This is a genomic window from Sulfitobacter geojensis (assembly GCF_000622325.1).
GTDB classification, from domain to species: Bacteria; Pseudomonadota; Alphaproteobacteria; order Rhodobacterales; family Rhodobacteraceae; genus Sulfitobacter; species Sulfitobacter geojensis.
The window spans coordinates 3,490,976-3,601,240 of record NZ_JASE01000005.1 but is presented as its reverse complement, the minus strand read 5'-3'; the positions used below and the strand labels follow the sequence as shown (position 1 = coordinate 3,601,240).

The 110,265-nt window shown below is 58.2% G+C and carries 116 protein-coding genes, 3 tRNA genes and 1 riboswitch (2 of these 120 only partly in view); of the genes, 72 read left to right on the top strand and 47 right to left on the bottom strand.

Annotated features, from left to right (window positions below; genetic code table 11):
• Positions 1–691 carry the 5' portion of a rod shape-determining protein gene (locus tag Z947_RS0119660; protein WP_025045991.1) on the bottom strand. The gene continues 356 nt to the left of window position 1, outside the view, so the window shows 691 of its 1,047 coding nt (coding positions 1–691); it begins with the start codon at positions 689–691; the stop codon falls past the left edge of the window.
• A gap of 170 nt (positions 692–861) precedes the next feature.
• On the opposite strand from Z947_RS0119660, the gene Z947_RS0119655 reads away from it, so the two are divergent.
• On the top strand, positions 862–1,443 hold the full coding sequence (locus Z947_RS0119655) for a VOC family protein (protein WP_025045990.1): 582 nt from the start codon (positions 862–864) through the stop codon (positions 1,441–1,443).
• Between the two features lie 167 nt (positions 1,444–1,610).
• Here the strand turns inward: Z947_RS0119655 and Z947_RS0119650 are convergent, their stop codons facing one another.
• The gene (locus Z947_RS0119650; protein WP_025045989.1) at positions 1,611–3,179 is read right to left on the bottom strand and encodes a 2-isopropylmalate synthase; all 1,569 of its coding nucleotides are present in this window, start codon (positions 3,177–3,179) and stop codon (positions 1,611–1,613) included.
• A gap of 273 nt (positions 3,180–3,452) precedes the next feature.
• Between Z947_RS0119650 and Z947_RS0119645 the strand changes: the two genes are divergently transcribed.
• Positions 3,453–4,118, top strand: coding sequence for an SDR family NAD(P)-dependent oxidoreductase (locus tag Z947_RS0119645; protein ID WP_025045988.1), 666 nt, complete (start codon positions 3,453–3,455; stop codon positions 4,116–4,118).
• Positions 4,112–5,641, top strand: a complete 1,530-nt coding sequence (locus Z947_RS0119640; RefSeq protein ID WP_037939036.1) for a cryptochrome/photolyase family protein — start codon at positions 4,112–4,114, stop codon at positions 5,639–5,641. The genes Z947_RS0119645 and Z947_RS0119640 overlap by 7 nt, the downstream gene beginning before the upstream one ends.
• A 207-nt stretch (positions 5,642–5,848) precedes the next feature.
• Here the strand turns inward: Z947_RS0119640 and Z947_RS0119635 are convergent, their stop codons facing one another.
• From Z947_RS0119635 to Z947_RS0119620, 4 genes are all read right to left on the bottom strand, one after another.
• Positions 5,849–6,265 carry an acyl-CoA thioesterase gene (locus tag Z947_RS0119635; protein WP_025045986.1) on the bottom strand — a complete coding sequence of 139 codons (417 nt, stop codon included), beginning with the start codon at positions 6,263–6,265 and terminating at the stop codon, positions 5,849–5,851.
• A gap of 85 nt (positions 6,266–6,350) precedes the next feature.
• Positions 6,351–7,004, bottom strand: coding sequence for a peptidoglycan-binding domain-containing protein (locus Z947_RS0119630; protein WP_025045985.1), 654 nt, complete (start codon positions 7,002–7,004; stop codon positions 6,351–6,353).
• A gap of 195 nt (positions 7,005–7,199) precedes the next feature.
• Positions 7,200–7,544 carry an antibiotic biosynthesis monooxygenase family protein gene (locus Z947_RS0119625; RefSeq protein WP_025045984.1) on the bottom strand — a complete coding sequence of 115 codons (345 nt, stop codon included), beginning with the start codon at positions 7,542–7,544 and terminating at the stop codon, positions 7,200–7,202.
• Positions 7,541–7,864 (bottom strand): NIPSNAP family protein, encoded by a 324-nt coding sequence (locus Z947_RS0119620; protein WP_025045983.1) that lies wholly within the window; start codon positions 7,862–7,864, stop codon positions 7,541–7,543. Before Z947_RS0119620 ends, Z947_RS0119625 begins: the two co-directional genes overlap by 4 nt.
• A gap of 72 nt (positions 7,865–7,936) precedes the next feature.
• On the opposite strand from Z947_RS0119620, the gene Z947_RS0119615 reads away from it, so the two are divergent.
• Positions 7,937–8,617 carry an ArsR/SmtB family transcription factor gene (locus tag Z947_RS0119615; RefSeq protein WP_025045982.1) on the top strand — a complete coding sequence of 227 codons (681 nt, stop codon included), beginning with the start codon at positions 7,937–7,939 and terminating at the stop codon, positions 8,615–8,617.
• On the opposite strand, the gene Z947_RS0119610 is transcribed toward Z947_RS0119615, so the two are convergent.
• The 3 genes from Z947_RS0119610 to Z947_RS0119600 are packed head-to-tail and all read right to left on the bottom strand — an operon-like array spanning position 8,614 to position 11,639.
• Positions 8,614–9,414, bottom strand: a complete 801-nt coding sequence (locus Z947_RS0119610; protein ID WP_025045981.1) for a CE1 family esterase — start codon at positions 9,412–9,414, stop codon at positions 8,614–8,616. The genes Z947_RS0119615 and Z947_RS0119610 overlap by 4 nt on opposite strands.
• Positions 9,415–9,445: 31 nt before the next feature.
• On the bottom strand, positions 9,446–9,976 hold the full coding sequence (locus Z947_RS0119605) for a hypothetical protein (RefSeq protein ID WP_025045980.1): 531 nt from the start codon (positions 9,974–9,976) through the stop codon (positions 9,446–9,448).
• A 4-nt stretch (positions 9,977–9,980) separates the two neighbouring features.
• Positions 9,981–11,639 (bottom strand): NAD+ synthase, encoded by a 1,659-nt coding sequence (locus Z947_RS0119600; protein ID WP_025045979.1) that lies wholly within the window; start codon positions 11,637–11,639, stop codon positions 9,981–9,983.
• Positions 11,640–11,840: 201 nt separating this feature from the next.
• Here Z947_RS0119600 and Z947_RS0119595 point away from each other — a divergent pair, with 201 nt between their 5' ends.
• From Z947_RS0119595 to Z947_RS0119580, 4 genes are all read left to right on the top strand, one after another.
• Positions 11,841–13,229: an MORN repeat-containing protein gene (locus Z947_RS0119595; protein ID WP_025045978.1), complete on the top strand. Its 1,389-nt coding sequence runs from the start codon at positions 11,841–11,843 to the stop codon at positions 13,227–13,229.
• A 22-nt stretch (positions 13,230–13,251) separates the two neighbouring features.
• Positions 13,252–13,653, top strand: a complete 402-nt coding sequence (locus Z947_RS0119590) for a DUF1801 domain-containing protein (RefSeq protein ID WP_025045977.1) — start codon at positions 13,252–13,254, stop codon at positions 13,651–13,653.
• A gap of 53 nt (positions 13,654–13,706) precedes the next feature.
• Complete coding sequence (gltX, locus tag Z947_RS0119585; protein WP_025045976.1) at positions 13,707–15,041, top strand: glutamate--tRNA ligase; 1,335 nt, start codon at positions 13,707–13,709, stop codon at positions 15,039–15,041.
• Positions 15,042–15,128: 87 nt separating this feature from the next.
• Positions 15,129–16,520, top strand: coding sequence for an MATE family efflux transporter (locus tag Z947_RS0119580; RefSeq protein WP_025045975.1), 1,392 nt, complete (start codon positions 15,129–15,131; stop codon positions 16,518–16,520).
• Here Z947_RS0119580 and Z947_RS0119575 read toward each other — a convergent pair.
• On the bottom strand, positions 16,500–17,054 hold the full coding sequence (locus Z947_RS0119575) for a gamma-glutamylcyclotransferase family protein (protein ID WP_025045974.1): 555 nt from the start codon (positions 17,052–17,054) through the stop codon (positions 16,500–16,502). The two genes, Z947_RS0119580 and Z947_RS0119575, sit on opposite strands and share 21 nt — an antisense overlap.
• Positions 17,055–17,144: 90 nt before the next feature.
• Positions 17,145–17,230, top strand: a riboswitch (glycine riboswitch).
• 140 nt (positions 17,231–17,370) lie between these two features.
• Here Z947_RS0119575 and gcvT point away from each other — a divergent pair.
• The 3 genes from gcvT (at position 17,371) to gcvP (ending at position 21,822) form a co-directional block, all read left to right on the top strand.
• Positions 17,371–18,495 carry a glycine cleavage system aminomethyltransferase GcvT gene (gcvT, locus tag Z947_RS0119570; RefSeq protein WP_025045973.1) on the top strand — a complete coding sequence of 375 codons (1,125 nt, stop codon included), beginning with the start codon at positions 17,371–17,373 and terminating at the stop codon, positions 18,493–18,495.
• Between the two features lie 20 nt (positions 18,496–18,515).
• Complete coding sequence (gene gcvH, locus Z947_RS0119565) at positions 18,516–18,875, top strand: glycine cleavage system protein GcvH (protein WP_025045972.1); 360 nt, start codon at positions 18,516–18,518, stop codon at positions 18,873–18,875.
• 100 nt (positions 18,876–18,975) lie between these two features.
• Complete coding sequence (gene gcvP, locus Z947_RS0119560; protein WP_025045971.1) at positions 18,976–21,822, top strand: aminomethyl-transferring glycine dehydrogenase; 2,847 nt, start codon at positions 18,976–18,978, stop codon at positions 21,820–21,822.
• A gap of 43 nt (positions 21,823–21,865) precedes the next feature.
• On the opposite strand, the gene Z947_RS0119555 is transcribed toward gcvP, so the two are convergent.
• Genes Z947_RS0119555 through Z947_RS0119545 form a run of 3 tightly spaced genes read right to left on the bottom strand, consistent with a single transcriptional unit; the run spans position 21,866 to position 25,944 of the window.
• The gene (locus Z947_RS0119555; protein ID WP_025045970.1) at positions 21,866–22,735 is read right to left on the bottom strand and encodes an inositol monophosphatase family protein; all 870 of its coding nucleotides are present in this window, start codon (positions 22,733–22,735) and stop codon (positions 21,866–21,868) included.
• Between the two features lie 27 nt (positions 22,736–22,762).
• A complete protein-coding gene (locus Z947_RS0119550; RefSeq protein WP_025045969.1) occupies positions 22,763–25,279 on the bottom strand; it encodes an ABC transporter permease in 2,517 nt (838 codons plus the stop codon).
• On the bottom strand, positions 25,276–25,944 hold the full coding sequence (locus Z947_RS0119545; RefSeq protein ID WP_025045968.1) for an ABC transporter ATP-binding protein: 669 nt from the start codon (positions 25,942–25,944) through the stop codon (positions 25,276–25,278). The genes Z947_RS0119550 and Z947_RS0119545 overlap by 4 nt, the downstream gene beginning before the upstream one ends.
• A gap of 48 nt (positions 25,945–25,992) precedes the next feature.
• Between Z947_RS0119545 and Z947_RS0119540 the strand changes: the two genes are divergently transcribed.
• The 3 genes from Z947_RS0119540 (at position 25,993) to preA (ending at position 29,404) form a co-directional block, all read left to right on the top strand.
• Positions 25,993–26,649 (top strand): arylesterase, encoded by a 657-nt coding sequence (locus Z947_RS0119540; RefSeq protein ID WP_025045967.1) that lies wholly within the window; start codon positions 25,993–25,995, stop codon positions 26,647–26,649.
• 119 nt (positions 26,650–26,768) lie between these two features.
• Positions 26,769–28,091: an NAD(P)-dependent oxidoreductase gene (locus tag Z947_RS0119535; protein ID WP_025045966.1), complete on the top strand. Its 1,323-nt coding sequence runs from the start codon at positions 26,769–26,771 to the stop codon at positions 28,089–28,091.
• Positions 28,092–28,102: 11 nt separating this feature from the next.
• Positions 28,103–29,404 (top strand): NAD-dependent dihydropyrimidine dehydrogenase subunit PreA, encoded by a 1,302-nt coding sequence (gene preA, locus Z947_RS0119530; RefSeq protein ID WP_025045965.1) that lies wholly within the window; start codon positions 28,103–28,105, stop codon positions 29,402–29,404.
• 14 nt (positions 29,405–29,418) lie between these two features.
• On the opposite strand, the gene Z947_RS0119525 is transcribed toward preA, so the two are convergent.
• Together Z947_RS0119525 and Z947_RS0119520 are read right to left on the bottom strand one after the other, a co-directional pair.
• On the bottom strand, positions 29,419–29,826 hold the full coding sequence (locus Z947_RS0119525; protein ID WP_025045964.1) for a hypothetical protein: 408 nt from the start codon (positions 29,824–29,826) through the stop codon (positions 29,419–29,421).
• Between the two features lie 125 nt (positions 29,827–29,951).
• Complete coding sequence (locus tag Z947_RS0119520; protein WP_025045963.1) at positions 29,952–30,581, bottom strand: TetR family transcriptional regulator C-terminal domain-containing protein; 630 nt, start codon at positions 30,579–30,581, stop codon at positions 29,952–29,954.
• Positions 30,582–30,737: 156 nt separating this feature from the next.
• Here Z947_RS0119520 and Z947_RS0119515 point away from each other — a divergent pair, with 156 nt between their 5' ends.
• From Z947_RS0119515 to Z947_RS0119490, 6 genes are all read left to right on the top strand, one after another.
• Positions 30,738–31,988, top strand: a complete 1,251-nt coding sequence (locus Z947_RS0119515; RefSeq protein WP_025045962.1) for a Zn-dependent hydrolase — start codon at positions 30,738–30,740, stop codon at positions 31,986–31,988.
• A gap of 169 nt (positions 31,989–32,157) precedes the next feature.
• On the top strand, positions 32,158–33,618 hold the full coding sequence (gene hydA / locus Z947_RS0119510) for a dihydropyrimidinase (protein ID WP_025045961.1): 1,461 nt from the start codon (positions 32,158–32,160) through the stop codon (positions 33,616–33,618).
• Between the two features lie 24 nt (positions 33,619–33,642).
• Positions 33,643–34,428: an ABC transporter ATP-binding protein gene (locus Z947_RS0119505; protein ID WP_025045960.1), complete on the top strand. Its 786-nt coding sequence runs from the start codon at positions 33,643–33,645 to the stop codon at positions 34,426–34,428.
• Between the two features lie 63 nt (positions 34,429–34,491).
• Positions 34,492–35,412 (top strand): ABC transporter permease, encoded by a 921-nt coding sequence (locus Z947_RS0119500; RefSeq protein ID WP_025045959.1) that lies wholly within the window; start codon positions 34,492–34,494, stop codon positions 35,410–35,412.
• Positions 35,409–36,251 (top strand): ABC transporter permease, encoded by an 843-nt coding sequence (locus tag Z947_RS0119495; protein ID WP_025045958.1) that lies wholly within the window; start codon positions 35,409–35,411, stop codon positions 36,249–36,251. The genes Z947_RS0119500 and Z947_RS0119495 overlap by 4 nt, the downstream gene beginning before the upstream one ends.
• A gap of 67 nt (positions 36,252–36,318) precedes the next feature.
• Positions 36,319–37,314: an ABC transporter substrate-binding protein gene (locus Z947_RS0119490; protein WP_025045957.1), complete on the top strand. Its 996-nt coding sequence runs from the start codon at positions 36,319–36,321 to the stop codon at positions 37,312–37,314.
• An 82-nt stretch (positions 37,315–37,396) separates the two neighbouring features.
• Here the strand turns inward: Z947_RS0119490 and Z947_RS0119485 are convergent, their stop codons facing one another.
• Together Z947_RS0119485 and Z947_RS0119480 are read right to left on the bottom strand one after the other, a co-directional pair.
• Complete coding sequence (locus tag Z947_RS0119485) at positions 37,397–37,948, bottom strand: L,D-transpeptidase (RefSeq protein WP_025045956.1); 552 nt, start codon at positions 37,946–37,948, stop codon at positions 37,397–37,399.
• A 150-nt stretch (positions 37,949–38,098) separates the two neighbouring features.
• Positions 38,099–38,305 carry a cold-shock protein gene (locus Z947_RS0119480; protein WP_007117950.1) on the bottom strand — a complete coding sequence of 69 codons (207 nt, stop codon included), beginning with the start codon at positions 38,303–38,305 and terminating at the stop codon, positions 38,099–38,101.
• A gap of 233 nt (positions 38,306–38,538) precedes the next feature.
• Between Z947_RS0119480 and Z947_RS22555 the strand changes: the two genes are divergently transcribed.
• Positions 38,539–39,069 carry an REP-associated tyrosine transposase gene (locus Z947_RS22555; RefSeq protein ID WP_025045955.1) on the top strand — a complete coding sequence of 177 codons (531 nt, stop codon included), beginning with the start codon at positions 38,539–38,541 and terminating at the stop codon, positions 39,067–39,069.
• A 62-nt stretch (positions 39,070–39,131) separates the two neighbouring features.
• Here Z947_RS22555 and ettA read toward each other — a convergent pair whose 3' ends face one another.
• Positions 39,132–40,787, bottom strand: coding sequence for an energy-dependent translational throttle protein EttA (ettA, locus tag Z947_RS0119470; protein ID WP_025045954.1), 1,656 nt, complete (start codon positions 40,785–40,787; stop codon positions 39,132–39,134).
• A 385-nt stretch (positions 40,788–41,172) separates the two neighbouring features.
• Here ettA and Z947_RS0119460 point away from each other — a divergent pair, with 385 nt between their 5' ends.
• The 3 genes from Z947_RS0119460 to Z947_RS0119450 all read left to right on the top strand — a co-directional run bounded on the left by Z947_RS0119460 (position 41,173) and on the right by Z947_RS0119450 (position 43,869).
• Positions 41,173–41,613: a universal stress protein gene (locus tag Z947_RS0119460; protein ID WP_025045953.1), complete on the top strand. Its 441-nt coding sequence runs from the start codon at positions 41,173–41,175 to the stop codon at positions 41,611–41,613.
• Positions 41,614–41,629: 16 nt separating this feature from the next.
• A complete protein-coding gene (locus Z947_RS0119455; protein ID WP_025045952.1) occupies positions 41,630–43,180 on the top strand; it encodes an alanine/glycine:cation symporter family protein in 1,551 nt (516 codons plus the stop codon).
• Between the two features lie 77 nt (positions 43,181–43,257).
• A complete protein-coding gene (locus Z947_RS0119450; protein WP_025045951.1) occupies positions 43,258–43,869 on the top strand; it encodes a nicotinate-nucleotide adenylyltransferase in 612 nt (203 codons plus the stop codon).
• Here Z947_RS0119450 and Z947_RS0119445 read toward each other — a convergent pair.
• Positions 43,852–44,676, bottom strand: coding sequence for a DMT family transporter (locus Z947_RS0119445; protein WP_025045950.1), 825 nt, complete (start codon positions 44,674–44,676; stop codon positions 43,852–43,854). The two genes, Z947_RS0119450 and Z947_RS0119445, sit on opposite strands and share 18 nt — an antisense overlap.
• A gap of 86 nt (positions 44,677–44,762) precedes the next feature.
• Between Z947_RS0119445 and dacB the strand changes: the two genes are divergently transcribed.
• A complete protein-coding gene (dacB, locus tag Z947_RS0119440; RefSeq protein WP_025045949.1) occupies positions 44,763–46,265 on the top strand; it encodes a D-alanyl-D-alanine carboxypeptidase/D-alanyl-D-alanine endopeptidase in 1,503 nt (500 codons plus the stop codon).
• On the opposite strand, the gene Z947_RS0119435 is transcribed toward dacB, so the two are convergent.
• Positions 46,262–46,684 (bottom strand): tellurite resistance TerB family protein, encoded by a 423-nt coding sequence (locus Z947_RS0119435; protein WP_025045948.1) that lies wholly within the window; start codon positions 46,682–46,684, stop codon positions 46,262–46,264. The two genes, dacB and Z947_RS0119435, sit on opposite strands and share 4 nt — an antisense overlap.
• 123 nt (positions 46,685–46,807) lie before the next feature.
• On the opposite strand from Z947_RS0119435, the gene Z947_RS0119430 reads away from it, so the two are divergent.
• The 3 genes from Z947_RS0119430 to Z947_RS0119420 all read left to right on the top strand — a co-directional run bounded on the left by Z947_RS0119430 (position 46,808) and on the right by Z947_RS0119420 (position 51,301).
• Positions 46,808–48,388: a lysine--tRNA ligase gene (locus Z947_RS0119430; RefSeq protein ID WP_025045947.1), complete on the top strand. Its 1,581-nt coding sequence runs from the start codon at positions 46,808–46,810 to the stop codon at positions 48,386–48,388.
• 57 nt (positions 48,389–48,445) lie between these two features.
• Complete coding sequence (locus Z947_RS0119425) at positions 48,446–48,859, top strand: DUF4864 domain-containing protein (RefSeq protein WP_025045946.1); 414 nt, start codon at positions 48,446–48,448, stop codon at positions 48,857–48,859.
• 153 nt (positions 48,860–49,012) lie between these two features.
• Positions 49,013–51,301, top strand: a complete 2,289-nt coding sequence (locus Z947_RS0119420) for a right-handed parallel beta-helix repeat-containing protein (RefSeq protein ID WP_025045945.1) — start codon at positions 49,013–49,015, stop codon at positions 51,299–51,301.
• Positions 51,302–51,342: 41 nt separating this feature from the next.
• On the opposite strand, the gene Z947_RS0119415 is transcribed toward Z947_RS0119420, so the two are convergent.
• The 4 genes from Z947_RS0119415 to Z947_RS0119400 form a co-directional block, all read right to left on the bottom strand.
• Positions 51,343–52,014, bottom strand: coding sequence for a hypothetical protein (locus Z947_RS0119415; protein WP_025045944.1), 672 nt, complete (start codon positions 52,012–52,014; stop codon positions 51,343–51,345).
• A 141-nt stretch (positions 52,015–52,155) separates the two neighbouring features.
• Positions 52,156–52,344, bottom strand: a complete 189-nt coding sequence (locus Z947_RS0119410) for a PLD nuclease N-terminal domain-containing protein (protein WP_025045943.1) — start codon at positions 52,342–52,344, stop codon at positions 52,156–52,158.
• Positions 52,345–52,480: 136 nt separating this feature from the next.
• Positions 52,481–54,685 (bottom strand): excinuclease ABC subunit UvrB, encoded by a 2,205-nt coding sequence (gene uvrB / locus Z947_RS0119405; RefSeq protein WP_025045942.1) that lies wholly within the window; start codon positions 54,683–54,685, stop codon positions 52,481–52,483.
• Between the two features lie 101 nt (positions 54,686–54,786).
• The gene (locus Z947_RS0119400) at positions 54,787–55,071 is read right to left on the bottom strand and encodes a hypothetical protein (protein WP_025045941.1); all 285 of its coding nucleotides are present in this window, start codon (positions 55,069–55,071) and stop codon (positions 54,787–54,789) included.
• A 142-nt stretch (positions 55,072–55,213) separates the two neighbouring features.
• Here Z947_RS0119400 and Z947_RS0119395 point away from each other — a divergent pair, with 142 nt between their 5' ends.
• From Z947_RS0119395 to rplP, 6 genes are all read left to right on the top strand, one after another.
• Positions 55,214–55,525, top strand: a complete 312-nt coding sequence (locus tag Z947_RS0119395) for an ETC complex I subunit (protein ID WP_025045940.1) — start codon at positions 55,214–55,216, stop codon at positions 55,523–55,525.
• 239 nt (positions 55,526–55,764) lie between these two features.
• On the top strand, positions 55,765–56,607 hold the full coding sequence (rplB, locus tag Z947_RS0119390) for a 50S ribosomal protein L2 (protein WP_025045939.1): 843 nt from the start codon (positions 55,765–55,767) through the stop codon (positions 56,605–56,607).
• A gap of 3 nt (positions 56,608–56,610) precedes the next feature.
• Entirely contained in the window at positions 56,611–56,889 is a 279-nt protein-coding gene (rpsS, locus tag Z947_RS0119385) for a 30S ribosomal protein S19 (protein WP_025045938.1), read from the top strand.
• Positions 56,890–56,892: 3 nt separating this feature from the next.
• Positions 56,893–57,273, top strand: a complete 381-nt coding sequence (gene rplV, locus Z947_RS0119380) for a 50S ribosomal protein L22 (protein ID WP_025045937.1) — start codon at positions 56,893–56,895, stop codon at positions 57,271–57,273.
• Positions 57,273–57,980 carry a 30S ribosomal protein S3 gene (gene rpsC, locus Z947_RS0119375; RefSeq protein WP_025045936.1) on the top strand — a complete coding sequence of 236 codons (708 nt, stop codon included), beginning with the start codon at positions 57,273–57,275 and terminating at the stop codon, positions 57,978–57,980. The genes rplV and rpsC overlap by 1 nt, the downstream gene beginning before the upstream one ends.
• Before the next feature lie 11 nt (positions 57,981–57,991).
• Positions 57,992–58,405: a 50S ribosomal protein L16 gene (gene rplP, locus Z947_RS0119370; protein WP_025045935.1), complete on the top strand. Its 414-nt coding sequence runs from the start codon at positions 57,992–57,994 to the stop codon at positions 58,403–58,405.
• Positions 58,406–58,551: 146 nt separating this feature from the next.
• Here the strand turns inward: rplP and Z947_RS0119365 are convergent, their stop codons facing one another.
• Genes Z947_RS0119365 through Z947_RS0119355 form a run of 3 tightly spaced genes read right to left on the bottom strand, consistent with a single transcriptional unit; the run spans position 58,552 to position 60,518 of the window.
• Entirely contained in the window at positions 58,552–59,142 is a 591-nt protein-coding gene (locus tag Z947_RS0119365; RefSeq protein ID WP_025045934.1) for a hemerythrin domain-containing protein, read from the bottom strand.
• Positions 59,139–59,762: a TIGR02466 family protein gene (locus Z947_RS0119360; protein WP_025045933.1), complete on the bottom strand. Its 624-nt coding sequence runs from the start codon at positions 59,760–59,762 to the stop codon at positions 59,139–59,141. Before Z947_RS0119360 ends, Z947_RS0119365 begins: the two co-directional genes overlap by 4 nt.
• 3 nt (positions 59,763–59,765) lie before the next feature.
• Positions 59,766–60,518 (bottom strand): SDR family NAD(P)-dependent oxidoreductase, encoded by a 753-nt coding sequence (locus Z947_RS0119355; RefSeq protein ID WP_025045932.1) that lies wholly within the window; start codon positions 60,516–60,518, stop codon positions 59,766–59,768.
• A 233-nt stretch (positions 60,519–60,751) separates the two neighbouring features.
• On the opposite strand from Z947_RS0119355, the gene rpmC reads away from it, so the two are divergent.
• From rpmC to Z947_RS0119220, 27 genes are all read left to right on the top strand, one after another.
• The gene (rpmC, locus tag Z947_RS0119350) at positions 60,752–60,961 is read left to right on the top strand and encodes a 50S ribosomal protein L29 (protein ID WP_025045931.1); all 210 of its coding nucleotides are present in this window, start codon (positions 60,752–60,754) and stop codon (positions 60,959–60,961) included.
• 3 nt (positions 60,962–60,964) lie between these two features.
• Positions 60,965–61,195, top strand: a complete 231-nt coding sequence (gene rpsQ, locus Z947_RS0119345; protein WP_025045930.1) for a 30S ribosomal protein S17 — start codon at positions 60,965–60,967, stop codon at positions 61,193–61,195.
• A 76-nt stretch (positions 61,196–61,271) separates the two neighbouring features.
• Positions 61,272–61,640 carry a 50S ribosomal protein L14 gene (gene rplN, locus Z947_RS0119340; protein WP_025045929.1) on the top strand — a complete coding sequence of 123 codons (369 nt, stop codon included), beginning with the start codon at positions 61,272–61,274 and terminating at the stop codon, positions 61,638–61,640.
• Positions 61,640–61,951, top strand: a complete 312-nt coding sequence (gene rplX, locus Z947_RS0119335; RefSeq protein ID WP_025045928.1) for a 50S ribosomal protein L24 — start codon at positions 61,640–61,642, stop codon at positions 61,949–61,951. The genes rplN and rplX overlap by 1 nt, the downstream gene beginning before the upstream one ends.
• Entirely contained in the window at positions 61,944–62,507 is a 564-nt protein-coding gene (rplE, locus tag Z947_RS0119330) for a 50S ribosomal protein L5 (RefSeq protein ID WP_025045927.1), read from the top strand. Before rplX ends, rplE begins: the two co-directional genes overlap by 8 nt.
• 19 nt (positions 62,508–62,526) lie before the next feature.
• The gene (rpsN, locus tag Z947_RS0119325) at positions 62,527–62,832 is read left to right on the top strand and encodes a 30S ribosomal protein S14 (RefSeq protein ID WP_025045926.1); all 306 of its coding nucleotides are present in this window, start codon (positions 62,527–62,529) and stop codon (positions 62,830–62,832) included.
• Between the two features lie 12 nt (positions 62,833–62,844).
• Complete coding sequence (rpsH, locus tag Z947_RS0119320; protein ID WP_037939032.1) at positions 62,845–63,237, top strand: 30S ribosomal protein S8; 393 nt, start codon at positions 62,845–62,847, stop codon at positions 63,235–63,237.
• Between the two features lie 10 nt (positions 63,238–63,247).
• Positions 63,248–63,781, top strand: coding sequence for a 50S ribosomal protein L6 (gene rplF / locus Z947_RS0119315; RefSeq protein ID WP_025045924.1), 534 nt, complete (start codon positions 63,248–63,250; stop codon positions 63,779–63,781).
• An 11-nt stretch (positions 63,782–63,792) separates the two neighbouring features.
• A complete protein-coding gene (gene rplR / locus Z947_RS0119310) occupies positions 63,793–64,152 on the top strand; it encodes a 50S ribosomal protein L18 (RefSeq protein ID WP_025045923.1) in 360 nt (119 codons plus the stop codon).
• A 167-nt stretch (positions 64,153–64,319) separates the two neighbouring features.
• Positions 64,320–64,910 (top strand): 30S ribosomal protein S5, encoded by a 591-nt coding sequence (gene rpsE, locus Z947_RS0119305; RefSeq protein WP_025045922.1) that lies wholly within the window; start codon positions 64,320–64,322, stop codon positions 64,908–64,910.
• A gap of 3 nt (positions 64,911–64,913) precedes the next feature.
• A complete protein-coding gene (rpmD, locus tag Z947_RS0119300) occupies positions 64,914–65,102 on the top strand; it encodes a 50S ribosomal protein L30 (protein WP_025045921.1) in 189 nt (62 codons plus the stop codon).
• Positions 65,103–65,641: 539 nt separating this feature from the next.
• Positions 65,642–66,124: a 50S ribosomal protein L15 gene (rplO, locus tag Z947_RS0119295; RefSeq protein WP_025045920.1), complete on the top strand. Its 483-nt coding sequence runs from the start codon at positions 65,642–65,644 to the stop codon at positions 66,122–66,124.
• A 122-nt stretch (positions 66,125–66,246) separates the two neighbouring features.
• On the top strand, positions 66,247–67,611 hold the full coding sequence (secY, locus tag Z947_RS0119290; RefSeq protein WP_025045919.1) for a preprotein translocase subunit SecY: 1,365 nt from the start codon (positions 66,247–66,249) through the stop codon (positions 67,609–67,611).
• The gene (locus tag Z947_RS0119285) at positions 67,608–68,186 is read left to right on the top strand and encodes an adenylate kinase (protein WP_025045918.1); all 579 of its coding nucleotides are present in this window, start codon (positions 67,608–67,610) and stop codon (positions 68,184–68,186) included. The genes secY and Z947_RS0119285 overlap by 4 nt, the downstream gene beginning before the upstream one ends.
• Positions 68,187–68,450: 264 nt before the next feature.
• Positions 68,451–68,819 (top strand): 30S ribosomal protein S13, encoded by a 369-nt coding sequence (gene rpsM, locus Z947_RS0119280; protein ID WP_025045917.1) that lies wholly within the window; start codon positions 68,451–68,453, stop codon positions 68,817–68,819.
• Between the two features lie 14 nt (positions 68,820–68,833).
• Positions 68,834–69,223 (top strand): 30S ribosomal protein S11, encoded by a 390-nt coding sequence (rpsK, locus tag Z947_RS0119275; RefSeq protein ID WP_025045916.1) that lies wholly within the window; start codon positions 68,834–68,836, stop codon positions 69,221–69,223.
• Positions 69,224–69,337: 114 nt separating this feature from the next.
• Entirely contained in the window at positions 69,338–70,354 is a 1,017-nt protein-coding gene (locus Z947_RS0119270; RefSeq protein ID WP_025045915.1) for a DNA-directed RNA polymerase subunit alpha, read from the top strand.
• Between the two features lie 127 nt (positions 70,355–70,481).
• A complete protein-coding gene (gene rplQ, locus Z947_RS0119265; RefSeq protein WP_025045914.1) occupies positions 70,482–70,898 on the top strand; it encodes a 50S ribosomal protein L17 in 417 nt (138 codons plus the stop codon).
• A 133-nt stretch (positions 70,899–71,031) separates the two neighbouring features.
• Complete coding sequence (locus tag Z947_RS0119260) at positions 71,032–72,345, top strand: replication-associated recombination protein A (protein WP_025045913.1); 1,314 nt, start codon at positions 71,032–71,034, stop codon at positions 72,343–72,345.
• 48 nt (positions 72,346–72,393) lie between these two features.
• Positions 72,394–72,774, top strand: coding sequence for a fluoride efflux transporter CrcB (gene crcB / locus Z947_RS0119255; protein ID WP_025045912.1), 381 nt, complete (start codon positions 72,394–72,396; stop codon positions 72,772–72,774).
• Positions 72,771–73,817: an RluA family pseudouridine synthase gene (locus tag Z947_RS0119250; protein ID WP_025045911.1), complete on the top strand. Its 1,047-nt coding sequence runs from the start codon at positions 72,771–72,773 to the stop codon at positions 73,815–73,817. The genes crcB and Z947_RS0119250 overlap by 4 nt, the downstream gene beginning before the upstream one ends.
• Positions 73,814–74,497, top strand: coding sequence for an HAD-IA family hydrolase (locus Z947_RS0119245; protein WP_025045910.1), 684 nt, complete (start codon positions 73,814–73,816; stop codon positions 74,495–74,497). The genes Z947_RS0119250 and Z947_RS0119245 overlap by 4 nt, the downstream gene beginning before the upstream one ends.
• Positions 74,494–75,207 (top strand): ATP12 family chaperone protein, encoded by a 714-nt coding sequence (locus tag Z947_RS0119240; protein WP_025045909.1) that lies wholly within the window; start codon positions 74,494–74,496, stop codon positions 75,205–75,207. Before Z947_RS0119245 ends, Z947_RS0119240 begins: the two co-directional genes overlap by 4 nt.
• Before the next feature lie 206 nt (positions 75,208–75,413).
• Entirely contained in the window at positions 75,414–76,430 is a 1,017-nt protein-coding gene (locus Z947_RS0119235) for an amino acid ABC transporter substrate-binding protein (RefSeq protein ID WP_025045908.1), read from the top strand.
• Positions 76,431–76,565: 135 nt separating this feature from the next.
• The gene (locus tag Z947_RS0119230; RefSeq protein WP_025045907.1) at positions 76,566–77,810 is read left to right on the top strand and encodes an amino acid ABC transporter permease; all 1,245 of its coding nucleotides are present in this window, start codon (positions 76,566–76,568) and stop codon (positions 77,808–77,810) included.
• A 1-nt stretch (position 77,811) separates the two neighbouring features.
• Positions 77,812–79,110 (top strand): amino acid ABC transporter permease, encoded by a 1,299-nt coding sequence (locus Z947_RS0119225; RefSeq protein ID WP_025045906.1) that lies wholly within the window; start codon positions 77,812–77,814, stop codon positions 79,108–79,110.
• A gap of 47 nt (positions 79,111–79,157) precedes the next feature.
• The gene (locus Z947_RS0119220) at positions 79,158–79,925 is read left to right on the top strand and encodes an amino acid ABC transporter ATP-binding protein (protein ID WP_025045905.1); all 768 of its coding nucleotides are present in this window, start codon (positions 79,158–79,160) and stop codon (positions 79,923–79,925) included.
• A gap of 32 nt (positions 79,926–79,957) precedes the next feature.
• Here the strand turns inward: Z947_RS0119220 and Z947_RS0119215 are convergent, their stop codons facing one another.
• From Z947_RS0119215 to rpmH, 11 genes are all read right to left on the bottom strand, one after another.
• Positions 79,958–80,449, bottom strand: coding sequence for a SixA phosphatase family protein (locus Z947_RS0119215; protein ID WP_025045904.1), 492 nt, complete (start codon positions 80,447–80,449; stop codon positions 79,958–79,960).
• A 2-nt stretch (positions 80,450–80,451) separates the two neighbouring features.
• Positions 80,452–81,105 (bottom strand): hypothetical protein, encoded by a 654-nt coding sequence (locus Z947_RS0119210; RefSeq protein ID WP_025045903.1) that lies wholly within the window; start codon positions 81,103–81,105, stop codon positions 80,452–80,454.
• Complete coding sequence (gene argB / locus Z947_RS0119205; protein ID WP_025045902.1) at positions 81,102–81,965, bottom strand: acetylglutamate kinase; 864 nt, start codon at positions 81,963–81,965, stop codon at positions 81,102–81,104. Before argB ends, Z947_RS0119210 begins: the two co-directional genes overlap by 4 nt.
• 13 nt (positions 81,966–81,978) lie before the next feature.
• The gene (gene yihA, locus Z947_RS0119200; RefSeq protein WP_025045901.1) at positions 81,979–82,629 is read right to left on the bottom strand and encodes a ribosome biogenesis GTP-binding protein YihA/YsxC; all 651 of its coding nucleotides are present in this window, start codon (positions 82,627–82,629) and stop codon (positions 81,979–81,981) included.
• On the bottom strand, positions 82,629–83,366 hold the full coding sequence (locus Z947_RS0119195) for an MOSC domain-containing protein (RefSeq protein WP_025045900.1): 738 nt from the start codon (positions 83,364–83,366) through the stop codon (positions 82,629–82,631). Before Z947_RS0119195 ends, yihA begins: the two co-directional genes overlap by 1 nt.
• Positions 83,366–85,225 (bottom strand): membrane protein insertase YidC, encoded by a 1,860-nt coding sequence (yidC, locus tag Z947_RS0119190; protein WP_025045899.1) that lies wholly within the window; start codon positions 85,223–85,225, stop codon positions 83,366–83,368. Before yidC ends, Z947_RS0119195 begins: the two co-directional genes overlap by 1 nt.
• A gap of 241 nt (positions 85,226–85,466) precedes the next feature.
• Positions 85,467–87,008, bottom strand: a complete 1,542-nt coding sequence (locus Z947_RS0119180) for a putative bifunctional diguanylate cyclase/phosphodiesterase (RefSeq protein WP_025045898.1) — start codon at positions 87,006–87,008, stop codon at positions 85,467–85,469.
• Between the two features lie 116 nt (positions 87,009–87,124).
• Positions 87,125–87,952, bottom strand: coding sequence for a tRNA 2-thiocytidine(32) synthetase TtcA (gene ttcA, locus Z947_RS0119175; RefSeq protein WP_025045897.1), 828 nt, complete (start codon positions 87,950–87,952; stop codon positions 87,125–87,127).
• A gap of 56 nt (positions 87,953–88,008) precedes the next feature.
• Entirely contained in the window at positions 88,009–88,230 is a 222-nt protein-coding gene (gene yidD, locus Z947_RS0119170) for a membrane protein insertion efficiency factor YidD (RefSeq protein ID WP_025045896.1), read from the bottom strand.
• Positions 88,227–88,652, bottom strand: coding sequence for a ribonuclease P protein component (gene rnpA, locus Z947_RS0119165; RefSeq protein ID WP_025045895.1), 426 nt, complete (start codon positions 88,650–88,652; stop codon positions 88,227–88,229). Before rnpA ends, yidD begins: the two co-directional genes overlap by 4 nt.
• A gap of 22 nt (positions 88,653–88,674) precedes the next feature.
• Positions 88,675–88,809 carry a 50S ribosomal protein L34 gene (rpmH, locus tag Z947_RS0119160; protein WP_025045894.1) on the bottom strand — a complete coding sequence of 45 codons (135 nt, stop codon included), beginning with the start codon at positions 88,807–88,809 and terminating at the stop codon, positions 88,675–88,677.
• 297 nt (positions 88,810–89,106) lie between these two features.
• On the opposite strand from rpmH, the gene Z947_RS0119155 reads away from it, so the two are divergent.
• The 4 genes from Z947_RS0119155 (at position 89,107) to Z947_RS0119140 (ending at position 92,883) form a co-directional block, all read left to right on the top strand.
• A complete protein-coding gene (locus Z947_RS0119155; protein WP_025045893.1) occupies positions 89,107–89,850 on the top strand; it encodes a TVP38/TMEM64 family protein in 744 nt (247 codons plus the stop codon).
• Positions 89,847–91,265: a dihydrolipoyl dehydrogenase family protein gene (locus Z947_RS0119150; protein WP_025045892.1), complete on the top strand. Its 1,419-nt coding sequence runs from the start codon at positions 89,847–89,849 to the stop codon at positions 91,263–91,265. The genes Z947_RS0119155 and Z947_RS0119150 overlap by 4 nt, the downstream gene beginning before the upstream one ends.
• A gap of 77 nt (positions 91,266–91,342) precedes the next feature.
• Positions 91,343–92,737 (top strand): sensor histidine kinase, encoded by a 1,395-nt coding sequence (locus Z947_RS0119145; protein ID WP_025045891.1) that lies wholly within the window; start codon positions 91,343–91,345, stop codon positions 92,735–92,737.
• A 69-nt stretch (positions 92,738–92,806) separates the two neighbouring features.
• A tRNA-Arg gene (locus Z947_RS0119140) sits at positions 92,807–92,883 on the top strand.
• A 172-nt stretch (positions 92,884–93,055) separates the two neighbouring features.
• Here the strand turns inward: Z947_RS0119140 and Z947_RS0119135 are convergent.
• The 3 genes from Z947_RS0119135 to Z947_RS0119125 are packed head-to-tail and all read right to left on the bottom strand — an operon-like array spanning position 93,056 to position 98,497.
• The gene (locus tag Z947_RS0119135) at positions 93,056–96,364 is read right to left on the bottom strand and encodes an error-prone DNA polymerase (RefSeq protein ID WP_025045890.1); all 3,309 of its coding nucleotides are present in this window, start codon (positions 96,362–96,364) and stop codon (positions 93,056–93,058) included.
• Positions 96,364–97,908: a Y-family DNA polymerase gene (locus Z947_RS0119130; protein WP_081781184.1), complete on the bottom strand. Its 1,545-nt coding sequence runs from the start codon at positions 97,906–97,908 to the stop codon at positions 96,364–96,366. Before Z947_RS0119130 ends, Z947_RS0119135 begins: the two co-directional genes overlap by 1 nt.
• Positions 97,799–98,497 (bottom strand): ImuA family protein, encoded by a 699-nt coding sequence (locus tag Z947_RS0119125; protein WP_025045888.1) that lies wholly within the window; start codon positions 98,495–98,497, stop codon positions 97,799–97,801. The genes Z947_RS0119130 and Z947_RS0119125 overlap by 110 nt, the downstream gene beginning before the upstream one ends.
• 347 nt (positions 98,498–98,844) lie before the next feature.
• Between Z947_RS0119125 and Z947_RS0119120 the strand changes: the two genes are divergently transcribed.
• A tRNA-Arg gene (locus Z947_RS0119120) sits at positions 98,845–98,921 on the top strand.
• A 213-nt stretch (positions 98,922–99,134) separates the two neighbouring features.
• Here the strand turns inward: Z947_RS0119120 and Z947_RS0119115 are convergent.
• A tRNA-Thr gene (locus Z947_RS0119115) sits at positions 99,135–99,209 on the bottom strand.
• Positions 99,210–99,293: 84 nt separating this feature from the next.
• Between Z947_RS0119115 and Z947_RS22250 the strand changes: the two genes are divergently transcribed.
• The 6 genes from Z947_RS22250 to Z947_RS0119085 all read left to right on the top strand — a co-directional run bounded on the left by Z947_RS22250 (position 99,294) and on the right by Z947_RS0119085 (position 103,660).
• The gene (locus Z947_RS22250) at positions 99,294–99,458 is read left to right on the top strand and encodes a hypothetical protein (protein ID WP_169737477.1); all 165 of its coding nucleotides are present in this window, start codon (positions 99,294–99,296) and stop codon (positions 99,456–99,458) included.
• 1 nt (position 99,459) lies between these two features.
• On the top strand, positions 99,460–100,728 hold the full coding sequence (gene murA, locus Z947_RS0119105; RefSeq protein ID WP_025045887.1) for a UDP-N-acetylglucosamine 1-carboxyvinyltransferase: 1,269 nt from the start codon (positions 99,460–99,462) through the stop codon (positions 100,726–100,728).
• A complete protein-coding gene (locus Z947_RS0119100) occupies positions 100,728–101,198 on the top strand; it encodes a DUF2948 family protein (protein WP_025045886.1) in 471 nt (156 codons plus the stop codon). Before murA ends, Z947_RS0119100 begins: the two co-directional genes overlap by 1 nt.
• Before the next feature lie 113 nt (positions 101,199–101,311).
• Complete coding sequence (gene hisD / locus Z947_RS0119095) at positions 101,312–102,613, top strand: histidinol dehydrogenase (protein ID WP_025045885.1); 1,302 nt, start codon at positions 101,312–101,314, stop codon at positions 102,611–102,613.
• A gap of 105 nt (positions 102,614–102,718) precedes the next feature.
• The gene (locus Z947_RS0119090) at positions 102,719–103,198 is read left to right on the top strand and encodes a UPF0262 family protein (protein WP_025045884.1); all 480 of its coding nucleotides are present in this window, start codon (positions 102,719–102,721) and stop codon (positions 103,196–103,198) included.
• Complete coding sequence (locus tag Z947_RS0119085; protein ID WP_025045883.1) at positions 103,199–103,660, top strand: arsenate-mycothiol transferase ArsC; 462 nt, start codon at positions 103,199–103,201, stop codon at positions 103,658–103,660.
• Between the two features lie 62 nt (positions 103,661–103,722).
• Here the strand turns inward: Z947_RS0119085 and Z947_RS0119080 are convergent, their stop codons facing one another.
• The 5 genes from Z947_RS0119080 to Z947_RS0119060 form a co-directional block, all read right to left on the bottom strand.
• Positions 103,723–104,079: a hypothetical protein gene (locus Z947_RS0119080; protein ID WP_025045882.1), complete on the bottom strand. Its 357-nt coding sequence runs from the start codon at positions 104,077–104,079 to the stop codon at positions 103,723–103,725.
• Positions 104,080–104,275: 196 nt separating this feature from the next.
• Entirely contained in the window at positions 104,276–105,172 is an 897-nt protein-coding gene (locus Z947_RS0119075; RefSeq protein ID WP_025045881.1) for a glycine reductase, read from the bottom strand.
• Between the two features lie 67 nt (positions 105,173–105,239).
• Entirely contained in the window at positions 105,240–107,672 is a 2,433-nt protein-coding gene (locus Z947_RS0119070; protein WP_025045880.1) for a GcvT family protein, read from the bottom strand.
• An 8-nt stretch (positions 107,673–107,680) separates the two neighbouring features.
• On the bottom strand, positions 107,681–108,556 hold the full coding sequence (locus tag Z947_RS0119065; RefSeq protein ID WP_025045879.1) for a choline/ethanolamine kinase family protein: 876 nt from the start codon (positions 108,554–108,556) through the stop codon (positions 107,681–107,683).
• On the bottom strand, positions 108,553–110,265 hold the 3' portion of the coding sequence (locus tag Z947_RS0119060) for an ABC transporter permease (RefSeq protein WP_025045878.1). 270 nt of this gene lie beyond the right edge of the window; only the last 1,713 of its 1,983 coding nucleotides appear in the window; its start codon lies off the right edge, out of view; it ends in the stop codon at positions 108,553–108,555. The genes Z947_RS0119065 and Z947_RS0119060 overlap by 4 nt, the downstream gene beginning before the upstream one ends.

Sequence of the window (110,265 nt, the reverse complement as noted above, 5' to 3'; positions counted from 1 at the left end):
GCCCGTCATCGGGCATACGGGCCGTGCCAATGGAGGTCTTGATCCGCTCAGCCGTGGTTTCACCCACCAACAGGTTCTGCTGACGGCGCAGGTAGCTGATGATCGCTTCGTCCATACGGTCACCACCTACACGCACCGAACGCGCATAGACGATATCGCCAAGAGACAGGACCGCGACCTCGGTCGTACCGCCGCCGATATCGACAACCATGTTGCCGGTCGGGTCGGTGATCGGCATGCCGGCACCAATGGCCGCTGCAATCGGTTCGGCAATCAGACCGGCACGCCGCGCACCTGCTGACAGAACCGACTGGCGGATCGCGCGTTTTTCAACGGGGGTCGCACCATGCGGCACACAGACAATGATCTTCGGCTTTGAGAAAGTAGAGCGTTTGTGGACCTTGCGGATGAAGTGTTTGATCATCTCTTCGGCGGTGTCAAAGTCTGCAATGACACCTTCACGCATGGGGCGGATCGCTTCGATGCTGCCCGGTGTACGGCCTAACATCAGCTTGGCATCCTCGCCCACGGCCAGCACTTTTTTGACGCCATCCTTGATGTGGTAGGCGACAACGGACGGCTCTGACAGGACAATTCCGCGCCCCTTGACGTAAACCAACGTGTTGGCTGTGCCGAGGTCAATCGCCATATCGGATGAAAACAGTCCACGGAGATTTCCAAAGAGGTTCATTTGCCTGCGTACCTTGTCAAAATCATATTGGCCCGCGACTCTGACGAGGCGGGCTGGTGGTGCTTATAGGCTTGCAGCAGGGCAGGTGAAAGGGGGTGTTTTTCTGTGTTGGGCATGTTGCCGCCTGCGCCCTATGTTGAGACTGGAAACGAACCTGTGGGAGTGATGAAATGAAGAAGATACAAAGCCTTGGCGTGCACCATATTACGTTGATGGGCGCTGACCGGCAAAGCAGCATCGATTTCTGGGAAGGCGTTCTGGGCATGCCCTTTCTGTTTGATCAACCGAATCTGGACGACCCTGACGAGGGACACTTGTATTTTGACCCCGGTGACGGCCGCTTGATTACCATCTTCACGAACGAGAACCGCAAGCGGGTGCACAGCCGCACGCCGATGGACGCCGGTTGCGTGCATCACATTGCTTTCGAGGTGGATCGCGCCATGTTCGATCAGGCGCTTGCGCGTCTGGCCGAGCGCGGCATCGGCAATTCGGGCGTCAAGGACCGCGGTTTCATGCATTCGATTTACTTCAAGGACCCGCTGGGTCTGTTGATCGAACTGGCCTGTTATACCTTCATCCCGCCGCGCGGCAGCAGCCACGCCGAAGTGATGTTGCAAGCGCATAAACTGCGGGTGGAACGCGGCGCAGAAGCGATTGAGCGGGAACATCTGGCGGATGCGGCTGTGATGATTGTGGAACGGTCGCAAGGGTCGCTCAGCGCGGACAGATCGGCGAAGAACCCCTTTTGAGGTTTGGACGAAACGCAGCTGTTTTATGTGCGGTTCGGTTGGATATGGGTTTAACGGCAAGATGAAGCGCGCCCTGTGTCTTCATCTTGCCCATCAAACTTGATCCTGTCGCCCGCTGCATGCACTGCGGGGCGCGGGTAAGGTGGGCAAATTGCCCACCTTCATTCTCAGGTCACATCTTTGTAGTTGATCTCGCGCTTGTCCGTGCCGCCTTTTTCGCGGCGCACCAACAGGCGGTTCAACGCGTGGATATAGGCGCGGGTTGAGGACACAACCGTGTCGGTATCCGCTGACTGGCCTGTCACGATCCGGCCGTCTTCCTCCATGCGCACAGATACGGTTGCCTGCGCATCCGTTCCTTCGGTCACCGCGTGCACCTGGTACAGCTGCAAACGCGCCTCATGGGGGACCAACGCCTTGACGCAGTTAAAGGCCGCATCAACCGGGCCGTCGCCGGTTTGTTCCGTTGTGCTTTCGGTGCCGTCGACGTCCAACGTCATACGGGCCTGATTTGGCCCTTCGGTGCCGCAGATCACATGCATCGACACCAGCTTCACGCGGTCCTCTTCGGGGTCGGTGGAGGTGCGCATCAAGGCAATCAGGTCATCTTCGTAGATTTCCTTTTTGCGGTCCGCCAGTTCTTTGAAGCGAACAAACACATCCTTGAGCTGGTTGTCGCCCAATTCAAACCCGAGGTCCTCAAGCTTTGAGCGCAGGGCGGCGCGACCCGAGTGTTTGCCCATAACGATATTGGTTTCGGTCAGGCCCACGTCTTCGGGGCGCATAATTTCAAAGGTTTCGGCGTTTTTCAGCATGCCATCCTGATGGATGCCTGATTCATGCGCGAAGGCGTTCTTGCCAACGATGGCCTTGTTCGGTTGCACTGGGAACCCGGACACGGTGGAAACACGGCGCGAAATGTTCATGATCTTGGTCGCGTCAATGCCGGTTTGATAGGGCATGATGTCGTTGCGCACGCGCAGCGCCATCACGACCTCTTCCAATGCGGTATTGCCCGCGCGTTCGCCCAGACCGTTGATGGTACATTCGATCTGGCGCGCGCCTGCTTCAACGGCAGCAAGGCTGTTGGCGGTCGCCATGCCAAGGTCGTTATGGCAATGGGTGGCGAAAATGATCTCATCCGCGCCGGGCACGTTTTCAAGCAGTTTGCGGATCAGATCGGCGCTTTCGCGCGGGGCGGTATAGCCGACGGTATCGGGGATATTGATCGTTGTCGCCCCCGCCTTGATCGCGATTTCCACCGTGCGATAGAGGTAGTCGAGTTCGGTGCGCGTGGCATCCATTGGCGACCATTGCACATTTTCGCAAAGGTTGCGCGCGTGGGTCACTGTTTCGTGGATACGGTCGGCCATCTCATCCTTGGAAAGGTTCGGAATGGCGCGGTGAAGGGGCGATGTGCCGATGAACGTATGGATGCGCGGCTGGCGGGCGTGTTTCACGGCCTCCCAACAGCGGTCGATGTCGCCGAATTGCGCACGGGCCAAGCCGCAAATCACGGAATTGACGGAGTTTTTTGCAATCTCGGAAACGGCGGCAAAGTCCCCTTCGGAGGCGATTGGAAAGCCGGCCTCGATAATATCGACGCCCATTTCATCGAGCAAACCGGCGATTTCCAGCTTTTCCGCGTGGGTCATCGTGGCACCGGGGGATTGTTCGCCGTCACGCAAGGTGGTGTCAAAGATCATGACGCGATCTTGGGTCTGTGTATCAGTCATTGTGATGTCTTTCGTTCTGCTTGTTCTAATCCTTGGCGCGGTGGCGAACCCTCTGAGCGGACGCGCCGGGATGGCACGCTCAGAGGCGGATTAGCAGAAGCAGGTTGGCACGCAGAAGCAACGCGTCGATGCGCGAAGGGGTCACAGTATGTGAGGCGTGTGTCATGGCGGTATTTATAGGCCCGTGATTTCAAATGGGAAGAGGGGAGTTTGATTTTGGGATTTTTCCTGTGTGCACATTGAAGTGCTCTGCGCTGCCGCTAGCTGTGCTTTATGGGAAAAACAATGATTATAGGCGCTTCTGGCGGGATTGGCGCGGCATTGGTCGCGGCCTGTGCGGCCCGTGACGAAGAAGTCACCGGCCTGTCACGCAGGGACGACGGGTTTGATATCACCGACCCTGCGTCGGTGGCGGGGCATCTGGATGCGCTGAGCGGGCCGTTTGACAGGGTGGTTGTGGCAACCGGCGCTTTGGTCATTGACGGGGCCGAGCCGGAGAAAACGATCAAGGCGATCGACAGCCAAGCGATGCTGGATCAGTTCGCGTTGAACGCGGTGGGGCCGGCGCTGGTGCTGGCGCGCGCGCATGGGTTGTTGCCGCGCAAGGGGCGTGGAGTTTTGGCGGTTCTGTCGGCACGGGTCGGGTCCATCGGAGACAACCGGATGGGCGGCTGGGTCAGCTATCGCGCGGCCAAGGCGGCGGTGAACCAAATCGTGCACACGGCAGCGATCGAACTGGCGCGGACACATCAGGAAAGCGTTTGTGTGGCGTTGCATCCGGGGACGGTCGCGACGCCTTTCACGGCCGACTATCTGGGGCGGCATCCGGCAGTGACACCTGATGAGGCGGCGGAAAACCTACTGCGCGTGATGGACGGTTTGACCCCCGCGCAAACGGGCGGATTTTACGATTGGGCGGGCAAAGAGGTGGCGTGGTGAAACGGTTGGTTTTGGTGCTGGGGGATCAGCTTTCACAGGGGCTGTCGGCCTTGCGCGATGCGGATCGCACGCAGGATATCGTGGTAATGGCAGAGGTTGCCGAGGAGGCGGGATACGTCAAGCATCACCCCAAGAAAATCGCGCTGATCTTTGCGGCTATGCGCAAATTTGCGCAGGCATTACAAGCGGATGGCTGGGATGTGCGGTATACGAAACTGGACGATGAGGACAACGCGGGCAGCATCGTGGGAGAGCTGTTGCGTCGCGCGCAGGAGACCGGCGCAGAGGAGGTGATCTGCACCGAGCCGGGGGAGTGGCGGCTGATTGAGAAGCTCAAGTATGCGCCGGTGAAAACACATCTTTTGCCCGATGACAGATTCATCGCCAGCCACAGCGAATTCGAGCTCTGGGCGGAGGGGCGCAAGGCGTTGCGAATGGAGTATTTCTATCGCGAGATGCGGCGCAAAACAGGCCTGTTGATGGAGGGGGATAAACCCGCCGGAGACAAGTGGAATTTCGATCACGACAACCGCAAACCGGCACCGGATGATGTGTCGGTGGAAGGGCCATTATGGTTCGAACCGGACGCGGTGGTCGAAGAGGTTCTGGCGCTGGTCGAGACGCGGTTCGAGAGCCACTTTGGCGATCTGCGCCCCTTTGGTTTTGCCACCACGCGCGCGCAGGCGTTGGAGGCGATGGAGCAGTTTGTGACACAGGCCCTGCCGCGGTTTGGCGACTATCAGGATGCCATGTTGGAGAGCCATGCGTTTCTGTATCATGCGGTGTTATCGCCCTATATCAATATCGGCCTTCTGGACCCGCTGGAGGTTTGTCAGGCCGTTGAAAAGGCGTGGAAAAAGGGCGATGTGCCGATCAACGCCGCCGAGGGATTCATCCGCCAGATCATTGGCTGGCGTGAATATGTGCGGGGGATCTATTTCCTTGAGGGGCCGGAGTATCCAAAGCGCAATATTCTCAAGCATGACAGGGACTTGCCCGCGTTTTACTGGGGGGCTGAAACCAAGATGAACTGCGTGTCCCATGCGGTGGCACAGACACGCGAACACGCCTATGCGCATCATATTCAGCGGCTGATGGTAACGGGCAACTTTGCCTTGTTGGCAGGGGTTGATCCGCACCATGTGCACGAGTGGTATCTTGAGGTTTATGCTGACGCGTTTGAGTGGGTGGAAAGCCCCAATACGGTTGGGATGTCACAGTTTGCCGACGGCGGGGTGATTGCGTCGAAACCCTACGTGTCTTCAGGGGCTTACATCAACAGGATGTCGGATTACTGCAAGGGATGCGCCTATAAGGTAAGCGTCAAAACCGGCGAGGGGGCGTGCCCGTTCAACCTGTTGTACTGGCACTTTCTGGATCGGCATCGCGACAGGTTCAAAGACAACGCGCGGATGGGCAATATGTACCGCACTTGGGACCGGATGGACGGGGACCGGCGCGAGACTGTTTTGAAGGATGCGGAAAGCTGGCTGGCGCGGCTGGATTCGGGCGAAGTGGTTTAAAGCGACCGTGCGCGCAACGGGACAGGGCGGCGCAACAGCCTGCGGCGCGAATCGGGGGTTAACGGCATATTTTGTTGGGGTTTTCGGGGGGCACCCCCTGTGCACCGCTCGTGCACCTTTGATGCACCCCCCGGTGCATGTTTTGCGGGGTTAACCCGGCGCACGCTGTGAAGTGTGCACACAAGGTTAACGCCGCCAAACGCGCTGTCAGTCGGCAACCAGCCATGTTTCCAGCGTTTCGCGCACCTTGTCCGGCCATGGCATGGAGGTGTGTTTGTCCAGATCGGAGGCGGCGAGCACCTGCGTGCTGGTCCAGCGTTTTTCGCCCTCGCAGCTGATCTCGTGTTTGACGGTCAGGGAGGAGCGCCCGACCTTGACCACCTGCAATTCAAAGGTCAGCGTCTGGCCGAACAAGGACGGCACCGAGAAATCGCAGGTCAGATGCACGGTGGGCGTGCCCCAGCGCTCTTTCCAGATCATTTCGTGCCAGGGGTAGCCGATATGGGTCCAGAATTCCTCGTTCACGCCATTCAGCAGATCCAGATAGGACGGGAAGTAAGCGGTGCCGGAAATGTCGCAATCGCCAAAGCGCAGCTCGCGGGTGGTGGTGAAGGTTTGGGGCATGGGGTGGACCTTTCTAAGAACGGGCCTTTTGCTTAGGAAAAAACCGCCCGCATGAACAGGTCAAAAGCCCACCCCGTATATTGTGCTAAATGTCGCGCGTGTTGTCCGAGACGGATTTCAGAAAGGCGTTATGTTCCTTCTTCAACGCTCTCAGGCGGTCTTCGAATTTCTTACCATGTTTTTGTTTTGCAATCGCGGTGTGTTTCGCCACGAGTTTGTTTTGCTTCAGTGTCCATTCTTTTGAAGCGTATCCGCCGCGCTGAAATTCAGTGCCGATGTCGGTACTGACAAGCATCGCCTTGTCCATCACCTTGAGCATCGCATCCATTTCGTCAAAGAGCGCATCCAGCGATTTCGAGGTCGCGGCGATTCCTGCTGCGGCTTTTTTAAGGGCTTCGGCATTTTCTTTCGGCATACGGCAATGTGCACCACGGGATCGGGCGTTTTCGTTTACCGTTTCCCATTCTTGCGCAAGGTCCGCGAGATAGCCGGTTTCAAACTCCATCTTTACTTTTGGACCATTCAGATAAGCATCCAGAGCATAAGCGGACTTTGGGCCGTACTGGCCATCCGGTTTGACATATTTTTTGAACTTGGATTGAAAGAAAATCAGTGATTTCTGGGTCAAGGGGCCGAAATCGCCGTCGATTTTCAGGGTTGGTTTCGACTTGGCTTTGTTTAGCAATTTTTGCAGTGCTTCAACATCTTTGCCCTTCGATTTAATCTTTAGAAGCGCCATAAATCCTCCTGCGGAAATGGTGTTTTAAATTAAAAAATACCGGCAGGGGGGGGGCGAAATTGCCATGCGTGAATGACGCAACTGCAGGTATTGTCGTGCGAAAATACTTAGTACGACATGAGATTACCCAGAAAACGACGGTTTTGCCCAGCTTTGATTTACTGCCCCTGCGGAGGCCGGCGCAGGGCACCCCAGCTATCCATGTGAGGCACGGCTGTCGGTCGGGGCCTCGTCGCGGTCGAACATGCCGTAGTCGCGGATCACATGGGCGATGCGCAGGTGGTAATCGGTGAAGATGCCGTTGCGCCCTTTTGCCTGCGCCTTGCGGTGGGCGACAAGGCTGCGCCAGCGGGCCACGGCGGCCTCGTCCTCGAAAAACGACAGGGACAGGAGTTTGTCGGGGTTGGTCAGGCTTTGGAAACGTTCGACGGAGATGAAGCCCTCGACCTCCTCCACCAAGGGGCGCATTTCTGCGGCGATGTCGAGGTAGTCGGTTTTGTGGTTCGGGTCTGGCATGACTTCGAAGATGACGGCGATCATTTGGCGGCTCCATGAGGGGATGAGACGAGTTTCAGGAAGGTGCGGTCCTCGCGCAACAGGAATTTTTCGGATTGGGCAAAGTCGTAGTTTTCGCGCCCCAGTGGATCAGCGGCAAGGCGGTCGCGGTACTGTTCGTATGCGCCAAGCGAGGGGATGTTGTAGATGCCGTAAGCAAGGGTGGAGGAGCCTTCGTGCGGGGCATAATAGCCGATAAGGTCGGCACCGCAGCGGGGAATGGCAGTGCCCCAGTTGCGGGCGTATTGGGCGAACTGCGCCTTTTTGGTCGGGTCGATGTGATAGCGAATGATACAGGTGAGCATGGGATGTCCTTTGGTTTGATGGCCCTTGGATAGCGGATTGATTGGTGCTAATGCTTCGGCTACGGTCGAAGTATGAAGGAAGGTCCAGACATATCCCGCATCGCGGCGCTGATCGGTGATCCCGCACGCGCCAATATCCTCACGGCGCTGATGGCGGGTAAGGCGCTGACGGCGACAGAACTGGCGTCAGAGGCAGGGGTGACGGTGCAGACCACCAGCGCGCATCTGGCCAAACTGGAAGCGGCAGAGATGATCGCCTGTCGCAAATCCGGGCGGCACAAGTATTTCACGCTGGGCGGTGACGATGTGGGTCATGCGCTTGAGGTGCTGATGGGGTTGGCGGCGGGTGCCGGTCATTTGCGTACACGCACCGGCCCCAAGGACGAGGCCCTGCGCGAGGCACGGGTCTGTTACAACCATCTGGCGGGGGCCAAGGGAATCGCGCTGTATCAGGGGTTGCTGGGCAAAGGGGTGTTGCAGGAACGGGGGTCGGATGTTGTGCTGACCAATAAGGGGGCGGCGTTTCTGACGGGGTTCGGTGTGGATGTGGCGCGGTTGCGCAAATCCAAGACGCCGCTGTGCCGGTCCTGTCTGGATTGGTCGGCGCGTCAGACGCATCTGGCGGGCAGTGTCGGTCGGGCCCTGCTGGCGCGGATGGTCGAAATGGGCTGGGCCGAGCGCGTCGAAGGCACGCGGGTGGTGCGGTTTTCGCGCGCGGGCGAAAAGGGGTTTGCGCAGATGTTCGGCGGCTAAAGCTGACCTGCGTCCATCAAGGTGGCAAGGCCGTGGGCAAGGTATTCGGTGCGGAAGGAATGGCCGCCCTCGAACAGGCAGTATTCAAGCACCTCGCCCGTGGGGTTGCTGCGCGAACGACAGGTCAGCGGGCCGGTTTCAAAGTACTCGGACGGGCCAAAATCGCCAAAATCTTCATACATTGAAAGGGCTTCTTCGACTTCGCCTTGTTTGGTTTCGCCGATGGGGCGCCCCAAGAGCGGAACGGTTTTGTCCTGGGTGCCGTGGATGTGGACGATACTGGACACGGGGCGCGCGCAGGTCGCCGGTGGCTTGAGCCAATAGGTGCCGGACAGCGGAATGAAGCCTGCGAATTTCGCGGGATGCGAGCAGGCGAGGTTCCAGACCATCATGCCGCCTGCGGAAAAACCGGCGGCGACGATGCGGTCGGGATCAATGTTGTGCTGCGCGGTGGCGTCCGCGATGACGGCGTCGAAATAGGCGAATTCCGCAGAACCGTCGCTGTCCATGGTGCGCGGCCCGTTGGGCAGGTTCCATGATCCGTTGATGCCGTTCATTGCAATCAGGGCAAACCCCGCGTCTGACAGCATGCGGCGCATCGAGCCGTTTTTCATCACACCCTGCGCCGAGCCGCCGTAGCCATGCGACCAGATCAGCGCGGGAACGGGGGTGGTGCCGTCATGATCTGCGGGCATGGAAATGCGGTATTGCCGCTCACCCACGGGGCAATCCGTGTCAGGGCCACAGGCGAGGGCGGGGGAGGAGAGCAGCAACGCGGCTGTGAGGAGAATACGCATGGCGCGATGATGGCGCGACAGGCGGGGAGGCTCAAGTCACATGATTGTGCGGACGGACGTGTGCCGCGTGCAGAGCGTGCGCTTTGACGACAAGATCATCCACGCAGGTGTCGTGCAGCAGCAGTTCCGGCACGATGATATGATGCCCCGAGGTGCGACCGCTGGCCCAGGAGGAGAAGCGGCGCCAAGGGGATTGCCGGTCCCGAAAGCCGATGGGATCGCGCAGTGTGAAGCCGAGGAAACGGTGGTGTTTTTGTCCGATGACAAGGCCGATATCTTTGATCTCGTCCCATGTTGCGGGATCGCAGTAGAAACCTGAAATTCCTTGAGCGTCCATGCGCAGAGCGACGGGTTTGCGCAGGGCGATGCCGAGATAGAACAGGGCAAAGCCGGCGAACACAGAAGCGATGCACAGGCCGGTAAAGACCAGCCAGAAGTCAGGCGTTCCGACACTTGCAAGCAGCAGGCATATCGCCAGACTGGCAAGGGCGATGGTCCCGAAAATCCCGCCGTGCAGGGCCGCTTTGCCGCGCCGTATCCTGACGATGACGAGGGCGGACATGCGGCTAGCTTGGGTCGCGCCAGCGGTTGACGATGGGATAGCGCCGGTCGAGCCAGAAGGCCCCTTTGGTCAGGCGCGGGCCGGGGGCGGACTGGAAGCGTTTGTATTCGCTGATGTAGATCAGGTGTTCGACTTTCTTGGCGGTGGCGCGGTCGAAACCTGCGGCGACGCAATCCTCGATAGAGCCGTCCTGATCGACGAGAATGTTCAGCATGGCGTCAAGATCGGGGTAATCGGGCAGGCTGTCGCTGTCTTTTTGATCGTCGCGCAATTCCGCGGTCGGGGGTTTGGTGATGATGGTTTCGGGAATCATCGTGCCCGCAGGCCCCATCATCCAGTCGCGGTGGTTTGCATTACGCCAGCGGCAGGTTTCAAACACCCGCGTTTTATACATATCTTTGATAGGGTTATAGCCGCCCGACATATCGCCGTAGATCGTGGCATAGCCCACCGCGACCTCTGATTTATTGCCGGTGGTCAGCAGCATTTCACCGAATTTATTCGACAGGGCCATCAGCAAGAGACCGCGCAGGCGGGATTGGATGTTTTCTTCGGTCAGTCCTTCGTCGGTGCCTGCGAACAGGGGGGCGAGCGTATTGGTGATGGCCGCGCGCCCTTCGGAGATGGGTACGTAGTCATAGCGGCAGCCCAGCGCATTTGCGACCGCTTCGGCGTCATCCAGCGACGCTTGGGAGGTGTATTCGGAGGGCAACATCACGCAGCGCACGTTTTCGGGGCCGATGGCATCGGCAGCGATGGTGGCGACGATGGCAGAATCGATGCCGCCTGACAGGCCAAGCAGGACCTTTTTGAACCCGGTTTTGCGCATGTAGTCGCGCAGGCCCTGCACCATCACGCGGTAGTCGGCTTCGTAGGGTTCGGGAAAGCTGGCCAGCGGTTGTTCGATCACGCGCCAGCCTTCGGCGGTGCGTTCCAGATCGACGTTGGTGGTGATCGCGTCAAAGGCGGGCAGTTGCATCGCCAGTTTGCCGCCCGGATTGAGCGCAAAGGAGGCACCGTCAAAGATCTGGTCGTCCTGACCGCCCACCATATTGAGATAGATCAGCGGCAGGCCGGTTTCGATCACACGGGCGACCATCATGTTCATCCGTGTGTCCATTTTATTGCGGTAATAGGGTGACCCGTTGGGCACCAGCAGGAATTCGGCACCGGTTTCTTCCAGTGTTTCGGACACATCGGGGTGCCACGCGTCCTCGCAAATCGGGGAACCGATGCGGGTGTTGCCAATGGCGTAGGGCCCGCCAAGGGGGCCGGAATCAAAGATGCGCACCTCGTCAAAGACGGTTTCATTGGGCAGGTTGTGTTTCAACATGCGCGAGGCGATTTTGCCGTTCTTGAGGATCAGGTAGGCGTTGAACAGTTCTGTCCCTTCGGCCCAAGGCGCACCAATGGCAAGGGGCGGGCCGTCGGCGCAATCGGCGGCCAGCTTTTCGATATGGGTCATCACATCAAGCTGGAAGGCGCGTTTCATCACGAGGTCCTGGGCGTTGTAGCCGGTGATGAACATTTCCGGCAGGGCGACCAGATCGGCACCGGCGTCTTTGCCCGCCTGCCATGCCTCAAGCGCCAGCGCGGCATTGCCGGCCAGATCGCCGACGGTGGGGTTCAACTGGCCCAGAGTGATGCGGAAACGGTCTGCCATAAGAGCGTCCTTCGTTTGTGTGTCTGGACGTGATGTAGCAGATCAGGGGCAGGGGGAAAGGGGATTTGGTCCTTGCCGGCCTTTTGCACCGGGGCAACGCTATGCCGTGCGGGGGCATGATTTTGAAAAGACGTTGCCCCGTTGGCAGCCAGACCGTAGGCTGAGCGTTAACGAGTTTTAACGTCTCTGAGTAGGTTTGCCATGTCCCTTCGCGCGATTGCCCTGTGTCTGACCCTGATGCCCCTGCCTGCATTGGCGCAGGACGGTGAGGTGCAGACCAAACAATATGATGATGGCGGCATTTACGAGGGCACGTTCAAGGACGGGCTTCAGGACGGGCAAGGCACCTATAAGCTGCCCAACGGGTACGAGTATTCCGGCACTTGGGTCGAAGGCGAGATCAAGGGCGAGGGTGTTGCGCGATTTCCCAACGGATCGGTTTACGAGGGGAATTTCGAGCGCGGCAAGCCCGACGGTTTCGGCAAGATCACCTTTGCCGATGGCGGCACCTATGAAGGGGAATGGCAGGCCGGTGCGATCATGGGGCAGGGTATTGCGCTTTATGCCAACGGGGTGCGTTATGAGGGCGAGCTGCGTAATGCCAAGCACCACGGCAAGGGTGTGATGCAAAGTACCGGCGGGTACGAGTACAAGGGCGACTGGGTCGACGGCGTGAAACAGGGGGTGGGGACGATCACCTATCCTGATGGCGCGGTTTACGAGGGCGATATCGTCGCGGGCAAGCGCAGTGGCACCGGCACGCTGAAAATGCCGGACGGGTTGATTTATGTCGGTCAGTGGAATGACGGGCAGATCGACGGCGAGGGGACCCTGACCCAACCGAACGGCGATGTGTACGAGGGCCAGCTGGTTGCGGGCAAGCGGCAGGGCAAGGGCAAGGTCACGTATGAAAACGGGGACGTTTACGAGGGCGATTTCAGCGACGACCGCCGCGACGGGCAGGGCACGTTTACAGGCACCGACGGCTATGTTTATGCCGGATCCTGGGTTGCTGGCCAGATCGAGGGCGAGGGGCGCGTGACCTATCCCGACGGGTCGGTTTACGCGGGACAGTTTCGCAACGATCTGGCGGATGGCACGGGCAAGATCACCTATCCTGACGGATCGACCTATGAGGGGGAGTGGCTGGCCGGTGTGATCGAGGGCAAGGGGCGCGCCACCTATCCCAACGGCATCGTGTACGAGGGCGATTTCAAGAACGCCCGCAATGAAGGCCAGGGGGTGATGACCTATGCCGACGGGTATCGCTATGAGGGCGCGTGGCAGGACGGTCAGCGCCATGGCATGGGCACGGCGACCTACCCTGACGGGACGGTTTATGCGGGCGGCTTCGAAAAGGGCCAGCGCCACGGCGAGGGGACCATCACGATGGCGACCGGTTTCAAATACGAGGGCGCATGGGCCAATGGCGAGATCGAGGGCATGGGCACTGCGACCTATGCTAACGGCGATGTCTATGAGGGCATGTTCAAGGCGGGTAAGCGGCAGGGTGCGGGCACGATGCGTTATGCCACGGGCGAGGAAACCAGCGGTGACTGGGAAGGCGGGGCGCTGAAGGAAGGCGGCTGATCGCCGCCAGTAGAGGGTGCAGATGACGGATGTGGCGCGCTTTCTAGACTCGGTTGAACCCGCTAGACGTCACACGGAAGCAGCACGACTGGATGCGTTTTTCCGTGAAGTCACGGGATGGCAGCCGGTTTTGTGGTCGGGGTCAATGCTGGGTTACGGCAGGTATGACTACACTTATGCTTCGGGCCGCACCGGCAGTTATTTTGCCACCGGTTTCGCGCCGCGCAAGGCCAAGCTGAGCATTTACATCATGCCGGGGTATGCGGATTTTTCGGGTATCGTTGGGCGGTTGGGCAAGCATTCCATCGGGAAATCCTGTTTGTATCTGAACAAGCTGGAGGATGCGGATATGGATGTTCTGGCCGAGCTGGTGCGGGCGGGATTGGCGGATCTTGCCAAGAGCTGGCCGGTCCGTTCAACCTAACTGGACAATTTCGAGCTGTTGTGAGAAGCCTGCCGCTCGCAAGGAGATCATGCATGGCCAGCCCGACAACCACCCGTTTCGCCCCCTCCCCCACCGGTTATATCCACGTGGGCAATCTGCGCACGGCGCTGATGAACTATCTGATCGCCCGCAAGGCCGGCGGCACGTTCATCCTGCGCATCGACGACACGGACCCCGAGCGGTCCAAGGAAGAATACGTCGACGGGATCAAGCAGGATCTGGAGTGGCTGGGTCTGCATTGGGACCGCGTCGAGCGCCAGTCGGAGCGGTTGGACCAGTATCATGCGGCCGCCGACGATCTGCGTGCCAAGGGGCGGTTTTACGAGGCCTTCGAGACGCCGACCGAGCTGGACCTCAAGCGTAAGAAGCAGCTGAACATGAGCCAGCCGCCGGTCTATGACCGGTCGGCGCTGAACCTGTCGGACGCTGAAAAAGACGCGCTGCGGGCCGAACGCGGTGATGGTGTGTGGCGGTTCAAGCTGGACCGCGCGCGGATCGAGTGGAACGACGGTATTCTGGGCGATATTTCGATTGATGCGGCGTCGGTGTCTGATCCGGTGTTGATCCGCGGCGACGGGCAGATTTTGTACACGCTGGCCAGTGTTGTCGATGACACGGAGATGGGCGTGACCCATGTTGTACGCGGGTCTGACCATGTAACCAACACGGCGACACAAATCCAGATTATGAAGGCGCTGGGCCATGACCATCCGTCCTTTGCGCATCATTCGCTGTTGACCGGCCCGCAGGGCGAGGCGCTGTCGAAACGTCTTGGCGTGCTGGCGCTGCGCGATCTGCGGGAGCAGGGGGTGCAGCCCTTTGCGCTGCTGTCGCTGATGGCACGTTTGGGTTCAAGCGATCCGGTTGAGCTGCGCACGGATATGGCCGAGTTGATCGACGGGTTTGACATCAACCACTTTGGTGCGGCCCCGACGAAATTTGACGAGCGTGATCTGTTCCCGCTGACGGGGCGGTATTTGCAGACACTGGATGTGGCAGAGGTGGCCGAGACGCTGGACGGTTTGGGTGTGCCAAAACCGCTGGCCGAACAGTTCTGGGCGGTGACCCGCGAGAACATCGAGACCTTGGGCGAACTGGACGCATGGTGGGCGATGTTCCGCGACGGGGCCGAGCCGGTGATCGAAGAGGACGACAAGGCGTTCATCGCCGAAGCCATGGCGATGCTGCCGGAGATGCCGTTTGACGCGAACACGTGGAGCACATGGACCGCAGCGGTCAAGGAACAAACGGGCCGCAAAGGACGCGGGTTGTTCCGCCCCTTGCGACTGGCGCTGACGGGGCAGGAACACGGGCCGGAAATGGCCGCGGTGATGCCGCTGTTGCAGGTGATCAAGGCCCGCGGATGAGACGGGACCATCCATTTGCGGGGTCCACGGATATGAAGGGGCGGCGTTTATGCGCTGCCCTTTTTGCGTTGAACGGGAGGGCATATCATGGCTGAGGCCAAGTTTCTGAAGGGCAACTTGTTTGGCCATGTCACGGTGATGTCGCTGACCGCGTCGCTGGGGTTGATGGCGGTGTTTATCGTCGATTTCGTTGACATGATTTTCATCTCGATGCTGGGCAAGGCCGAACTGGCCGCCGCCATCGGATATGCCGGTGCGATCCTGTTTTTTACGGCCTCTATCGGTATTGGCCTTGGCATCGCGGCGGGGGCCTTGGTCGCGCGGGCCTTGGGGTCGGGCGACGAGGTGCTGGCACGCGAACGCACCACCCATGCGCTTGGCTACGGGTTTGTCCTTGGCGTCGGGTTTTCCACGCTTGTCTGGTTGATGCTGGATAAATTGGTCGCCTTGTTGGGGGCGAGTGGCGAAACCGCAGGGCTGGCGGTGCATTTCCTGCAGATCATCGTGCCGTCGATGCCGTTTCTGATTTTGGGCATGATGGGCAGTGCGGTTTTGCGCGCGCACGGCGATGCGCGCCGCGCGATGATGGCGACGATTGCGGGGGGCGTGGTGAATGCGGTGCTGGACCCGATCCTGATCTTTGGTCTGGATCTGGAGTTGACCGGTGCCGCGATTGCGTCTGTCGCGGCGCGGCTGACGATTTGTTTTATGGCGATCTGGCCCTTGGTCAAGATTTACCAAGGCATCGTGCGCCCGAAGTTTCGCGGCATGCTGCGCGACCTTGGGCCGGTGTTGGCCATCGCGTTTCCGACCATTTTGGCGCAGGTGGCCACCCCCGTGGGGCAGGCGTTTGTGACCCGTGCGATATCGGGGTACGGCGAAGAGGCCGTCGCAGGCATGGCGATTGTTGCGCGACTGGTGCCGGTGGCCTTTGGCGTGGTTTTTGCGCTGTCGGGTGCGGTCGGGCCGATCATCGGACAGAACTATGGCGCGGGCGATATGGTGCGGGTGAAGCGCGGGTTTAACGCGGGCATTCTGTTTGTAGCGCTGATTATTGTGTTTGTATCGGCGATCCTGTTTTTCGCCCGCGGTGCGATTGCCGATCTGTTCGGGGCAACAGGGGTGACGCGCGATCTGATCTATTTGTTTTGCGGGCCGCTGTCGCTGGCGTTTTTCTTTCCCGGTGTGCTGTTCGTGTCCAACGCGGCGTTCAACAATCTGGGGCAGCCGTTTCTGTCCACCTTTACCAACTGGGGGCGCAACGCGGTGGCGCTGATCCCGCTGGTGTTCATTGGATCATGGCTGGGCGGTGCACAGGGCGTGCTGATCGGTCAGGCGCTGGCCGGTGTGATTTTCGGCACCGTGGCATGGGTTCTGGCGTTGCGCGTGATTGATCGGGGCGGCGCACCGGTGAAGGTGAAACAAGATCTGTTCGGCCGCGAGGGGCGTCTGATGACGCTATTCCACGCGCGCCGATAGGCGGTTGAGGTGGTGATCCACCAGTGCGGTTTCAGCCTTGGTCAGCACCTTGTGGCGCGGGTATTGCGGGGCGGCACGGTCGTTCAGGATAGGGGTGTCCCAGCCGTCGGTGGTGTCGAAAAACGCGTGCACCCCGTCTTCGCCGAATTCGCGCAGGAACCCTTGGACGACGACATCCAGATAGCTGAGGATGATGGTATTGGCTGTCGTGTGGCCCTGTTGCGAGACGGGAACCGCGTAATGGGCGATGTCGGGCGCAGGTGTCAGCGGATGTTGCACCGCCCCGCCGGAGGACAGCCGTGCATAACCGGTTTCACGCGCATCCAAAGCGGCCCAATCGGCATCCGGTACGGCGGCGATCAGGCCGGAAATTGTGGTTTCAGGGTCTAGGGTTACGCTGAGAAACACGCGGTCGAACGCGGCCGAGCGCACCCATGCCCGCCGCCAGCCCACCAATTGTGCAGGATGGGCGTCGGGGTAGGAGTGGGTGTCGCGGTTCACAAGGCTGCCATAGCCGAAGAAATAAGGTGTCATGGGGTACTCGCATTGATTGGCGGCACAAAAGCATGGCACGGCGGTGGCGACAAGCGCTTGACGGTTTGTATTTGCACGGCATACATCTGTGCACAGATCACGGGAGAATCAGCCCAGCTGATGCCGAAGGAGCAACCGCCCCGGAAACTCTCAGGCACAAGGACCGCGATCTGACGACGACACTCTGGAGAGTGGTGCAGAGCACCCGCCGAAGGGATAACGATCTCAGGCGAAAGGACAGAGGGGGCATCGGACAGCGCATGGTGCGGTGTCAGGATGCCGGTGTTGTTGCGACATCCGGTCAGGGGAGCGACGGATGGACGATTTACACGCGACAGCGCTTTATGATTTGCATGTGTCTCTCGGGGCCAAAATGGTGCCCTTTGCCGGCTATTCGATGCCGGTGCAATATCCGCTGGGCGTGATGAAAGAACATCTGCATTGCCGCGCTGCTGCGGGGTTGTTTGACGTCAGCCACATGGGACAGGTGATCCTGTCGGGGGAGTCCTGGGAAACGGTGGCGCTGGCATTTGAAACGCTGGTGCCGATGGATGTTTTGGGGTTGGAAGACGGCCGTCAGCGCTATGGGTTTTTCACAAATGATTCAGGCGGGATCGAGGACGATCTGATGTTCGCGCGGCGCGGCGATGATTTGTTCGTTGTCGTGAATGCGGCGTGCAAGGAGGCGGACATCACACGGATGCGCGGCGCGTTGGAGCCGAAGGTCAGTGTGACAGAACTGGCGGATCGCGCGCTGATTGCGCTGCAAGGACCGCAGGCGGTTGATGTGGTGGCCGCAATGGACGCCCGCGCGGCGGAAATGCGGTTTATGGATATTGCGGATCTGGAGTTGGGCGGGATCGCTGTTTGGGCGTCGCGGTCGGGGTATACGGGCGAAGACGGGTTCGAGATTTCTGTGGCGGGCAACGATGCGGTGGCGCTGGCCGAGGCGCTGTTGGCGCATGACGCGGTAGAGGCGATTGGCCTTGGTGCGCGGGATTCACTGCGCCTTGAGGCGGGGCTGTGCCTGTATGGCAATGACATTGATGCAGGTACCACACCCGTCGAAGGGGCGTTGAACTGGGCAATCCAGAAGGTACGGCGGTCGGGGGGCACACGCGAGGGCGGATTTGCCGGTGCGCAGGTCATTCTGGATCAGTTGAGCGCGGGTGCGGCGCGCAAACGGGTTGGGTTGCGCCCCGAAGGGCGTGCACCGATGCGCGAAGGCGTGGCGGTGTTCGATGCCGCAGAAGGCGGGCAGGAGGTTGGCGTGGTGACATCGGGCGGTTTCGGGCCCAGTGTTGGCGGACCGGTCGCCATGGGCACGGTGAAAACGGCAGCAAGTGACGTGGGCACAGCGCTTTGGGGAGAGGTGCGGGGCAAAAGGTTGCCGTTGACCGTTGCCAAGCTTCCCTTTGTTGCGGCAAATTTCAAACGATAATCAAAACGGGGAAGACCAAGATGAAGTTTACAGAAGAGCACGAATGGCTGCGCGAGGAAGACGGTGAGATGGTTGTGGGCATCACGATCCACGCCGCCGAACAACTAGGCGATGTGGTGTTCGTGGAACTGCCCGATGAAGGCACCACAGTCAGCAAGGATGACGAGGTTGTTGTGATCGAATCCGTCAAGGCGGCGTCGGATATTCTGGCCCCTGTCGACGGTGAAATCACCGAGGTGAACAGCGCGCTGACCGACAACCCCGGCATGGTGAACGATGACCCGCAGGGGGATGCGTGGATGTTCAAGATGAAGATCAGCGATGCGTCGCAGATGGATGAATTTATGGATGAAGCGGCCTATCAGAAATTCATCGGCTAGATCCCGAAGGGGCTAGCGGGATTGAGTTTATTGGCAAGATGAAGTCGGGGGCTGCGTGAAGGTGGCGCGGCCCCGGCTTGGGAAAAACGAGGATAACACGATGACTTTCAAGCCGACTGAATACTTGCCGTATGATTTCGCGAACCGGCGCCATATCGGGCCGTCACCGGCAGAAATGTCGGACATGTTAAAGGTGGTCGGCGCGGGGTCGCTTGCCGATTTGATCGACGACACGGTGCCTGCGGCCATCCGCATGAAGGGTGCGCTGGATTTCGGCAAGGCGATGTCGGAGCGCGAAGTGTTGGAGCATCTGCGTGTCACTGCGTCGAAGAACAAGGTGCTGACGTCGTTGATCGGGCAGGGGTATCACGGGACGGTGACGCCACCGGCGATCCAGCGCAATATCCTTGAGAATCCGGCGTGGTACACGGCCTATACCCCGTATCAGCCGGAGATCGCGCAGGGCCGGTTGGAAGCCTTGTTGAATTTCCAGACGATGATTTCGGATTTGACCGGTCTGGAGGTCGCCAATGCGTCCTTGCTGGACGAGGCGACTGCCTGTGCCGAGGCGATGACCATGGCGCAACGGGTGTCAAAATCGAAATCGGTGCAGTTTTTTGTAGATCAGGATTGTCACCCGCAAAACATCGCGGTGATGAAGACACGCGCAGCCCCCTTGGGGATCGAGGTGATTGTCGGTGACCCGATGGACATGGATGCGTCGGCGGTATTCGGGGCGATTTTCCAGTATCCGGGGACATATGGGCACCTGCGCGATTTTTCCGATCCGATTGCAGCCTTGCATGAGCATAAGGGCATCGGCATCATTTCGGCGGACCCGCTGGCGCTGACCTTGCTGAAAGAGCCGGGTGAAATGGGCGCGGATATTGCGGTTGGATCGACCCAGCGCTTCGGTGTGCCCGAGGGATATGGCGGGCCGCATGCGGCGTATATGTCGTGCAAGGATGCCTATAAACGCGCAATGCCGGGACGGATTGTCGGCGTGTCGATTGATGCGCATGGCAACCGCGCCTACCGGTTGAGCCTGCAAACCCGCGAGCAGCACATTCGCCGTGAAAAGGCGACATCGAATGTCTGCACGGCGCAGGCGTTGTTGGCAGTGATGGCGTCGATGTATGCGGTGTTCCACGGGCCGGAGGGCCTGAAAGCGATTGCCCAGCGTATCCATCGCAAAACGGCGCGTTTGGCCGAAGGGTTGAAGATGGCGGGGTTCGAAATTCGCCCCGCGACCTATTTCGACACGATCACGGTCGAGGTGGGGCCGCTGCAAAAGGCGGTGATGAAATCGGCGGTGGATGAGGGGATTAATCTGCGCGCTGTGGGAGACACCAAGGTCGGGATCACGCTGGACGAGCGCACGAAGCCCGCGACCATCGAAGCGGTCTGGCGCGCCTTCGGGATCACCAAGGAAGACAAGGATTACACGCCGCATTATCACATGCCCGAAAAGCTGGTGCGGCAGACGACGTATCTGACGCATCCGATTTTCCATATGAACCGCGCCGAGACAGAAATGATGCGCTATATGCGTCGTTTGGCGGATCGTGATCTGGCGCTGGATCGGGCGATGATCCCGCTGGGGTCGTGCACGATGAAGCTGAATTCGGCAGCCGAGATGATGCCGGTCAGCTGGCGCGAGTTTTCACAGATGCACCCGTTTGTGCCGGTTGATCAGGCGGCGGGCTACAAAGAAATGATCGACGATCTGTCGGCCAAGCTGTGTGATATTACCGGATATGACGCGATTTCGATGCAACCCAATTCGGGGGCGCAGGGGGAATATGCGGGGCTGTTGTCGATTGCGGGATACCACCGCGCGAACGGCGATGATCACCGCAACATCTGTCTGATCCCGATGTCGGCGCATGGCACCAACCCTGCAAGTGCGCAGATGGTGGGCTGGAAAGTTGTCGTGGTGAAGTCTGCCGACAACGGGGACATTGATCTGGATGATTTCCGCGCCAAGGCGGCGGCGGCGGGCGAAAACCTTGCCGGTTGTATGATCACCTATCCCTCGACCCACGGTGTGTTCGAGGAGACCGTGACCGAAGTGACCAAGATCACCCATGATCACGGCGGGCAGGTTTATATCGACGGGGCCAACATGAACGCGATGGTCGGGCTAAGCCGTCCCGGTGATCTGGGGGGCGACGTCAGCCACCTGAACCTGCACAAAACGTTCTGCATTCCGCATGGCGGCGGCGGGCCCGGCATGGGGCCGATTGGCGTTAAGGCGCATCTGATCCCGCATCTGCCCGGTGATCCCAACGGCGGCGGGGCGGCGGTGTCGGCGGCACCTTTCGGATCGCCATCGCTTTTGCCGATCTCATGGTCCTATTGTTTGATGATGGGCGGCGAGGGGCTGACGCAGGCGACACGGGTGGCGATTTTGAACGCCAACTATATCGCCAAACGGTTGGAAGGCGCGTTTGACGTGCTGTATCGCGGGCCAACGGGGCGGGTTGCGCATGAATGCATTCTGGATGTGCGCCCGTTCGAGGAAAGCGCGGGCGTGACGGTGGATGACATCGCCAAACGTCTGATTGATTGCGGTTTCCACGCGCCGACCATGTCCTGGCCGGTGGCGGGCACGTTGATGGTGGAGCCGACGGAATCAGAAACCAAGGCCGAGTTGGACCGCTTTTGCGATGCGATGCTGGCGATCCGCGCGGAGATTGACGCAATCGAACGGGGCGAGATGGATGCGGTGAACAACCCGTTGAAAAACGCGCCTCATACGGTTGAGGATTTGGTGCTGGAATGGGGCGAACGGCCCTATTCACGCGAGCAGGGCTGTTTCCCTCCCGGCGCGTTCCGCGTGGACAAATACTGGCCACCCGTGAACCGTGTGGACAACGTGCATGGGGATCGTAACCTGATCTGCACCTGTCCGCCGCTTAGCGATTATGCGGAAGCGGCCGAGTAGGCTGGCGTTCGAGAGGTTGGTTGGGGGCGGGGTGAACCCCGCCCTACGGCTGGTCTAGCAGGAAGGTGAAAACCTTTTTCAGGCGGTTCCATGTTGTGCGGTCGGGGGCGACCATCAGATGACCGCTGCGCCGATCTGCTGAATAGGGGCCACCGTCAAGCATTTCCACATGTGCGCCTGCGCGTTCGCAGATCAGGGCACCGGCGGCGTGATCCCACGGGTGCAGCGAAGCGGTCAGCAGGAAATCGGTGTGGCCCTGCGCAATCATCCGGTATTCATGCGCAGAACAGCCCAAGGGATGGCTGCGGGTGAAACCGGTGAGGGCAACGGCCATTTTCGCTTGGTGTTCTTTGGCGAACATATGCAGGGGCACATAGCCGATCAGCGCCTCCAGCGGTTTGCCCATGCTTGCCTTGAGGGTGCGGGGGCTGTTGGCGGCGGTTTCCATGCGCGCGGGCGTTTCTTCATCGGCGATCACCCAATCATCCGCGACCGGATCATAGATCAGGCCAAAGGCCGGTTTGCCAAATTGTGTGACCGCGATGATGACCCCGAAAACCGCCATGCCGTGGGCGTAATTCCATGTGCCGTCGATTGGGTCGATGATAAAGGCAAGGGGCGCGTCCGCGATTTGATCCAGCAGCGCAGAGTTGTCTGCGACCGCTTCTTCCCCGACGACCAGCGCGGTGGGGAAGGCGATTTGCAACGCACGGGTGATCATCATTTCCGCGGCAGTATCGGCGGCGGTGACCAGATCATTGGCGTGGGATTTGGTGCGGATGTCACTGGCGGACAGGCTGCGGAAACGCGGCATGATTTCGGCCTTGGCGGCGCGCCGGACGATGTTCACGATATGCTGTTGTTGTGCGGGACTGACGGCTTTGGGCAGTGTCGCGGGGAGGGTGGTAGACATATCGGCTTCCTTCGTTGGTCGCATTGGTTATTCGCGGGCCCGCAGCACTTGGGCGGGGCGGGCGTTCAGAGATTTAAGCGCAAAGCCCAGCCCTGCCAAGACACAGGCAAGCACACCGCCAGCGATGATCGCCAGTGCGGAGGGCCAGATCAGGGTGAAATCGGTTTCCATCACATAGGTGCTGACGGCCCAGCCGCCCAAAGCGCCGGCAAAGAGCGCAACCGTGCCTGCGAAAAGTCCCAAGAGGGCAGCGCGCAGGATAAAGCTGGTCGCGATCCGTGCGCGTGAGGCGCCGAGCGTCTTCAGCACAGCCGCCTCATAGGTGCGGGCATCGGCACCGGCGGCGGCGGCCCCGATGAGGACGATGAAACCGGTCAGCAGGGTGGCCAGCGCGCCGTAGGATGTGGCGGCAGCGAGCCCAGCCAGAACGGAAGCGACACGGTCAATTGCGTCGCGCACACGGATGGCGGTGATGTTGGGATAGGCGCTGGCAAGATCGCGCAGGATGGCGGTTTCGGCCTGCTCTTCGGCGTAGACGGTCGAGATGAAGGTATGGGGCGCACCGGCCAGCGCGGCGGGGTTCATCGTGAGGATAAACCCGATGCCGGCGGTCGAAAAATCGACCTCGCGGAAGGAGGTGATGGTGCCGGTGATGTCACGCCCAAGGATGTTGATGGTTAAAGTGTCGCCAAGGACAAGGCCCATTTCCGCGGCTTCTTCGGCGGCGAAACTGATCAGGGGCGGGCCGGTGTAATCCGCGGGCCACCATTCGCCTGCGGTGATTTTTGTTTCCGGGTCTGGGGTTTCGGCATAGGTGACACCGCGATCGCCGCGCACGACCCAATGATCGCCAGCAACTTCGGTGGCGGGAATGCCGTTGATCTGGGTGACCACGCCGCGCAGCATCGGCACGCTTTGGATGCGCGACACGGCGGGATCGTTTTCCAGCCGCTCGGTATAGCCGGCCATCTGGTCCTTTTGGATGTCGACAAAGAAGTAGGACGGCGCCACATCGGGCAGGTTGCCGGTGATGGCATTGCGCAGGTTGCCGTCGATCTGACCCACGGCGGCGAGGACCGACAGGCCAAGGCCCAGTGACAAGACGACCGCGCCGGCCCCTTCGCCGGTGCCGGAGATTGCGGCCAGAGCCCAGCGCAGGCGGGGATGCCCGCGTGCGATCCGCGCCCCACGGCGGGCAAGGAAGCGGATCAGCAGCGCCGCAAGCGACAGGATCAGCAGGGCGCCGGCGATGCCGCCAAGGGTCCAGAGCGTGAGGAACCAAGACCCGTTGAACCAACCGGCCAGCCCGATCAGCAGGGCCGCGATCAGGGCAATCACCACGAGATAGCGCGGCGCGGGCAGGCGTGGGGTGCCGGACCATGCATCGCGAAACAGGGTGGCGGCACGCACGTCTTCGCTGCGCGCCAGCGGCCAGAGGGTGAAGGCCAGCGCGGTTAGTAGCCCGTAAATACCGGCCTCGATCAGGGGGCGGGGGTAGAGGGCAAAGGTGGTGGGCAGGGGCAGCCGCGCCTCGATCAGTGGGGAGAGCAGCAAGGGGACAACGGCGCCAAGCGTCAGGCCGATGGCGACGCCCAGCAGGGACAGGATGCCGATCTGGATGAAGTAGGTTTGAAAAATCGTGGCGCGGTCCGCCCCGAGCGCACGCAGGGTGGCGATGGTGCCGGTTTTGCCGTTCAGATAGGCACGCACCGCGGCGGAAACGCCAACCCCGCCGACGGCGAGACCGGACAGGCCGACGAGCACCAGAAAGGCGCTGAGGCGGCGGACGAATTGCGCCACACCGGGGGCACCGTTGCGGGCATCAGTCCAGCGCATGCCGCTGTTGGTGAACTGTTCTTTTGCTTCGGCTTCAAGGGTTTCGAGGTCCGTGTCGGGCGGAAGATCAAGGCGGTATTTGCTGTTGAACAATGTGCCGGAGGCCAGCAGTCCCGCACCGTCAAGCGCATCACGGTACAAAAGGGTGCGCGGGCCAAGGGCAAAACCGCTGGCGGCTGAATCCGGTTCGCGGGTCAGGAGCGCAGAGAAACGATAGGTCTTGGTGCCAAGCTGGAAAGTGTCGCCGGGGGAAAGGCCAAGCCGGTCGGACAGGGCGCGTTCCATCACGGCGCCGGCGATACCGTCGGTGGTGGCAAGCGCCTGCGTCAGCGGCATGTCGGGGGACAGGGCAACGGAGCCGACCAGCGGGTAGGCGTCATCAATCGCCTTGATCTGGGTCAGGGCGCGTTCATCGCCGACCACGGCCATCGAACGGAATTCCGCGATTTCAGAGACACGGGTGGCGCGGGCCTGCATCCAGTCGCGTTCGTCGGGGGTGGCGAAACGGAAGGTAAAGTCGAGTTCAGCCGCGCCGCCAAGTATCGCGGCCCCTTCGCGTTCAAGACCGGCTTCTATGGCGGAACGGACAGAGCCGACCGCGGCGATGGCGGCGACCCCGAGGGCGAGACACGCGAGGAACAGGCGAAAGCCGCGCAGCCCGCCGCGCATCTCGCGCCGCGCGAAACGGGCCGCAAGGCGCAGACTCATGCGATTTTCCCGTCGGCCAGATTGATCGCGCGGTCACAGCGCTGTGCAAGGGTCGGGTCATGTGTGACGAGCACCAAGGTGGCACCGTATTGGTCACGCAGATCAAACAGCAGGTCCATGATGGCGGCCCCGTTTGTGCTGTCGAGATTGCCGGTGGGTTCATCCGCCAGCAGGATCGCAGGGCGCGGCGCACAGGCGCGGGCAAGGGCGACACGTTGTTGTTCGCCGCCCGACATTTGTGCGGGGTAGTGATCAATGCGGTGCCCCAGGCCCACGGTTTTCAGCGCCTCGGCCGCGCGGTCAAAGGCATCGGTGACGCCTGCCAGTTCCAAAGGTGTGGCGACGTTTTCAAGGGCGGTCATGGTCGGGATCAGATGGAAAGACTGGAACACGATCCCCATGCGCCCCTGACGAAACCGTGCCAGCCCGTCCTCTGACAGGGTGGTGAGGTTCTGGCCCAAGGCGGTGACGGTGCCGCCGGTCGCTTGTTCCAACCCGCCCATCACCATCAACAGCGAGGATTTGCCCGAGCCTGAGGGGCCGGTCAGTGCAAGGGTTTCACCCGCTTGCACATCCAGTGAAATGCCGCGCAGAATGTCGACAGGTCCGGCATTGCCTTTCAGCGAAAGAACCACATCTGAAAGGTGAAAGACTGGATCGGACATGGGCGGCCTTTGCTTTAGGGTCACTTTGGATATGGAGGTTTACGGCAGATGCGCAAGGCATTGGCAGGGATTGTTTTCATTTTGGCGGGGCTGGGGCAGGCGGGTGCCGCTTTGGCAGACGAAATCGTGATTGCGGCCCTCGGTGACAGCCTGACCCAAGGCTATGGATTGCCGGAAAAACAAGGGTTTGTTCCGCAATTGCAAGCATGGCTGGATGCGCAGGGGGCCGAGGTGCGGCTGATCAACGCGGGCGTGTCGGGGGACACGACGGCGGGCGGGTTGTCGCGGGTGGCATGGACGTTGACGCCGGAGGTGGACGGCATGATCGTTGCCTTGGGGGGGAACGATTTGTTGCGCGGGTTGGGGCCGGAACAGGCGCGCAGTAATATTGACGGGATTCTACAGGCCGCCGAGACGGCAGAGGTGGATGTGTTGTTAATCGGCATGCACGCACCGGGAAATTTCGGTCCTGCGTATAAATCACAGTTCGATGCGATCTATCCCGAACTGGCCGAGGCCTATGGCAGCGAATTTCTGGAAAGCTTCTTTGCCGGTTTGAGCGGCGTCGGTGATATCACCAACCCGCTGAGTTTAAAGGCCTATTTTCAGGCGGATGGGGTGCACCCGAACGCGCAGGGCGTGGCGTTGATCGTAAAGGAGGTCGGGCCAAAGGTTTTAGCGCTGGTTGATGAAATAACAGGCTGATTGCGCGCTGCCGGTTCCCAAAAGGCAAATTTTATCATTTGGAATAATTTTACCAGTTGATAAAAAAATCATTCCGTGTGAGCGTTTTGCTAAATCCAGCAAGCAATAGGATGAGCCAGATGGGATCAGACGTTTTTCAAGAGGGTATTGTTGCGGGGCGTTTGGACCCTGACAGCTATGGCGCGCATTTCTCGGATTTGCATCCGCGATTGGACCCGCATGAGGCCTTGGTGGCAGCGGACCGCTGCTATTTTTGCCATGATGCGCCTTGCATTACGGCCTGTCCCACGGACATCGACATTCCGTTGTTCATCCGCCAGATCGCGACGGGTACGCCGGATGCGGCGGCCAAAACGATCCTGACACAGAACATCATGGGCGGCATGTGTGCACGGGTCTGTCCGACAGAAACCCTGTGCGAGGAAGCCTGTGTGCGCGAAGCGGCGGAGGGCAAACCGGTGCTGATCGGGCAATTGCAGCGTTATGCAACCGATCATTTGCAGGAACAGGGTGTGCATCCCTTCACACGGGCGGCAGCTACGGGCAAGAAAGTTGCCGTTGTGGGCGCGGGGCCAGCGGGGCTGGCCTGTGCGCACCGGCTGGCGATGCTGGGCCATGACGTGGTGGTGATGGACGCGGCGGCAAAGCCCGGCGGGCTGAACGAATACGGTATCGCGACCTACAAGACCACGGGCGGCTTTGCGCAGGACGAAGTGGAGTGGCTGCTGAAGATCGGTGGCATCACCATGCAGTATGGTGTGACACTGGGCGACGGTGTGACGCTGGAGACATTGCAGGCCGGGTACGACGCGGTTTTCCTGGGCATGGGTCTGGGCGGTGTGAACGCGCTGGGCACAGACGGCGAAGACAAGGCCGGCGTGATTGACGCGGTCGATTTCATCGCGGATCTGCGGCAGGCCAGTGATGTGGCCGCGGTGCCCATCGGGCGCGATGTTGTCGTGATTGGCGGCGGCATGACGGCGGTGGATGCCGCGGTGCAGGCCAAGTTGTTGGGCGCGTTGAACGTGACGCTGGTGTACCGGCGCGGGCGCGACCGGATGAACGCCAGTGTGTTCGAGCAGGATCTGGCGGCCAGCAAGGGCGTGCGGATTGTCACGCACGCCGTGCCGGTCGCGGTGCATGGCAATGGCACCGTGCGCGAGATCGAGTTTGAATATGTCGACGATGCGATGAAGGGCACGGGGCAGATGCTGCGCCTGCCTGCGGATCAGGTGTTCAAGGCGATTGGCCAGACCTTGGAAGGCGAAGGGTTGCCTGCGCTGGAAGGGCGCAAGATCAAGGTTTCCGAAACCGGACAGACGTCTGTGAAAGGCATCTGGGCCGGCGGGGATTGCGCCAGCGGCGGGGATGATCTGACCGTGACGGCTGTGGCCGAAGGCCGTGATGCGGCGATTGATATTGATGCGGCATTGCGCGCGTAGGGGAGAAAGACATGGCTGATCTGACAAGCAATTTTATCGGGATCAAATCCCCTAACCCGTTCTGGTTGGCCTCTGCGCCGCCGACGGACAAGGAATACAATGTGCGCCGGGCCTTTGATGCGGGCTGGGGGGGCGTGGTGTGGAAAACACTGGGGTTGGACCCACATGTGGTCAACGTGAACGGGCCGCGTTATGGCGCGATCTACGGGGCGGACCGGCGGTTGCTGGGGCTGAACAACATCGAGTTGATCACCGACCGCCCTTTGCAGACCAACCTGGACGAGATCAAGCTGGTCAAACGGGATTATCCTGATCGGGCGATGATCGTGTCACTGATGGTGCCTTGCGAGGAAGAACCGTGGAAATTTATCCTGCCGCAGGTCGAAGAGACCGGCGCGGACGGGGTCGAGTTGAACTTTGGCTGTCCGCACGGGATGTCAGAGCGCGGCATGGGGGCAGCCGTGGGGCAGGTGCCGGAATACATCGAAATGGTGACGCGCTGGGTGAAGTCGCACACGCGGATGCCGGTGATCGTCAAACTGACACCGAACATCACGGATGTGCGCAAACCGGCAGCGGCAGCACTGGCCGGGGGCGCGGATGCGGTGTCCTTGATCAATACGATCAATTCGATCACATCGGTGGATCTTGATCTGTTTGCACCGGAGCCGACGATTGATGGCAAGGGCGCACATGGCGGTTATTGCGGACCGGCGGTGAAACCGATTGCGTTGAACATGGTCGCGGAAATCGCGCGGGATGCGGAATTGCGCGGGTTGCCGATTAGCGGCATTGGCGGCGTGACCAACTGGCGCGATGCGGCGGAATTCATGGCGCTGGGGGCGGGCAATGTGCAGGTCTGCACGGCCGTGATGACCTATGGTTTCAAGATCGTTGAGGAAATGATCAGCGGCCTGTCCGAATATATGGACGACAAGGGCATGACGTCCGCGGACGAACTGGTCGGACGCGCGGTGCCGAATGTCACCGACTGGAACCAGTTGAACCTGAACTACGTCGCCAAGGCGGTGATCAATCAGGATCTGTGCATTTCCTGCGGCCGGTGTTTTGCCGCCTGCGAAGACACCAGCCACCAAGCGATTGCGATGACCGAGGACCGCACGTTCAGCGTCATCGACGATGAATGCGTGGCCTGTAATCTTTGCGTGAATGTCTGCCCTGTAGAGGATTGCATCACGATGGAGGCGATGACACCGGGAATGGTTGATCCGCGCACCGGAAAGGTCGTCCAGCAGGAGTATGCCAACTGGACCACCCATCCCAACAATCCCTCGGCGACAGCTGCGGAGTAACTTCTGGCCTGATCCTATGCTACGTCCTCGTTCGGTTTCAGGAACGGGGAGGTCGGCAGGGGGTCAGGCATTTCAACTGCCGGTAAATCGGGGCCAAGCGGCAGTTCAATGACCGGGCGTTCATCACCGATGGCGTCGGGGGACGGGCCGCTTTGTGTCTGTGCATTGATCACCGAGCCGCCCGTCGCAGTTGCAGGTGGCGCCCATTTCTCCGAATCCTTTGATTGGAAAATAGCGGCATTTTCGGCTTGGCCACTGGAACCGGCACCCGACCCGCTGAACGATGTCGAACCGTTGGAAGAATCCGCCGCGCCACCGTTTTGCACAGCTGCGATGGGGGCCGCTGCCGGAGGGGCATCCGCCGTCAGGTTCGACGGGGCTGGCGTTACTGGAAACGGATTGCTTAGTAAAATAGAACTCATTGGAAGCTCCGATCTGGTATCTGGAGCCCGCCACCCATGAGAAGTTTCGGCTATAGGTGTGAACGATAGCTTAACGCCAACATCGAAGTGGGAAGTTGATCAACGAGGGGTTAATGGGGCCGGGCTTAGGCCCGCAAAAGGCGGCGGAACATGGTATCCAGATGTGCGGTGGCACTGGCGAAGGGATCATCATCTGCCCCGAGCAACAGGCTGACCTGCGTTTCAAAATCGGCGTAGTGCTGGGTGCTGGCCCAGATGGAAAAAATCAGATGGCGCGGGTCGAGGGGCGGCAGGCTGCCCTGATCGATCCAGTTCTGGATCAGGGCGCATTTTTCGTCGAACAGCGGTTTGAGATTGGTTTCAAGTTCGGGGCGCATACGGGGGGCACCTTGCAGGATTTCACCTGCAAAAAGGCGGCTTTCGCTGGGAAATTCCTGCGCCATCGCCAGTTTGCGGTGCACATAGCCAAGGATTTCTTCGACGGGATCGCCGGTGGGGTCCATTTCGACCAACGGATCAAGCCAGTTTTCCATCAACTGGCTGAGTAGCGTCACATGGATTTCTTCCTTGCCGCTGAAGTAATAGAGGATGTTGGGTTTGCTGAGGCCCGCCTGCGCTGCGATCTGATCCAATGTGGCCCCGCGATACCCGTGACGCGAGAAAACCTCGAGCGCGGCGTCGAGAATAACGCGCCGGTTGCGCTGCTGGATCCGGCTTGGTTTTTTCGCGACGCCCTTTGGCGATTGCTCTGGCACTGGCGTTCTCCCGTAGCTGCCTGAATTCTGGGCATTTGCCTGACAAGGACGCATGTGTCCATAAAGCAGTTCTTGACAGAGGCAAGCCTAACCGCAATCGTGCCTTTACCAAATGGTAAAAATTTACTGTCCCTAACGCCTGCAAAGGAGCCAGCGATGTCCGCACCTGGAGAGAACCTCAAAATTAACCCCGACCGGTTGTGGGACAGTTTGATGGAGATGGCCAAAGTCGGACCTGGCGTCGCAGGTGGCAACAACCGCCAGACCCTGACCGATGAGGATGCCGAGGGCCGTGCCCTGTTCCAGAAATGGTGTGAGGACGCGGGATGCAGCATGGGATTGGACCAGATGGGCAATATGTTTGCCCGTCGTGAAGGCACCGACCCGGATGCCCTGCCGGTGTATGTGGGGTCGCATCTGGATACCCAGCCAACAGGTGGCAAGTATGACGGTGTGCTGGGCGTGCTTGCTGGGCTGGAGATTATCCGCACGCTGAACGATCTGGGGGTGAAGACCAAACATCCGATTGTTGCGACGAATTTCACCAATGAAGAGGGCACAAGATACGCACCGGCGATGCTGTCATCGGGGGTGTTTGCGGGTATTCACACGCAGGACTGGGCGTATGACCGGGTTGATGCCGAGGGCAAGACTTTCGGCGATGAGTTAAAGCGGATCGGCTGGCGCGGAGAGGAAGAAACCGGCGCGCGCAAGATGCATGCGTTCTTTGAGTTGCACATCGAGCAGGGGCCCATTCTGGAGGCCGAGGGCAAAGACATCGGCGTTGTCACTCACGGTCAGGGATTGAGCTGGACGCAGGTGACGGTGACCGGGAAGGACAGTCATACAGGGTCCACACCTATGCCGCTGCGCAAGAACGCGGGGCTGGGCATGGCGCGTATTCTGGAGAAGGTCGAAGAGATTGCGTGGAGCCATGCACCCCATGCGGTGGGTGCTGCGGGGCATATTGATGTCTATCCGAATTCGCGCAACGTGATCCCCGGCAAGGTGGTGTTCACCGTTGATTTCCGATCGCCCGAGTTGGCGGTGATCGAGGACATGGAAACACGTCTGCGCGTCGAGGGTCAGAAAATTGCCGATGATATGGGCATGGAGATTGCGTTCGAGAAGGTCGGCGGTTTTGATCCGGTGGCTTTTGACGAGGGCTGTGTGAGCGCGGTGCGGGATGCGGCGGAAAGGTTGGGGTATTCCCATATGAACCTGATTTCCGGTGCGGGCCACGATGCCTGCTGGATCAACCGCGTGACCCCGACAGCGATGGTCATGTGCCCCTGTGTGGACGGGTTGAGCCACAACGAGGCGGAAGAGATTTCCAAGGATTGGGCGATGGCCGGCACGGATGTGTTGATGCATGCTGTTGTGGAGACGGCGGAGATTGTGGGATGAAGGGACGTTTTCTTTTGAAGAGAACGGGACGGAGTTTTCAGAAGTTCCGACGCGGTTGATTTGATGCTGTGGGCACTGCAGCGCTGGTTTTTGCTTGGAGGTTGACTGGGGCTCTGCCCCAGACCCCGCAGGATATAAGGCCAAAAAGAATGAAGATGGGAGAGATGTTATGAGCAAGGTGATCAAAGGCGGGCAGGTTTGTACGGCGGACCGGACGTGGAAGGCCGATGTTCTCATTGAAGGTGAGAAGATTGTTCAGATTGGTGAGAATCTGGTCGGCGACGAATATATTGACGCAGAGGGTGCTTATGTGATCCCCGGCGGGATTGATCCGCATACCCATCTTGAGATGCCGTTCATGGGGACCACGGCGGCGGAAACATTCGAGACCGGCACATGGGCGGCGGCCTGTGGCGGGACCACGATGGTGGTGGATTTCTGTCTGCCCGGCGAAGACGGCAGCATCAAGAATGCGATCAACGAGTGGCACCGCAAGTCGGCACCGCAGATCTGTTCGGATGTGGGATACCACATGGCGATCACCGGTTGGGACGAGAACGTTTTCAACGAGATGAAGGACGCCGTGGAAATGGGCGTCAATTCCTTCAAGCATTTCATGGCCTACAAGGGTGCCTTGATGATTGAGGACGACGAGATGTTTGCGTCGTTCAAGCGCTGTGCCGAGCTGGGTGCCTTGCCGATGGTGCATGCGGAAAACGGTGATCTGGTTGCGGAGTTGCAGCAGAAGTATTTCGATCAGGGGATCACGGGGCCGGAGGGCCATGCCTATTCCCGCCCGCCTGAGTTGGAAGGTGAAGCGGCGAACCGGGCGATCACGATTGCGGATACGGCGGGGGTGCCCCTGTACATCGTTCACGTGTCTTGTGAGCAGACCCATGAGGCCATTCGCCGTGCGCGCCAAAAGGGCATGCGGGTATATGGCGAGCCGTTGATCCAGTTTCTGACCTTGGACGAGAGCGAGTATTTCAACAAAGATTGGGACCACGCGGCGCGGCGGGTGATGTCGCCGCCGTTTCGCAGCAAGGACCATCAGGATTCGTTGTGGGCCGGCTTGCAGGCGGGATCGTTACAGGTTGTTGCCACGGATCACGCGGCGTTCAGCACCGCGCAGAAACGTGCGGGGCGCGATGATTTTCGCATCATCCCGAACGGGTCCAATGGTTTGGAGGAGCGTTTGAGCGTGCTGTGGACCGAAGGGGTTGAGACCGGACGTTTGACGCCGAACGAGTTTGTCGCGGCGACCTCGACCAATGTCGCCAAGATCCTGAACATCTACCCGCGCAAGGGGGCGATTGTGGAAGGGGCGGATGCGGATATTGTGGTGTGGGACCCGAAGCTGAGCAAGACGATCAGCCCCGCCAACCATCATTCGATTTTGGATTACAACGTGTTTGAAGGGTTCGAGGTGACGGCGAACGCGCGCTATACCTTGAGCCGCGGTGATGTGATCTGGGCATGGGGGCAGAACAGCCAGCCGCAGCCGGGTCGGGGCAAGTTCATTCCACGTCCTGCGTTCCCGAGCGCGAATGTTGCGTTGAGCAAGTGGAAGGCCTTGACCAGCCCGAAGATGATCAAGCGTGATCCGTTGAATATTCCGGCGGGCATCTAGGCCAGCGGATTGGGGGAAGACATAGTGAGCAGTGAAAAGAGCGTGATCAGCGCCCGAAACCTAAACCTGACGTTCGAAACGAATGACGGGCCGATCCATGCGCTGAAGGACGTGAACCTTGAAATCAAGCAAGGGGATTTCGTTAGCTTCATTGGCCCGTCTGGCTGTGGAAAAACGACGTTCCTGCGGGTGATGGCGGATTTGGAACAGCCCACAGGCGGGAGCGTGACCGTGAACGGGGTCTCGCCCGAGGAAGCCCGCCGGAGCCGCGCCTATGGCTATGTCTTTCAGGCGGCGGGGTTATATCCGTGGCGTACGATTGGCGGGAATATCCGGTTGCCGCTTGAGATTATGGGGATTTCGAAGGCGGAGCAGGCCAAGCGGGTCGAGCGCGTGTTGGAATTGGTCGATCTGGAAGGGTTCGAGCGAAAGTTCCCCTGGCAGTTGTCGGGCGGGATGCAGCAGCGGGCGAGTATTGCGCGGGCGTTGAGTTTTGACGCGGATATCTTGCTGATGGACGAACCGTTCGGGGCGCTGGACGAGATTGTTCGGGATCATTTGAACGAACAGTTGCTAAAGCTTTGGGCGCGCACGGAAAAGACGATTGCCTTTGTGACGCACTCGATACCGGAAGCGGTGTATCTGAGCACCAAGATCGTAGTAATGTCGCCGCGGCCGGGTCGCATTACGGACGTGATTGAAAGCCCTTTTCCGAAAGAACGCCCTTTGGACATCCGCGACAGTGCGGAATTTCTGGAGATTGCCCACCGTGTGAGGGAAGGCTTGCGTGCGGGGCATCTGGATGAGTGAGCGCGGCGTGTGTGATCCAGTTGGGATGACGTTTGAGGGTAAGATGAAGCCGGAGGGGGGACTGTGAAATCTGTGCTGCCGGTTTTGACTGTAGTCGGGACGATACTGTTGTTCTGGTTGGTGGCTGTTGTACCGATGAACATCCATCTGGTTGCCGATCAGGCGCAACGTGATGGTTTGTCGGTGACGCCGGAAACGCCGGTAGAACGGCAAGAGTATAGCGGGATTGGCCTGAGCCTGCGCAATCTGCATCTGGTGCCACTGACCTATGACTTTGTGCGGCCACGGTTGCCCGCGCCGCAGCAGGTCGCCGGTGAGATGTACAAAACGGTGTTCGAGAAGAAGATCACGTCAAAGCGGTCGCTGGTGTATCATGGCTGGGTGACTTTGGCCCCGACGTTGTTGGGGTTTTTCATTGGCACGGGCCTGGGGATTTTGTTGGCGGTGGGGATTGTCTATTCCCGCGTGATGGACCGGTCGGTGATGCCCTGGGCGATTGTCAGCCAGACCATACCGATTCTGGCGCTGGCCCCGATGGTGATCGTGGTTCTGGGGTCGATGGGGATACAGGGGTTGTTTCCCAAATCGTTGATTGCCGCTTATCTGTCGTTCTTTCCGGTGGTTGTGGGCATGGTAAAGGGGTTGCGTGCGCCTGACGGCATGCAGCTGGATCTGTTGCGGACCTATCATGCCTCGCCGGCACAGGGGTTTTGGGCACTGCGGTTGCCAGCGTCGGTGCCGTATTTGTTTGCCTCGCTCAAGATCGGGATTTCGGCATCCTTGATCGGGACGATTGTGGCGGAACTGCCCACAGGCGCAAAGGCCGGTTTCGGCGCAAGGATGCTGGTGGGCGATCAATATGGGCAGCCGTTGGTGTCATGGGCAGCCTTGTTTGCCGCGGCGTTGACGGCGGCCGCGCTGGTGGGTTTGTTTAGTGTGATGGAGCGTGTGACACTGCGCCGGATGGGGATGCGGACAGCATGATTTGGGCAATTGCAGCAGTTTTGATCTGGGCGCTTGGCTGGTGGGTCAATGTGCGTTTGGCCAATGGGCCGGTGTCGGATTTGCCAGCGGTGAAAGTATTGATCCCTGCGATCTTTGGTCTGACGGTGGTGGTGATCTGGGAGTTGTTGGTGGTCGGGTTCGAGGTGAATCCGGTGATCCTGCCTGCGCCTTCAGCGATTGTGGAACGGTTGTTCAGCGAGGGGCCGCGGCTGTGGGCCGATTTCCATCAGACGATCATCAAGGGGGCGATGACGGGCTATATCATCGGCGGTCTGGCAGCCCTTGGCATCGCCGTCCTGGCGGATCGGTCTGATTTCCTGACGCGGGGGATTTTGCCGGTTGGAAGTTTCATGGCCGCCTTGCCGATTGTCGGGATTGCACCGATTTTTGTGAAATGGTTTGGCAGTGACTGGGAAAGCAAGGCCGCAGTGGTGGCTGTCATGGTGTTTTTCCCGATCCTTGTGAACACGGTGGCGGGTTTGCGCGATACATCTGTGATGCAGCGCGATTTGATGCGGACCTATGGGGCCGGATATTGGCCGACGCTGTTCAAGCTGCGCCTGCCTGCGGCGATGCCGTTTATGTTCAACGGGTTGAAGATCGCCACAACGCTGGCGCTGATCGGGGCGATTGTTGCTGAATTTTTCGGCTCTCCGACGGTGGGCATGGGCTTTCGGATCTCGACCAGCTTTGGCCAGCTTGCGCTTGATATGGTTTGGGCAGAGATTGTGATTGCAGCGTTGGCGGGCAGCGCGTTTTATGGATTGATGACGCTGATCGAAAAGCGGGTAACCTTTTGGCACCCGTCACAACGATAGCGTCGCAGCAAATGACCAAGACCTCGAAACGGGGCACTATGTTAACCAACAGGGGAGACGACAAATGATGAAGAAGATGATGATGGCCGCAGCACTGGCCACCGGTTTGGGCGGTGCGGCAGCGCATGCAGACGGCCATGCGAACAGCGTGACCTTGCAGTTGCAGTGGGTCACACAGGCCCAGTTTGCGGGCTATTATGTGGCGCTTGATAAAGGGTTTTACGAAGAAGAAGGGCTGGATGTGACAGTTCTGGCAGGCGGTCCCGATATCGCACCGCCACAGGTTCTGGCCGGCGGCGGTGCCGATGCGATGTTGAACTGGATGCCCTCGGCGCTGGCGGCACGCGAAAAGGGTCTGCCGGTGGTGAACATCGCACAGCCGTTCAAGACCTCCGGTCTGATGCTGACCTGCTGGAAGGACACGGGCATCACAGGCCCGCAGGATTTCAAAGGCAAGACAATTGGTGTCTGGTTCTTTGGCAATGAATATCCGTTCCTGTCATGGATGTCGCAGGAAGGCATTTCCACGGATGGCGGCGATGATGGCGTGACAGTGCTGAAGCAAGGTTTCAACGTCGACCCCTTGTTGCAGCGTGAGGCGGATTGCATTTCGACGATGACCTACAATGAATACGGTCAGGTGCTGGATGCGGGCGTGAACCCGGATGAGTTGGTGACGTTCAAATATGAAGAGCAGGGCGTTGCGACGTTGGAAGACGGCATTTACGTGCTGGAAGACAATCTGAAAGATCCGGTGTTCGAGGACAAGATGGTGCGTTTTGTGCGTGCCTCGATGAAAGGCTGGAAATACGCGGAAGAGAACGCGGAAGAAGCCGCAAACATCGTGCTGGACAACGACGAGACCGGCGCACAGACCGAGGCCGCGCAGGTGCGGATGATGGGCGAGATTGCCAAGCTGACAGCGGGCAGCAATGGCGCATTGGTTGAGGCGGATTTCCAGCGGACGGTGGATACCTTGCTGGCCGGTGGGTCCGATCCGGTGATTTCCAAGCAGCCAGAGGGCGCATGGACATCTGTGATTACGGATAAGGCGCTGAACTGATCCGGATCACGTTGTAAAACGACAGAAACGAAAAAGGCCGGTGCAGCGATGCACCGGCCTTTCCTTATTCAGAGGGCTGAATTTACAGCACAGTCACCACGGTGCCGACAGGCACGCGGTTGTAAAGATCGATCACGTGTTCATTGATCATGCGGATACACCCGTTGGACACGGAACGGCCAATGGTGCTGGGCGCAGTGGTGCCGTGGATGCGGAAATAGGTGTCACGCCCGCCTTCGAAGAGGTAAAGCGCGCGGGCACCGAGCGGGTTGCCGGGGCCACCTTCCTGTGCTTCGGTGTTGCCGATGAAACGCTTGTAGGCGACGGGATCACGTTCGATCATCTCGTTCGTGGGGCGCCATGTCGGCCATTCCTTTTTCACGGCGATGGTCGCTGTGCCGGTGAATTCCAGACCCGCCTTGCCCACACCGACGCCGTAACGCATCGCGCGGCCCGGCGCTGTCACGAAATACAGGTAGTGGCTGCGTGGCAGAACCAGCAACTGACCAGGCTGGTAGGTCGCTTTGATGGCAACCTCTTGCGGGGTCGGGTCATAAGCCGCGGTCTTGGCGGACAGGACCTGTGGCAAGGCGGCAGCGGCCATTGTGGAGGCCAGAAAGGTACGGCGGTGCATGGGAGTGCTCCATAAATTACGTATTGCAGATGATCTAATGTCGCCAAACTGTGGTTTTTATCAACCCTGCCCAAAGAAAAACCGACCCACTGTTGCCAGAGGATCGGTCAAATTCTTGTGACAGGGACGCCGCGGCGACCCGTCTAAGGCTTACGCCAGTGCGATGTTCGTTGCCGATTCGCGGCCGTCACGGCCAGCTTCGATGTCGAATGTCACTTTCTGGTTGTCGGCCAGACCGGTCAGGCCTGCGCGCTCAACAGCAGAGATGTGGACGAAAACGTCCTTGCTGCCGCCATCGGGTGCGATAAAGCCGAAGCCTTTTGTTGTGTTAAACCATTTTACGGTGCCAGTAGCCATTCCGTAGTCTCCTAAAAGTAGTGTTCCATCCGCATTGTGCGATGGCGTGGCGTGGTCGTCTGAAGTCGTCCGTGGCGCCGTGTTAGGGAGACAGTGGGTCGAAATAGAAAAACGTTAGCAAGGCAGAACATAGGGTGAATTGCCGATTCGGACAAGGGGTGTGGGTAGGTGGGCGGAATTTGGCCGGAGACAGTTTAGGGATGTGTTAACCCTGATTGGTGCAGGCTCGGCGGATGCCACATTACATTCGACCCCGCGTTACCGGCGCGACCATATTCTTCACTGTCTGCTTGCAGGACCGGCGCAGTGCGTTGCTTACGGAGCAAATCGGCCTGTTGCGTGATGCGGTCCGGGCGACCAAGGCGGGACGGCCCTTCGAAATAGTGTCGATGGTTGTTTTGCCCGACCATTTGCATTGCGTCTGGCGTTTGCCAGCAGGCGATCGCGATTTTGGGCGTCGATGGGGGGCGATCAAGGGGCGGTTTTCGGCATCTGTCCGTAGGGCGGGACTGGTCCCGCCGGTCGCGTCCTGTTTGAGCAATGGCGAGGTGAACCCCGCCCTACGAAAAGGGCAGGTCGGGATCTGGCAAAAGCGGTTTTGGGAACATCATATTCGGTGTGAGGAGGACTTGGCCAACCATGTTCGCTATTGCCACGTTAACCCTGTGAAGCACGGGTTTGTGGCGAGACCGGAGGATTGGCCCTGGTCTTCGGTCCATCGTGAAAGCCGGTTTGCGCAATACGACCGGCAATACGTGGCGTAGGGCGGGGGTGACCCCGCCTTGGCTTGCGGTTGTAAGGAATGGGTGGCGGGGTGAACCCCGCCCTACCTCACAAATTTCTTGTGCTTCAACCGCTTCGGCTCAAGCGCATCCGCCCCCAGACGACGTTTCTTGTCCTCTTCATAATCCTCGAAGTTGCCCTCGAACCACTCCACGTGCGCCTCGCCCTCGAACGCGAGAATATGCGTGCAAATCCGGTCGAGGAAGAAGCGGTCGTGCGAGATGACCACGGCGCAGCCGGCGAAATCGACGAGGGCGTCTTCGAGGGCGCGCAGGGTTTCGACATCAAGGTCGTTGGTCGGTTCATCGAGCAGCAGCACGTTGCCGCCTTCTTTCAACAAACGTGCCATGTGGACGCGGTTGCGTTCACCACCCGACAGGTTGCCGACCTTTTTCTGCTGGTCGCCGCCCTTGAAGTTGAAGGAGGAGCAATAAGCGCGGGAGTTGACCTCGGCGTCGCCGAGTTTGATCAGTTCCGCACCGCCTGTGATGGCCTGCCAGACGGTATCATCATCGCCAAGATCATCGCGGGACTGGTCGACATAGGACAGATCAACCGTGTCGCCATATTCGATGGTGCCGGCATCGGGTTTTTCCTGGCCGGTCAACATCTTGAACAGGGTCGATTTACCCGCGCCGTTGGGGCCGATCACACCGACGATGCCACCGGGGGGCAAATCGAACGTCAGATCCTCGACCAGAAGTTTGTCGCCCATGGCTTTGTTCAGGTTCGCCACCTCGATCACCTTGTTGCCAAGGCGGGGACCGTTGGGGATGACGATCTGCGCACGGGTGAGTTTTTCGCGCTCCGACTGGTCGGCCATTTCGTTATAGGCGTTGATCCGCGCTTTCGATTTCGCCTGACGGGCCTTGGCCCCTTGGCGCATCCATTCAAGTTCGCGCTCAAGCGTTTTCTGCTTGGATTTATCCTCGCGGGCTTCCTGAGCGAGACGTTTGGCTTTCTGCTCCAGCCAGTCGGAGTAGTTGCCCTCGTAAGGGACGCCTTTGCCGCGGTCGAGTTCCAGAATCCAGCTCGTGATATCATCAAGGAAGTAGCGGTCGTGGGTGACGATCAGGATGGTACCTTTGTAATCCATCAGGTGCTGTTGCAGCCATGCGATGGTTTCGGCGTCAAGGTGGTTGGTCGGTTCGTCGAGCAGCAGCATGTCGGGCGCTTCGAGCAGCAGTTTGCACAGCGCGACGCGGCGGGCTTCACCACCGGAGAGGTCTTTGATGTTGGCGTCATCGGGCGGGCAGCGCAGGGCTTCCATCGAGACGTCGATTTGTGAATCCAGATCCCAGAGGTTCTGCGCGTCGATGTCGTCTTGCAGTTTGGCCATCTCGTCGGCGGTTTCGTCGGAATAGTTCATGGCCAGTTCGTTGTACCGGTCAAGGATCGCCTTTTTCTCGGCAACGCCCAGCATGACGTTTTCACGCACGCTTAGGGTTTCGTCCAGTTTGGGTTCCTGCGGCAGATAGCCGACCTTGGCCCCTTCAGCGGCCCATGCTTCGCCCTGAAAATCCTTGTCCAGACCGGCCATGATTTTCAGCAGCGTTGATTTACCCGCGCCGTTGACGCCGACAACACCGATTTTCACACCGGGGAGAAAATTCAGGTGAATGTTTTCAAAGGTTTTCTTGCCGCCCGGATAGGTCTTGGAGACGCCGGACATGTGGTAAACGAATTGATAGGCCGCCATGGGTGGATTCCTGTCTGGTCAAATGCAGTTGCACCGCAATATCGCGCCGGAGGCCCAAGATCAACGCAGACCTGAAAGGCGCGCCCAGGTCACGATGTTGTGGGGGGACGGAACGGGAAATTTGCGCCGGTGAAAGGCCGCCTGCCGAGGTGTCGGGAGCTGTAGATTCTGCGATTTCTTATCATATTGCCTGATCTGATAAGATTTTTCGGTGAAAATCACTGCGATGCCGGTCAATTTCAGGCGTGAAAGTGGGGGGGAACCTGTTAACCTTTGGTCAACCTGCAGGAGCGGCGATTTGTCACCTTTGCAGGTAAATCAGCGCCACCCGACCTGCCGGAAGCCGGAGGTCGCGGTGGGGTAAGAACACAGGGAACAACAAACAATGACAAAAGCCACTATCGTTGTGGGTCTGGATGGATCGGAAGCCGGAGCGCGTGCTCTTGCTTTCGCCAAGCAGCAGGCCAAAGGGATCGGGGATTGCACGATTGCAATTTGCTATGTGATCGAATGGTCGCCGTTCAGTTTTCAGACCCCCGAAGAAAACGAACAGCGTCACAAGCGCCGTGAAGAGGAACTGCAGATGGCGCATGAACGTGTGCTTGATCCGGCTGTGGATCAGGCCAGAAGCGAAGGTTTCGACGTTCTTGCCATCGTGAAACACGGGGATGCCGCAGATATTCTGGATGCGACAGCTAAGGCACAGAAAGCAATGCAGATTGTTGTTGGGCGGGTTGGCGCACGCGGGTTGAAAGAGCGTGTATTCGGTGGCGTGACGGGCCGTTTGGCCGCCTCTGCCAGCGTGCCAATCACCATCATTCCGTGAAACTGGGGGATTTAAAATGAAGCGATTTTTTGGAACAGGTCTGACCGCAGCCGCGCTGAGCCTGCCGACGTTGGCGGCGGCGCAAGAGGCCGTCAGCTTTGATCAGCGTGTGAATGACGTTTTTGCAGGGTCCACAGGATGGTTTGTGAACCTGATTTTTATGAGTCTGCCGGGGACTAATTTCCCGTGGATTGTTCTGTGGTTGGTTGTGGCAGCCTCGATTTTCACGATCTATTTCGGGTTTATCCAGTTCAAGGCCTTCGGCCATGCAATTTCATTGGTCAAAGGAGATTATTCCGACCCCGATGATGCGGGTGAGGTGAGCCACTTTCAGGCCTTGACCACGGCGCTTTCGGGCACTGTTGGTTTGGGAAATATCGCAGGTGTTGCGGTCGCTATCGGTATTGGCGGTCCGGGAGCGACGTTCTGGATGGTGCTGGCCGGATTGCTGGGCATGGCGTCAAAGTTCACTGAATGTACGCTGGGCGTGAAGTATCGCAATGAATATGCGGACGGCACGGTTTCCGGTGGTCCGATGTATTATATGACCAAGGGTTTTAAGGAACGCGGTTTGCCGGGCGGTAAGGTTCTGGCGATTATCTTTGCGATCTTCACCATCGGTGGGGCATTGGGCGGTGGCAACATGTTCCAAGCCAACCAGGCGCATGCGCAGATTACCAACATTGTCGGCGATTTTTCGGGCTTGATCACCGGTGTGATTTTTGCCGGCGTCGTTTTTGCGGTGATTGTCGGCGGGATTAAGTCCATCGCGAGCGTGACTGAAAAAGTCGTGCCGTTCATGGGGGTCATGTATGTTTTGGCCGCTTTGGTGATCCTGATCATGAATGCGGATCAGATCGGTTGGGCCTTTGGCCAGATTTTTGCCGGTGCCTTTACCGGTCTGGGTGTCGCGGGCGGTTTCGTGGGTGCCTTGATCCAAGGGTTCAAACGGGCGGCGTTTTCAAACGAAGCGGGCGTTGGTTCTGCGGCGATTGCGCACTCTGCGGTGAAAACCAAGGAGCCTGTGACCGAGGGTGTTGTTTCCCTGCTGGAACCGTTCATCGACACGGTTGTGATCTGTACGATGACAGCCTTGGTCATCACGATCTCTGGTGTGTTGGTCATGGACCCAGCAACGGGCAATTTCGTGCTGAACGAAGCGGGCACAGCGATCAAGACTATCGACGGGTCAAGCGGTGTCAGCCTGACATCATCGGCATTCGCTGCCGGTTTCAGCTGGTTCCCTTATGTTCTGGCTTTGGCGGTGATCCTGTTTGCTTTCTCTACGATGATCTCGTGGTCCTATTACGGGTTGAAAGCGTGGACCTATCTGTTTGGTGAGGGCAAGACGACGGAATTGGTGTTCAAGCTGATCTTCTGTTTATTCATCATTGTGGGGGCTGCGGCACAGCTTGGTGCGGTGATTGATTTCTCTGATGCGATGATCTTTGCCATGGCGGTTGTGAACATCACGGCGTTGTACTTCCTGATGCCCATCGTGAAACGCGAGATGAACAGCTATTTCGATCGTCTGAAATCAGGGGCCATTGTGCGCCACAAGCACTAGTCCGGTACTGTTCTGATTGACAAAGCGGGCGGATGCCCCTTCTTTCGGCCCCTGAAGCAATTCGGGGGCCGTTTTCTGTGCGCTATCAGTTTCCATATGCGTCCAAAGGTCAGGTGATCGGCCTGCTGGGGGGGTCGTTTGACCCCGCGCACGAGGGGCATGCGCATATCACGCGCGAGGCGCTCAAAAGGTTCGGGCTGGATCGGGTGTGGTGGTTGGTCAGCCCCGGCAATCCCTTGAAAACGCGCGGACCTGCGCCGCTGGCGGATAGGGTCGCGCGGGCGCGTCAGGTGATGCAACATCCAAGGGTTGAGGTCACGGACATCGAGGCGCATTTGGGCACGCGCTATACGGCGCAGACGATTGCGCGATTGCAGGCGATCTATCCGCAGGTGCGTTTTGTCTGGCTGATGGGGGCGGACAATATGGCGCAGTTCCACCTGTGGCAGGACTGGCGCGGGATCATGCAAAGCGTACCCGTCGGGGTGTTGGCCCGCCCCGGCCAGCGCATTTCAGCGCGGATGAGCCGGGCCGCCGCGCTATATGCGCCCTATCGCATTGCAGGCAGGTATGGACAGTTGCTGGCCCACGCCGAGGCCCCCGCGTGGAGTTTTGTGAACGTGCCTATGAACGATGCATCGAGTACAGCGATCAGGGCAAAGGGCAATTGGTCAACGCAGGCGGGTTGAGGCGATGCCACTGGCGAGGATGACGGCAAGACCGGCCCACGTGTAGGCGTCCGGCAGGTCGCCAAAGATGCTCCATCCGAAACCGACGGCTGCGATCAGTTGGAAGTAGACCAGCGGCGCAAGCCGTGTGGCATTGGCGATGCGGTAGGCATAAAGCAGCAACAGGTTGCCCATCATCGAACAGAAGGCAGATGTGAGCGTCAGTGCCGCGATGGGGAGTGTCGCGTCGGGCAGGTTCATTAGGCCGAGCGGCAGCAGGAAAAACGCGCTGAGCAGAAGTTGGGTGAAGGTTAACGCGATGGGTGTGCCTATACCGGACAGCCAGCGCGACATGGTCAGGAAGGTGCCGTAGCAGAGGCCGGCGATGGCCGCCCAGATGACGCCGGGATCACCGCCCATGCCAGGGCGGACCACCAGCAGGACACCGGCGAAACCGACAACGATCAATATGGACCGCAGGGGAGTAACGGGTTCGCGCAGGAACAGAGCGGCCAGCACGTATGAAAATATCGGGCCGATAAAGAAGGCCGCAAAGACCGTTGCGATATCAGCGGTTTGCAGGGCTGTCTGGATAGAGCTGATGCCGCAGGCAAGGACCAATGCGCGCAACCAAACACGCCAGTCGCGCAGCAATCCAAAGGCGGAAGGCGCAATGAAGGGCAAGACCATAAGCGCGCCGAGGACGAACCGCGACCATGCAACAAATACGGGTGCGACACCTAACGACGAGGACAGCAGCTTGCCCGCGCTGTCCCCCGCAGGGATCAGCGACATGGCGACAAACATGATTAAAGCGGCGCGTTGCATGAGGGGCGGATAGCACGCAGATCACCGGTTGAAAATGTGTAACCCGAGTGCTTGTAGCGGGGCGGTGAACGGGGTTACTTTGCGCCATGACAAAACGATTTTCCAGACGCGGTTTCCTGGGCTCTGTCGTGGCATTTGCGACGCTGGGTCAGGGGGCTTTGGCAGCACCGCCAACAACGTCACTGCGGCCTGTACTGCGGGGCGACGACTTTTTCAAAAAGGCCGTGCCCGAGGTTTCCGAAATCATCAGCGGGCAGAAATTGTCCGGCCGTGTCGCTTTTGCACTGGCGGATGCGCAGACGGGCGCGTGGCTGGAATGCGAGAATGAACAGGTTGGCACTCCGCCGGCAAGTGTGACGAAAGCGATTACCGCGCTATACGCTTTGGATGTTTTGGGGGCAGATCACCGGTTTGAAACGCAACTGGCAGCCACCGGCGGCATTGTGGGCGGCGAGGTGCAGGGCGATCTGGTCCTGATCGGCGGTGGCGATCCGACGCTGGACACTGACCGGCTGGCGCAGATGGCAGCGGATTTGAAAGCAGCGGGTGTCATCGGGGTAAAGGGTGGATTCAAGATCTATCAGGGTGCCCTGCCGGTGGTGGCGCGGATTGATCCCGAACAGCCGGATCATGTGGGGTACAATCCGGCGGTGGCAGGCATCGCGTTGAACTTTAACCGCGTGCATTTCGAATGGCGGCGCAACAGCGGCAAATACACGGTTTCAATGGACGGGCGGTCGGAAAAATACCGCCCCGATGTAACCTTTGCGGCAATGCGGATCGAGGATCGGTCGGCCCCTGTGTACACCTATCGTGATCAAGCGGGCCGTGATCAATGGAGCGTGGCCAAGGGTGCGCTGGGCGGTGCCGGATCGCGGTGGTTGCCGGTGCGCAAGCCTGCGCTTTATGCGGGCGAGGTGTTTGCGACTTTGGCGGGGGCGCAAGGCATCCGGCTGAACAAGGCCGAGGTGATTGAAGTGTTGCCCGAGCACGAAGTGGTTTTGCGCCACGAAAGTCAGGATTTGCGCATGATCCTGCGCGACATGCTGCGGTTTTCGACAAACCTGACGGCCGAGATGGTCGGGCTGGCCGCGACGCAAAAGCGGTTGGGCGTCGTCGATGGTTTGCAAGGATCGGCGGCGGAAATGAACCGCTGGGCTGTTGCAACCTTGGACATGAGAGCACCGGCACTGGTGGATCATTCGGGGTTGGGCGATGCGTCGACCCTGACCGCGCTGGATATGACCCGCGCCCTGTTGGCGGTGAAAGATGCCGGTTTCCGGTCGATCCTCAAGCGGTTCGGGTTTCGCGATGCCAAGGGCAGACCGGTCAAGGATCAAGCCGTCGCTGTGGATGCCAAAACCGGCACACTCAATTTTGTGTCGACTTTGGCGGGATATATGACAGCGCAGGACGGGCGCGAGATGGCGTTTGCGATCTTTGCGTCCGACATGACTGCGCGCGCAAAGGTCACCCGTGCGCAACGCGAAGCTCCCGCAGGGGGACGGACCTATAACAAGCGTGCCAAGCGGGTGCAGCAAGGGCTGCTTGAGCGTTGGGACGCCCTGTACGGTCGGCTTGATGCCTAGCTGAGGTGGCGCGCCCGTGCGCCGCGTTCGATGGCGGCAGCGTGCAGGCGGTCGAGGTTTAATTCGTACCGGATTTCTTCGAGCAGGCGCAGTTCCGCTTCGTCCAGCGTGCCATCGGCCGCCGCCACATCGCAGGCCAGAGCATAGGCAGTTTCGTAAAGCCGCTCGGGCAAGGCCTCGCGGATCAGACCGAACAGGGCATCAAGCCCGTCTTCCTGTTCGAACAGGTCGAACACGGTTTTGCTGATCACCGCCAGACGGTCGTTGTCGTAATCGGCAAAGATCGGGAGCATGTTGACGGCCGACTGGATCTTGATCAACTCGGCGGTGCGGATGTTTTCATCGGAGGCGGAAATCGCAACCATCAGGGCGACAAGGCTGTCCGGGGCGCTGAGCGACAGGGAAGGGTCGTTGGTCATGAGCGTGTCCTTCGGGAGGGAAGTTGTTGCAGCGCAGAATATTGACGCACCCTAGGGGACGCAATAGGTACACGCCAGCCTGCGTGCATGGGGCACGGAATCGGCGGAATATGGATGATACAAATGTCTGAGATGCGGGAAGCGGCGATGAGCAGCAAAGCGTGGCCTTTTGAAGAGGCCCGCGCGGTGTTGAAACGTTATGCGAAAGCCGCGCCGGAAAAGGGGTTTGTGTTGTTCGAAACGGGCTATGGTCCGTCCGGCCTGCCGCATATCGGGACGTTCGGCGAGGTGCTGCGCACGACGATGATTCAGCGGGCGTTCGAGGAGATCAGCGACATCCCGACGAAACTGGTGTGTTTTTCCGACGATCTGGACGGGATGCGCAAGGTGCCGGGCAATGTGCCACAACAGGAAATGCTGGCCGAGCATATGCACAAGCCGCTGACATCGGTGCCGGATCCGTTCGGGACGCACGAGAGTTTTGGCCATCATAACAATGCGATGCTGCGGCGGTTTCTGGATACATTCGGGTTCGAGTACGAATTTTATTCCGCCCGCGAGTTTTACCGCGCCGGACATTTCGACGAGATCCTGAAGCGGGCCTGTGAACGCTATGATCAGGTGATGGCAGTAATGTTGAAGTCTCTGCGCGAAGAGCGTGCGGCGACCTATTCGATTTTCCTGCCGATCCATCCTGAAACCGGTCGGGTGCTGTACGTACCGATGAAAAACGTCGATCCTGTTAACCACACGGTTACGTTTGACGATGAAGATGGCAAGGAATGGACGCTGCCGGTCACCGGCGGAAATGTGAAGTTGCAGTGGAAGCCGGATTTCGGCGCACGCTGGGCGGCGCTGGACGTTGACTTCGAAATGTACGGTAAGGAGCACGCGACAAACACAGCGATTTACGACCGGATTTGCGAGATTTTGGGCGGCAAGAAGCCGAACCACTTCAGCTATGAGCTTTTCCTTGATGAAAACGGGCAGAAGATTTCGAAATCATCCGGCAACGGGATTTCGATCGACGAATGGCTGACCTACGCCAGCACCGAAAGCCTGTCGTATTTTATGTATCTCAAGCCCAAGACGGCCAAGCGGATGCATTTTGACGTGATCCCCAAAGCTGTGGATGAGTATCACCAGCAGTTGCGGGCGTATGAGGGACAGGACGCGAAAGGGCGGTTGAACAATCCGGTTTGGCATATTCACGGCGGTGATGTGCCGAAGTCCGATATGGTTGTGCCGTTTTCGATGCTGCTTAATCTGGCATCGGTGTCGTCGGCAGAAGACAAATCGAAGCTCTGGGGTTTTATCCAGCGTTATGCACCTGAAGCGTCAGCGGAAAACAATCCGGGCATGGATGCGGCGGCAGGGCATGCCGTGCGGTATTTCAACGACTTTGTGAAGCCGCATAAGGTGTTCCGTGCGCCATCCGATCTTGAGCGCGAGGCACTTGAAGAGCTTCGCGACAACCTCAAGGTTTGGGAAGGCGGGCTGGATGCCGAAGCGTTGCAGACCATGGTGTTTGCGGTTGGCAAAGAACGTTTTGATCCGCTGCGCGACTGGTTCACGGCCCTTTATGAAGTGCTGCTTGGCGCAAGTCAGGGGCCACGGTTCGGTGGTTTCATCGCGCTTTACGGTGTCGACGAGACGGTTCAGTTGATTGATGACGCGCTGGCGGGGAAACTTCTGGCGTCGTGAAACTCTTGCCCTGCTGACCGCGTGACTTAACGTAAGGGTCGGCAGGGGAGATACTATATGTGGAAAATTGTAATCCGGATGCTGGGGGGGATAATCCTTGCCAGCGTTTTGTCGTTTGGCGTTGCCGCGCAGCAAGCCGAGATAGAGGGCACGATTGGCGCGCAGATTGAAGCGTTTAAGGCGGATGATTTCGAACAGGCATTTTCCTATGCCACGCCTGCCTTGCAGCGTCTTTTTCAATCGCCGCAGAACTTTCAACGGATGGTAACAACGCAATACCCGATGGTCTGGCGGCCCGCGGAGGTGCGGTATCTGGAGCGAAAGGCCTATGAAGGGTCGGTGTTCCAGAAGGTCCAGATCGTCGACGCCAAAGGGGTGATGTTCCTGCTGCTGTATCAGATGCAGGAAACCGACGCGGGTTGGCGCATCGCGGGTGTGCAGTTTCTTGAAGCGCCCGGAGCGTCGGTTTGAACCGCTTTTGAAGGCGCTGTTGCGCGTAGCGGCGCACGGTGGTCTCAGCCCTGTTTAATGTATCATTGATATTTCCCTGTCCTGAGCCGGCGCGCGCCGGGGTCATGGCAACAACCGGAGTGCAACGGGCACCTCTGTGGAAAGGGAATTTTGATGAACAAGGCAATTACCGATGGTTTGGTGCTGACGCCGACACCTTTTGCGGCGGGTCTGGATGTATGGTCGAGCGGGGATGGTACAGCAGGGTCTGACACCTATGAGAACGCAGCGAATGCGCTATTTGTTGCGGCGGATCAGGATTTTGCCGGTGCATTGGAATTGCTGAAGACACAGAATACGCAAAAGCTGCGGTTCATGGGGCAGACGCCGATTTTGCCGGGGTGTTATTTACAGATCTCAGCGCGGGTGAAAGCGGTCAGTGGCAATTTGCCATCGGTGCGTATCGGCGGATATCCGGCCTATGGCAATGGGGCGCGGGTGAACGGGCTGCCAGAGTTTTCTGCGTTTACGACCTTGCAAAATTACGGGGAAGTGGTTGAGATCAAAGCGATCGTTGGCACGGGGTCGCGCGGGGGCGTTGATCTTGTCTGGGGGGCGGAGCCGGTTTACGGCCATTTTGGCATTGATCTGGTGGGCCCGAATGGCGGCATCATCCGCGTCGATGACATCCAGATCGAAGATGTCACGTCGGTGTTTTTGCGCGACATGATTTCGATTGTGGATGTGACGGATTTCGGCGCGCTGGGGAACGGTAACACAGATAACACTGCCGCTTTCGAGGCCGCCAATTCTGCCGCAAACGGGCGTACGGTTTTCGTACCGGAGGGCAATTTTCGTCTGGCCGGCAATGTGACGATTGATACGCTGGTCAAGTTTGAAGGGCGGGTGAGCATGCCGGACACGGCTGTTTTACTGCTGCGGCGAAACTTTGATTTGCCGACCTATATCGAGGCGTTTGAAGATGAAGAGGTGGCGTTCAAAAAGGCGTTTCAGGCGCTGTTGAACAATTCGGACCACGAGACGCTGGATATGGGCGGGCGCAAGGTCAATGTGACCGCGCCGCTGGATATGGCGGCAACGGTGCCGGGCACAAATTCCTATGCGACGCGGCGGGTGATCCGCAACGGTCAACTGGAAGCGGCGGCGAGTGCGGCATGGGACACGGAGGTTTTCGGGTCTGCCGCGACCTATTCAACTGGCAATTCGCGGACCCTGACGGATGTTACGAATGTGGCGAGCATTCCGGTTGGGTCTTTGGTTGAGGGAACCGGTGTGGGACGCGAGGTTTACGTGCGCAGCAAAGACCTTGCCCGACAGGAGATCACGCTGAACAAACCGCTGTATGACGCAGAGGGACGGCAAAATTTCACCTTTCGAAAATTCAAGTATCTGATTGATTTCAGTGGGTTTAATGCACTGAGCAAATTTGTGCTGGCGGATTTGGAGTTCCAGTGTAACGACCGCTGTTCAGCCGTCATGCTGTCACCCGGCGGTATTACGTTTCATGTGCGGGATTGTTTCATCAGCCGCCCGATGGATCGTGGCATCACATCAATCGGGACAGGGTGTCAGGGGCTGATGGTGGACCGGTGTCAGTTCCTGTCAGCAGAGGATGCATTGGCCGTGCCTGCGCGCAAGACCATCGGATTTAACGTAAATCAGAACGACGCGAAAATCCGCAATAACCGCGCCACGAGATTTCGCCATTTCGGATTGTTGGGCGGGTCGAATAACATCTTCACCGGCAACCATTTTTTCCAAGGGGACGGGGTGGCGAACGGGGTCAGGTCGGGTGGTATCATTCTGGCGAGCACCAGCGTGGGTACTGTGATCTCGAACAACTATATCGACAATTGTTTTATTGAATGGACGAACGAGCATGATCCAAGTCCGGCCTTTACGGGGGGCTTTTCATTCAGCGCGTTGAGTGTGACGGACAATATGTTCCTGTCGGGCGAAGTTGCCCCGTGGTTCAGTTACATCGTGGTAAAGCCGCATGGAGCGGGACATTTCCTGAATGGTGTGTCGATTTCGGGCAACCGGTTTCGCAGTTTGAACGGATTTATCGATCGGGCGGAACGGGTGGATACGACGTTTGCGGATCTGGACATGACGCGGTGCAAGAACTTTACCATGGCGGCCAACTCCTATCTGGGGGTGACGGCGCAACCGGTGAATCCTGCCTATGTTGATTTCACTCAGGAGGCGGTGGCGGATGCCTGGACCATCGACGTGTCTGAATATTTACCATTTGGCGGACAAGCTTTGTCGGTGGATGCGGTTACAGCGATTGGTCCGCTGCGCAATGTTAACAACGTTAAGCAGTTCGAAACGCCCTATGTCGATACGGTTCAGGGATCGAACCGCGATCAGATCAGAGTGGTTTGGCCGAGCGACGTGCGCGATAAAATTCAAGCGACCGTACGGATGGATTTCCGTTAGGAACGTGTCCCTGCCTCCCCCATGGAGGCAGGGCGTTTCGGTTAGAAGCTGCGCCAGATCCCGAGTTTAAGCGCCGCTTTTTCCTGTTCATCAAAGGGAACCTGAGCACCAACCTTGATACTGAAACGGCTTTCTTTGGGCTTGATCAGCACGGAAGGTTCAAATGCCCCGTAGGTTTCGTTGTTCTGGGAAGAAAGGGTAACCTCCAGAAGACCCGTGGTGATCGTGCCGAAATTCAGTCCCAAAGTTGCGTCAAGTTTGGTGATATGTTCGCCCAAGGTCGGTTCATAGACATAGGCGGCATCCATGTTTACCCATCCGTCGCGTTCGACGATCTTGAAGCCGCGTCCCCATGAGATGGCGGTTCTGACTGTCGGCAATTGCATTTCGTTGCCCCACAATCCGCCAAACCCGATTTCATAGGCCCATTTATGGGGCCGGTCGGTGGGGCCGATAGCACGGCGCAGGAAGATATTGCCGAAACCATTGCGCACGTTCAGCGCGTTGGTGAAGGTGCTGACATCAACGCCGACGGTGGTTTTGTCGCTTAACCCGTATTCAATATAAAGCGCATTGGTGGTTTCGGAGAACTGCGTTGCCCCGAAGCTGAGGGAAACAAAGCCGGTTCCTTTTTCACGCAGCCACGCCCCTGCCTGTGCGGTACAGGCCACACATTGCCACAAGATCAAACATGCTGCGAAAAGATATCTCATGACGCCTCCGGATTTCAGGATCGAAGGCGTTGGTTAACAAAAGGTTAACGTGAGCGTGGCAGGGGAAGAGATGTTGCGCGATTGACGCGCGAAAAGCCCGGCGCATTGCACCGGGCTTTGTCGGTTTTGGGTTTCGTCGTGTTAGATACGGACCGAACGGCCACCACGTGGTCCAGCGATCAACCATGCGATCAAGCCGACGACGGGCAGGATCAGGATCGCCAACGTCCAGAGGATTTTCGCAAGGCCGGATGCGCCGGATGTCAGAACTTGGTAGATCGCGTAGATGTTTGCAATCAGGATGATGAGGCCGAAGATGCCATATTCCATTGTAAGTCTCCCGTAGGTGTTACTGTTGTGAATAGAACACCGGTAACGCGAAATGGTTCCGACCTATCGAAGAATTGACCGTTCGCTCGCGCGTCTTGAGCACGACCTAACGCAAGTATAGCGGCAGGGTTTCGACCTATCGGCCCTTCCTGCGCTTTACCCCGCCACGCATGCCGCCCCGTCCCATGGACGAGCGACCGGATGCTTTTTTGGCGTCATCCACGGCCTTGTCCACGGCGTATTGCCGCGCCATCGGATCGTCGGCGATGGCCAGATCGACAGCTTCGAGACGCTTCACCTCGTCGCGCAGGCGCGCCGCCTCTTCGAACTCGAGGTTTTCGGCGGCCTTGCGCATGTCGGTGCGCAGCCCTTCCAAGACAGTCTGCATGTTCGAGCCGGCCAGCTTGTTGTCGATCTTGGTCGTGACGCGGTTCATGTCCACGTCGCCCTTGTAAAGGCCCGCCAGAATATCATCGACGTTCTTTTTCACCGTGGTCGGGGTGATGCCGTGTTCAAGGTTGTAGGCTTCCTGCTTGGCGCGGCGGCGTTCGGTTTCGCCCATCGCGCGTTCCATCGAGCCGGTGATGCGGTCGGCGTACATGATCACGCGCCCTTCGGCGTTACGCGCCGCGCGGCCGATGGTCTGGATCAGCGAGGTTTCCGAGCGCAGGAAGCCTTCCTTGTCGGCGTCGAGAATGGCAACGAGACCGCATTCGGGAATGTCGAGCCCTTCGCGCAGCAGGTTGATCCCGATCAGCACGTCAAAGGCACCAAGGCGCAGGTCACGCAGGATTTCGATGCGCTCGATCGTGTCGATGTCGCTGTGCATGTAGCGGACGCGAATGCCCTGTTCGTGCATGTATTCAGTCAGGTCTTCGGCCATGCGTTTTGTCAGAGTCGTACACAGCGTCCGGTAGCCGTCGGCGGCGACCTTGCGCACCTCGTCCAGCAAATCATCGACCTGCATTTCAACCGGGCGGATTTCGATTTGCGGATCGGTCAGGCCGGTCGGCCGGATGATCTGTTCGGTAAAGACACCTCCGGACTGCTCGATCTCCCAAGCCGCTGGCGTGGCGGACACGAATACGGATTGTGGCCGCATGGCGTCCCATTCCTCGAACTTGAGCGGGCGGTTGTCCATGCAGGACGGCAGGCGGAAGCCGTGTTCGGCGAGCGTGAACTTGCGCCGGTAGTCGCCTTTGTACATGCCGCCGATCTGGGGGACGGATACGTGGGATTCATCGGCAAAGACGATCGCGTTGTCGGGGATGAATTCGAAGAGGGTGGGGGGCGGCTCACCGGGGGCGCGGCCCGTCAGATAGCGGGAATAGTTTTCGATGCCGTTACAAACGCCAGTGGCCTCCAGCATCTCGAGGTCAAAGTTGGTGCGTTGCTCCAGGCGCTGTGCCTCAAGCAGTTTGCCGTCCGCCACCAGTTGATCCAGCCGCGTGCGCAGTTCTTTTTTGATCCCGATCAACGCCTGCGACATGGCGGGCTTGGGGGTCACATAGTGGCTGTTGGCATAGACCCTGATCTGTTCAAACGTATCGGTCTTTTCGCCGGTCAACGGATCAAATTCGGTAATGCTTTCCAGCTCTTCCCCAAAGAAGGACAGCCGCCAAGCGCGATCATCAAGGTGGGCCGGAAAGATTTCAAGGCTGTCGCCACGGACCCGGAACGAGCCCCGCACAAAGGCGGCATCGTTGCGCTTGTACTGTTGCGCGACCAGATCGGCGATCACCTGCCGTTGGTCGTAGGTGCCGCCGGCCTTAAGGTCCTGTGTCATCGCGCCGTAGGTTTCCACCGACCCGATACCATAGATGCAAGAGACCGAGGCGACGATGATCACATCATCGCGTTCTAGCAAAGCACGGGTGGCGGAGTGGCGCATGCGGTCGATCTGTTCGTTGATCTGCGATTCTTTTTCGATGAACGTATCGGAACGGGCAACGTAAGCTTCGGGTTGGTAGTAGTCGTAGAAGCTGACGAAATACTCGACGGCATTATCAGGAAAGAAGCTTTTGAATTCGCCGTAAAGCTGCGCGGCCAGGGTTTTGTTCGGGGCAAGAATGATCGCAGGGCGTTGGGTTTCCTCGATCACCTTCGCCATGGTGAACGTCTTGCCCGTACCGGTCGCGCCCAACAGCACCTGATCGCGGTCACCGTCGCGCACGCCCTGACTCAGCTCCTGAATCGCGGTGGGCTGATCGCCTGCGGGTTCGAATTCGGTGTGCAGAACAAAGGCCTTGCCGCCTTCAAGTTTGTCGCGGTTGCGCACATCCACTGCGGGCGTGGACATCATCGGCAAGGAGTCAGAACTGTCGGTATGGGCGTATGGCATGGGGCAAGGTCCTGCAAAGTGTTGCCCACAAGGTGACCTTTTTCATCGGCGGTTCAAGTCCGTAAGCCCGATATGCTGTCAGAAAGTGGCAGCAGGCGCGGCTACTTCATCAGGCGTTTACGGTTTGACGTGACACGTTTGCTGACCGGCACCATCGCGGCCGACATGATCTGGTCGGGGCGTTTGCCCTGCATCATCGCTTTGGTCCCGGCGGCGAAAGCTTTGGCCATTGCGGGGCCTTTTTCGTCGACCATCCGTTCGTTTTCCCCGTGTTTCGCCGGGATTGCCCCGCTCATCCCCATCAGACGCAGGGTCATGACGGTTTGGGCTTCGACCATGAGTGTGGTCATTTTTAGCTGTAGGGAAAACAAATCGTTGGGAAACATCCGGCAACTCCATACTGGTATTCCACAGCTAATGCTGCATCGCAGCAATTGCAAGCTTTCCTTTAGCCACGATCATTGGATGCCCTTGCTTTGAGGGGGCAGATGCCCGATAAGACGTCCAGCAAAAAGCAACGAGGCCCCCATGCGCGCACGTATTTATCAACCTGCCAGAACGGCGATGTCTTCGGGCACGGCCAAGACCAATCACTGGGTGCTTGAGTTCGCCCCGAGCGAGGCCCGCGCGGTTGATCCCCTGATGGGCTGGACGTCATCATCAGATACGCAGTCGCAAGTCAGGCTGCAGTTCGAAACCAAAGAAGCGGCAGCGGAATACGCCCGTGAAAACGGTATCGACGCGCAAGTGCAAGAGCCCAACAAGCGCAAGCCGAACATCCGCCCCGGCGGCTATGGCGAGAACTTTGCCACCGGACGGCGCGGGGCCTGGACGCACTAGGGGTATTTGGGGGACCTCCCCCTTGACCCCATCCGCGTCACCCCCTAAACGACCCCATCGGCATGGCCCCAGATTCGTCTGGGGCTTGTCTTTTGTCGCATGTCGGGATCAATCCCGCGCTACGGCAAACCGGTAAAGCGGGATTTCCCGCCGCACCAAATCCATCGGGGACCTTCGGGGCCCTATAACCACAGGCGGGGCAACATCCCTGCCGCACAGCTAAACGGAAGACAGACAACATGGCACTCAAGTCGTACAAACCGACGACGCCGGGCCAGCGTGGGCTGGTACTGATCGACCGTTCGGAGCTTTGGAAAGGTCGCCCCGTAAAGGCCCTCACAGAGGGTCTTACGAAGAACGGCGGACGGAACAACACCGGACGGATCACAATGCGTCGCAAAGGTGGTGGTGCAAAGCGCCTCTACCGTATCGTCGATTTCAAGCGCAACAAGCTGGACATGTCCGCGGTTGTGGCTCGGATCGAATATGACCCGAACCGGACAGCATTTATTGCCCTGATCCAGTACGAAGATGGCGAGCAAGCCTATATTCTTGCCCCTCAGCGTCTGGCAATCGGCGACAAGGTGATTGCCTCGGCCAAGGCCGACATCAAGCCCGGTAACGCAATGCCCTTCAGCGGCATGCCCATCGGTACAATCATCCACAACATCGAAATGAAACCAGGCAAGGGCGGCCAGATCGCACGTGCCGCCGGTACATACGCCCAGTTCGTTGGTCGTGATGGTGGGTATGCCCAGATCCGTTTGTCTTCGGGCGAACTGCGTCTGGTGCGTCAGGAATGCATGGCCACCGTTGGTGCCGTGTCCAACCCCGACAACTCCAACCAGAACTACGGTAAAGCGGGCCGCATGCGTCACAAGGGCATCCGTCCTTCTGTACGTGGTGTCGTTATGAACCCGATCGACCACCCGCACGGTGGTGGTGAAGGCCGGACCTCTGGTGGTCGTCATCCGGTTACGCCTTGGGGCAAGCCGACTAAGGGTGCAAAAACCCGGAACAAGAAAAAAGCGTCAAGCAATCTGATCATCAGATCGCGCCACGCCAAGAAGAAGGGACGCTAATTTATGTCTCGTTCAGTATGGAAAGGTCCTTTTGTTGACGCGTATGTCCTCAAAAAGGCCGAAGCGACTCGCGAGAGCGGTCGGAACGAAGTGATCAAGATCTGGTCGCGCCGTTCTACGATCCTGCCTCAGTTTGTTGGCCTGACATTCGGTGTCTATAACGGTCGCAAGCACATCCCAGTAAACGTCTCTGAAGACATGATCGGTCAGAAGTTCGGTGAATATTCGCCAACTCGCACCTATTACGGTCACGCAGCAGACAAAAAAGCGAAGCGGAAATAAGCCATGAGCAAGGATAAAAATCCCCGCCGCGTGGCAGACAATGAAGCACGTGCAAAACTGCGCATGTTGAAAACGTCGCCGCAGAAGTTGAACCTTGTTGCCGGTCTGATCCGCGGCAAGAAAGTCGAGCGGGCGTTGACCGATCTGACTTTCTCCAAAAAGCGTATCGCACAGGACGTGAAGAAATGCCTTCAGTCCGCGATTGCCAATGCCGAGAACAACCACAACCTTGATGTCGACGAGCTGATCGTTTCCGAGGCCTATGTCGGTAAAAACATGACACTCAAGCGTGGTCGTCCACGTGCGCGTGGCCGTTTCGGCAAGATCATGAAGCCATTTGCCGAAGTCACCATCGTCGTGCGTCAAGTTGAGGAGCAAGCATAATGGGTAACAAAGTAAACCCGATCGGCATGCGTCTGCAGGTCAACCGCACCTGGGACAGCCGCTGGTATGCCGACACCAAGGACTATGGTGATCTGTTGCTGGAAGATCTGGCGATCCGTGCGTTCATTAAGAAAGAATGCGCGCAGGCCGGTATCGCCCGTGTGATCATCGAGCGTCCGCACAAAAAGTGCCGCGTTACGATCCACACAGCGCGCCCGGGTGTCATCATCGGCAAGAAAGGTGCAGACATCGAAGGTCTGCGCAAGAAGCTGGCGAACCTGACCGCCTCTGAAGTACACCTCAACATCGTTGAAGTGCGCAAGCCAGAGCTGGACGCAGCCCTTGTTGGTGAAAGCATTGCACAGCAGTTGGAGCGCCGGGTTTCTTTCCGTCGCGCCATGAAGCGTGCGGTTCAGAACGCCATGCGTATGGGTGCCTTGGGCATCCGTTGTAACCTTGCCGGCCGTCTGGGTGGCGCAGAAATCGCGCGTACCGAATGGTACCGTGAGGGTCGCGTCCCATTGCACACATTGCGCGCCGACATCGATTATGCCCACGTTGAAGCCTCCACAGCCTATGGTATCATCGGCATCAAGACGTGGATCTTCAAAGGTGAGATCATGGAACATGATCCCTCCGCGCATGATCGTAAGTTACAGGAACTTCAAGACGGCCCAGCACCTCGCGGTGCAGGCGGCCGGCGTTAAGGAGTAGATAGATGCTACAGCCAAAACGGACGAAATTCCGCAAGCAGTTCAAAGGCTCGATCAAAGGTCTGGCGAAGGGTGGGTCTGACCTGAACTTCGGCACCTATGGTCTTAAGGCGATTGAACCTGAGCGGGTTACCGCACGTCAAATCGAAGCTGCACGTCGTGCCATGACGCGTCACATGAAGCGTCAAGGCCGTGTCTGGATCCGTATTTTTCCAGATGTGCCTGTTACCTCAAAGCCTGTCGAAGTTCGTATGGGTAAAGGTAAAGGTTCCGTGGACTTTTGGGCATGTAAGGTCAAACCAGGCCGCGTCATGTTCGAAATCGACGGCGTGAACGACGATATCGCACGCGAAGCCCTGCGTCTGGCAGCGATGAAGCTGCCGATCAAGACACGGGTCGTGGTACGCGAAGACTGGTAAAACCGTCGACCCCGCTTTGGCGGGGTCTGGCGCGCCGGAGGCAGGGTATTCCCTTAGGAATGCCCGTTGCGACACCGGTGAGATAAAGAGCCCCCGCTGAGTGATCAGCGGGGGCTTTTTCTATTGTCGCTTAACTAAAGGCCTATTCAGATGTTCACACCAAAGACGCCTAACGCTTCTTCCAGCGTGGTCTCTTCGTAGTGAAAATGGGACCGCACGACAGAGAGAAGCCTGTCAAAGATCTCGGTCGCAAGTTCGAAGTTTTCTGTGCTTGGCGTAGCTGAAAGGGTGTCCGCCGCCGCAGCCAAACGTTCGAGGATCTCGTGAACCACAAGATGTTCGGCTTGCAGCCTGTCGACAATCGCCTTGATCTGCGGTGTTCCGCGCGCGTGTAGCGGGGGAAAGATAGATTGCTCTTCAATGTCGTGGTGCATTTTGAGAACGCCACATTCCTGACCACAGATCGTTCCAACGGCCCGCAAGTTCTGGGCCATATCCGTATCAAGTACGATGTGCGCAAGCTCGGCAGGCGGAGCATCGCCCGCTTTCACGCGTTGCAGCACCTCTGCGATACGCGCGAGGTCACCAAGGTAGTGGCGGTGGATTGCTGCCAGATGAAGTCCGGCGCGGCGGGCACCGGGTTGAACGGTGCCCAAATCAGGCTTGCCAGGGCGGACGCCCGTTTCGACAGAAAGTTCTGCCAGAGGCGTGTGTCGCAGATCGCTGTCGCCGCTCAACTTCCCCACCCATAATTAAACGATACGGATACCCGATCTTCCTCAACCATGTTCATCGGCACCTCATGGCGCAGCCAGCTTTCCCAAAGCAGGACGTCACCCACCTCGGGTGCCACATAGATGAACTGCCGCAAATCCTCTGGCGCATCCTTCACCCGCCCCGGCGAGGCCATCATCATCGCCAGACGCGGGTCTTCGAATTTGATGGCGCTCGCCCCTTCGGGCATGGTCACATAGGTCGTGCCAGAGATCACGGAATGCGGGTGGATGTGTGCGGTGTGGATGCCGCCCTCGGGCAGGATGTTGATCCACAGGCTGTCGAGTTTCAGCTTACGCGCGCCAAGATCAAAGGCCAGATCCTTGGCGAAGGCTTTGACGTGTTTATCCAGCACCTTTTTCAGGTCTTTGAAAATTGGAAACCGGTAGGGCAGGTCGTCCAAAGACGCATAAGAAGTATAGCCGGCATAACCGTTTTCCTCGCACCAGTCTTGCCCCGCTTCATCGTCATTCGCGATGGCGATGCAGGAATCCTCCAGTTCATCGGGATTGATCGGTCGGCCGCGTTCAGACAACTGCGCGTGATAGAGGCGGGTGGCGAAGAGGGATTTGATGTTGCTCATGGTTTAGCTCCGTAATGCGGGAAGGCCGACGCCGGTGCTGTCAAACCCGCCATCTGCTGCGATGACCTGGCCCGTGACATAGCTGGCTTTGTCGGAACAAAGAAAGGTGATGACTTCGGCAATCTCGCGTTCCGATCCGTAGCGGTTCAGCGGGATCGCGTCGTGATAGGCGTCGATGATATCTTGCGTATGAACGGCCATCGCCAGCTTGGTGCGCACGGGGCCGGGGCAGACGCAATTGGCGCGGATGCCGTATTCGCCCAGCTCAGCGGCCTGTTGTTTGGTCAGCTGAATCACCGCGGCCTTGGACGTGCCATAAGCGACCCGCAGCGTTGAGGCGCGCAGGCCGGAAATAGAGGCGATGTTAACAAGCGCCCCTTTGGTTTCTTTCAGGGCCGGGATCGCGGCCTGTGAGACAAGGAAAACACCATCTAGGTTGGTGTCCATTACCCGCCGCCAGCGTGCGAAATCGGTTTCCTCAATCGGACCGAAATCCGCGACACCTGCGTTATTGACCACTGCGTCAATGCGGCCAAAGCTGGCGTGAACGGCATCGATCATCGCGTCCACATCGTCGGGCTGTGACACGTCATGCACAAACGGGCTGGCCCCATTGATGCCTTTGGACGCAAGCGAAAGTTCGTCCGCGTCACGGTCGATCATGGCGACACGCCAGCCGTCCTCGATCAGCAATTTGGTGGTGGCAAGGCCGATGCCGCGTGCGGCACCCGTGACAAGGGCGACTTTTTCAGACATAGGATGACTCCGCGCTGCGTGATGTTGGGGCATGTTTACCCCAGTGATCAAGCAGTGACGAGGCAGAGTTTGCACGAAACCGGTGCGGCACATGCCACTGCCACAAGACTCCTGTGGTAAAGGGGTTGCGCCCTATCCTGATCCCTCCTATACGGCGCACTTCGGAACAGACTCCACCAGAATCGGGGTGACGCATGTGCGGCCTGCTGGTGATGTTGAAAAGGAGATGGCACATGATTGCCAAAGAACTGCATGACAAGACGCCGGACCAGCTCCGCGACGAGCTTGTGAACCTGAAAAAAGAAGCTTTTAACCTGCGTTTCCAGCAAGCCACTGGCCAGCTGGAAAACCCTGCGCGTCTGCGCACGGTCAAGCGTGACGTGGCGCGTGTCCACACTGTGTTGAACCAAAAAGCTGCCGCAGCAGCAACCGAAGGAGCCTAACGAATGCCCAAGCGTATCCTGACAGGCACCGTAACATCGGATGCCAACGCCCAGACAGTTACCGTTTCCGTAGAGCGCCGCTTTACCCATCCGGTTCTGAAGAAGACCATCCGTAAGTCCAAAAAGTACCGGGCCCACGATGAGAACAACACATTCAAGGTCGGCGATTCTGTCCGCATCATTGAATGTCCACCACGTTCCAAAACCAAGCGTTGGGAAGTTTTGACTGCGTAAGCGGACAGGACCAACAACTTAATCGAAACCTCGGGGATAACGCACGCATCGCGCCCCAAAGGTCGGGAGAAACCAAATGATCCAGATGCAGACCAACCTGGATGTAGCTGACAACAGCGGCGCTCGCCGTGTTCAGTGCATCAAGGTCCTGGGTGGTTCCAAGCGTAAATACGCATCCGTCGGCGACATTATTGTCGTGTCGGTCAAGGAAGCCATCCCTCGCGGTCGTGTGAAAAAGGGCGACGTCCGTAAGGCCGTCGTTGTTCGCACCGCCAAAGAAGTACGTCGCGACGATGGCACAGCCATCCGTTTTGACCGCAATGCTGCAGTCATCCTGAACAACAACAACGAGCCCGTAGGTACACGTATCTTTGGACCGGTTGTTCGCGAACTGCGCGGCAAGAACTTCATGAAAATCATCTCGCTTGCGCCGGAGGTGCTGTAATGGCTGCTAAACTTCGCAAAGGTGACAAGGTCATCGTGTTGGCTGGCAAGGACAAAGGCAAGACGGGCGATATCACGTCTGTTGATCCAAAGTCCGGCAAGGCTGTTGTGGAAGGGATCAACATCTCTATCCGCGCCACGCGCCAGTCTCAGGAAAATCAGGGCGGTCGCATCCCCAAGGCGATGCCAATCGACCTGTCCAACCTCGCACTTGTTGATGCCAATGGCAAAGCAACACGCGTTGGTTTCAAAATCGAAGGCGACAAGAAAGTGCGCTTTGCCAAAACCACGGGAGATGTGATCGATGCTTGATAACGCAGAATACACACCCCGCCTTCTGTCCGTCTACCGCGATGAAATCCGCGCCAAGATGAAAGAAGAATTCGGCTATAAAAACGACATGATGATCCCGCGCCTTGATAAAGTCGTGTTGAACATCGGTTGTGGCGCAGCCGCCGTGCGTGACAGCAAGAAAGCCAAATCCGCGCAGGAAGACCTGACGCTGATCGCCGGCCAGAAAGCTATGACGACAATCGCCAAAAAGTCGATCGCGGGTTTCCGCGTACGTGAAGAAATGCCAATGGGCGCGAAAGTGACCCTGCGCGGCGCACGTATGTATGAATTCATGGATCGTCTGATCACGATTGCAATGCCTCGTATCCGCGACTTCCGCGGCATCAACGGCAAATCCTTTGACGGTCGTGGCAACTATGCCATGGGTCTCAAAGAGCACCTCGTGTTCCCGGAAATCGATTTTGATAAAATCGACGAAAACTGGGGTATGGACATCGTCATCGCCACAACGGCGAAAACCGACGCAGAAGCAAAAGCATTGTTGACAGCGTTCAACATGCCGTTCGCTCAGTAAGCGCGGGAAGGATCTAGATATGGCTAAGAAATCCATGATCGCACGCGAGAAAAAGCGTGAAGCACTGGTCAAGAAGTACGCCGCAAAGCGTGCCGAATTGAAAGCAATCGTAAGCGACCAAGAAAAGCCGATGGAAGAGCGTTTCCGCGCCTCCCTGAAGCTGGCGAAACTGCCGCGCAACTCTTCTGCTGTGCGTCTGCACAACCGTTGCCAGCTGACCGGCCGTCCGCACGCTTATTATCGTAAACTGAAAATCTCGCGTATCGCGCTGCGTGATCTCGGCTCTTCCGGCCAGATCCCCGGCATGGTCAAGTCGAGCTGGTAAGGAGCGCACATTATGAACGATCCTATCGCAGACATGCTGACACGCATCCGCAACAGCCAGATGCGCGGCAAATCCACAGTCATGACACCAGCTTCAAAGCTGCGCGTCTGGGTGTTGGACGTGCTCGCGGACGAAGGTTACATCCGCGGCTATGAGACGATGACAGGCGCCGACGGCCACCCTGCCATTGAGATCAGCTTGAAGTACTACGAGGGCGAACCTGTTATTCGCGAGTTGAAGCGGGTCTCCAAGCCCGGTCGCCGCGTCTATATGGGCTCGAATGACATTCCACAGGTCCGTCAGGGTCTGGGTGTGTCGATTGTCTCCACCTCCAAAGGTGTGATGTCGGACGCAAATGCACGCAGCCAGAATATCGGCGGCGAAGTGCTCTGCACCGTATTCTAAGGAGCGCAAGATGTCTCGTATTGGTAAAAAAGCGGTTGATTTGCCAAGTGGTGTTACCGCCACTGTGTCCGGTCAGTCCATCGAAGTAAAAGGCCCCAAGGGTGTCCGTACTTTCAAAGCAACAGATGATGTTGATCTGAAAGTCGAAGACAACGCGGTTTCCGTGATCCCACGTGGCAAGTCCAAGCGCGCACGCCAGCAGTGGGGCATGAGCCGCACAATGGTTGCGAACCTGGTCACAGGCGTTACCGAAGGTTTCAAGAAAGAGCTTGAAATCCAAGGTGTTGGTTATCGTGCCGCGATGACTGGCAACACGCTGAAACTGAACCTCGGCCTGTCGCATGACGTCGATTACACGCCACCTGAGGGTGTCACCGTAACCGCGCCAAAGCAGACCGAAATCGTTGTGGAAGGCATTGACGAACAGCTTGTTGGTCAAGTCGCTGCGAACATCCGCGCATGGCGCAAGCCCGAGCCCTATAAGGGCAAAGGCATCCGCTATAAGGGTGAATTCGTCTTCCGCAAAGAAGGCAAGAAGAAGTAAGGAACGCACAGATGGCAAACAGCAAAAGACAACTGTTCATCAAACGCCGCATGCGCGTTCGGAACAAACTTCGCCGCGCGAACCGGGGCCGTATGCGCCTGTCCGTGCACCGTTCAAACAAGAACATCATGGTTCAGTTGATCGACGACGTGAATGGCGTAACAGTCGCCTCCGCATCGACGCTCGAAAAAGACCTTGGTTTTGTTGGCAAGAACAACCTCGAAGCGGCCACCAAAGTGGGCACGGTTATTGCCGAGCGCGCCAAGAAAGCCGGTGTTGAGGAAGCATATTTTGACCGTGGCGGTTTTCTGTTCCACGGCAAGGTAAAAGCACTTGCAGAAGCGGCCCGCGAAGGCGGTCTCAAGATTTAATGGTGGCGGCGGGGGAAACCCCGCCCCGCATTTCATCCGTAGGGCGGGGTTGATCCCGCCAACCTGACAAAGCGAAGAGGGCCACGCCGGCCCTCTCGATGATCCGGGGGTCAAGGCCCACCAGGATTGAACCAATAGGGCACACGCCCGCAAGCAAGGAGGCCACAATGGCCAGAGACGACAACCGTGGAGGCAACCGCCGCAATAACCGCGACGAGACCCCAGAATTCCAGGATCGCCTTGTCGCGATCAACCGTGTGTCCAAAACTGTTAAAGGCGGTAAGCGCTTTGGTTTTGCAGCACTCGTCGTAGTTGGTGACCAGAAAGGTCGCGTGGGTTTCGGCAAAGGTAAAGCCAAAGAGGTGCCTGAGGCGATCCGCAAGGCCACCGAGCAGGCCAAGCGCCAGATGATCCGCGTTCAGCTGCGCGAAGGCCGCACGCTGCACCACGATATGGAAGGCCGTCACGGCGCCGGTAAAGTGGTTATGCGCACAGCACCAGAAGGTACCGGTATCATCGCCGGTGGTCCAATGCGTGCCGTATTCGAAATGCTGGGTGTGAAGGACGTTGTGTCCAAATCCATCGGTTCGCAAAACCCGTACAACATGATCCGCGCCACCATGGACGGTCTGCGCAAGGAATCTTCCCCGCGCTCCGTTGCACAGCGTCGTGGCAAAAAGGTTGCTGACATCCTGCCAAAGACCACCGATGCGCCCCGCGTAGACGGTGAGCAAGCCCCCGTTGTAGAAGGAGCCTAAGTCATGGCGAAAACGATTGTCATCAAGCAGATCGGTTCCCCGATCCGTCGCCCCGCAAAGCAAAAGGCCACACTCGTTGGTCTGGGCCTGAACAAGATGCACCGTACGCGCGAGCTGGAAGACACACCTTCCGTGCGCGGCATGATCAACAAGATCAGCCACATGGTCGAGATTGTCGAAGAAAAAGGCTAACGTATCGGCGGGGATAACCCCGCCCTACAGACAGCCTTAAGGCGGGGTTGATCCCGCCTTGGATAGAGCGCCTCGCAGGAAACTGCGGGGCGTTTTCGTTTGCCTACAGTTGGTGGACAATATCCATATTCGACAGAGGGTTAGGAAAGGTTAATACTTCGTTAAGATGATCAACGAAGGAATTTTAAATGCGTTTTCTTATTCTAACTACGGCTGTATTTGCCGCGTCCTCGACCCCAAATTTGCTGAGTGCCGATCAGGCTATACATAGAATTGTCCAATTAAACCCAATTGAACGACCATCTCACAGTGGGGGGTGCAGAAAGTCGTCTCCAGCCGGCCAATGTTGTCATGCGGGGTCAAAGCCTCTCCATTGCCACTAATTATGGGATTTGAGTTGGTATAGTTTCAGACTTGATGCGCTGGGGGCTTGCGTTTATACGCCCCCGGTGGCCCCGATTCCGGCCACCATATTTGAAACGCCGCGTCTGCCCACTTCCCGTCGCTGGGGGGCATTTCCGGCAAAAGGAGAAGCGACAATGTTTAAGTTGAATGAACTTTCTGACAACCCGGGTGCAACCAAGAAGCGCAAGCGCGTTGGCCGTGGTCCGGGTTCCGGCACCGGTAAAATGGGTGGCCGTGGTATCAAAGGTCAAAAATCCCGTTCGGGTGTGGCAATCAATGGCTACGAAGGTGGCCAGATGCCCCTGTTCCAGCGCTTGCCAAAGCGCGGCTTTAACAAGCCGAACCGCAAATCCTACGCTGTTGTGAACCTTGGTCTGATCCAGAAGTTCGTAGACGCCAAAAAGCTTGACGTGAAAAAGCCAATTGATGCGGCCGCGCTGATCGCATCCGGTCTGGTGCGTCGCGAGCTGGACGGCATTCGTTTGCTGGCCAAAGGCGAAACCACTGCCAAGCTGGACCTGCACGTCGCAGGCGCGTCCAAATCCGCCATCGAAGCGGTGGAAAAAGCAGGCGGCAAAGTAACCCTGACTGCAAAAGCTGAAGCAGCGGCAGAGTAAGACGGCCTTAAGGCTTGTGAGCGGGCCGTGTCCCGCTTACATACTCACCTAAGTTTTCCCAAACGCCGCCCGCTGGAAAACAGCCGGGCGGCGTTTGCATAACCACGAAAAGAGATCGCAAAATGGTATCAGCCGTCGAGAACATGGCCGCCAACACCAGCTGGGCTGCGTTGGGCAAGGCCACGGACCTTCGAAACCGCATCCTGTTCACGTTGGGCTTGTTGATTGTCTATCGCTTGGGCACGTTCATTCCCGTTCCGGGCATCGACGGTGGCGCATTGCGTGACTTTATGGATCAGGCCGGTCAGGGCATCGGCGGGATGGTCAGCATGTTTACCGGCGGCGCGCTGGGGCGGATGGGTATCTTTGCGCTTGGTATCATGCCGTATATTTCGGCTTCGATCATCGTGCAGCTGCTGGGATCGATGTACGGCCCTTGGGAGCAGCTGAAGAAAGAAGGCGAGCAGGGGCGCAAGAAGCTGAACCAGTACACGCGCTATGGTACGGTAACGCTGGCGATTTTGCAGTCTTACGGTTTGGCCGTATCATTGGAAGCCGGCGATATTGCCGCTGATCCGGGTCTGTATTTCCGCATTGCCTGTATGATTACATTGGTGGGCGGCACCATGTTCCTGATGTGGCTGGGTGAACAGATCACCGCACGCGGCATCGGCAACGGTATTTCGTTGATCATTTTCGTCGGTATCATCGCCGAGGTGCCTGCCGCGATAGCGCAGTTCTTTGCCTCAGGCCGTTCCGGCGCGATCAGCCCCGCGGTGATTGTGGGCGTGTTGGTCATGGTGGTTTTGACGATCATGTTTGTGGTGTTTATGGAACGCGCCCTGCGCAAGATCCACATTCAGTACCCGCGCCGTCAGGTTGGCATGAAAATGTATGACGGCGGATCGTCGCACCTGCCGGTCAAGGTTAACCCCGCAGGCGTTATTCCCGCGATCTTTGCCTCCTCCCTGTTGTTGTTGCCGATCACGATCAGCACCTTTTCGGGGAATTCGACGGGGCCGATCATGTCGGTTCTGTTGGCGAACTTCGGCCCCGGTCAGCCGCTATATCTTTTGTTCTTCATCGCGATGATCGTCTTTTTCACCTATTTCTATACGTTCAACGTCAGCTTTAAGCCGGACGAAGTCGCCGATAACCTTAAGAACCAGAACGGTTTTGTGCCGGGCATCCGTCCGGGTAAGAAGACGGCAGAGTATCTGGAATATGTGGTCAACCGCCTGCTGGTGCTTGGTTCGGGCTATCTGGCGCTGGTCTGTGTTTTCCCTGAAATCCTGCGCGGTCAATTTGCGATCCCGTTCTACTTTGGCGGTACGTCTGTGTTGATCGTCGTGTCGGTAACTATGGATACAATTCAACAGGTTCAGAGCCATCTATTGGCCCATCAGTATGAAGGTCTGCTTGAAAAATCCAACCTGCGCGGTAAAGGTAAAGGTCAACGCAAAAAACGGAGCCCGATACGTCGATGAATATTATCCTTCTTGGACCCCCAGGCGCGGGCAAAGGTACACAAGCGGGCCATCTGGTCGAAACGCGCGATATGGTCCAGCTGAGTACCGGTGACATGTTGCGTGAGGCCAAGACCTCGGGGACCGAGATGGGCAACATGGTTGCTGATGTAATGGCGCGCGGTGATCTGGTAACTGACGAGATCGTTATTGGGCTGATCCGTGAAAAGCTGTCTGGCGAGAACAAGGGTGGCTTTATCTTTGACGGTTTCCCGCGCACGCTGGAACAGGCGGATGCGTTGGATCAGCTGATGTCCGAAACCGGGCAAAGCATCGATCATGTGATCGAGCTGCGGGTGAATGACGAGGTTCTGGTGGATCGCATCGTTGGCCGCGCCGAGGATGCCCGCAAGGCCGGACAACTGGTACGCGCAGACGACAATGAAGAAAGCTTGAAAATCCGGCTGATGGCCTATTACAAGCAGACCTCGCCGTTGATCGGCTATTATTATGCCAAGGGCATGCTGAAACAAGTTGACGGTCTGGCTGAAATCAATGCGGTACAGACGTCTATCGCGGCCGTTCTTGACGCGTGAAAAGGGTGCCGGACTTTTGAACAGGTCCGGCCCGTTTCGTCCAAAGACACCAGCCCCGTCGCGGGTGTCTCGACCTCGGGTTGACGCCCCATCGAAAACCACTTAATCAGCGCTATCTCGCAAGAGAATCAATTTGCGGTTTGGGTCGCACCCACCCGCATGATCACCTGATCAGCTTTAGCCCGACGGCCGTAATCGCCTCGGGCTTATGTTGTGAAAAAAGGGTCTGGTACCACGGACCCGCAACGAAAAGGAATTGCACACGTGGCACGTATTGCCGGCGTAAACCTCCCGACTGCAAAGCGGGTTCCAATCGCCCTCACATATATCACCGGTATCGGTAACTCTTCCGCAGAAGCTATCTGCGAATCTGTTGGCATCGAGCGTTCGCGCCGTATCAACGAGTTGTCCGACGCTGAAATCCTGAAAATCCGCGAGCACATCGACGAAAACTACACCGTCGAAGGTGACCTGCGTCGCGATACGCAGATGAACATCAAGCGTCTGATGGATCTGGGTTGCTACCGTGGCCTGCGTCACCGTCGTAACCTGCCTGTCCGTGGACAGCGCACACACACCAACGCTCGCACGCGCAAAGGCCCTGCAAAGGCCATTGCCGGTAAGAAGAAATAAGGGAGACTGATTAGATGGCACGCGATGCACGCAAGACCAAGCGTAAGGTCTCCAAGAACATTGCCGCAGGGGTTGCACACGTAAACTCCAGCTTCAACAACACAAAAATCCTGATTTCCGACGTTCAGGGCAATGCAATCGCATGGTCCTCTGCCGGTACAATGGGTTTTAAAGGCTCTCGTAAGTCTACACCTTATGCCGCCCAAATGGCTGCAGAAGATGTAGGCCGCAAAGCACAAGAGCACGGCGTTAAGACGCTGGAAGTTGAAGTGCAGGGCCCCGGTTCCGGCCGTGAATCAGCGCTTCGTGCGTTGGCCGCAGCAGGTTTCAACATCACGTCAATTCGCGACGTGACACCGATGGCCCACAACGGCTGTCGCCCGCCGAAACGCCGCCGCGTTTAAGCGACACAAATCTACGGGGTCTGCGTGGCAACATGCAGGCCCCATACCGCTTTTTTGAAACCTCGAGCGTAACTGCCGATCGGACATGCGGCAGATACAAGGATGGAGGGACATATGATCCACAAAAATTGGGCTGAATTGATCAAACCCGCACAGCTGGACGTCAAGCCGGGCAATGACCCTGCGCGTCAGGCCACTGTGATGGCAGAACCGCTTGAGCGCGGCTTTGGTTTGACCATGGGCAACGCGCTGCGCCGCGTTTTGATGTCATCGTTGCAGGGTGCTGCGATCACATCCGTACAAATTGACAATGTTTTGCACGAGTTTTCATCGGTTGCCGGTGTACGTGAAGACGTGACCGACATTATTTTGAACCTCAAAGGTGTTTCGATCCGTATGGAAGTCGAAGGGCCAAAGCGTCTTTCGATTTCTGCGAAGGGTCCGGGCGTTGTGACTGCAGGCGATATTTCCGAGTCTGCGGGCATTGAGATTTTGAACCGTGACCACGTGATTTGCCACCTTGATGATGGTGCAGACGTGTACATGGAGCTGACCGTGAACACCGGTAAGGGCTATGTTTCTGCCGAGAAAAACAAGCCGGAAGATGCACCGATTGGTTTGATCCCGATTGATGCGATCTATTCACCGGTCAAAAAGGTTTCTTATGACGTGCAGCCGACCCGCGAAGGTCAGGTGCTGGATTATGACAAGCTGACGATGAAGGTTGAAACCGACGGTTCCATCACGCCGGATGACGCGGTGGCATTTGCCGCACGCATCCTGCAGGACCAGCTGGGCATCTTCGTGAACTTTGACGAGCCTGAATCAGCGTCCCGCGCGGATGAAGATGACGGTCTGGAATTCAACCCGCTTCTGCTGAAGAAAGTGGATGAGTTGGAATTGTCTGTACGTTCGGCAAACTGCCTGAAGAACGACAACATCGTTTACATCGGCGATCTGATCCAGAAGACCGAAGCCGAAATGCTGCGCACGCCGAACTTCGGCCGCAAGTCCTTGAACGAGATCAAGGAAGTGCTGTCGGGCATGGGTCTGCACCTTGGCATGGACGTTGAGGACTGGCCACCGGACAACATCGAAGATCTGGCGAAGAAGTTCGAAGACAACTTTTAAGAATTGTGCGGCGGGGTGAACCCCGCCCTACGACCCCGGCCGAAAGGCCCAAGGAGAATCGGTGACACGCATCGCCGGTCAGACAAAGTAAAACAGCCCGTAGAGGGCACATTTAGGAGACTACAACATGCGCCACGCACGTGGATACCGCCGCCTTAACCGCACACATGAGCACCGCAAGGCGCTTTGGTCGAACATGGCAGGCTCGCTCATCGAACATGAGCAAATCAAAACAACTTTGCCTAAAGCAAAAGAACTGAAGCCAATCATCGAAAAGATGATCACATTGGCAAAACGCGGTGACCTGCACGCGCGTCGTCAGGCCGCAAGCAAGCTGAAGCAAGACCAGTATGTTGCGAAACTGTTTGATATTCTTGGGCCACGCTACAAGGACCGTCAGGGTGGTTATGTGCGCGTTCTGAAGGCCGGCTTTCGGTATGGTGACATGGCCCCGATGGCGATCATCGAATTTGTGGACCGTGATCGCGACGCAAAAGGCGCTGGCGACAAGGCCCGCAATGCAGCGGAAGAAGCTGCAGAATAAGAATTTTCGCATTTTGCGAATGGGAAGCCCTGCCATTTGGCGGGGCTTTTTGTTTGTCGCGTCGGATTTGAGTTTATGGCCAAGATGAAGCGGGGGTGTTGCGCTGTCTAAACGGGCCGCGCATATGTTTGGTATGGCAGATTTATTTAATAGCGGCGCTGCGGTGCCGGATAGCGCCCCGCGCCCGTTGGCGGACCGGTTGCGCCCCAAGTCGATTGACGAGGTGATCGGACAGCAAAAGGTGCTGGGGCCGGATGCACCATTGACGGTGATGTTGGCGGCAGGGAGTTTGACGTCGCTGATATTCTGGGGCCCGCCCGGTGTTGGCAAGACCACGATTGCGCGGTTGCTGGCGGATGAAACCGATCTGCATTTTGTACAGATCAGCGCAATTTTCTCTGGCGTGCCGGAATTGCGCAAAGTGTTCGAAGCGGCAAAAATCAGGCGGCAGAACGGGCAGGGCACGCTGCTGTTCGTGGACGAAATACATCGTTTCAACAAGGCGCAACAGGATGGGTTCCTGCCACATATGGAGGACGGTACGATCCTGTTGGTGGGGGCCACGACCGAGAACCCCAGTTTTGAGTTGAACGCCGCTGTGATGAGCCGCGCGCAGGTTCTGGTTTTGGAACGCCTGTCATTGGCGGAGCTGGAATTGATGGCGCAGCGGGCGGAGCAGGAATTGGGCAGGGCGCTGCCATTGGATGGGCCGGCGCGCGAGGCGCTGTTGGAAATGGCCGATGGTGACGGACGCGCCTTGTTGAACCTGATCGAGCAGGTGGCCGCATGGAAGAGCGACCAGAAACTGGATACCACGGCACTTGGCCAGCGGTTGATGCGGCGGGCGGCGCAATACGACAAGGGCGGCGATTCGCATTACAATCTAATTTCGGCGCTACATAAATCTGTGCGCGGCTCGGACCCTGATGCGGCGCTGTACTGGTTCGCACGGATGCTGGAGGGCGGCGAAGACCCGCGTTTTCTGGCACGGCGGATCACCCGCATGGCGGTAGAAGATATCGGATTGGCGGACCCGCAGGCGCAAGCGGTCTGTTTGCAGTCCTGGGAAACCTATGAGCGTTTGGGATCGCCCGAGGGGGAATTGGCACTGGCGCAGGCGGTGACCTATCTGGCGCTCGCGCCCAAGTCGAACGCGACATATGTGGCCTATAAAGGCGCGCGCAAGGCGGCCAAACAAACCGGTTCGGAATTGCCGCCCAAGCATATCCTGAATGCGCCCACCAAGATGATGAAAGAACAGGGGTATGGCGCGGGCTATGCCTATGACCATGACGCCGAAGACGGGTTTTCGGGGCAGGATTATTTCCCCGAGACGATGAAACGACCAGTGCTTTATGCACCGGTCGAGCGCGGCTTTGAACGCGAGTTGAAAAAGCGTTTGGAGTATTTCACCAAGCTGCGGGCCAAGCGGGACGACCAGGCGTAAAACGCCACCCAGCTTGACAAATGCGCCACAAAGGCGGACAGACCGCCCATGTTTTCAACGATGCTTCTTGTTGCGTTTGGCGGTGCTCTTGGTGCCGCGCTCCGGTTTTTGTCGGGGGTGGCTGTGCTGCGCCTGACCGGACCTGCGGAGTTTCCGGTGGCGATCATCACGGTCAATGTGATCGGGTCGTTTCTGATGGGGGTCTTTGTAGTTGTCGCCGCGCATCGTGGTCTGACGCATCTTAGCCCGTTCGTCATGACGGGGATATTGGGTGGCTTTACGACTTTCTCGGCGTTTTCGCTTGAGACGGTCACGTTGATGGAGCGGGGCGCATTTGGCGCGGCCGCGATTTATGTAGCGCTGTCGGTGGGACTGTCCATCGCGGCGTTGATGGCGGGGCTGTGGCTCGCGCGAGGGGTATTGATATGAGCCGGGTTCAAATGCTTGTGGTTCAAGAAGGTGATGGCGATCAACGGTTGGACCGCTGGTTCAAACGGGAGTTTCCGTTGATTTCGCAAGGGCGCATCGAAAAGATGTGCCGCAAAGGTGACATCCGTGTAAATGGCGGGCGGGTCAAGGGATCGACCCGTATCGAAGTGGGGCAGGAAATTCGCATTCCGCCGCTGCCCGATGAAAAGGCCCCGCCGCCACCAAAACGCACGCGGGTAACGGATGCGGATGCCAAGATGATCCGCTCTTGTGTGATCTACCGCGATGATCACGTAATCGCGCTGAACAAGCCGCCGGGCTTGGCCGTGCAGGGTGGGTCGGGGCAGGCCGACCGGCATGTGGATGCCCTGTCCGAAGCGTTGATGTTTGACATGGAAGAAAAGCCGCGGCTGGTGCACCGGTTGGACCGCGATACATCCGGTGTCTTGCTGTTGGCACGTACGCGTATGGCGGCCAAAGCGCTGACCGCGGCAATGCGGCACCGCGAAACCCGCAAGATTTATTGGGCCATCGTCGCTGGCGTGCCGACACCCTATTTGGGCGAAATCAAATACGGTCTGGTCAAGGCAGGCGGCCACGGCAAAAGCGGCGAAGGTGAAAAGATGATCGCCGTCCATCCGCGTGACATCGACGATACACCGGGCGCGAAGCGGGCGCATACGCTTTATGCAACGCTGTACCGCGTCGGATCGCGGGCGTCTTGGGTGGCGCTTGAGCCGGTGACGGGGCGGACCCATCAGCTGCGCGCACACATGGCCGAGATCGGGCATCCCATCGTTGGCGATGGCAAATATGGCGGTTCCGGTCAGGAAAACATGGGCGACGGCTGGGGCGCGCAACTGGGCGGGATGATCAGCAAAAAGCTGCATCTGCATGCACGGTCGATGACGTTTATGCATCCGCACACACGCAAGGTGTTGACCGTCACGGCAGAGCTGCCGGATCACATCGCGCATTCCTTTGACACCTTCGGCTGGACCGAAGATCTGGCGTCGGATGATCCTTTCGAGAGCTTGCAATGAGCACGCCGCTGCGGTTGGTCATTTTTGATGTCGACGGCACGTTGGTCGATAGTCAAAGCGACATCGTTGCGGCGATGACGCTGGCCTATGCGGCGGTGGATGAACCGGTGCCGCCGCGTGCCGAGATACTGGGCGTTGTCGGTCTGTCGCTTGATGTGATCTTTCCACTGTTGATGCCGCAGATGTCCGCACAGGGCCACGCCAAAATGTGCGAGGCTTACAAAAACGCCTATATGGAAATGCGCGCGCAAGCAGGGGTAAAGCAGTCATCGCCGCTTTATCCCGGTGCCTTGGACGTCTTGCACGGTTTGCAGTCAGAACCGGACATCTTGTTGGGTGTCGCCACGGGCAAGTCCAAGCGCGGGCTTGATAAACTGATCGAAGGCCACGGGCTTGAGGGGCTGTTTGTGACCCAGCAGGTTGCTGATTTTCATCCCTCCAAACCGCATCCGTCGATGATTTTGCAAGCGATGTCAGATGCCGGCGTCGAGGCGCGCGATACTGTGATGATTGGGGATACCAGCTTTGACATGGATATGGCGGCAGCGGCGGGCGTGCGCGGTATTGGTGTGGGTTGGGGGTATCACGGGCGTGAACGGCTGAGCGCCGCGTCCGTCTTGATTGATGACTTCGCAGGGTTGCGCCCTGTGCTGAACGAGATGTGGAAGGTATCTGCATGAGTGACTGGAAAGCCAAACGGTTCTGGAAAGAAGCGACTGTCGAACAAGCCGAAGAGGGGTTTGAGGTCAGGCTTGATGGCCGTCCCGTCAAGACCCCCGCGAAACGCAGCCTGATTCTGCCGACACAGGCGATGGCGGCGGTGGTTGCCGCGGAATGGGACGCGCAGGAGGGGGAGATCAAGCCGCATTTGATGCCCGCGACCAAGACGGCCAATGCCGCCCTTGATAAGGTTGTGGGGCAACACGCCGAAGTTGCCGACATGCTGGCGGATTACGGCGATAGTGATCTGCTGTGTTATCGTGCGGACCGGCCGGCAGAGCTGGTTGCGCGGCAGGCCGCACTTTGGGATCCGATGCTGGAATGGGCGCAGCAGGCCTTTGGCGTGACGCTTGCGTTGCGCACAGGGGTGATGCACCAACCGCAAGACGCCGCCGTCCTAGCCGTGCTCAGGCAGCAAACACATGCGCTGTCCGCTTTTGAACTCGCTGCGTTCCATGATCTGGTCAGTCTTTCGGGGTCGTTGATCCTTGGATTTGCGGCAGCTCGGCAGGCGCGGGATGTGGAAGCGCTGTGGGATTTGTCGCGTCTGGATGAGATCTGGCAGGCGGAACAATGGGGCGTGGACGATGAAGCCGAAGAAATGGCCGCGATCAAAAAAGCAAGTTTCCTGCACGCAAACACCATGTTCACGCTTTGTCGCGCCGCGTGACAGGCGCAGTGCCTCCTGATCATACTTTACCTTGGGTAGAGGGCGGTTATTGCCTGATTTTCTGGCAGACTCCCTTGACGTTCAAACTGGAATCCGAGCACAGTACTGGCCACTGACCGGAGAGATCCGTGATGTATCGCCTCCGGTGCTTACACACACCGGTTCAACCGCCCATCAACGTGGCGGATTATCAGGAAGAGGTAACAATGAATAAATCTGTACTTTTCGGCGCAATGACAGTCGCCGCTCTGGCAGCTGGCGCTGCTGCTGCAGGGACACTTGACGACGTAAAAGCACGCGGCAAGCTGAACTGTGGTGTAACAACCGGTCTGGCCGGTTTCGCGGCACCAGATGCCAATGGCGAATGGAAAGGCTTTGACGTTGCGGTATGCCGCGCGGTTGCCGCCGCCGTTCTGGGTGACGCAACAGCTGTAGAATTCGTTCCGACAACCGGTAAAACACGCTTTACCGCGCTGGCGTCCGGCGAAATCGACATGCTGGCCCGTAACACCACGTGGACCCTGTCCCGCGATGTCGACCTCAAGTTCGATTTCGTTGGCGTAAACTACTATGACGGCCAAGGCTTCATGGTTCCAAAAGAACTGGGCGTTTCATCGGCCAAGGATCTGGACGGCGCGACCGTTTGTATCCAGACCGGTACAACAACCGAGCTGAACCTCGCGGATTTCTTCCGTGCCAACAACATCAGCTATGAGCCGGTGCCAATCGAAACAAACGCCGAAGGCACACAGCAGTACCTTGCTGGCGCATGTGACACATACACGACAGACGCATCCGGTCTGGCGTCAACACGTGCCACATTCGAGAACCCGGGCGAGCACACGTTGCTGCCGGAAATCATCTCGAAAGAGCCACTCGGCCCGCTGGTTCGCCACGGCGACAACGAATGGGGCGACATTGTCCGCTGGACATTGAACGCACTGATCACAGCTGAAGAGCTGGGCGTTTCCTCTGCCAACGTGTCCGAAATGACATCAAGCACAACCAACCCTGAAATCGCGCGCCTGTTGGGCAGCGAAGGGACATTGGGCGAAATGCTGGGTCTGGACGCAGATTGGGCCAAGCGCGCAATCGAAACACAGGGCAACTATGGTGAAATCTTTGCCAAGAACATCGGCGAAGACACACCAATCGGTCTGGCCCGTGGCCTGAACGCACAGTGGACAGACGGCGGCCTGCTTTACAGCCCTCCTTTCCGTTAAATACAACTGCCAGAGGGCGTGGAACATTCCACGCCCTCTGCGCATTTTGCTTGGACGACCAACAAACACACTTGGCACGGGCGCGTTTAACGCGCTGATAAAAATCAACGGCCAAGGTTTACGGGGAAATTTCTGATGTCGACAACCACTGACCCTCAAGGGGGTACATTCCGGCTATCTATGCTGCTGAATGATTCGCGGTATCGGTCGCTAACGTTGCAGGCCATCGCGGCCATCGTGCTGGCGTTGGCCATCTTCCAACTTTATTCAAATCTGGCGGAAAACCTGCGCATTGCGGGGCTTAACATTTCCTATGCGTTCTTGGGAACGCCTGCCGGATATGACCTTAACCAGACGCTGATCGATTATAACAGCCAGTCCAGCAACTTGCGGGCGGCGATGGTCGGTATCCTGAACACGCTTTTGGTGGCGGTTCTGGGGTGTATCACAGCGACGGTATTCGGTGTGATCGCCGGTGTTCTGCGTTTGTCGAACAACTGGCTGGTCAGCAAACTGATGGCCTTTTACGTTGAGATCTTTCGCAACATCCCCGTGTTGATCTGGATCATCATCATTTTCACAATCATGACCGCCGTGATGCCCGGCCCGAAACTGTACTTGGGTGCAGAGCCGGAGCGCGAATTGCTGGCTGGTCTCTTTGCCTTTACCAACCGCGGCATCTACGTGCCGGCGCCTTTCTTTACCAGCGGCTTCGGTGGGGAAGAGGGCAGCGGGTTGAACTGGTTGCTGGTCATCGGGGTGCTTGTCGCCTCCTTTTTCGCGACGCGTTTCGTGACGGCGAATGCCAATGCGAAACAGGCCGAAACCGGTGTGCGCCCCAATACGCTATATACCAATATTGCCATCTGGATTGTGCCGGTGGCGGTTCTTTTGTTCATCCTTGGCCTGTCGTGGGATATGCCTGATCCGCTTGCCAACCGGTTCAACCTGCGTGGCGGGTTGCAAATCGGTGCGCCGCTGATCGCGCTGTGGTTTGCCTTGTCGATCTATACCGGTGCTTTTATCGCGGAAAACGTCCGTGCCGGCATTCAGGCAGTGTCAAAGGGCCAGACCGAAGCGGCATCAGCATTGGGCCTACGCCCCGGTCGCACGATGAGCCTTGTCGTTCTGCCCCAAGCCCTGCGGGTGATCATCCCGCCGCTGATCTCGCAATACCTCAACATCACCAAAAACTCGTCTTTGGCGATTGTTGTGGGTTACGCTGACATCACAGCAACGCTGGGTGGCATTACATTGAACCAAACCGGACGTGCGATTGAATGCGTTCTGTTGTTGATGGCCTTCTATCTCATCATCTCGCTGCTGATTTCGACCGGCATGAACATCTATAACAACGCCATGAAACTGAAGGAGCGCTGAGATGTCAGACACACATTCACACTCCGTTGCCTTTGTCCGTACCGAGACCATTCCGCAATCGGCCCCCCCGTTGACAGAGGCGGGTCCGTTGAAATGGGGTCGTGACAATCTGTTTGCCACGCCTGCAAACGGTGCCCTGACGCTGATTGCGCTTTTCGCCATCTATCTGATCCTGTCGGCCACTGTGCCGTGGATTGTGAACGGCGTCTGGAATGCCGGCAGCCTGTCGGAATGCCGTGAAATCCTTGCCGGTACAAAAGGTGCATGTTTCGCTGTGCTTGCCGATCGCTGGGACCAGCTGATTTTTGGATACAGCTATCCGGCGGATGAATACTGGCGGCCTACGTTGGCGTTTGTTTTGATGCTGGTAGCGATAGCGCCCGTACTGTTCTTTGATTTGCCGCGCAAGCTGTTGATCGTCACCGCCTTGTTTCCGTTCGTTGCCTTCTGGTTGATCTGGGGCGGCACCATCTGGGCACCTATCTTTGCCATGATCGGTTTCGTTGTCGGCTATTTCGTCTACGCACGTTTTGTCACGCGCAGCTTTGCAATCGGATTTTTCGGTGGCATCGCGGCGGCGATGGTCACGTGGTGGATCGCGGGCTTTATCGTGCCCGCCCTGACACCGGAAGAGACATTCCTGTCGGCCGTGCCTTCACGTGATTTGGGCGGCTACATGCTGAACATGATGCTGGGGGTGACCTGCGTATCGCTTTCCCTGCCTTTGGGCATCGTACTCGCATTGGGGCGGCAGTCCTCGATGCCGCTGATCAAATACCTTTGTGTGATCTTCATCGAGTTCATTCGCGGTGTGCCACTGATCACCCTGCTGTTTGTGGCAAGCGTGATGTTGTCCTACTTCTTCCCGCCGGAACGCACGGTCGATTTGTTCATCCGCGTTGTGATTATGATCACGATGTTCTCGTCGGCCTATATTGCCGAGGTGATCCGCGGCGGTCTTGCGGCCCTGCCAAAGGGTCAATACGAGGCGGCGGATTCACTGGGGCTGGATTATGCACAGGCGATGCGCCTGATCATCCTGCCGCAAGCGCTCAAGATTTCCATCCCGGGGATCGTGAACATCGCGGTGGGCCTGTTCAAAGATACCACGCTGGTTTCGGTTATTTCGATGTTCGACATCATCGGCATGATCCGTGGACCGATCCTTGCCTCGACCGACTGGGCGGGCCTGTACTGGGAATTGTTCCTGTTTGCTTGTGCTGTTTTCTTTGTCGTTTGCTACGGCATCTCACAATATTCGCAGTGGCTGGAACGCCGCCTTGCGACAGATCACCGTTAAGCTGCGCCTAGAGCGCAAAGCGACAACGCATTAAAAGGAGGCTGAAAATGGCCGAAGCTGCAAAGATGAAAGTGTCGGACGAAGTCGCGATTTCGATCCAGAACATGAACAAATGGTACGGTTCCTTCCACGTGCTGCGTGATATTGACCTGACAGTGTATCAGGGCGAGCGCATCGTGATTTGCGGGCCGTCGGGGTCGGGGAAATCGACGCTGATCCGCTGTATCAACGCGCTGGAAGAACACCAGAAAGGGTCCATTACCGTGGATGGCACGCTGTTGTCCTCGGACCTTAAAAACATCGACAAGATCCGGTCCGAGGTTGGCATGTGTTTCCAGCACTTCAACCTGTTCCCACATCTGACAATCCTTGAGAACCTGACATTGGCCCCGATCTGGGTGCGTAAAACGCCCAAGAAAGAAGCCGAAGAAGTGGCGATGCATTACCTTGAAAAGGTGAAGATCCCCGATCAGGCGAACAAGTTCCCCGGCCAGTTGTCAGGTGGTCAGCAGCAGCGTGTGGCGATTGCGCGGTCTTTGTGCATGAAGCCGCGGATCATGTTATTCGACGAACCAACATCGGCGCTGGACCCCGAGATGATCAAAGAGGTTCTGGACACGATGATCGAGCTTGCCGAAGAAGGCATGACGATGCTTTGCGTGACGCACGAAATGGGTTTTGCCCGTCAGGTCGCGAACCGCGTTATCTTTATGGATGAAGGTCAGATCGTGGAGCAGAACGAACCCGAAGAGTTCTTTAACAACCCGCAGTCCCCACGGACGCAGTTGTTCCTGAGCCAGATTCTGGGCCACTGAACCTGTGGCGGGGTGAACCCCGCCCTACGGCATTAAAGATCGCGCGGCACTGTAAAGTGTCGCGCGTTTGCGTTTCCCCAGTCCGCCTGTGACCAGTCCGCGATGTCGAAGTCTGCCACCAGTGTTGCGCCGCTGGGATAGGCCGTGAATTTGGGATGCGCGGGCAGTGATTCCAGTATTGCTTCGGCCGTCATGCCGATGCCGGGGTTATGGCCGATCATCAAAACACAATCACCCTTTGCCTCCTGCAAGGCGTTTAGGATCACCTCTGCGGGTGCGAGGTAGAGCGTGCGCAGAAACTGTGTGTCGATTTCGGGGGGCAGGTTCAACCGCTTGAGCGTTTCGGTGGTGCGTGCCGATGTACTGCTCAGCACTTGGTCCGGGACAATTTCATGGCTCGACAACCATCCGCCCAATGCTGCCGCTGCCTTGCGCCCGCGCGGATTCAGCGGGCGGTCATGGTCATTGGCGGGGCCACCGGACCAATCGGATTTGGCATGGCGCATCAGGATCAGACGTTTCATTCTCAGGCTCCTTTGAACTGGCGCATGTGATAGGCGGATTGTGCCGGCAAACGGCCAAACTTCTGTGACACAGGGCACGCCCTGCGCACATTGCATCCGGTCGCAAGGTTTTCTGCGCCCTCGGGTGTGCCCAAAAACGACTTACACAGCGGCACGTCATACCCTGCGGGGGTCAAGGCGCCTGACTGGCATGCGGTCTTGCACGGTTGCGAGATGCAGCGCGCACAGGGCGGCGGCGGTGCCGGCGGCAACTCAATGTGATCATAAAGCGCCAAAGCGCCGCGAAAGGACACGAACAGCCCCGCTTGATCGTGTACCAGAAATTGCACCGGTGACGCGTGAATACGCCCCGTGCGCAACGCCCAGGAATAGAACGGCTGAAAAGGGGCACCGCCAAACGGGTAGAGCGGTTGCGCGTTCAACCCGGCGGCCAAATCTGTGATGACGCGTGTCGACCAGCGGTCCATAGGATCAGGTGCGCCGTCTTGCCATTCAGGGGAGCGCGTGAAGGCGGGCCAGAATACCGGTTCGTCCGGTCCCAGTAACACCAGTGTCTTGCAGCCCTCAGGCGTGTTGTCGGTCGTTTCTGGGTGGAAGCCACCAAGCACTGTCAGGTGGCGGGCCTTGGCGGTCTGTTCAAGGGCCGCAAAGTTCATCCGCGCCGGATGATGCTGCCTGCACCATGTTCGGTGAACAACTCTAGCAGACAGGCATTGGGCGCGCGCCCGTCCAGAATAACCGCAGCCCGCACGCCACCGGCCAATGCATCAAGCGCGGTCTGCGTCTTGGGAATCATACCGCCGGCAATACTGCCATCGGCAATCATTGCGTCGATTTGCGAAGCAGACAGTTCGGTCAACACATCGCCCTCGGCATTTTTGACGCCGGCCACATCGGTCAACAACAACAACCGGTCGGCCTGTAGCGCAGCGGCGATGGCCCCGGCAGCGGTATCGCCGTTGATATTAAAGGTTTCGCCATCCGTGCCCATGCCAAGAGGGGCAATGACGGGGATGATGTCCTTTTCCGCCAGATCACGCAGGATACGGGGATCAATTTTGACCGGCTTGCCTACAAGTCCCAATTCGGGATCTTCGGGTTCACAAATGATCAGGCCGGAATCCTTACCCGACAGGCCAACCGCGCGGCCACCCTGTTCGGAAATCGCCTGTACGATTCGGGAATTTACCAGACCGGACAGCACCATTTCGACCACTTCCATGGTTGCGGCATCTGTCACACGCTTGCCATTCTTGAAGTCGGATTTGATATTCAACCGGCCCAGCATGTCGTTGATCATCGGTCCGCCGCCATGGACGACAACAGGGTTCACACCGACCTGCCGCATCAGGGCGACGTCGCGGGCAAATTCATCCATCGCTTCGTCGCTGCCCATGGCGTGACCGCCCAGTTTGATGACAACTGTGGCGTCGGCGTAGCGTTGAAGATAGGGCAGGGCCTGTGACAGCGTCTGTGCGGTGGAAATCCAGTCGCGGTTCATGTCTTGGGTTCTCATGGCTTGTCTTGGGTTATTCGAGTGTGGCGATGATGGCACGAAGCGTCGGGATGCCCCAGCCTTTTTCCGATGAGGTCACCACAATTTCGGGATAGGCAGCAGGGTGTTTTGACAGCGCGCCGCGTACCTGATCCAGCACTTTCTCGCGGTCGACTTCCTTGACCTTGTCGGCCTTGGTCAACACGACCTGAAAGGTCAGCGCGGAACTGTCCAGCAGGCTCATGATTTCTTCATCGACTTTTTTCACGCCGTGGCGTGCATCAATCAGCAGAAAGGCGCGGCGCAGGGTTTGGCGCCCGCTCAGGTACTGTTTTAACAACCGTTGCCATTTTTCGACGACCGGAATGGGGGCGTTGGCATAGCCATAGCCCGGCAGATCGACGAGGTAATGTGCGTCAGCAGCCGTGAAAAAATTGATTTCCTGTGTACGGCCGGGGGTGTTTGAGGCCCGCGCTAACGCTTTCATGCCGGTCAAGGCATTGATCAGCGTGGATTTCCCGACATTGGAACGACCGGCAAAACAAACTTCCATCCGGTCAGGGTCGGGCAGGCCATCCATGGCGACCACACCTTTGACAAAAGCGGTTTCACCGGCAAACAGCAGGCGGCCCTTTTCCAAGGTTTGCGGATCGGGTTCTTCGGCCACGGGAAAGGCGAGTTGCATCACAAAAGCTCCAGTTGGTCGCCAACGGCAATCTCGCCGCTTTGCGTTACTTCGACATAAACGCCGAAATCCTGATGGCCAAGGATGTTCAGCGCCCGCAGGGTATCGACGTCGCGCGCACCGGTTTCAGGATTCGCTGTTGTGGCCTTGCACCGCTTGATACGTTCCTTGACGCGCAGCACGGCACCGCCCAAGGCCAGATCACGATCAAGCCACTCGAATTCATCCCAGGCGGCAGCACCGGCAAACCAGATGTTGCCCCGCCAGCGCAGGTGTGAGAGCGCGGATTGTGCCAAAGCTTCGACGGCACGATGGGAGGCGACGCTGTTCAGAGAGATCGAGGCAAAAGGCGCATCGGTAAATCCGCGTCCGACCAATTCCATCACCTGTGCAGGCAAGGCGCGATCTTGTGGCACAAGAGGCATGACCCAAGCGATCAACTGTTCTGCATCGCGCATCGGGTGGATGGTCAACGGGTCACGGTCGGGATGGGTCAGGGTGACGGTATCCGTCGCGTCGTCCAGCACGGCATTGATGGCTGCAAGCTGGGGCGCTTTCGATCCGATGCTGAAATTGGCGCATGGGGCCCATTTCGTCCCGTCGGCTTTGGCATTGTCATGCGCCACCGCCCAGCGGCGGTCGTTGGGCATGGACTGACCGGCTTCCAGCCGCACCCGATCCATGGCTTCGCGGCCATGGCTTTTGATCGGATGCCGGTAGAGCGCCGTAACTTGCATCACTTTTTGTTCTTGCCGGACGGTGCTTTGGGCGCGTTGGCGGCATCGGGTGCCTTGTTGCGTTTAAAGCTGCCTTTGATGTTGCCCATCAGGTCGGGTTTGTAGCCCTGACTGCGCATGATCAGATATTGCTGGGTAAATGTGATCGTGTTGTTCGCGATCCAGTAGACGACCAGCCCGCTGGCAAAGCTGCCGAGCATGAACATGAAGACCCAAGGCATCCACGCAAAAATCATCTGCTGGGTCGGGTCGGTGGGCGCCGGATTGAGTTTCTGCTGCAACCACATGGATATGCCCAGCAAAAGCGGCAGGATACCGATAAAGACAAGCGCCATGATGCTGCCGGGTTCCGGTGTGCCCCAAGGTGCGAAACCGTAGAAGTTAAAGATCGACGTTGGATCAGGGGCGGACAGATCTTGGAAAACGCCGAACCACGGGGCGTGACGCAGTTCGATTGTGACAAAGATCACTTTGTAGAGCGAGAAGAAGATCGGAATCTGCAAGAGGATCGGCAGACAACCCGCGGCGGGGTTCACCTTGTTCTTCTTGTACAGCTCCATCATGCCTTGCTGCATCTTTTGACGATCATCGCCTGCGGCTTCCTTGAGCTTTTCCATCTCTGGCTGAAGCTCTTTCATTTTGGCCATGGACACATAGGATTTATAGGCCAGCGGGAAGAGCACAGCCTTGATGATCAGCGTCAGGCCGATGATGGCCCAGCCCATGTTACCAATCAGTTTGTTGATTTCGTGCAACAGCCAGAAGATCGGCTTGGTCAGGAAAAAGAACCAGCCCCAGTCAATGCTGTCGATGAATTTCGGAACGCCTGCGTCTTCGTAATCGCGCAGGATTGCCCATTCTTTTGCACCTGCAAACAGTTGGGTCGTGACCTCCGTCGATGCACCTGCGGCGATGGTTTGGGTGGGCAGGCGCGTCACCGCACGATAGATGTCGCTGCGGGCGTCATAGGTCAGTGCCTGATCAAATGTTTGCCCTTCGCTTGGGATCAGAATGGCCTGCCAGAAGTGGTCGGTAAAGCCGATCCAGCCTTGGGTCACGTCCTCTTGGACGATGGCCTGACGGCCCCATGCTGGGTCAACTTCGGCTTCGGCAATGTCGTCCCAGTCGGTTTCGGACAGTTCGTCATCCGCGATGGCAACAGCACCTTCGTGCAGAATAAAGAAGTTTTCCAAATCATCGGGCTGTGTGTGCTGAACGATCATCCCGTAAGGTGCGAGAGTGACAGGTGCGTCGCCATTGTTGGTTACGGTTTGCGACATCGAGAACATGAAGTTTTCGTCGACAGAAATTGTGCGACCAAAGGTCTGTCCGGCACCGTTGTCCCAGCTTAGGGAAACAGGGTTGCCAACGCCCAGGATATCGCCCGCGCTGAGTGTCCATTGCGTGTCGGGGCCCGGAACAGCGTTGGCTTCAATGCCCGCGCCTGCGGCCCAACCTTGCAAGGCGTAATAGGCGTCAAGCGAGCCCTGAGGCGACAACATGGTCACGATAGGCGCGCCATCATCGGTCGACGTCCGGTAGCCCTTGAGTTGCAGATCGTCGATCCGCCCGCCCATCAGGGAGATAGAGCCGGTCAGGCTGGGTGTTTCGATCTGAACGCGAGGGGCAGCCTGAAGCGCTTCGGTACGTGTTTGGGGCGCGGTGCTGATCACAGCAGGGGCGTCGCCTTCTGCCGTTACGACAGGAACCGTGGCATCAGCGGGCGTGTTTGCGGTAGTCTGGACCGTGCCGTCGACAGGGGTATCCGGTTCCGGCGGCGGAAAAAGGACGAACCAGATCAGGATCACAACAAAGCTGAGTGCTGTTGCGAGGATAAGATTTTTGTTCTGATCGTCCATGGGGAGAGCCACCTGAATGTCTGCCGAAAACTAGGGTGGTTCAACAGAGTGCAGCCCTAAAGGTCAAGCGGATTCGGGCCATTGGGGACCATATGCCCATTGGTATGGGCGGATATGGCAATGACTTTGCGATGCTGGCGCGCTTTTGGCCTCCATCGGTGAAGCGTGGTTTGTCGCTGGACAGTCGGTTTAACGCACTTGCGAAGAACCTGCGTTGAGGCGACGGTGTATTGGGGGCGCACTACTGGCTTTTATTGTTCATGATGTGGGGGACATCCTCCAGCTTGGTGTTGTGACGGTCAATCCAGTCGAGGGTTTTTTCAAAGGGCATGGGGCGTGCAATGCCGAACCCCTGCACATGATTGCAGCCCAGTTGTGCCAGCAGCACATGTTCGCCCACGGTTTCGACACCTTCGGCGAGAGTTTCAACATCCAGACGTTCGGCCATGGTGAGGATCGCGCTGATCATGCGCTGTTGCTCGGGGTCGCGGTCTGCTTTCATCACAAAGGAGCGGTCGATTTTGATCCGGCTCACCGAGAACCGTCGGATTGAGGCGATCGAGGCGTGACCAGTGCCGAAATCATCAAGGTCAATGCGGCAACCGAGTTCCCCCAAGGCGTTGATATTGCGGGTGATCATATCGTCCGGTGCCGTTGCTACAACTGTTTCCAGTACTTCCACAGCAAGGCGGTTTGGCGTCAATTCGAACCGGTCCAGTTCCCATTGGATTTTGTCAATCAGTTTAGGGTTGTTCAGTTCTGATCCGGCAAAGTTCACGCCCACCTGGGGGACGTCCACACCGGCACCGTCCCATGCTTTGAGTGCGGCAAAGGAGTGATACATCATAACCTCGGCCAAACGCTCAAGCTGGCCCGCCTGCTCAACCGCTGGAAGAAACTCGGCCGGTGATATCATACCGCGATCGGGGTGTGACCAACGGGCAAGCGCCTCGAATCCGGTAATTCGGCCGGTGTCGGTGGAGATTTGCGGCTGGAACCACGGTTGGATTTGCCCGCCCTCCAACGCGCGGACAACTTCATCCCGCAACTCGGCGCTGGCCTTGCTGGCCTGACGCATCTGTTCGGAAAAGGCGCGAATGGCAGAGGGGCCGCGCTTTTGCGCCTCGCGCAGGGCAATTGCAGCCGCTTCAAGCCAATCCGCACCTGTTTTTCCGGGCGCGCGGCTGTGTTGGCAAAAGCCGACGGACGCTGAAATATAGATGCCGGTGCCGTCCACCGAAACCGGCTCCTCAACGGCGGATTGAATGCGACCTGCAAGCTGGATGCAGAGTTCAAGGTCAAGATGACGGACAGGGGCGACACAGATTGCAAAGCGGGAATCACCCATCTGGCCGACCTTGTCTCCCGCACGCAGGGTCGCAAGTATCCTTTCGCCGACACGTTGGGCGACTGTGTCGGCGGCCGCTTGGCCAAAGCGTTCGGCAACCTGTTCGAATTCTTCAATGACCAGAAACAGCGTTGCCGAATGCGCCCCTGTTGCTTGCAACTTCTGATGCGTGTGACTGGTGAATTCTTCAAACACATTGCGCGGCAGAATGCCGGTGTTCACTTCGCCCGTCAGGGCAGTGCGCCCGTGGAAATTGCCGCCGGCCAGATAGAGGACTGGCAGCAAACCGGCCAGCACAACAAGCGCGCCCTCCCCGCCGAACCAGAACGCGGCCAGACACAGCGCAGGAACAAAAGCCAAAGCAGGCGGACCTGTCAGGACAAGCGCAAATCGCTGTCGCAAGCGTTGAAGCGAACGGGGCCAAGATTGCAGCATGGGCCGACTCCTGTAGGCGACGAAACGGCGTCGCAACAGGGGTGAATTTAGCGCCAAAGCAGTGTGCCGTGTGTTAACGCGCCCTCAATGGTTGATCAGAATATGATTAAAATTGCTCAGATACTGCGCCCAAGGCCTGCGAAATCAAACAGTTTTGGGTCCAGAAGGTGGGAGGGCTGTGCGTTCATCAGGGCGCGGAACATGGTCTCGCGACGACCCGGCGTGTTTGCCTCCCACCCATCAAGGATCTGTTTGACCTGTTGGCGCTGCAACCCGTCTTGCGAGCCGCAAAGATCGCAAGGAATAATCGGATAGTTCATCGCACGGCTGAACTTTTCGCAATCTGCTTCGGATACATGGGCAAGGGGGCGGTAAAGCAGCAGATCACCCTCTTCATTCAGCAACTTAGGCGGCATCGTTGCCAAACGACCACCGTGAAAAAGGTTCATGAAAAAGGTTTCAAGAATGTCGTCGCGGTGATGGCCCAAGACAACGGCAGTGCAGTTTTCTTCGCGGGCGATTCGATACAAGTTGCCGCGCCGAAGCCGTGAACACAGTGCACAAAAGGTGCGCCCCTCGGGGACTTTATCCATGACGATGGAGTAGGTGTCGCGGTATTCGATCCGGTGGGGCACGCCCATTTTGTCAAGAAACTCGGGCAGAACCGTTGCAGGAAATCCGGGTTGCCCCTGATCAAGGTTGCAGGCGAGCAGTTCCACCGGCAGCAATCCGCGCCATTGCAGTTCGTGCAGCACGGCCAGCAAGGTATAACTGTCCTTTCCACCCGACAGGCAAACCAGCCATTTGCCGCCCGGTTCGATCATCCCGTATTGTTCAATCGCCTCGCGGGTCTGCCGCACAAGACGTTTGCGGAGCTTTTTGAACTCCGTTGTTTGGGGGGCACCGTGAAACAGGGCGTGAATATCGTCGGGTTTGTCCAGCATGTGGCTGGCTTAGATCAAGCGGCAGGCCCGATCAAGCGCCGCCGTGGCGCGACGTGTCAGTCGGGGACATTGTCGATGCCTGATGCCCCCCAAGGATGACAGCGGGCGATGCGCCGCGCGGCCAACCAGCTGCCTTTCAGTCCGCCATGTTTCTCTAGCGATTCCAAGGCATAGGCACTGCAGGTCGGGTGATAGCGGCAGTTGAAGCCGACCCAGGGGCTGAAAACCAGGCGGTAGGCGCGGACCGGCATGGATAGAATGCGGGCAAACGGCGTCATTTCCGGACGCCGTGCAAGATGTCGAGAGCGGCGTCAAAGTCTGCTTGCAGCTGCGTAAAGGGAAGATCCGCCGTCGTCCCTCTGCGCCCGATCAACACATAATCATGACCGGGCTGGCCACGTTGGGTCAGGGCAAGGCGGGCGATTTCACGCAGCCTGCGTTTGGCACGGTTGCGCGCAACCGCATTGCCGACCTTTTTAGAGCAGGTGAACCCGACGCGGACGCGTTCGGGCGGGCAGGTTTCATCGTCGCGACGTTTGCGCATTTGCAGCACAAAACCGGGCTTGGCCACATGGGCCGCCCTTGAGGCGCGCTGAAAATCGGCGCGTTGGGTCAAGACGACCGGACGCGACGAAACCGCCGGAGGTGAATTCCCTCTGGCGGCGTTGTTGCCATCCATTGGGGCCTCCGGCGGTGTCATGTCTTCAACGCAGTGAGACGCTTTACGCGCTCAGCTTGCTCCGGCCTTGGGCACGGCGCGCGTTAATGATCTTGCGGCCCGCTTTTGTGGCCATACGCGCCCGAAAGCCGTGACGGCGTTTGCGAACGAGGTTGCTGGGTTGAAAGGTGCGTTTCATGCGCTCTCTCCATAATGTGTCGGGCTGTCCCGGATTCGCAGGGACAACAGTATTTCAAGCCCGCTCATTACGGGGGTGTCCGGCGCAAGTCAAACCCCATGGCAGGGAAAATGCGCAGATGTGCAACATTTTCCACCACGAGGGCGGTTCGAATGTTTCAATACCGGTTCCAGAACGCGGATACATCACGAAACGGCACACTGGCGTTCAAGCGCCCGTGATCGGGCTATCTTCGCGGGGTCTGGCGGGCCAGTTAGGGTGTAACAACGGATAAAGCGATTAGAAAAGGTGCGATGCATGGGTGATAGAAGTGAAACGGCAACGACAAGGTCCGGCCTTCAGCGGTATTTGCCGCTGATCGCGATTGCTATCGTTGCGGTGATCGGCGCGTTCACCCTGCGGGACTACATCAGTTTTGATGTGCTGCGCGACAATCGCGAGGCGCTGCTGGCCTTTCGGGATGACAACTTTTTGTTGACCGTGCTCATGTTCATAGCGGTTTACGTCGCGGTCGTCGGGTTTTCTCTGCCCGGTGCGGTGATCGTGACGCTTACGGGGGGCTTTTTGTTTGGCACGGTTCTGGGCACAGCGTTCAACGTGACCGGGGCGACGCTTGGCGCGATCCTGATCTTCCTTGCGGCGCGTATGGGACTGGGAAACCGATTGAAGGAAAAGATGGACGCCTCCGACGGGATGGTCGCCAAGGTCAAGAAGGGGATTGATGAAAACCAGTGGTCGATGCTGTTTTTCATCAGGCTGGTGCCGGCGGTGCCGTTCTTTGTCGCCAACTTGATTCCCGCCTTTGTCGGTGTACCGCTGTTCCGCTTTGCGGTTTCTACCTTTCTGGGAATCATTCCAGGCAGTCTTGTCTATACCTCTGTGGGGGCGGGGCTGGGCGAAGTTTTTGCCCGCGGCGAAACGCCAAACCTTGGCATTATCTTTGAGCCGCACATCTTGTTGCCCATACTGGGGCTGACGGCATTGTCCGTGCTGCCCGTCCTGATCAAAGCCGTGACCGGCAAAAAGGAACTTGTGAAATGAACCGGATCAAAACTGACGTTCTTATTATTGGCGCGGGCTCTGGCGGGCTTTCTGTGGCGGCAGGTGCGGCGCAGATGGGGGCGGATGTCGTCCTGTTGGAAGGGCACAAGATGGGGGGCGATTGTCTGAATTACGGCTGTGTGCCGTCCAAGGCATTGATCGCCAGCGGCAAGGCGGCTTATGGCCAGCAACATTCAGCGCAATATGGTGTGGCGGATGCTGCCGGCGTGGTGGATTATGCCGCGGCCAAGGACCACGTGGCCGACGTGATCGCCCAGATCGCACCGGTAGACAGTCAGGAACGGTTTGAAGGATTCGGGATCAATGTGATCCGTGAATTCGGGCGCTTTATCTCTGCTGACGAGGTGCAGGCGGGGGATATGGTGATCAAGGCGCGCCGGATCGTGATCGCAACAGGTTCGTCGCCTCTTGTGCCGCCGATCCCCGGTTTGGACAAAGTGCCCTATGAGACCAATGAAACCTTGTTCGACTTACGTGAAAAGCCCGAGCATCTGTTGATCATCGGCGGTGGCCCCATCGGCATGGAAATGGCGCAGGCACATATCCGCATGGGGTCCAAAGTAACGGTAATCGAAGGCGGCAAGGCCATGGGCAAGGACGATCCCGAACTCGCCGCTGTGGTGCTGGACAGTTTGCGCGACGAGGGTGTCGTGATTGAAGAGGACGCGTTGGCGTCAGAGGTGCGTGGCACAGCGGGCGCAATCGAGGTCGAGGCCAAGGACGGGCGCGTTTTCAAGGGAACCCATTTGCTGATGGCCGTGGGGCGCAAATCCAATACGGACAAGCTGGATCTGGAGAAAGCAGGGGTCGAGCCGAGCAAATCGGGCATTAAAGTCGATGACAGCCTGCGCACGAGTAACCGAAAGGTCTATGCCATCGGGGATGTGGCAGGTGGGCTGCAATTTACCCATGTTGCGGGATATCATGCCGGGGTGATCATCCGTTCGATGCTGTTCGGTCTGCCTTCCAAGGCCAAGACCACGCATATCCCTTGGGCGACCTATACCGATCCCGAGTTGTCCCAAGTCGGGCTGACCGAAGCGCAGGCCAAGGAAAAGCACGGTAGCAAGCTGGAAGTCGTGCGGTTCCACTATCATCATAACGACCGGGCGATCGCCGAACGCAAGACCAAGGGTTTTATCAAGGTGATGGTTGTGAAGGGGCGTCCCGTGGGCGCATCTATTGTCGGCTATCAGGCCGGAGAGCTGATCAACCTGTGGGCCTTGGCACTGGCCAATGGACTGAAAATGAGCCAGATTGCCGCTATGGTTGCACCTTATCCTACAATCGGCGAGATCAACAAACGCGCGGCGGGGGCCTATTTCAGTCCGCGCCTGTTCGAAAGTGATCTGGTGAAACGTGTGGTCGGTTTTGTGCAACGGTTTCTGCCATGACGCGCCGCTGCGGTGTGACAGGGGCGGCGCGCGTCTGCGACGACGCCCCTGCCGCGATTTCAATCCGGTAGGGTAGGATGTTCCACTCTCTTTCCGGCCGGCTTTTGATTCTGACAACCGTCTTTGTGATGATTGCCGAAATCCTGATCTTTGTGCCCTCCATCGCGCGTTTTCGTGAAGATTACATGCTGAACCGGCTGGAGCGGGCGCAGATCGCGTCGCTTGCGCTGTTGGCCGACGACATGCTGGACCCCGAACTGGAAAGTGAACTGCTGCGCAACGCCGAAGTGTTCAACGTTGTGCTGCGCCGTGACGAGGCGCGGCAGCTGGTACTGTCCACGAACATGCCGCAAGCCGTCGCGGAAACCTTTGATCTGCGCGATGCCGCGGCCGTGACCCTGATCCGCGATGCGTTGCGGCGGATGGTCAAACCGGAAGGCGAAATCGTGCGCGTCATCGGTGCGCCGGTGCGTGATGCCGGGTTGCTGATCGAGATCACGATGGAAACCGCCCCGTTGCGCATGGCGATGTTTGATTACGGCAAGCGTATTCTTGTGCTGTCCGCGGTGATTTCCGTGATTACCGCTGTTCTATTGTTTCTGGCACTGCGGGCATTATTGCTTAAACCGATCAAAGGGGTTGTCGGTCATATGCAGCGCTATGCCCGCGCCCCCGAAGATGCCCGCCGCATTATCGAGCCCTCTGCCAGCATTACCGAACTGCGCGAAGCCGAAATGGCGCTGATGACTCTGCAAACCGATTTGACACAGGCGCTCAAGCAAAAGGAGCGCCTGGCGCAATTGGGATCAGCGGTGAGCAAGATCAGCCATGATTTGCGTAACATCCTGACCTCGGCGCAACTGTTCACAGACCGGATCGAAATGTCCGAGGATCCGGTTGTCAAACGTATGGCCCCCAAACTCGTCGGGTCGATCACCCGTGCGGTGCATCTGTGTGAAAGCACGCTTGCGTTCGGTAAGGCCGAAGAGCCGGGACCGACCTTGACCATGGCGCTGCTTGAAACTGTGGTCGAAGATGCGGTCGAGGGTGAAAAACTGGCCAGCGGCGATCATGCGATAAGTTACGCCATCGATGTCCCCGCGGGGATGATGGTGCGTGCGGATGCTGAACAGCTTTACCGCGTGATTTCGAATCTGGTCCGCAATGCCCGTCAGGCTTTGGCGAGCGCCGGGCAGGGCGGCGAAATTTCGGTGCAGGCGGATGAAACCGACAGTGCGTGGATCATCGAGGTGACTGATACGGGGCCCGGCCTGCCTGCGAAAGCGCAAGAGCATCTGTTCACCCCGTTTCAAGGGGGCGCGCGCAAGGGGGGCTCGGGGCTTGGCCTTGCCATTGCAGCAGAGCTGGTGAAAGGCCACGGCGGACAGCTTGTGTTGTCCAGGACGGGCGCTTCGGGCACGCAATTCCGCATGACATTGCCGAAAGGTGACGGCACGATTTACGTCCTTTGATATTTGTGCCGATTTGCATCAAACAGGGGCTTGCAAACCCCAAGCGAGCCAACTAAACCGCCTCTCAGTGGACCGATAGCTCAGCTGGATAGAGTACCTGACTACGAATCAGGGGGTCGGGGGTTCGAATCCTCCTCGGTCCGCCACTACCCGAGACGTTGAAGGTTTCCGATGGTGCGTTAAGCATACTGTCGCGGCATTTCTGCCGATCTTACGATCTCTCTGGGCGATTATTTTCTGTAACATGTCAGTGAGATGGGCGTTCCAGTCGGACGGCGCTGCGCATGCCGGCATAAGGCATGTTGGGCTGAGGTGTTTCTAATGGAAGTCACGTGATTTTGGAATGACCCGCACGTTGCGGGGGTGACCTTTGATACCGACCTGTCCCGGTATCGGGTGGGTTGGATGATCGCCACGTGTCGTGATTGCAGATAAGTGAACATCAGATAGGCCGGACAGGCGGTCGCTACGATCTTGCAGATCATCGGCGACCACGTGGATCACGCGTCCGTCGGTTTGCACGCGGCCTTTGACGACCAATAGTCGCGCGGCCATGATGACGGGGCGATATGCCTTGAACATCTTTGGCCAGATCACAAGGTTTGCAACGCCTGTTTCATCTTCGAGTGTGATAAAGCAAACGCCTTTTGCGCTGCCCGGTTTTTGCCGTATCAACACCAGCCCCGCGAGTGAAACGCGCTGGCCATGCGGCATCTGCGTAAGATCGGATGAGGCCGCAAACCCCTGTTTCCTAAGGCTTGCACGATAGAATGACATTGGATGGGCTTTCAGGGACAACCGCAGCGTTTGATAATCCACAACCACATGTTCGGCCTTTGGCATTTTGGGCAATGTGACCTTTGGGTCAATGCCACGGGAGCTGGCATTCGCATGCGCGAAGATTGGTAAAGTCGGGGCGTCCTTGATGGCTTGCGCTTGCCAAAGTGCCTGCCGTCGATCAATCCCCATAGAACGCATTGTATCTGCCGTTGCCAAAGATCGGGTGGCTTTAAGGTCAAGTCCCGCGCGTTCCTTGATATCTGGAAGATCGACAAAGGGCCTGTCCCGTACTGTCATGATCCGCAAGCTGGCCTCTTTGCTCATGCCATCGACCAATCGCATGCCCAGCCGTAAGGCAAACCCGTTGCCCGAAGGCTCTAACGTGCAATCCCAGTCAGAGTAATTCACATCCACATCACGGACTTCGACCCCGTGATTGCGCGCATCGCGGACGATTTGTGCTGGGGCGTAAAAACCCATGGGCTGCGAATTCAGTAGCGCGCAGGCGAAGGCCGCAGGGTAGTGGCATTTCATCCAGCTGGAGACATAGACCAGCTTGGCAAAGCTTGCCGCATGGCTTTCGGGAAAACCGTATTCGCCGAAGCCCTTGATCTGGTCAAAGCAGCGTTGCGCAAACACGGGATCATAGCCCCGTTCAATCATATTGCCGACCATTTGCGATTGCAGCTGTTCAATCGTCCCGCGTGAGCGGAAGGTCGCCATGGCTTTACGCAATGCATTGGATTGGGCAGGCGTGAATTTTGCGGCGTCCATGGCGATTTGCATGGCCTGCTCTTGAAAAATCGGCACGCCCATGGTGCGCTCCAGAATGTTTTTCAGTTCATTTTGGGGATGCTCGGGCCCGGGGCATGGATAATCGACAGCCTCAAGTCCCTGCCGACGGCGCAAATATGGATGCACCATATCCCCTTGGATGGGCCCGGGCCGTACGATGGCGACCTCGATCACCAGATCGTAAAAAACACGCGGGCGCAATTTGGGCAGCATCGCCATCTGCGCGCGGCTTTCGACCTGAAAGACGCCAAGACTGTCGCCCTCGCACAGCATATCAAATGTGGCCGCGTCGTCTTGTGGGACCGTTGCGAGTTCAAACCGCTGATCGTAATGCGCTTCCAAAAGGTCAAAGCACTTTGCGATGCAGGTCAGCATTCCTAGCGCCAGAACATCCACTTTGAAGATTCCCAAAGCGTTGATGTCATCCTTGTCCCATTCAATAAAGCTGCGCTCTGGCATAGCGCCATTCCCAATAGGGACAATTTCGGTCAAAGGGCGTTCGGTCAGAATAAATCCGCCCACATGCTGGGACAAATGGCGCGGCATTCCGATCATCTGTTTGGCCAGTTTCAAAACGATGCGCAGATAGGGATCGGACAGATCAAGCCCCGCTTCTTTGGCGCGGTCATCGTCCATCTGCCCTTCGAAACTGCCCCATATCGTGCCTGCCAGTTTCGAGGTCACATCCTCGGATAGGCCCATGGCCTTGCCGACCTCACGGATCGCCGAACGCGGGCGGTAGTGAATGACCGTCGCGCAGAGGCCGGCACGATGCCGACCGTATTTGCCGTAGATGTACTGGATCACCTCTTCACGGCGTTCGTGTTCAAAGTCGACGTCAATATCAGGTGGCTCGTCACGTGCTTCGCTGATAAATCTTTCAAACAATACGCTGGTTTCATTGGGGTCCACGGATGTGACGCCAAGACAGAAACACACCGCAGAGTTCGCCGCCGACCCCCGCCCCTGACACAAGATTGGCGGCTGTGCCTCGTGGCGGGCAAAGCGGACGATGTCGTAGACAGTCAGAAAGTAACGGGCGATCTTTTTGCTTTTGATCAATGCAAATTCTTTGTGGATCAGTGCGGTGACATGATCAGGTATGCCATCGGGATAGCGGGTTTTGGCACCGTCCCATGTTAGCTGTTCAAGCTGGGTTTGGGCCGTCTTGCCGGTTGGCACGATTTCATGCGGGTATTCATAGCGTAGGTCGGACAGTTGGAATGTGATCCTGTCAGCCAGTGCGCGTGTAGCTGCAATCGCATGAGGCCAATCGGCAAACAGACGACACATCTCGGCGGGAGATTTCAGGTGGCGCTCGGCGTTTACCCCCAGCAAGAACCCGGCTTTGGGTACAGACACGCCTTCGCGAATTGCGACCATAACATCATGGAGCGGCCGACGATCGGGCGCGTGGTACAGCACATCATTTGTCGCGAGAATAGCCAGACCATATGCGCGGGCCAGCGTATCAAGCCTGTTGATCCGTGCGCGATCATCGCCCCGATAAAGGTATGTCGCGCCGACATAGGCCAGATCAGGTAGCGTTTGAACGAGACGTGGCAGGCCTGCTTCAAACACATCCAGATTTTCCGGTGGCATCACGATCAGATGCAGCCCCCCGGCATGATCGCGCAGCATTTCAAGCGTCAGATGCGTCTCGCCTTTGGTCTGCCATGTGCCATCTGACGTCTGCATTTTGCCGAGCGACAAAAGTGTCGACAGCCGCGCATAGGCCGCGCGGTCTTGTGGATAGGCCAGAAATTGCGTGCCACAAAGCAGCACCAGACGCGCCCCGATCAGCGGATGAATGCAGGCTTTTGCCGCTTCGGTATGGATGCGCACCACACCGGCCAAAGTATTGCGATCGGCAATGCCGATCCGGTCGTAGCCAAGCACGTTGGCCGTTGCGGTTAGATCCACCGCGTCAGAAGCCGCGCGTAAAAACGAAAAGCAACTGGCCAGCCCGAATTCAACATAGGGGCTGGGCGGATTGGGCTTGAAATCCTCAGCGCCCAACGTGCGACGCGGATGTGTTTCCTGTTGCGGCATCAGGCGAAAAACCCATGCATAAACCAGCGTGGATCATCGCCACGCCCGTCATGCAGCACACCTTGGCGGTAGAGCCAAAAGCGACGGCCATCCTGAACCTCGACTTTGTAATAGTCGCGCAAACGTGTGCCGGGGCGGTCGCGCCACCATTCGGGGGCGATGCGTTCAGGTCCTGCATGACGGGTCGATTTGTAAAGCACACCACGCCAGCGAAACTGCGAAGGCGGGCCTTCGGGAACGGCGTAGATCACGCGGACTTCTTCAGGGGGATCAACTATGCGGATAGGGCGCTCGTGCGGCAGTTCGGGCGCATCCGAGGGCCCCCCCTGTAAGGCGGGCACTCGGCCCTCCATACGTTCAGGGATATGGCTTTCGCGCCATGTGGACCACGTGATGTTATCACGGCCCAGCCGCGCGGTTAGCCTGTCCACCAGCCCTGCGATGTCCGCTTGTACGTTACGCTTGCCATCAAGGCTTTGCTGTATGCGCGAAAGAGGTTCGACCTGAATGGCCTCCAGCGTGAGCAAATCAAAGCCAAAACCGGGATCAATGCCATCCAGCTTGCCGTCAAACAAACGCAACAGGTGGGCGGGATCACGGCTGCTGGCGGCGGTTGCCAGTTGCACCGTACGCCATTCGCTATCGATCCTGTAGATCGTCAAACACAGGTGTCGTGCGCCTTGTTCTGCATCGGCAAGGTCATGGCACAGATCCTCAACAAGCCCTTTGAGGTGGGGAGCGGGATCAATCACAGGCTCTGCCAAGCGCGCGCGGACGATGAACTGGATATGATCCGGCGGGGCGTTTAATGGATCAGGGCTTGCCCCGAAGGCGCGGTCCATCAGCATCAGCGGATTGCGATCCGGCGGTATAGCAGAGAACCGTTGCATCAAAGCGGCACGGGGCACAGCGGCAAGTGCGCCGATTTCTTTGAGACCAAGCCTGTTGAGCAAACGCACCATGTCAGGCGTGAGGCGCAAAGCTGCCACGGGCAGTGAGGATAAAGCCGATATCAAATCCTGCTGCGCGGTGATCTGATACTGCGCCCCATATCGCGCCAATGCCTGCGCGGCCCCCGGTGTCGGGGCCATCGCCAACCGCGCAGTCAGTCCTTGAAGCGCAAAACGTTGCACCATATCGTGCAGCATCCGCGCTTCGCCTCCGAATAAATGCGCAGCACCTGTCACGTCCATATAAAGCCCGTCTACGCCGTCCTGAGCCGTCCAGGGACACCACCGCCTGCACCAGTAGACAAGGCGCTGCATGAGGGCCTGATCACCGTCCAGATCAGCGCTCTCGACATGCAAATCAGGATGAATCGCCTGTGCATCAACAACGCGTTCGCCGATGCTGACACCGCGTTCTTTTGCCGCTTGGTTGATGCTGTAGACAACGGGGCCATGCGTGTCTTCACGGGACAAAACCACAGGCACGTCACTGCCCGGCGCGGTCCGATACGCGCTGATCACCCGTTTCCAACGCTCGAAGGTCAGATCGGGGAACCAGACCGAGACGATCTGTGACTCTTGTGGCTTGCGTGTCATATTGCGCCACCCAACGGCCCGGTTCGCGCCCCCTTGCGCGGAACAAATCCAGATCCCACTGCGCCTTTCCGGGGGCATTGGGGTCGTGTGGATTTGGCTGGGACGGCAAGGATGCTACGCGCCATCGTGCGCGGGCCGCACTCAGCACACCGGGGTCGCCACTGCGGATCAGATACAAGGGAATGCCCGACACCTCGGCCCGCATGGCCAATCGTTTGGTGGCTGTGAAGTTCAGCACATTTGGCGCACCATGAACTTCGCCAATCACGGCGGACAAACCCGCGCAAGTCGCCGCTTCTTCCATCGCCCATAGAACATCGCGCGGATGGCTGACCGTAATGCGCAAAATCGGCTGCGTGACCTGAAACGAACGCAGGCCAGCCGCATAAAGCTGACCGTTCTCGCGGCGTGCCGGATAATCCTGCACCCAGACAATGGGCTGATCGGATTGACCCAGTTCTGCCAATACAATGCTGATTGCCCCCGCATCGCCGGTTTTTGCGCACAGCACATCGGTCAGCGCAGGCCGCCCGAAGGTGACCGGCTGCGGGAATGGCAGAATCTGCCCATATGAGGAATCGGTGATCATACACGCACAGTATTGTTCATGTTTTGTTCTCATTTGCAAACTTGTAGTTGCCGTGATTGTTGCAAAGCGCGGTAGTGGTTGCTGCGGGCTTTACGAACTGGCAGTCGGCCGCGGCAAGACACAAGTTGCGGAGGATAAAGCTGCCGACAGGGAATTACCAAGCCGGCGTGGCGTTTCAACATGAGCGCAAAAGCGCGAAGTTCTATGGTCTCTTGAGAGCCGCGCGTCGTTTTTTAAAAAAGGGCGCCCCCCGCAACGATGCCGCAAATCGCCAGACGTCAACCGGTGCCAGACGGGGCACATGGCACCTTGCATAGCTTTTGATTTTGCGTGAAAACGGCCACAGCGGCTCCGTAGCTCAACTGGATAGAGCAAGGACCTTCTAAGTCCGAGGTTGAGGGTTCGAGTCCTTCCGGGGCCGCCAGATTTTGCAGGTGTTGCCCTTATATATGGCATGCGTCTGACCTGCCGGGTTCCCTGAAACTTTCTTTTTAAGCAGATGCGAGAAGAGCAACACCGGAACCTCATAATGGCATATTGCGCCTTCGCCCATGGCTTGCTTGCAAATCGGCAAAGGCAGTCAGGCAGCCCATCAAACGCGCCCGATCGTATCGTTCAGAATGTTGTGAAAGGATCATGGTGCTGTAGGGGAGGATTGAACTCCCGACCTCGTCATTACCAATGACGCGCTCTACCACTGAGCTACTACAGCTGATGTGGGCGCTGATTAGCCGCAAACCAAAAACACTGCAACCGAAATCTGGACCCTTGCGCAACCCTGCGCTAGACAGGCCACATGACACAAGGCAAGACGTCCCCGACACATAAAACAAAAGCGCAAGCGCGCGAAGAACGGCTTAAGGCTGCCCTCAAGGCAAACATGGGCCGGCGCAAGGCACAGGCACGGGGCAGGGCGGCCGAAAACACAGACCCCAAAGGGGCCACCGAGGAAAGCGAGTAGCATGGATTCAATTCTGGTCAGAGGCGGCAAAGAGCTGCAAGGCGACATTCCGATTGCAGGTGCGAAAAACGCCTGCCTTACTTTGATGCCTGCCACCTTGCTGAGCGAGGAGCCGCTGACGCTGACTAATGCACCGCGCCTCAGTGACATTCGTACGATGACCGAACTGCTGGGCTCGCTGGGCACCGAAGTGTCCGCGCTTCAGGAGGGCAAGGTGCTGGCCATGTCGAGCCAGGGGCCGATCAACACCCATGCGGATTATGATATTGTGCGCAAAATGCGGGCGTCCAACCTTGTGCTGGGGCCATTGCTGGCGCGCGAAGGCCATGCCGAAGTGTCACTGCCCGGTGGCTGTGCCATTGGTGCACGGCCCATGGACATCCATACGGACGGGCTGACGCTGATGGGGGCCGAAATTGAACTGCGCGACGGGTATCTGCACGCCAAAGCACAGGGCGGGCGGCTGAAAGGGGCAGTGATCGATTTTCCTTTCGCGTCTGTCGGGGCTACCGAAAACATCATGATGGCCGCCACGCTGGCCAAAGGCACCACGGTGATCAACAATGCCGCGCGCGAGCCAGAGATCGTGGATCTTGCCGATTGCCTGCGCGCAATGGGCGCGCAGATTGAGGGTGACGGCACCCCGTCGATCACCATTCAGGGCGTCGACCGCCTGCACGGGGCGACACATAAGGTTGTCACCGACCGAATCGAATTGGGCACCTATATGCTGGCCCCCGCGATTTGCGGTGGCGAGGTGGAATTGCTGGGCGGTCGCATCGACCTTTTGTCTGCCTTTTGTGAAAAACTCGACGCTGCGGGCATTTCCGTCACGGAAACGGCAAAGGGCCTTAAAGTGGCGCGCAAGAATGGCAGCATTCGCGCCGTGGACGTCACGACGGAACCCTTCCCCGGCTTTCCGACGGATTTGCAGGCGCAGATGATGGCGCTTTTGTGTATCGCTGATGGCACATCCGTGCTTGAGGAAAAGATCTTTGAAAACCGCTTTATGCATGCGCCCGAACTGGAACGCATGGGGGCCAATATTGACGTACAGGGCGGTACGGCGACGGTTAAGGGCGTGAAAAAGCTGAAAGGTGCGCCGGTAATGGCCACCGATTTGCGCGCTTCTGTCTCATTGATCCTTGCCGGTCTTGCCGCTGAGGGGGAAACCAAAGTTGCCCGTGTGTACCACCTGGATCGCGGGTATGAACATGTGGTCGCGAAATTCCGCGGCGTGGGTGCAGACATCGAACGGATCAAGGAATAATGACCGAGGACGCGCGTTTCGAAGATGGAGCTGAGGCACCGCTGAACCTGGGTGCGATGGATGTCGACGACCTCAAGGTCATTTCGTCCCTTGTGCAGGACGCGGTGTTTCCTGCTTCGGAAATGCGCTGGGAACGCAAGGCAGGGCGCTTTGCCGTGTTGCTGAACCGTGTCCGCTGGGAAGACGGCGGTAAAAACCGTCACGCCCCCGAACGCGTGCAATCCGTCCTGATGTTCAAAACGGTTCAGGGCGTTGCGAGTCAGGATGTGCCCAAGGGGGACGCCGACACAATCCTGTCGCTGCTTTCCCTCGACTTTGACGAAACCACCGCCCCCTCAGGGCATTTGACGCTGACGCTTGCGGGCGACGGGGCCATCCGCCTGAACGTCGAAGCAATCGAGGTGACGCTGAAGGATGTGACGCGCCCCTATGTTGCGCCGTCGAAAAAACTGCCACAGCATCCTGAATAAAATCACGCCGTCCTTCTCCTCTTTTTGGCACAAAATACTGTCCGCACGGTCAACATGCGCAGGTTCTAGCGATGGACAGAGCGGCCTCAAAACACTTTCGGAGCGACCCTTATATGCCCATCTTCCTCAATGCCTTGGCCCCCGACTTCGAAGCGGCGTTTCAAAACCTGCTGAATGCGAAACGCGAGGACAGCCCGGATGTGGACGCTGTGGTGGCCGAGATCATCGCGGATGTGCGCAGCCGTGGCGATGCCGCGGTGATCGATGTAACCACCAAATTCGACCGGATCGCCCTGACGCCGGACACCTTGCGCATCACGGCTGAAGAAATCGCAGACGCGATGGATGAGGTCAGCAGCGAAGACAAAACCGCGTTGGAACTCGCCGCCACGCGCATCCGCGCCTACCACGCCCGCCAGCTTCCCGAAGACGCGGAGTGGACGGACGAGGCTGGCGCAACCCTTGGTTGGCGTTGGACACCCGTATCCGCGGCCGGGCTGTATGTGCCGGGCGGTCTTGCCAGCTATCCAAGCTCCGTCTTGATGAACGCGATCCCTGCCAAAGTTGCAGGGGTGGAGCGGCTTGCCATGGTGGTGCCAACGCCTGACGGTATTTTGAACCCGCTTGTGCTGATGGCGGCCCATATCGCGGGCGTTGATGAAATCTACCGCATCGGCGGGGCGCAGGCCGTGGCGGCGCTCGCCTATGGTACGGACACAATTGCGCCTGTCGATAAAATCACCGGTCCCGGCAATGCATTTGTCGCCGCTGCGAAACGCCGTGTTTTCGGTAAGGTCGGGATCGATATGATTGCTGGTCCGTCGGAAATCCTTGTGATTGCGGATGGCGATAATGATCCCGACTGGATCGCGCTTGATCTGCTGTCACAGGCCGAACATGACGAAAGCGCGCAATCCATTTTGATCACCACAGATGCGGCCTTTGGTCAGGCCGTTACGCAGGCTGTCGAAAAGCGTCTCGAAACACTTGAGCGACGTGCGATTGCCGGGCCAAGCTGGCGCGACTTCGGGGCGATCATCACGGTGCCCGATCTTGATGCGGCAGCTGCACTTTCCAACCGCATCGCGCCCGAACACCTTGAGCTTTGCGTCGCGGACCCTGACGGCTTGAGCGCGAAGATCACCCATGCGGGCGCGATTTTCCTCGGTCAATGGACGCCTGAAGCGATCGGTGATTACATCGGTGGACCGAACCATGTCTTGCCCACCGCCCGTTCTGCGCGGTTCTCATCAGGGCTTTCGGTTCTCGACTTTATGAAGCGCACGACGCTGGCGCGGATGACCCCGGATGCCCTGCGCGCGATTGGTCCTGCGGCTGAACGGTTGGCCACCTCCGAAAGCCTCGAGGCGCACGGTTTAAGTGTTACGGCACGTCTGGACCGGCTGAACCGCTGACTCCCTCACGTCACCAGTCACCAACTTGGGGCGGGCGACATTGCCAGCGGCCGCCCGCTGGCGTATCTCTGAACCAACACCGCTCATAAAAGGATGCGCCCGCGCATGTCCCGCCTCGTTCAAATTCGCCTTGATGACGCCAACTTGCCGCCGCCCACGCCGGAGATCGAGCAAGAGCGCAAGGTCGCTGTCTTCGATCTGCTTGAGGACAATACCTTTGTGCTGCCTTCGCGCGATGAACGTCCGGTTGCACAAGGGCCTTACCACCTTGGTCTGTCGATCCGCGACAAGCGGCTGGTGTTTGATGTTGAAACCGAAACCGAAGAAAAAGCCGCAGAATTCCACCTGTCGCTTGGCCCGTTCCGGCAGGTGGTCAAAGATTATTTCCAGATTTGCGAATCCTACTTTGATGCGGTGAAGAAATTACCGCCCAGCCAGATCGAGACGATCGACATGGCGCGGCGCGGTATTCACAACGAAGGCAGCCGCGTGTTGCAGGAACGTCTTGAGGGCAAGGCGGAAATCGACAGCGACACCGCGCGCCGTCTCTTTACCCTGATCTGTGTTCTGCATTTCGGAGGCTGAGTGACAGAAACACTCCCCCAATCCGTCCTTTTTTGCTGCGATCACAATGCGGTACGCTCCCCGATGGCCGAGGGGATCATGAAAAAATTCTACGGCACCGACACCTATGTGCAGTCTGTTGGCGTCAAAAACGATCTTGAAATCGACGGGTTTTCGATCGCTGTTTGTGCCGAGCTGGAGGTCGAACTGTCGCGCCATCGCTCACGCAGTTTCGATGAAATGGAACAATGGGGCGACGACCTGTCTTCCTTCGATCTGGTCATTGCCTTGTCTCCGGCCAGCCAACGGCGCGCATTAGAACTTACGCGTTTCTTTCACTTGGAAGTCGAATACTGGCCGATCCTTGATCCCACCGGTCTTGGCGAAACACGTGAGGCCAAGTTGGTTCAGTTTCGCGCGGCCCGTGACCAGATTACCGAGCGTTTGATTGACCGTTTCGGCCCGCCGGTCGACGCGAGCTGACCGGCGAAAGGCGGCGGAAACTTTGAAAGTTCCCGTCCGTTGTCCTTAAAAATGGGCCAGCCCTAAACGCCGGAACAGACCTGTGCCGCCCGCTGGCCATATGCTTTCCACACAGCCCAGAACCGTTTGTTCCCTGCATTGCTGTCCTGATTCTGGCGAACCTGCTGCAAGGCATGCGGGTCTTTGAAATATTTCGCACCGCGGCGCTGATCCGATGCCGACAATTCGCGATTCGCGACGGCCTGTACGCAGCCGCAGCGCGCCCGGGAGGCCTGCTTGCGCCCCTGCGCCTGACAGGCCTTTTGAATGGGCCCGGATGCAAATTGCACTTGATCAAATGCCTGCGCCCGTGGCGAACGCGATCCGCCGCAAGCTACCAACCCCAAAAGCGCCACCAGCGCCACACATAAACGAACCATAGTTACTGCCTTTGCCGCGGACCGATGGGGTTTGCCCCTTGGTGATCCTGTTTTGCCTTTGGCCCAGTATGCCGGATTTGGCGCAAAGGAGCAAATCACGTTTACGGAGTGTGGGTGTGCATATTGCATCACTTATGCACAAACGTTTTCGTCTGGTCCGGCTGCTTCAGGCACTCTTTCACAAAGAACCTTGAACCTAGCCGTTCAGAACCTTTTTCGCCGCCACCTTGCCGGCGTCAAACGCCTGTTTTCGACGTGCGATTTCCTCGGGCGAGAGTTTGGCGGGGTTGGAATAGTCGTCTTTCCAATCAGGCGCACCAACCCAGACAAGATCCGATTGCACTGTGCTGCGCGGATGATCGGCTGTTTCCAACAGGTTCAGGGCCATCGCCAAAGTTGCCGTTTGCGAGGCCGGATCATTTGGCCGTCCGGCCGCATTTCCCAAAGGGAAGTCGCTGAACAGGAAACGTGGAACACCGACATGTTCGACGATGTCTTTTGCGCAGCCCATGATGACCGTCGCGATGCCGGCCTGTTCCAGAATGCGGGCCACGATCGACACCGATTGATGGCACACGGGGCAATTGGGCACAAAAATTGCAGCGTCGATGTTGTGCTTCTGGCAGTGGGCCAGCAAGGCGGGGCCATCCACGTCAATGGTTGTGCGCTGTGACCGGTTGGTGGGCAGGCCGAAAAACCGGTCCGCCAGCTTGCCGATTTTGCCGGCGTCTGCCGCGTTTTTCAGGGCGGTAAGTGGAAAGTAACTGCCCATGTCCTCAGCCGTTGTATGATCGCGGTCGATTGCGATGTGCGAAATGCGCAGATCGGGGATTTCGGCGGTGGGAGCGTCATATACTTCGTAGAATTTGGCAGCAGCGTTATAGGGGGCACCGGGCCCCTGATCGCCTTTGTCAGGTTGATAGGGGGCCGCGGTGGTGACCAGCGCAACGGTGCTGTCCGCCAAGGGCTTTGTCAAAGGTGTAAACGGTACCTCGGCAAAGCTGGCCCATGCGTAAGGGGCACCATACCCCAGCGCCAGATAGTAGTCGCGGGTGCGCTGCATATACGCGATCGGATTGTTTGCGTCGCTCATGACCCTTGCCTTCCGTGTCTTGGTTTTGACAAAGGATAACGTAGCTTTGCGCCGGATCGTACCCCCGTCAGGATTTTACCTTTGTCATCTTCGGATCATAAAGCGGGGCCAAAGTGACCTCTGCTTTGACGCGGCGGGTTGCCACCTCCAGCTCATACTCACCGGATAAAACATGTTCTTTATCAATCGTTTCATCGCTGCGCACGTAACCCATTCCGATGCTTTTGCCCAAGGTGTGGCCAAAGCCCGCCGAGGACAGCCAGCCGCAGCGTTCGCCATTGCGATAGATCGTTTCGCGCCCCGACAGGATAACATCGCCGGCGCAGGTAAAGGTTGCCATAATCTTTTTCACGCCGCTGTCGCGCTGGGCCTGCACGGCCTCGCGGCCCTTGAACGGGATGTTCGATTTCATTTTTACCGCCCAGCCAAGGCCGGCCTCGTCCGGTGTGTGATCCGGTCCGATGTCCGAGCTCCACGCGCGATACCCTTTTTCCAACCGCAGGGTTTCAATGGCGCGGTAACCGGCATTGCGTAACCCGTGGGGCGCACCCGCGTCGTGCAGCGCATTAAAGACAGTAAGCGCATATTCGGTTGGCAAATGCAGTTCCCACCCCAATTCCCCGACATAGGTGATGCGCAGGGCAAGCACGGGACAACCCGCGATGCCGATGGTGCGGGCCTGACCGAAGGCAAAGTTATCGTGGCTGACATCATCGCGTGTGCACTGTTCCAGAATCTCGCGGGCTTTGGGGCCAAACAGCGACAACACCGCATTTGAAGAGGTCACATCGACCAGTTGCGCATTCATCCCTTCGGGGATGTTGCGGGAAATCCAGTTGAAATCATGGGTGGCAAAGCCGGTGCCGGTGACGATGTAATATTCATCTTGTGCTGTGCGCACGCAGGTCAGATCGCATTCGATCCCGCCGTGGTCGTTCAGCATCTGGGTATAGATAATCGTCCCCACAGGTTTGTCTACGCGGTTGGCGGCGATCCAGCTCAACGCGGCCTCTGCGTCGGGACCTTTGAGGATGAATTTGGCGAATGAGGTCTGGTCGAACAGAACTGCGGCTTCCCGTGCGGCCTTATGTTCGCGCCCGACAGGGGCGTGCCAGTTCGGTCGGTCAAAGGTGTAAATATCATGCGGGGCTTCATCTGCTTGTGCAAACCAGTTCGGGCGTTCCCATCCCAGTTTTTCGCCAAACACCGCGCCACTGCTTTGCAACGCGCCGTATAGCGGCGAACGGCGGCAGGGGCGGCCACTGCTGTGTTCCTCGGACGGCCATGCCATCGTGTAATGCTTGCCGTAGGCTTCCATCGTGCGGGCGCGCACCCAATCTTCATCCGTATGCGGGCGGCCAAAGCGGCGGATGTCGACAGGCCATAGATCATAGGGTGGTTCGCCCTTTGCGACCCATTCGGCCAGCGCCATGCCGGCACCGCCACCTGATGCGATGCCAAAGGCGTTGAAACCCGCGCCGACAAACACATTGGCCATTTCGGGCGCTTCCCCAAGGATGAAGTTGCCGTCGGGGGTAAAGCTCTCGGGGCCGTTGATCAGCTCTTTGATGCCAGTTGTCTCAAGGGCCGGAACACGGGGCAGGGCCAGTTCGACCAGTTGTTCAAAGTGATCGAAATTGGATTCCAGCAATTGGAAATCAAACGGATCGGGGATGCCGTTTTGAGCCCAAGGGATGCCATTGGGTTCATAACCGCCCATCACCAGACCGCCAACTTCTTCCTTGTAATAGGTCAGCCGGTCGGGATCGCGCAGGGTTGGCAAATCGGAAGGCACACCAAAGGCTTCGGTGATCATATACTGGTGTTCAACCGACACGAGCGGCACCGTCACCCCGATGGATTTGGCCAAGGTGCGGGTCCATTGTCCGCAACACAGGACCAGCTTTTCGCAAGCGATATCGCCCTGCGGCGTGCGCACACCGGTGATTTCGCCCTTTTCGGTCAGGATTTCTGTGACGGGGGTATTTTCCAGCAGTTGTGCGCCCTTTGCGCGGGCCCCCTTGGCCAAAGCCTGCGTAATGTCAGAGGGGCTGGCCTGTCCGTCGGTCGGTAGAAACGCCGCCCCCACAACATCACCGATGTCCATCAGCGGCCACAAGTCCTGCGCCTCTTGCGGGGTCAGCAGCTGCATATCAAGGCCGAAACTATGGGCGGTGGTGGCTTGCCGCTGCACTTCGGTCCAGCGTTCCTGATTACAGGCAAGGCGCAAACCGCCGTTCATTTTCCACCCCGTGGCAAGGCCGGTTTCCGCCTCAAGCTTGTTATAAAGGTCGATAGAATAGCCCAGCAACTGCGTAATGTTGGCGCTGGAGCGCAACTGCCCGACAAGACCGGCGGCATGCCAAGTGGAACCGGACGTAAGCTGTGCCTTTTCCAGCAGCAGCACGTCCTGGCCCATCTGGGCCAGATGATAGGCCGTGGAACAGCCAATGATGCCGCCGCCAATGATGATGATTTTCGAGGAGGATGGGAGTGTCATGTCAAACCTTATGTCTGCGTAAAGTCGGCAAGTGCCGATGTAAGCCGGTCCATGTTTTCAGAGGTATATGCGGCGTAATCCACGTCGAGTTCGGAATGGATTTCCGAAGTCATCGACCAAAGTGTTTCGCGCATCAGTGAGGTGCATTTCATGGCGCTATAAGCGCGCCAGTGTTTGTCGGGGTCCGTTTCGAAATATTGCGACAGCATCGCGCGTTCTTGCGTTTCGGACAGGGCGTTGTTCGACGCCAGTCCCGCCAGATCGAACAGGGGTGAATTGAACCCGCCGTACTCCCAGTCAATCAGCCAAAGCTTGTCCCCGTCGTCGAGGATATTGGCGGCCAGCAAATCGTTGTGCCCGATCACCATGTCAATCTGTCCGACGGCGGATTCGAGTTGATCAAGCTGTTCCAGCATCGCGGGCAGTGCACTGGTGTGGCGAGAACCGTCGGCACGCAGTCGCGCGGCATAGGTGCGGTTCACCTGAAACGGCCAAAACGCCAGCACCGGTTGTGTCAGGTGGTCGGCAAGGTCGCGATGGACCTGTGCGATCCGTGACACGATGCGTGGCAGGTTCGCGGGGTTGCGCACATCCGCTTCTGTAAAGGTTTGCGCGCTGAGAAATTCCAGCACCAGAACACCGGCTTCATGATGTACAACCTTGGGCGAAAACCCTGCGGCGCTGGCAGCTTGGGACAGGGCCAGTTCGTTCCAGCGCATCACCCCGTGTTCCGCGATATCCGTGCCAAGACGCACGACATATTGCTGGTCCCCGTCGCGCACCCGCAGGTTCACATTGGTCAGCCCACCCCCAAGTGTAACGATGTCCTGCGGGTTCTCAAAGCAGCTGAGCTGCGTGACGTTTTCAATGATTTCAGGTGTCATAACCCCAACCTTTTGCGTTGTCCCAAGGCCAGGGCATTGACCAGACGGTCGGCGATGATGGCGATAAAGGCGACCGATAGACCCGCGACAATGCCCTTGCCGGCGTTGGCCTTGGTCAATGCGATATAGACCTCTTGACCCAGATCACGGGTGCCGACCAGGGCGGTGATCACCAGCATGGATAGGGCGAGCATGGTGGTCTGGTTCAATCCCAATAACAGTTGCGGTGTGGCCAGCGGCAGTTTGATGCGCCACAGGATCTGGCGTTTGGTGCAACCGGCCATATGCCCCGCTTCGATCATCTGTTCGGGGACATCGGCCAGCCCGTGCGCGGCATAACGTACGGCAGGGGCCAACGCATAAAGCACAACTGCGATCATCGCGCTGAAATCGCCGACACGGAACAACATGATCACGGGGATCAGATAGACAAAGCTGGGCAGGGTTTGCAGCGTGTCCATAAAACCAAGGATAACCTTGCCCGCCTTGGGCCGCTCTGCCGCCCATATGCCCAACGGAATGCCAATCACTGTTGCAATCAATACCGACACACCACAAAGGTAAATCGTCACCATCGCCTTGCCCCAAAGCCCGCTGGCCGCGATGAACCCCATCATCAGCATGGCGACGATGCCCAGTTTCCAGCCGCCGATGCGCCCCGCCATCAATCCTGTGGCAATGATGCCCCAAGCCCATGGGATACCTGTAAAAAACTTCTTCACGGGCAATAGAAGCCCTTGCAGGATGACAAGTTTGATCGCCTCGAACGTGTCAAAGAAATTGACGTTGATCCATTCCATCGCACCGGCCCAAAACGGTCCGGTCGTGAGAGTCAGGGCGTCCGGGTAGGTCTGTATCGCAGGGATGAACCTGCCAAGGATCATCGTCGCGACGGCGATCAGCAGGACCGCGCTGCTAAGCGGGTAACGCTGCATCAGATTGCCGGTTTTGCGGATGCGGTATTTACGTTCGGAAAAGGCCTGGCTGGCGCGGTCCAGCGCAATGGCCATCAGGACGATGGCCAGACCCGCCTCGATCCCGCCACCGATATCAAGCCGGCGCAGGGAGGCCAGCACATCAAAACCCAAGCCCCCCGCGCCAATCATCGAGGCGATGATCACCATGTTCAGCGAAAGCATGATCACCTGATTGACCCCGACCATAAGCGTGGGGGTGGCTGAGGGCACCAGAATTTTCCACATGATCTGGCGGCGGGTACAGCCCGCCATGCGTCCGGCCTCTAGAATTTCGTCGGGAACGCTGCGCAGGGCGACAATGGTAATGCGCACCATGGGAGGCATGGCATAGATGATGGTGGCAACCAGCGCGGCGACCGGACCAAAGCCGAACAGGATCAGGATCGGCACGAGATAGGCAAACACAGGAACGGTTTGCATCAGATCCAGCACCGGCCGCAGCGCGATATCGATCCACCGGTGGCGATAGGCGGCGATGCCCAGAAACAGCCCCCCCACAGCGCCGATCGGCACAGCAATCAGGACCGAGGCCAGCGTGATCATGGCGCTGTGCCATTGCCCGAATATCGCGAGGTATAGAAAACAACAGCCGACCAAGGCAGCCAAGGCCCAGTCTCGGGCATAAAGCCCGATCGCGGCAATGCAGATGACAACAGCAATCCAGCTGAGAGAGGGGGCCAGTTGCACCGCCGTGTCGCCGTAACCGCTTGAAAATCCTTCGATCAACAGATT

What these genes read in the sequence shown, in the direction of transcription:
- Z947_RS0119655 (WP_025045990.1), top strand. Translation starts at nt 862, where the DNA reads ATGAAGAAGATACAAAGCCTTGGCGTGCACCATATTACGTTGATGGGC.
- Z947_RS0119650 (WP_025045989.1), bottom strand. Translation starts at nt 3,179, where the DNA reads ATGACTGATACACAGACCCAAGATCGCGTCATGATCTTTGACACCACC.
- Z947_RS0119645 (WP_025045988.1), top strand. Translation starts at nt 3,453, where the DNA reads ATGGGAAAAACAATGATTATAGGCGCTTCTGGCGGGATTGGCGCGGCA.
- Z947_RS0119635 (WP_025045986.1), bottom strand. Translation starts at nt 6,265, where the DNA reads ATGCCCCAAACCTTCACCACCACCCGCGAGCTGCGCTTTGGCGATTGC.
- Z947_RS0119630 (WP_025045985.1), bottom strand. Translation starts at nt 7,004, where the DNA reads ATGGCGCTTCTAAAGATTAAATCGAAGGGCAAAGATGTTGAAGCACTG.
- Z947_RS0119625 (WP_025045984.1), bottom strand. Translation starts at nt 7,544, where the DNA reads ATGATCGCCGTCATCTTCGAAGTCATGCCAGACCCGAACCACAAAACC.
- Z947_RS0119620 (WP_025045983.1), bottom strand. Translation starts at nt 7,864, where the DNA reads ATGCTCACCTGTATCATTCGCTATCACATCGACCCGACCAAAAAGGCG.
- Z947_RS0119615 (WP_025045982.1), top strand. Translation starts at nt 7,937, where the DNA reads ATGAAGGAAGGTCCAGACATATCCCGCATCGCGGCGCTGATCGGTGAT.
- Z947_RS0119610 (WP_025045981.1), bottom strand. Translation starts at nt 9,414, where the DNA reads ATGCGTATTCTCCTCACAGCCGCGTTGCTGCTCTCCTCCCCCGCCCTC.
- Z947_RS0119605 (WP_025045980.1), bottom strand. Translation starts at nt 9,976, where the DNA reads ATGTCCGCCCTCGTCATCGTCAGGATACGGCGCGGCAAAGCGGCCCTG.
- Z947_RS0119600 (WP_025045979.1), bottom strand. Translation starts at nt 11,639, where the DNA reads ATGGCAGACCGTTTCCGCATCACTCTGGGCCAGTTGAACCCCACCGTC.
- Z947_RS0119595 (WP_025045978.1), top strand. Translation starts at nt 11,841, where the DNA reads ATGTCCCTTCGCGCGATTGCCCTGTGTCTGACCCTGATGCCCCTGCCT.
- Z947_RS0119590 (WP_025045977.1), top strand. Translation starts at nt 13,252, where the DNA reads ATGACGGATGTGGCGCGCTTTCTAGACTCGGTTGAACCCGCTAGACGT.
- gltX (WP_025045976.1), top strand. Translation starts at nt 13,707, where the DNA reads ATGGCCAGCCCGACAACCACCCGTTTCGCCCCCTCCCCCACCGGTTAT.
- Z947_RS0119580 (WP_025045975.1), top strand. Translation starts at nt 15,129, where the DNA reads ATGGCTGAGGCCAAGTTTCTGAAGGGCAACTTGTTTGGCCATGTCACG.
- Z947_RS0119575 (WP_025045974.1), bottom strand. Translation starts at nt 17,054, where the DNA reads ATGACACCTTATTTCTTCGGCTATGGCAGCCTTGTGAACCGCGACACC.
- gcvT (WP_025045973.1), top strand. Translation starts at nt 17,371, where the DNA reads ATGGACGATTTACACGCGACAGCGCTTTATGATTTGCATGTGTCTCTC.
- gcvH (WP_025045972.1), top strand. Translation starts at nt 18,516, where the DNA reads ATGAAGTTTACAGAAGAGCACGAATGGCTGCGCGAGGAAGACGGTGAG.
- gcvP (WP_025045971.1), top strand. Translation starts at nt 18,976, where the DNA reads ATGACTTTCAAGCCGACTGAATACTTGCCGTATGATTTCGCGAACCGG.
- Z947_RS0119555 (WP_025045970.1), bottom strand. Translation starts at nt 22,735, where the DNA reads ATGTCTACCACCCTCCCCGCGACACTGCCCAAAGCCGTCAGTCCCGCA.
- Z947_RS0119550 (WP_025045969.1), bottom strand. Translation starts at nt 25,279, where the DNA reads ATGAGTCTGCGCCTTGCGGCCCGTTTCGCGCGGCGCGAGATGCGCGGC.
- Z947_RS0119545 (WP_025045968.1), bottom strand. Translation starts at nt 25,944, where the DNA reads ATGTCCGATCCAGTCTTTCACCTTTCAGATGTGGTTCTTTCGCTGAAA.
- Z947_RS0119540 (WP_025045967.1), top strand. Translation starts at nt 25,993, where the DNA reads ATGCGCAAGGCATTGGCAGGGATTGTTTTCATTTTGGCGGGGCTGGGG.
- Z947_RS0119535 (WP_025045966.1), top strand. Translation starts at nt 26,769, where the DNA reads ATGGGATCAGACGTTTTTCAAGAGGGTATTGTTGCGGGGCGTTTGGAC.
- preA (WP_025045965.1), top strand. Translation starts at nt 28,103, where the DNA reads ATGGCTGATCTGACAAGCAATTTTATCGGGATCAAATCCCCTAACCCG.
- Z947_RS0119525 (WP_025045964.1), bottom strand. Translation starts at nt 29,826, where the DNA reads ATGAGTTCTATTTTACTAAGCAATCCGTTTCCAGTAACGCCAGCCCCG.
- Z947_RS0119515 (WP_025045962.1), top strand. Translation starts at nt 30,738, where the DNA reads ATGTCCGCACCTGGAGAGAACCTCAAAATTAACCCCGACCGGTTGTGG.
- hydA (WP_025045961.1), top strand. Translation starts at nt 32,158, where the DNA reads ATGAGCAAGGTGATCAAAGGCGGGCAGGTTTGTACGGCGGACCGGACG.
- Z947_RS0119495 (WP_025045958.1), top strand. Translation starts at nt 35,409, where the DNA reads ATGATTTGGGCAATTGCAGCAGTTTTGATCTGGGCGCTTGGCTGGTGG.
- Z947_RS0119490 (WP_025045957.1), top strand. Translation starts at nt 36,319, where the DNA reads ATGAAGAAGATGATGATGGCCGCAGCACTGGCCACCGGTTTGGGCGGT.
- Z947_RS0119485 (WP_025045956.1), bottom strand. Translation starts at nt 37,948, where the DNA reads ATGCACCGCCGTACCTTTCTGGCCTCCACAATGGCCGCTGCCGCCTTG.
- Z947_RS0119480 (WP_007117950.1), bottom strand. Translation starts at nt 38,305, where the DNA reads ATGGCTACTGGCACCGTAAAATGGTTTAACACAACAAAAGGCTTCGGC.
- Z947_RS22555 (WP_025045955.1), top strand. Translation starts at nt 38,539, where the DNA reads ATGCCACATTACATTCGACCCCGCGTTACCGGCGCGACCATATTCTTC.
- ettA (WP_025045954.1), bottom strand. Translation starts at nt 40,787, where the DNA reads ATGGCGGCCTATCAATTCGTTTACCACATGTCCGGCGTCTCCAAGACC.
- Z947_RS0119460 (WP_025045953.1), top strand. Translation starts at nt 41,173, where the DNA reads ATGACAAAAGCCACTATCGTTGTGGGTCTGGATGGATCGGAAGCCGGA.
- Z947_RS0119455 (WP_025045952.1), top strand. Translation starts at nt 41,630, where the DNA reads ATGAAGCGATTTTTTGGAACAGGTCTGACCGCAGCCGCGCTGAGCCTG.
- Z947_RS0119445 (WP_025045950.1), bottom strand. Translation starts at nt 44,676, where the DNA reads ATGCAACGCGCCGCTTTAATCATGTTTGTCGCCATGTCGCTGATCCCT.
- dacB (WP_025045949.1), top strand. Translation starts at nt 44,763, where the DNA reads ATGACAAAACGATTTTCCAGACGCGGTTTCCTGGGCTCTGTCGTGGCA.
- Z947_RS0119435 (WP_025045948.1), bottom strand. Translation starts at nt 46,684, where the DNA reads ATGACCAACGACCCTTCCCTGTCGCTCAGCGCCCCGGACAGCCTTGTC.
- Z947_RS0119430 (WP_025045947.1), top strand. Translation starts at nt 46,808, where the DNA reads ATGTCTGAGATGCGGGAAGCGGCGATGAGCAGCAAAGCGTGGCCTTTT.
- Z947_RS0119425 (WP_025045946.1), top strand. Translation starts at nt 48,446, where the DNA reads ATGTGGAAAATTGTAATCCGGATGCTGGGGGGGATAATCCTTGCCAGC.
- Z947_RS0119420 (WP_025045945.1), top strand. Translation starts at nt 49,013, where the DNA reads ATGAACAAGGCAATTACCGATGGTTTGGTGCTGACGCCGACACCTTTT.
- Z947_RS0119415 (WP_025045944.1), bottom strand. Translation starts at nt 52,014, where the DNA reads ATGAGATATCTTTTCGCAGCATGTTTGATCTTGTGGCAATGTGTGGCC.
- Z947_RS0119410 (WP_025045943.1), bottom strand. Translation starts at nt 52,344, where the DNA reads ATGGAATATGGCATCTTCGGCCTCATCATCCTGATTGCAAACATCTAC.
- uvrB (WP_025045942.1), bottom strand. Translation starts at nt 54,685, where the DNA reads ATGCCATACGCCCATACCGACAGTTCTGACTCCTTGCCGATGATGTCC.
- Z947_RS0119400 (WP_025045941.1), bottom strand. Translation starts at nt 55,071, where the DNA reads ATGTTTCCCAACGATTTGTTTTCCCTACAGCTAAAAATGACCACACTC.
- Z947_RS0119395 (WP_025045940.1), top strand. Translation starts at nt 55,214, where the DNA reads ATGCGCGCACGTATTTATCAACCTGCCAGAACGGCGATGTCTTCGGGC.
- rplB (WP_025045939.1), top strand. Translation starts at nt 55,765, where the DNA reads ATGGCACTCAAGTCGTACAAACCGACGACGCCGGGCCAGCGTGGGCTG.
- rpsS (WP_025045938.1), top strand. Translation starts at nt 56,611, where the DNA reads ATGTCTCGTTCAGTATGGAAAGGTCCTTTTGTTGACGCGTATGTCCTC.
- rplV (WP_025045937.1), top strand. Translation starts at nt 56,893, where the DNA reads ATGAGCAAGGATAAAAATCCCCGCCGCGTGGCAGACAATGAAGCACGT.
- rpsC (WP_025045936.1), top strand. Translation starts at nt 57,273, where the DNA reads ATGGGTAACAAAGTAAACCCGATCGGCATGCGTCTGCAGGTCAACCGC.
- rplP (WP_025045935.1), top strand. Translation starts at nt 57,992, where the DNA reads ATGCTACAGCCAAAACGGACGAAATTCCGCAAGCAGTTCAAAGGCTCG.
- Z947_RS0119360 (WP_025045933.1), bottom strand. Translation starts at nt 59,762, where the DNA reads ATGAGCAACATCAAATCCCTCTTCGCCACCCGCCTCTATCACGCGCAG.
- Z947_RS0119355 (WP_025045932.1), bottom strand. Translation starts at nt 60,518, where the DNA reads ATGTCTGAAAAAGTCGCCCTTGTCACGGGTGCCGCACGCGGCATCGGC.
- rpmC (WP_025045931.1), top strand. Translation starts at nt 60,752, where the DNA reads ATGATTGCCAAAGAACTGCATGACAAGACGCCGGACCAGCTCCGCGAC.
- rpsQ (WP_025045930.1), top strand. Translation starts at nt 60,965, where the DNA reads ATGCCCAAGCGTATCCTGACAGGCACCGTAACATCGGATGCCAACGCC.
- rplN (WP_025045929.1), top strand. Translation starts at nt 61,272, where the DNA reads ATGATCCAGATGCAGACCAACCTGGATGTAGCTGACAACAGCGGCGCT.
- rplX (WP_025045928.1), top strand. Translation starts at nt 61,640, where the DNA reads ATGGCTGCTAAACTTCGCAAAGGTGACAAGGTCATCGTGTTGGCTGGC.
- rplE (WP_025045927.1), top strand. Translation starts at nt 61,944, where the DNA reads ATGCTTGATAACGCAGAATACACACCCCGCCTTCTGTCCGTCTACCGC.
- rpsN (WP_025045926.1), top strand. Translation starts at nt 62,527, where the DNA reads ATGGCTAAGAAATCCATGATCGCACGCGAGAAAAAGCGTGAAGCACTG.
- rpsH (WP_037939032.1), top strand. Translation starts at nt 62,845, where the DNA reads ATGAACGATCCTATCGCAGACATGCTGACACGCATCCGCAACAGCCAG.
- rplF (WP_025045924.1), top strand. Translation starts at nt 63,248, where the DNA reads ATGTCTCGTATTGGTAAAAAAGCGGTTGATTTGCCAAGTGGTGTTACC.
- rplR (WP_025045923.1), top strand. Translation starts at nt 63,793, where the DNA reads ATGGCAAACAGCAAAAGACAACTGTTCATCAAACGCCGCATGCGCGTT.
- rpsE (WP_025045922.1), top strand. Translation starts at nt 64,320, where the DNA reads ATGGCCAGAGACGACAACCGTGGAGGCAACCGCCGCAATAACCGCGAC.
- rpmD (WP_025045921.1), top strand. Translation starts at nt 64,914, where the DNA reads ATGGCGAAAACGATTGTCATCAAGCAGATCGGTTCCCCGATCCGTCGC.
- rplO (WP_025045920.1), top strand. Translation starts at nt 65,642, where the DNA reads ATGTTTAAGTTGAATGAACTTTCTGACAACCCGGGTGCAACCAAGAAG.
- secY (WP_025045919.1), top strand. Translation starts at nt 66,247, where the DNA reads ATGGTATCAGCCGTCGAGAACATGGCCGCCAACACCAGCTGGGCTGCG.
- Z947_RS0119285 (WP_025045918.1), top strand. Translation starts at nt 67,608, where the DNA reads ATGAATATTATCCTTCTTGGACCCCCAGGCGCGGGCAAAGGTACACAA.
- rpsK (WP_025045916.1), top strand. Translation starts at nt 68,834, where the DNA reads ATGGCACGCGATGCACGCAAGACCAAGCGTAAGGTCTCCAAGAACATT.
- Z947_RS0119270 (WP_025045915.1), top strand. Translation starts at nt 69,338, where the DNA reads ATGATCCACAAAAATTGGGCTGAATTGATCAAACCCGCACAGCTGGAC.
- rplQ (WP_025045914.1), top strand. Translation starts at nt 70,482, where the DNA reads ATGCGCCACGCACGTGGATACCGCCGCCTTAACCGCACACATGAGCAC.
- Z947_RS0119260 (WP_025045913.1), top strand. Translation starts at nt 71,032, where the DNA reads ATGGCAGATTTATTTAATAGCGGCGCTGCGGTGCCGGATAGCGCCCCG.
- crcB (WP_025045912.1), top strand. Translation starts at nt 72,394, where the DNA reads ATGTTTTCAACGATGCTTCTTGTTGCGTTTGGCGGTGCTCTTGGTGCC.
- Z947_RS0119250 (WP_025045911.1), top strand. Translation starts at nt 72,771, where the DNA reads ATGAGCCGGGTTCAAATGCTTGTGGTTCAAGAAGGTGATGGCGATCAA.
- Z947_RS0119245 (WP_025045910.1), top strand. Translation starts at nt 73,814, where the DNA reads ATGAGCACGCCGCTGCGGTTGGTCATTTTTGATGTCGACGGCACGTTG.
- Z947_RS0119240 (WP_025045909.1), top strand. Translation starts at nt 74,494, where the DNA reads ATGAGTGACTGGAAAGCCAAACGGTTCTGGAAAGAAGCGACTGTCGAA.
- Z947_RS0119235 (WP_025045908.1), top strand. Translation starts at nt 75,414, where the DNA reads ATGAATAAATCTGTACTTTTCGGCGCAATGACAGTCGCCGCTCTGGCA.
- Z947_RS0119230 (WP_025045907.1), top strand. Translation starts at nt 76,566, where the DNA reads ATGTCGACAACCACTGACCCTCAAGGGGGTACATTCCGGCTATCTATG.
- Z947_RS0119225 (WP_025045906.1), top strand. Translation starts at nt 77,812, where the DNA reads ATGTCAGACACACATTCACACTCCGTTGCCTTTGTCCGTACCGAGACC.
- Z947_RS0119220 (WP_025045905.1), top strand. Translation starts at nt 79,158, where the DNA reads ATGGCCGAAGCTGCAAAGATGAAAGTGTCGGACGAAGTCGCGATTTCG.
- Z947_RS0119215 (WP_025045904.1), bottom strand. Translation starts at nt 80,449, where the DNA reads ATGAAACGTCTGATCCTGATGCGCCATGCCAAATCCGATTGGTCCGGT.
- Z947_RS0119210 (WP_025045903.1), bottom strand. Translation starts at nt 81,105, where the DNA reads ATGAACTTTGCGGCCCTTGAACAGACCGCCAAGGCCCGCCACCTGACA.
- argB (WP_025045902.1), bottom strand. Translation starts at nt 81,965, where the DNA reads ATGAGAACCCAAGACATGAACCGCGACTGGATTTCCACCGCACAGACG.
- yihA (WP_025045901.1), bottom strand. Translation starts at nt 82,629, where the DNA reads ATGCAACTCGCCTTTCCCGTGGCCGAAGAACCCGATCCGCAAACCTTG.
- Z947_RS0119195 (WP_025045900.1), bottom strand. Translation starts at nt 83,366, where the DNA reads ATGCAAGTTACGGCGCTCTACCGGCATCCGATCAAAAGCCATGGCCGC.
- yidC (WP_025045899.1), bottom strand. Translation starts at nt 85,225, where the DNA reads ATGGACGATCAGAACAAAAATCTTATCCTCGCAACAGCACTCAGCTTT.
- Z947_RS0119180 (WP_025045898.1), bottom strand. Translation starts at nt 87,008, where the DNA reads ATGCTGCAATCTTGGCCCCGTTCGCTTCAACGCTTGCGACAGCGATTT.
- ttcA (WP_025045897.1), bottom strand. Translation starts at nt 87,952, where the DNA reads ATGCTGGACAAACCCGACGATATTCACGCCCTGTTTCACGGTGCCCCC.
- yidD (WP_025045896.1), bottom strand. Translation starts at nt 88,230, where the DNA reads ATGACGCCGTTTGCCCGCATTCTATCCATGCCGGTCCGCGCCTACCGC.
- rnpA (WP_025045895.1), bottom strand. Translation starts at nt 88,652, where the DNA reads ATGACACCGCCGGAGGCCCCAATGGATGGCAACAACGCCGCCAGAGGG.
- rpmH (WP_025045894.1), bottom strand. Translation starts at nt 88,809, where the DNA reads ATGAAACGCACCTTTCAACCCAGCAACCTCGTTCGCAAACGCCGTCAC.
- Z947_RS0119155 (WP_025045893.1), top strand. Translation starts at nt 89,107, where the DNA reads ATGGGTGATAGAAGTGAAACGGCAACGACAAGGTCCGGCCTTCAGCGG.
- Z947_RS0119150 (WP_025045892.1), top strand. Translation starts at nt 89,847, where the DNA reads ATGAACCGGATCAAAACTGACGTTCTTATTATTGGCGCGGGCTCTGGC.
- Z947_RS0119145 (WP_025045891.1), top strand. Translation starts at nt 91,343, where the DNA reads ATGTTCCACTCTCTTTCCGGCCGGCTTTTGATTCTGACAACCGTCTTT.
- Z947_RS0119135 (WP_025045890.1), bottom strand. Translation starts at nt 96,364, where the DNA reads ATGCCGCAACAGGAAACACATCCGCGTCGCACGTTGGGCGCTGAGGAT.
- Z947_RS0119130 (WP_081781184.1), bottom strand. Translation starts at nt 97,908, where the DNA reads ATGACACGCAAGCCACAAGAGTCACAGATCGTCTCGGTCTGGTTCCCC.
- Z947_RS0119125 (WP_025045888.1), bottom strand. Translation starts at nt 98,497, where the DNA reads ATGATCACCGATTCCTCATATGGGCAGATTCTGCCATTCCCGCAGCCG.
- Z947_RS22250 (WP_169737477.1), top strand. Translation starts at nt 99,294, where the DNA reads ATGACACAAGGCAAGACGTCCCCGACACATAAAACAAAAGCGCAAGCG.
- murA (WP_025045887.1), top strand. Translation starts at nt 99,460, where the DNA reads ATGGATTCAATTCTGGTCAGAGGCGGCAAAGAGCTGCAAGGCGACATT.
- Z947_RS0119100 (WP_025045886.1), top strand. Translation starts at nt 100,728, where the DNA reads ATGACCGAGGACGCGCGTTTCGAAGATGGAGCTGAGGCACCGCTGAAC.
- hisD (WP_025045885.1), top strand. Translation starts at nt 101,312, where the DNA reads ATGCCCATCTTCCTCAATGCCTTGGCCCCCGACTTCGAAGCGGCGTTT.
- Z947_RS0119090 (WP_025045884.1), top strand. Translation starts at nt 102,719, where the DNA reads ATGTCCCGCCTCGTTCAAATTCGCCTTGATGACGCCAACTTGCCGCCG.
- Z947_RS0119080 (WP_025045882.1), bottom strand. Translation starts at nt 104,079, where the DNA reads ATGGTTCGTTTATGTGTGGCGCTGGTGGCGCTTTTGGGGTTGGTAGCT.
- Z947_RS0119075 (WP_025045881.1), bottom strand. Translation starts at nt 105,172, where the DNA reads ATGAGCGACGCAAACAATCCGATCGCGTATATGCAGCGCACCCGCGAC.
- Z947_RS0119070 (WP_025045880.1), bottom strand. Translation starts at nt 107,672, where the DNA reads ATGACACTCCCATCCTCCTCGAAAATCATCATCATTGGCGGCGGCATC.
- Z947_RS0119065 (WP_025045879.1), bottom strand. Translation starts at nt 108,556, where the DNA reads ATGACACCTGAAATCATTGAAAACGTCACGCAGCTCAGCTGCTTTGAG.